We start from the raw sequence: 112,087 nt of genomic DNA, 5'->3' as shown, positions 1-112,087 counted from the left end.
AACATGCTGCAACGGTTCCTGACCGGTCACGGGTTCGACGTGCGCGTCGTCGCCGACGGCAAGCAGCTCGACCGCTACCTGCAGCGCGAGCCGTATGACCTGCTCGTGCTGGACCTGATGATGGAACCGGAAGACGGGCTGACGGTATGCCGGCGGCTGCGTGCCGAAGGACAGACGCTGCCCATCCTCATGCTGACCGCGAAGGGCGATCCGGTCGACCGCGTGGTGGGCCTCGAAACCGGTGCCGACGACTACCTTGCGAAACCCTTCCTGCCCGACGAACTGGTCGCGCGAATCCGTGCGCTGCTGCGCCGCCAGAAAATGGCCGCGGGCGTGCCGACCGTGACCTCGCAGAGGCTGCGCTTCGGCGAATATCAGTTCGACGTCGGCACACAGACGCTGCTGCATCGCGGCGAGGCGGTCGAGGTGCATTCCGCGCAGATGTTGCTGCTGCACGCGCTGGGGTCGTCGCCGAACCGGCCGGTGAGCCGCGAAAACCTGCTCGCGCGGGCACGCGGCCGCGACCACGACGCACTCGATCGCAGCATCGACGTGCAGATCCTGCGGCTTCGCCAGATCGTCGAGGACGATCCGGCGAAGCCGCGCTTCATCAAGACCGTGTGGGGCGTCGGCTACATGCTCGTCGCGGGCATCGAGTCGTGACGTCTGCCTCGCGCTCCGGATGGCGCCCACGATGGCGGCCCCGTTCGCTGCTGGCGCGCAATATCGCGTTGCTGGTGGCGCTCGTCGCGCTGACCCAGGTGTGCTCGTTCACCGTGCTGCTGCACTACGTGCAGCGTCCGCGGATCGACCGCGCCGCGATCATCTTTTCCGACTACGTGAAGACGCTCGACAGCGTGCTCGCGGCCATGCCGCCCGACGAAGGCCGCGCCGCGGCAGCGCGCCTCGGCGGCCAGACACAGCCGCCGGAACATCTCGAATTCGAACCGCACCGCGGCCCGGCCCGTTTTTTTCGCACCTGGCAGCGCGATGTTTTCGTCCGCGCACTGCAACGCTATCTGCCGCCGGACATGCCGGTGCGCTGGCAGGCCGGCGACGGAGAACGGCTCTGGATCCGCGTGCATGTCGCCGGCGAGCCCTGCTGGATCGCCCTGCCGATGACCGAGGACGCGCAGGCGAGCGGCATCACCCTGACGCTCGCGCTCTCCGCGGGCCTCGCGCTGCTGGCCGCGCTGACGGGTTATCTGATCCAGCTGCACATCAACCGTCCGCTCAAGGATCTGGCGCGCGCGGCGCGTCACGTCAGCGCGGGCGAAGCGCCCGTCGCGCTGCCCACCGACGGTCCGACTGAAATCGCCCAGGTCAGTAGCGCGTTCAACCAGATGACCCTGGCGCTACAGCAGGCAGAGGCGACGCGCGCGCTGATGCTCGCGGGCGTGTCGCACGACATCCGCACGCCGCTCACCAAGCTGCGTCTCGCGATGGCGATGGCGATTCCGCGCGGTGCCGACGATACATTCGTGGCGTCGGCGGAAAACTATCTCGACCAGATCGACACGATCCTCCAGCAGTTCATGGACTACGCGGGCAGCGGCGAGCGCGAGGCTCAACAACCTGGCGACCTCAACGCGCTGATCGGTCAGCTCGCCGCGGATTTCGCGGGGCTCGGGCATGAATTCGAACTGTCGTTCGCGGAAATCCCCGTGTTCGCGTACCGGCCCGTGAGCCTGATGCGGCTGCTCATGAACCTGATGCAGAACGCGATCGTCTACGGGCGTACCGGTCTCGCCGTGCGCACGTGGACCGAGGGCGACGCCGCGTGCGTCGCCGTATGCGATCGCGGCAGCGGAATCGCCGCCGCGGAACTCGAGCAGCTCAAGGCGCCCTTCAGCCGCGGCACGAACGCACGGAGTCATTCGGGCGGCACGGGTCTCGGGCTCGCGATCGTCGAGCGCATCGCGCGCCTGCATGGCGGCTCGCTACAGTTTCGCGCGCGCGAGGGCGGCGGTCTCGAGGCCCTCGTGACCTTGCCGCTGAACCGGCATTCTTCATAAAAATGCGTACGTGCGTCGCGGATACCGGCGACATCGCGCGACATAATTCCTGAATGGCGCGCGCAACCGCTTCCTCCCATACTCGCGTCTGCGTGTTGCGGCACACCTCTTTCACAGGCAGTCCGCCCTCACGCAGACCCGATCTCCGATAGTTTGCGATCCTGTGGATCGAACGATTGTCGGTGACCTCTCCCCCGACAATTGACGGCACGACTGTGCCGATGACAGGATCGACATGCAAACTTCATTCAACTCCCTCGTTCATGACGCAAGGCGTCTGGCGGGCGCGGCACTCGTGGCGGGGTCGCTGCTTCTGACCGGTTGCGCCTCGGGCGTCACGGGTGTCAGCCAGGCGGGCGCCGCTCCGCACGTTCGCGCCGACGTCATCTACGTGTACGCGTTCGATGCCACGCCCGACCAGGTGAAAATGGACAGCGGCATGGCGCAGAACCTGAAGACGATGATGAGCGGCGAACCGGCCGCGCAAAAGCAGTATCAGACAGCGCTCGACACACGCGCACAGGTCTCTGACGAAATCGTGCGCCAGCTGCAATCGATGGGACTGCACGCGGTGCGCACCGATGGCCCCGCACCTGCGAACCAGAATGCGCTGATCGTCGAAGGCAGTTTCCAGACGATCGACGAAGGCAAGCGTCGCCGGCGCATGTTGATCGGTCTTGGCGCCGGCAAGAGCGAAGTGGGCGCGTCGGTCCAGATTCTGTACAAACCCGCCGAAGGTGCGCCGATGCCGCTGCAACGCTTCTCCGCCGATGCGGATAGCGGCCACATGCCGGGTGTCGCTGAAACAGCCGGTGTCGGCACGGCTGCCGGCCATGTCGCAACCGCCGCGGCGACGGGCGCGACGCTGCACGGCGTGTCGGAGGTAAAGCGCGACAGCGTTGCCGGCGATGCGAAAAAGCTGGCCGATTCGATTGCGAAGCAGGTTGCGGCAGCAAACGCTGCGAATGGATGGATGTCGGCAGAGCGGGTGGACTGATGGCCGATGACCCACGGGCTGACGATGCCGCCTGTGACCCCGATGCTGCCGATAAACGCGATACCCGAAGCGGTCACCTTGCCCGGTTCAACGCCGGGCAAGGTGACCCGAATCAGTCCTGCAGCGCGGACCACATTTCCTTGTCGCGTTGCGCGGTCCAGATGCGCGGATGCGTCACGCCGCCCGCTTCATCGAAGGCACGCGAAACGTCGAACGGCAGGCAATGCTCGTAGATGAACACATGCCCGAACTTCGGATCCATCGATTTGCGCGTGAGCGCCATCGCACCCTTCAGGTCGAGTTTCCGCGCATACGCTTCGCGACCGGCCTTGAGCAGCGTGGTCACGAAATCCTTCGTGTAATCGATGCCCTTGTCGACATCCGCCGGCGAAAGCAGCGCCGGGCCGCGACCGGGTACGAGCTTCTCCGCACCGAGCGCACGCAACGCTTCGAGCGTGGTGGGCCACTGCTCGAGTTGTGCGTCGCCGCAATAGCACGCCGCGTCGTATTCAACGAGATCACCCGAGAACAGCACCTTCTGCGAGGGCAGCCATACAACCGTATCGCCCTTCGTATGACCCGAACCCAGGTGCGCGATCTTCACTTCCAGCTTGCCGAGCCACAACGTGATTTCCTTTTCGAAGACGAGCGTGGGCCACGTGAGACCCGGCACCGTTTCGACGCCTGCAAAGAGGCGCGGAAAGCGCTCGATCTCCGACTTCATGTCCTGCTCGCCGCGCTCGACGATCATCTCGTACGTGCCGCGGCTCGCGATGATCTGCTGCGCGCCTTCCGCGAAATAGGCCGACGCGCCAAGCACGCGCACCGCGTGGTAATGCGACAGCACGACGTATTTGATCGGCTTGTCGGTCACGCCGCGGATTCTTGCGATCAGATCCCGTGCCATTGCCGGCGTGGCCGTGGTGTCGACGATCAGCACGCCGTCGTCGCCGATGATCACGCCGGAATTCGGATCGCCTTCAGCGGTGTACGCGTACGCGTTATCGGAAAGCTGCGTGAACGTGATCTTTTTTTGTTCGAGGTCCGCCTGCGATGCAAATGCCTTTGCCATGTCTGTCTCCATTGCCACCTGGTGAGCGGGATGAAGCATGGTCGGCCGAACGCGATAATTCGTCAATGGCAAATATATTTGCTAACAGATAACTCCGGGTAAACGACGAGCACACGGTTCGCGTAACAGGATCGGCTACCATGCTGTCGTTCCAGTACGAGACATTCAAATTGATCAGGCCTTCAAAGAGCGAAGACATCGAAAGCCCTTCCGACGACACATCCGCCGCAAGGAAACAGCGCGGCATCCAGAGCGTCGAAGTAGGCGGCCGTCTGCTCGATGCGCTGGCGCGTCATCGCGCACCGCTTGGTCTGAGCGAGCTTGCGGGTGCGGCGCAGCTTTCGGCGGCGCAGGCGTACACGTATCTCGTGAGTTTGACGCGGCTCGGTCTCGTCAAGCGCGACGTACTGACCGGCAGTTACGAACCGGGCCCGCTTGCGCTGCGGCTTGGTCTGCTGCATATCGAGCAGCAGCCGGCTTATCACGTGGCCGTGCCGCAGGCGGCCGCGCTCGCCGGGGCTTTCGGCTACAGCGTGGCTGTTTGCGTCGCGGGCACGCAGGGGCCGACCATCGTGCGCTATGAGCGCGGTGGATTTCCGCTGCACGTCAATCTTCACGTCGGCACCGTGATGTCGCTCGAAGCCACGTCGACGGGGCGCGTGTTCTGTGCGTTTTTCTCGCCCGCGCCGGTCGCGGCCATGTGGCAGAGCCAGACACGCACCCCTGATCGCACGAAGGGCCCGCGCAATGCGAAGGCGGGTCTCGTGCCCGCGTTCGGCGCACCGTTACGTGCGCGCCTCGACGACATCCGCGCGCGCGGGATGGAGCGCGGCATCGATGCACCCAGCCCTGGCATCAGCAGCCTGAGCGTGCCGGTCTTCGATGCGGAGCGCCGCATGCAGCTCGCGCTAACGGTGATCGGCCCGTCGGGCTCGATCGACGTCGACTGGGACGGCCCCGTGGCGCGTGCGTTGCGCGATGCGTCGCGGCGCGTCACCGATGCGCTCGTCAACCGTGTCTGAATCCATTCCAGCAAGCGCCTCATGACCCCAGACGGCTCCCTCCCCCTCCCGATATCCGGCGACACGCGGGCACAGCGCGGCATCAGCGCGCTCGACAACACCGGCGAGCTGCTGCTCGCGCTCGTCGCAGCAGGCCGGCCGCTATCGTTGCGCGATCTGGCCGCCGACGCCGGCATGCCCGCCGCTAAAGCCTTTCCTCACCTCGTCAGTCTGCTCAAGATCGGCTTGCTCAGCCGCGACGAGGCGGGTTTTTTCAGTCCGGGACCGCTTGGCCTCGAACTGGGGCTTATCGCGTTGCAACGTCTTTCGCCGATGCGCGAAGCCGAGACGGAAATCGCCACGCTCGCCGCGGGCTCGGGGATGAGCGTCGCGACCGCCACGCTGGGGCCGCTTGGTCCGACCGTGATCCGTCTGGAAGAATCGTCGCAGCCGCAGCACGTGAGCCTGCGTGTCGGCACGGTGATGTCGCTCGTCAATACGGCGATCGGACGTGTCTTTGCCGCGCATGTTTCGGAAGACGTGCTCACCGGTCTGCTTGCCCAGGAATCCATCCGCCTCGCCGGCATCGATCCGGCCGAAGCGCTTGCACCATCGAGGAAAGGCCGCGCGACGCTGCGTCCGGCTTACCGTTCGCGTCTTGCGCAAATACGTGAAGCCGGCATCGACGACGCGTTCGACGCGCCCGTGCCCGGCATCGGGACGCTTGCCGCTCCGGTGTTCGATCACACGGGAAGCATTCGTCTCGTGATCGCGCTGATCGGTTCGTCGGGCGATTTCGAGCGCGATCTTCAGGGCGAAACCGCCCGGCAACTGCTCGCGGCAACGCACCGTCTGTCGTGGCGGTTTGGGTGGATGAGCGGGCGCTAAACCGCGGCTGTTTCAGCGATATCGCCGCCGCCGATACCGGCACGCGCCATCGCGAGCGCTTCGCCCAGCACCTGGGCATCGCCGATATGGTTCGCAAGCAGCAGCACGAGCTTCGCGTTTAGCAGGTGGCTTTCTTCTTCGGTGAGACCGTTGTGCGTGTCGATGAGCTTTTCGTAGAACGCATCCGGGTCCGCGAGATTGAGTTCAGTGTTCAACCGGTTCATGATCGTGATCCTTCAGGCGTTACACGTCGCGCGATCGAGCGCGGCCTTCACCGACGCCGGGTCGAGCGCGCGCCAGCGCGCACACACGTGCTGATCGGGACGCAGCAGATAGAACGTGCCCGCACGGGCATCGAAGCGCGCGTTGACAAGACCTTCGACGTCCTCAACGACGATGATGTCCGACGGCATCGAATTTTCCGCACTTTCCAGCCGCGTGCCACGCGAAACCACGATCAGCACGCGCACGGGCAAGGATAGTTTCGTCAACACAGCGAGTCGCGCGGCGCATGCAGTGACGTCTTCGGCCGGGTCGTGAAAATAGATGCCTGTGAACGCCGCCCCGCCCGTCTGATGCAATAACCACGCGTCGCGGGCCGCCACCTTCACGGGCGCATCCGTGCATACCGCGCCCGGCACCATCGCGCAGGAAAACGCGTCAGCGGTTTCGTCAGGTGTGTTCAGCGGCGACGTGCGCAGCACCGCGGGCACGGACAGTCTTCCGCTATTCACGACACGCCGCGCGAACGGACAGTCTTTCGCGAGCTTTAACGTCGCGTCGCGGAACATGCGCGATATCGCGCTCTTTGGCGTGATGAAATCGGTGGCGCGTGTCGAATGGAGGATGTTCTCGTCGGCGGCGCATTCGCGTTCGGATGCGTACGTGTCGAGCAGCGCGGGCGGCGCATCGCCATTCACGACGAGCCGCAGTTTCCACGCGAGATTGTCTGCGTCCTGCACGCCGCTATTCGCACCGCGCGCGCCGAACGGCGACACGCCATGCGCAGAGTCGCCCGCGAACAGCACGCGGCCGTGCCGGAAGCTGTCCATGCGTTGACACGAAAACGTGTAGACGCTGACCCATTCCAGTTCGAATTCGACATCGTCGCCGAGCAGTGCCTTCACACGCGGAATCACGCGCTCCGGCTGTTTTTCCGCGACGGGATCGGCGTCCCATCCAAGCTGGAAATCGATGCGCCAGACGTTGTCCGGCTGGCGATGCAACAGCACCGACTGGTTACGGTGGAACGGCGGATCGAACCAGAACCAGCGCTCGCTGGGGAACGACGCCTTCATTTTCACGTCGGCGATCAGAAAGCGATCCTTGAACGTCCGGCCGTGGCTGTCGAGGCCCATGCAACGGCGCACCGCGCTGCGCGAGCCGTCGGCCGCGATGACGTACCGCGCCCGCAGCGGATAGATACCGTCCGGCGTTTCAACCTGCAGTTCGACGTAACCGTCGTGCTGGGTCAGGCCTGTGACCGTGCTTTTCCAGCGCATCTGCAGGTTGTCCATCTGCATCGCGCGCCCGGCCAGATAGCCTTCGACGTAGTACTGCTGGAGGTTGATGAACGCCGGGCGCGCGTGGCCGGCCTCCGGCAGCAGGTCGAACGTGTAGACGAGTTCGTCCTGAAGGAACACCTTGCCGACATTCCAGCTGACGCCCTTCTCGATCATGCGCTCGCCGCAACCGAGGCGATCGAACACTTCCAGCGTGCGCTTCGCGAAACAGATCGCGCGCGAACCGCTGGACAGCGTGTCGTCACTGTCGACCAGGACGGTGGGCACGCCCTGCCGGGCAAGGTCGATCGCGGCGGTGAGACCCACCGGACCCGCGCCGATGACGACCACCGGATAGAGCGCTGGCGTGGGTGCGTCGTGGTCCGTGGCGCGCGCGTAGGTAAAGCGCGGAGTGAACTGATCGCTTGTCGGCATGGCGTCTCCAGTTGCAGTCATGCTGATTAGCCTGTGGCAAACGAAATTGCCTTTCGCTAGTTTTTAGTCATTGTATAAATGTTTTGTTATACGCGAATCTGTGTTTACCCCGAGGGTGGACAATGGCCTGGACAGTGTCGTCATGAGGTTGTGTGTGCTTCTTGCGACATAGCGCACGACTGAAATTGCATGTCCGAAGCGTACCGCCGGCACGATATGTCCGATGAGAACTGGGCCTTGCTTCATTTCTGGCTGCCGCTCGAATCTACTGCCTCGTCATGTGGCTAAAAATCTCACGACGACCCGCCCTGGGGATGGAAGGTTTCGCCACGGTTCAGCATGTCGACGAATTCCTCGATCTTGCGCACCCGTGTTTCGGGCTTTTTGGCATTCTGTATCCGAAACAGGATGGCGTAGCGGTTGCGGCTGTTCAGTGTTGCAAAAAACGTCCTGGCTTCGGGATTTGCGTCCAGGGCAACCTGCAGGTCGTCCGGCACCGTCGAGTTGCTGGCGGACGTATAAGCCATTTCCCAGCGACCGTCTTTCCTGGCCTTCTCGATTTCCTGCATGCCCGGCGGACGCATTCTGCCGGCGGCGATCAGTGCTTCAGCCTTGTCTTTGTTGAGCCGGGACCAGATGCTTTTCGCGGAGCGTCGAGTGAAGCGCTGTAACCAGTATTCCTCGCTCCCGGCCTGCTTCTGACCATCAATCCAGCCATAGCAGAGCGCGCTCTCCAGCGCTTGTGCGTAAGTCAAGGTCGGTTGTCTGGCGCTCTTCTTCGCGAGGCGCAGCCATGTCCCGGTCGAAGTACCTTCGTTTTGTGCCAACCAGTTTTCCCATTCATTCTGGGTAGCAAATGTTAGATGCGATTCAGTCATGGCAATGACCCGAGTGGTTGAGTTCACGATCGGTCGCAGCCTGGTCATGTGGCCAGGGCCTGGAATCTCATGACGACACCCCCTAAGAAACGACGACTGTGAATTCGATCCCTGATTCAAAGTCCAGCGTCGTCGTTGAAAAACGCGGATTGCCGTCGAGGTACTGCTTGTACGGCCGAACGGCGTCCTCGGCTGTGTACATGCTGTCGGCAAGAACGATGGATCCCGGGCGAAGAAGGCGCTCGGTCTGCTTGAACAGATCCAGATACGTGTTGGCCCATACGTCGATGAACACCATGTCGAACGTGCCGTCCAGTTCGGAAACAGCCTGAAAGACGTCGCCCTCCCGCAGATCGACATAAACGTCTACGCCCGCGGTTCTGACGTGATCCCGAAGCTGTGCGCACTTCACAGGGTCGAGTTCAGTCGCTATAACCATGCCGCTGCCCAACGTGCGAAGGGCCTCGGCGAAATACAGCGTGGACACGCCGCACGAGCTGCCGAGTTCGAGAATTCGGGCTGGCTTGTGGGAAAGCGTCATGTTGCGTAAAAATCGTCCCGTTTCCGCAGACACGGCTAACGACAGAGCCGTGCCTTGCGACGATTCGAAATCTTCGCTGGATAGCCCGAGCGTTTCGAGAAACCGTCCGCGCAGACGAGGTGCGAGTGTGTCGTAATCCTCCGCGAGTGTCAGGAATTCCTCGTTCGATCCATGAAACTGCGCCCGTGCGCGGGCCATCACTTCCGTCTGGCTTTGTTCATGAAGCCGCCGCAGAAGCATCGTGGCTGTTGATGTCATACGTTCCCCCGAAAAGCTGAATCGACCTGACGAAGTGTCCAGAAGACGGCTCGCATCTCGCCCTGGCCGTGCCGGATTTCGAACGTCGGAAATACGGTTTGCCGGTGTGTTCTAACGGGCTTGATTGCCGGCTCACGCACCTCGTCACGCAACGGGCGCGATTAAACGCCTGTCCTGATTGCAGTTGGCCTGCGATTGCTCGCGCATGATCAATCTTCCACGTGCCGGGTTGGACGCGACGGCCACGCCGCCTGGAAGCGTTCCCGTTCTTCCGGCGTCATGGCATTCCATTTGCGCCAATGCCGCCGCTCGCGCCATCGGCCATGTCCGTGGAAGCCGCCAAAAAGAATGCGGCTCAGAACCAGCAAGCCTAGTGCATGCATGAAGTCGATCGTACGGGCGTCCACGAATAACGCTGGAATCACCCAGTTCCATAGCATCATGACCGCCCACCCGAGCACGCCGATGCCGACTATCACGAGCACCGCTTTACCTGCACATCTGATTCGATAATTCATCCGTCGGCTCCTCTAAATATCCAGTTCGTCATAAATGGCCTGCAGTCGGGCGCGCAGATGCAAGACCGCGTAGCGCTTGCGCGCAAGCAACGTATTGAGCGTGACGCCGCTTTGCGCCACCATGTCCTTGAAGGACCGGCCTTCCAGCTCGTGCGCGATAAATACCTCGCGCTGATTGGGCGGCAACTCGTCGAGCGCATCCTGCAAGGCCTTGAGCAATACGGCACGGGCGTAGAGCGCTTCGGGACCTGCGTCGTGCGCGGGTAAGGAAAGATCGAGGCGATACTCACTGCCGGCGTCATCCTCATCCCCGGACAGATCCGTCAACGGCTGCTCTTTCTTCTTGCGAAAACGGTCGATGATGCGGTTGCGTGCGGCGCGGAAAAGCCACGCGCTTGCCTGTTCGATCGGAGCGGGAAGCCGGTAAGCCTGAACGAATTCGTGAAAGACATCCTGCAGGATGTCTTCGGCATCGTCTGGATCGCGTATGCGGCGCCGGATAAAATTGACGAGCTTCGCGCGCTCGCGCACCACGGTCGCGGTGATGTCGCTGTCTCGTTCGGTCATCGTGTCCGGGGCGGGTGGCGGTTCCATGCGTCTGAAGACGTTTCAGGCGCGCGAATATTGTGGCTCGCTCAAAAAAATCTGCCTTCGGCAGCCACCGGCTCGCTTGAAGAAATGCATGACACGGTGGTGAGCATCACGTGACAGAGAGAATGGAAGCATCACGATACGGCTGAATTCAATGGATCGCCGATTGAAGCGACGATCGATTGACGCTGGCTGTGTCTGTCTCGGGTTGCTGAACATCCAACTGATGGCGTTCGGACATGAACTGAACGAACCCGGCCTTGAAGCGCGAAGGATCGTCCAGTGTTCCGGCATCAATGGTCACGATGTCCGGCGCGTGATGGGGCGTTCCAAAGAGCACGCTGCCACAATGAGGGCAGAAGTTGCGCGTAGTTGGCTGACTACGTACGAGCGCGTAGACATCGACCAGAACTGACAACCTCGTGCCCGATGGCTACATCTACTGAAGCCTGGATGATGTCGTCGCAATATGGTCGACCAGCGCCCGAAGGGCGTGCCGCAGCGCGTCCCCGCTAACGGGATCATTCGCCATGGTGACCGGTTCAGTCTGCTTGCCAGGCAATTGCAGCGTGACGCAAGCGTCCTGAACCAGCGTTGCCGACATCGTCTCGAGAACCAGCTTCAATGCGGCCTGGGCGTCAGATGCTCGAGGCGAGGTGTTGATAAGAGCGACGGGCTTTCCCGGAAAATCAAGGCTTCCCACCAGCCAGTCCAGCATGTTTTTGAAGGATCCCGGGATCCCGCGGGCGTATTCCGGGCAGGAGATCAAAAGGGCGTCTGCTTGACCTGTCCGCGTGCGTAAATCAACGATGCTTAGGGGAAGGTTCGACTCAAGGTCCGGATTGAAATGGGGCAGTTTGCCGATCTCGTCATAGCGTTCGACGATAACGCCAGGCGGCGCCAGCATGGCAGCCGCGGACAGTGCGCAGGTATTTGACGACACGGCGCGCAGACTGCCTGATAGAGCAAGGATACGAATCATCGTAATCGAGCGGGTAACCGGTTGGCTGCGTAGTATCCCACGCCTGCCAGATACTCATCCTTCCGCGATATAGCGTCACAGATCGCGTCGCCTCGCCCGCGCCGGTCGGGCGGCCGCACCGGATTGCAGCGAGGTTTGCGTCCGCCCTCTTATCTCCCGGCGTCGGCGCCCGCTTCCTGCATCGACACGCAGCTTTCGGCCAGCACCCCGGTCAGCGACCGGCGCAATAAATCGACGGGCCGGGTCAGCCGGCCAGGGAGCGATCCATGAATGAACCATGCATGGATACCCGTACGAAAGTCCGAGGTCTCGACGACCCGCAGCGCCGCGCGATGCACCGAGCGTTCCAGCAGATCGGGCGTAACGAGCCCAATGCCGATGCCGCGCGCAACGAGCGAAAGCTGCAGTTCCGAGCCGAACGCCTCCACGGCAACATTGAACGGCAGTCCTGCTGCGTCCAGCGCCTGCCGCAGAGCGGAACGCATTCCGCACCCGTCCTGATTGAGGATCCACTCGCACTGCGACAGGTCCGCCAGCGCCAATGGCTTGTCGGGCAAACCGAGCGAGTGCGCCGCGACGATCACGGTCGGCAGGAATGCGAGCGCCGTGGCCTGCAGCGTTTGCGGTGGCGAGAAGCTGGACGGCATCAGCACGACCGACGCGTCGATCGATCCGCGCCCGACGCCTTGCACGAGTCCCGGCGACCAGCCCGCCGTGACGCGCAACGTAAGTCGCGGAAAAGTACTTCGCAGCAGGTCGAAGGGCTCTTCCAGCGCCACTTCGGCAAGAAACGGCGGCATGCCGATTCTCAGTTCGCCGGCGGGCTCGCTATCAGGAGACGCAACCGACAACAGATCGCCGACCGCACGCAATACCGTGCGCGCGAGCGCATAGACTTCGTTGCCCGCCGCAGTCGGTTTGAGCGGCTTGCTCTGCCGATCGAGCAGCTCGGCCCCCAGTGAACTTTCAAGGTTTTGCACGCGCCGTGTCAGGCCGGGCTGCGTGAGGTGGAGCTTTTCCGCCGCACGCACCATCGAGCCGCTTTCCACGACCGCGACAAACGCCTCCAGATCGCGTGTATTCAAAATTAACCCGCATAATCATTATCAACATATTTCAATTGTCGCATATTGAGTCGGCCCTTAGGATGGTTCTTTCACATCCCATCGCAAGAGTGCCGCTCGATGAATTCCTTCCCCGAAAATCCTGGCTGCGTCGCCACGACGTCGGCATCCGAAACGCCACAGCGGCTCACCGGGCCGCTCACGCTCTTCTTCGCGACGGCGGTCGGCGTGATCGTGATGAACCTGTTTGCCGCGCAACCGTTGACCGGCGCGATCGCCCGAAGTCTGCGACTTGCGCCGGAACTGGCGGGCATCGTCGCGATGCTTCCGCAACTCGGTTATGCGGCCGGACTCGTGCTGCTGGTGCCGTTGTGCGATTTACTTGAGAACCGCCGCCTGATCGTTCGAACACTGGCGTGCTGCGCCGGTTTTCTCGCCGTCGCGATGTTCGCCGATTCGCGCGCAGTGTTTCTGGTCGCGATATTCCTCGCCGGGGCGACATCCAGCGTGATCCAGATGCTGGTGCCGATGGCGGCTTCGATGGCATCGGAAAGCCACCGCGGAAGAGCGGTTGGCAACGTGATGGGCGGTCTGATGCTCGGCATCCTGTTGTCGCGCCCCGCTGCGAGCGTGATCGCCGGCGCGATCGGCTGGCGTGCTTTCTACGGGCTTGCCGCGTTAATCGACGCGCTGCTCGCGGCAGTGCTCTACATGAAGCTGCCCGCGCGCCTGCCGGCTGTCGCAACGCGTTACCCGATGCTGCTGCGCTCGTTGTGGACGTTGCTGGGAACGGAGCCGGTACTGCAACGCAATGCTGCATCGGCCGCGCTGGTAATGGGTGCGTTCAGCGCGTTCTGGACCGCGATCGGCTTGCGCCTTGCAGAGCCGCCATTCAGCTTCGATATGAATGGCATTGCGTTGTTCGCCTTAGCCGGCGCGGCAGGCGCGGTGGCGACGCCGCTTGCCGGGCGCGCGGGCGACCACGGAGCGGCTCGCAAGGCACTCTTTGCTGGCCATCTGGCCATGCTTGTCGCGCTCGCGGTAATCGGCGCGGCGGGCGCTGGCTGGGGCGGCTTTTCGGCGAGCGCCCATCCGGTGCTGGCAGTTGCGTTGCTGGTCGCGGGTGCGGCCGCGCTCGATGCTGGCGTGGTGACGGACCAGACGCTAGGCCGACGCGCGATCAACCTGATGAATCCCGCCGCGCGCGGAAGGCTCAATGGGCTGTTTGTCGGCGTGTTTTTCGTTGGCGGTGCATTGGGTGCGATGTTCTCGGGGGCGGCCTGGTCGCTGGCGGGCTGGACCGGCGTCTGCGCAGTGGGCTTCGTGTTCACCGGCGTCGCGTTTGTTCTCAGGCTGATCGGCGTGGTTCGCGGTGCCGAGGTCTGACTCGGGTGAAGAAGCGGAACTGGTGATCGTGGATGCCGTCCTTTTCATTCGAGCGGCAGTTTCACCTCGGGCAGCAGACTGTCGCGCCGACTAACTTCATCGTGGCGTCGAAGTCAGGCCATCCTTACGCCTATGTGCCCTGGAACACACGTGGAAAGTGGCGGCGAGAATATTGTAGGAGACCAGCCGGAAAGCCGTCTGCCTTACCGGGAAACGGAACACTTGAAGTAAATTCGTTCTCGACATGACGATCAGCCGCGAATTTTCCTGGTCGCAGAAATGTGATTTTCCGATGCTCGATGCAGACTGCGCGGTTGGCGTAGTGACGGAATCCGACGGACTCAAAGAAATCTCGATTCCATCCCGGTCGGTTTCGGCCGACCGAATCGGGCAATAGCCGGCCAGGAAGGGACGTTCGACATCCACACCAAGATCGATGACAATAAACGCTCCGCTCCGTACATCTCGAACGCGAATTGATAAGAGCTGCAATCGAACAAGCCGCCAACGTATGAGACGTGTTTCGCTGATTCCAATTGTCGTGTCTCTCTCGTTTTCCCTTTCTACGACTCGAAGCTGGGCGGACAATGTCGTCAAGGGGAGCCAGGTTGAGATTGTCGTGAACTACGGCAACCGCGACTTGACGCGACTGCATGATCTTGAGGACGAACTGGATGCCGCCGCGAAGGCTGCGGAGGCGGGTCAACTTGACGGAGACGAGGTGGCGTTGGACGGTAGCCGGGCCTCGATTTACATGACCGCACGACATGTCGCACTGCTGGTCAAAACGGTCGGTCCGATTCTGAAGGCGCACGAATTCTCTCGTGATGCGCACATTATCCAGAGCGACTAAACGTACAGTTACTTATGATTAGCAAACGCGATCTCGCAGAGATTATCGGAAGTGAGATTACGGGGGTCGGCATTAATCCAGCGTCAGTTTCGATGGAGTTTGGCCGCGGATACCGTTATAGTGGAAGCGGATGGATTTTGATCCAATGCGGCTTTTCTTTAGAACACTCGGAAGGCGAAATCATCGGCGACGCGAGTTCCCCGCAGTCCAGTAGCAGTCTGCAGCGCTGCTTGAATCAACTTGTCGTCGACGCCAATTTCGACGAACAGAAAGTGCTGACGCTGACCTTGGAGAGTGACTTGATCGTTCGAATCGTTCCCGACCTGGATGGCCTTGAGTCGTATGTCCTCCATACCTCACAAGGAATTGTGCCGGTTATTGCCGTTTGATTTATACCCGACGAAGGTCAATTGAGCGTCCGCTCCGGAGAGTTGCGACAGACTGCTTCGGGTCGCGTGCTGCCGATCGCGGCAGTTTGAGACTCGCGCACTTCCATGCCGGTTGCATGAGACAGCAGTCGGCCAGGAAGTGTCATTCGTGCTTCGTGCGACTCTGACATTCAGGCGACGGCCTGTCCGGTAAAACGGCCACTCGATTTCGAAGTGACCGAGGCGGCGCCCATAACCTAGACGGCATAGCGAATAATGCTTTGATCTTGAACATTAGCGACTAACTCGTCCGCACGAGATAACAGTCGAAGAAGTAACGGGTTTGTATTTGCATCGCTGTATCCCAAGACGAGATCAATCGTCGGAGGTATGCCGTCTAGCGCCCTTGCAACAACGTTGGGTGTCAGCATATTTTGCGCATACAGCGGGATAAGCGTAACGCCACCCGTTGACGTAACAAGCGACATTGCGGACGGGAGGTTTTCGCCCTCGTATCCCGCCTTGAGCGTTATTCCGACACTCAATGCGTAGTGCTGAATCACGGATTCCAGTACGGGAGAAGTCCTGGACGAGCTGACGTAAATCTGGCCGGCCAGATCTTGCGGCCGGATTTTCTTGCGTGACGTCAGCCGATGGTCTGCCGGCAGTACGGCGATCAGTGGCTCCTTCGCCACGACTTTGAATGACAGGCCAACGGTCTGTCTCTCGGGACGAAGGAAAGCGACGTCTAGCCTTCCTCGCATCAGCCCGAGAGCGAGTTCAGGAGAAGACTGGCTGCACAATGTGATCTCCGCATCCGGTGCCTCCTCGCGGAGAATGCGCAGCGCGTGCGGTAACCAGACGACTTCCTGCCCCGCCAGGAAGCCCATGGCCAGGACGGATTTTCCAGGCTGTTCCGCACGCCGTGCGCCGTCGATGCCAGCTTCGACTTGAAGCAGCGCCAGACGCGCGTGATCGAGAAAAATTTTTCCGGCAGAGGTAAGCGCCACGCCGCGTGCCTGGCGCTCCAGTAATTTCACACCCACTTCGAATTCAAGATCGCGGATCTGCCGGCTCAGTGACGGCTGCGACGTGTGCAGCCGCCGTTGGGCGGCTGTCAACAGACTTCCTTCCTCCGCAACCGCAATGAAATATCGCAGATGTCGAAGTTCCATTGGCTCTCCCGTATGCCTCTGAGGCATAGGTCAAATCATAGAAAGTCTTTGTCATCGCGGCAAGGGATACCTATATTGGAACGGCTGTCGTAGCGACGAGCCAAGCGGCCAGTTGGAGTTCTCACTGGCGCGGTCATCGCATTCCGAGTGCTCAATCGCAGGCCGATTCTTGTACTCGATGCGTTCAAGTGCCAGAAGCAAGGGCGTGGCGCCGAGGGACATTTAGATATCCATCGCCGCGTTGTCGGAGTGCGCTCCGCTCGCGCGTTTTCAGATGCGCATGAAATAAGACTTCGAAAGAAGCCGCTGGCAGCATTCTCGATGTCTCGGGGAGAACCAACACTTCAATCAATCTCTTATAGGAGGTATCAGCGATGCCTACGATCACCACTCCGGACGGCGTAAAAATCTTCTACAAGGACTGGGGGTCCGGTCAGCCGATCGTCTTCAGCCATGGCTGGCCCCTGTCGGCCGACGATTGGGACGCCCAGATGATGTTTTTCCTTCACCACGGCTACCGGGTGATCGCACATGACCGACGCGGGCACGGTCGGTCCGAGCAAGTCGGCACCGGCAACGACATGGACCACTGGGTCGCCGACCTCGCTGCACTGACCGAACACCTCGGCGTCCGCGACGCGATCCACATCGGGCACTCCACCGGCGGCGGCGAGGTGGCCCGCTACGTCGCTCGCCACCAGGAGCGGGTCGCCAAGGCAGTGCTAGTGGCCTCGTTGACGCCGAACATGGTGAAAACCGACGCAAATCCTGGAGGTCAGCCGCGGGAGTGGTTCGACGCGGTTAAGTCAGGCGTGCTTGGCAACCGGTCGGAGTTTTACCGGGCAGTCCCGGAGGGTCCGTTCTATGGATTCAACCGTGCGGGCGCCAAGCCGTCTGAGGCGGTGATCGCGAACTGGTGGCGGCAGGGCATGGCCGGCAGCGCCCAGGCCCACTATGAGACCGTATCCTCCTGGCTGGAGGACTACACCGAAGATCTGAAGAAGATCACTGTGCCGGTACTGGTCATGCATGGCGAAGACGACCAGATCGTCCCGTTCGCCAGTTCGGTGCCCCGCGCGGTCGACCTGCTCGCGAATGGTGCTCTGAAGAAATACCCTGGCTTCCCGCACGGCATGCTGACCACCCACGCGGACGTGCTAAACCCCGACCTTCTTGAGTTCATCAAATCCTGACGGACGCTAGCCCGAACCAGATCCAGGCAATTCGAGTGGCGCGCTCCACCGGTGTGCCACTCGGCCTAGGCGTCTGCTTAGGGTCCACAACCTGCCATATCCCCGTACTTGGACGACCGGCAGCAAAGGGTCGTCCTGAGCCGGCCGCCGTCGGGCTCTGTCCGGCCATAAGGCGTCGTTCGCCAGAAGTGTCGACAGGACAGTCAGACGGCAGAGGCCCGTCCGAGACCGGTCGTTCGCCCCCTCAAGTTTCACGCCTAGTTGCCGTAGAACCGGTGTTATCGCCCCATGTTCGAGGTACGGACGGGGCGTCCAACGTATCCGGGAAAAGCTGCAACGTTAGAAGCGGCGATCCGGCGCATCGAGGTCGCAATCGCTCGGAATTTCAGGATTAGGTCGTGGAGCCGTCGGCTCTCAAAAGGATCTCGGCATCCCGATCGAAACGGAATCGGCGGCGACAGTGATTCGATCCGCTTGCGGCGCAGCTCGATTCAGGCGGTATAGCTCTTATCCATTATTGAAAATCGCTACTATGAAACTCACGATTCGAAATTTCTTGCTCATTGCGGTTCTTCTCTCTGTATCTAATCTCGCTTCGGCCCTCGATGATCGTATGGTTGGCAACTGGCAGGGTGAGAGAGATAAGGATGGAAAATGTTCCTATATGGCGTGGACTATGAAAAGATCATCGGACGGAAAGTTCGAAATTTCATTCTATAAAAATCCCGAAAAGACTCAGCTTTTGAATGAGGAGCGGGGACAGTGGGAAACAAAGGGCGACAAGATTTCACTCATCACTGAGGGAGTTCCTACCTCCGATCTCTACACCTACACTTTCATAGACAACGATACCGTTCATGTTTCCGCTGTTGAGCGAGACCCTTCGGCCGATTGCATGGCCGACTATGAATTCACGGATCATCGGGTTAAACCGTAAAGATCGCCGATACCGCTCGGGGCGAGCGGTATACCTTCAGCAAGAGACAATGAGCCGGTCGTGTATCGAACGCCCGCTTCGGGTCGTGGATTGCCCTTCACTTTTTTGAGAGTAAGCAGAGCGATCAAAGCGCGACTGCGGCGGCCGGGGCGGAATGTTGCAAAACTTAGGAGTTTTGCAACACGACGCCGCTTGTTGAGATGCACATATTGAAGCATAATGATGTCATTATTGATGCGAGGACTTTCTTATGCGCACAACTGTCACCATTGACGACGCCCTTTACGAAAAGGCCCTGGAAGTGGCGGACCCCGACATGGATAAGTCGGACATTTTTCGCGAAGCCATCAAGACCTTCGTGCGGGTGCAGGCCGCCAAACGCCTGGCAGCGCTCGGCGGCACCATGCCTGACATGCAGGACGTGTCACGTCGCCGCTCGGAGCCAGGTTCGCAATGAGTGTGCTCATCGACACATCGGTATGGGTAGACCACTTCCGAAACGGCAATGACGCGCTGGTTGACCTGATCGAGCTGGACCTCGCCCTTACTCACCCGATGGTCATAGGCGAAATCGCGTGCGGAACACCCCCAGCGCCGCGCATCCAGACGCTGGCCAGCATCGGTCTTTTGCAGCCGTGCAATCAGGCGAGTCTGAGCGAGGTAATGGAGTTCATTGAGCGTGAAAAGCTGTATGGGCTTGGGTGTGGGTTGGTGGACATGTCGTTACTGGCGTCTACGCTCATCACGCCAGGCGCTGAGCTGTGGACGCTTGATAGGCGACTCGCGGACCTGGCTGGGAGATTTGGCATCGCGCATCGGCCGACGCTGCATTAGGACATTCAGATTGCAGTACTCACTTCGCACGAAACGCTGTCCCGACTGGCGGATGGAACGCTGGATGTCGGGCTGGTCGCACTACCTCAGCCCCCGGTGGCTGGACTCGTGATCAAGCCCTGGCGCCGCGACCCCGTCATGGCCTTTGTGCCGGCGCACTGGCGTTGTCCGGCCCGTGTCACGCCCGAATGGCTCGCCGCCCAACCTCTCATTCTCAATGACGCGACCACGCGTCTCTCGCGTCTGACCGCGGAGTGGTTCGCGACCGCGGGGCGCCATCCCGCGCCGCGCATTCAGCTCAACTACAACGACGCGATCAAGAGTCTGGTAGCGGCAGGTTACGGCGCAGCGCTGTTGCCCCATGAGGCCACTACGCCGTTACCCGACAGGCGCATCGTCATGCGTCCGCTACGCCCGGCGTTGTGGCGCAGGCTAGGCATTGCACATCGTGCGGGGTACGTTGAACGTTCCACGCAACACGTACTCGATGTGTTGTGGGATCTGCAGCTGGCATAGGCGTTGCCGTTTGCCGCTTCGATTCGTTTTCCAGACTTTTTCGCTTCAACAGGTCGACCAAAGAAAGCTCAAGCTCAAACGAGTCTGACTTCAGGCGGGCGGCGCCTGCTGGCATTCCGCCTGGAACCAGCGGTCGACCTGGCGCTGTGCCGCCTGCAGATCCTCGGGGTAGTACGGGTCGAACCGTATTGATGGGTCGTAGCCCGCTTTCCGTAAAGCCGCCAGTTCGCTGCGATTTCGCTCCGGCGTCGGAGGTGCGTTGTTCCTGAGCTCAGCCAGATCGCGACATTGCAATGCGCTCAAGTGCGTCACGTTTTGCGACATGCTGCCCGCCGCGCAGCCAGCGAGCAATAAAACCAGCGTGGGAAGCATCGGCCACATCCATGGTGAGTTCTTCATATGACGTCTCCGTCCATTCAGGCGCCGCAGCACAGCGGCAGCAATTTGATCCAGATTCGGGGCCCGCTACGGAATACGGAGCCGAAACCTCCCGACCCACCCGCCGGAACCCCACGATGATTGTTGCACCTTAAGCAGCTGTTGCGGTAGCACCAGTCCGGGCGGCAGAGCGAGTCGGACTAAACCGGTCACCGTCGGACTCAGTGCGGCAGTTTCTGACATTCGACGGCCGCCCGCGGATTGGCGACAATCGTCACGCCCGGAACCACAAGAGACGTCTGACGGAACGCTATTAACATGACCTACGCGAGGGAATTTTTTGATCTTCAGCTTCTTTTCGCGCGAAGAGCCGCGGAGTTGAGGAGCATGCCGCTGAACGAAGCCCTCCTCGACTACACGAATCTCTATGTGCGGTTCGTTGCCGATCGGGAATTCGATCGCGACAATCCGGTTTGGTCGGCATACCTTGCCGGGCTGAGAGACAACATTGATCCTGGCGATTGGACTTATCATTTTTACCGCCACCGACCGCATCGTGTCCAGCCGGCATCGGTTATCGCGACGTTCGGCTGTTTCTCGTATGCGTTGGGTGAGCCCGGTCAGATCAGGCTTCATTTCCATAACGCGAACCGGCACTGGCATGGACCCTTGAGCGACGAACGCGTGTCGTCACGGCTATCTGAGCTCACTTCGCTCGTGCAGCACGTCCGCGCGCAGCAGGGAGATGTCAGGCAGATAGCTGGCGTCTCGTGGCTCTACAACCTGACTGCCTACAGACGACTGTTTCCCGAGTCATACATTAGCGCAGCGACAGTGGCCACAAACAGGTTTCGCAACATGCCACTGTGGGGACAGTTTTTGAATCGCCACGGTGGGGTCAGAAAAGACGCCGCGATGTTGTTCGCGCGACGGGTTTGCGATCAGACCCATGTTGACGACCTTGCACGATGTTTTCCGCTGCAGCCGCTTGCCGTCCCGGCACCGGTCGAGGCATTCTACGAGTTCTACGCGTAAAGACGCGCCGTACAGTTGACTGTCGAAGGTCGATGCAATCGACGCGCTAACCCGATGACGAAAGAAATAGAACGAATCGATCTCGAGGCTGGTTTTCCTTCAACCAGCCGCCACATTACCGTACATCGATACGGGACCCGTGGCGCCCGGCCGAAGATTTACCTGCAGGCGGGTCTCCATGCCGAGGAAATACCCGGCATGCTCGCGCTTTCGCACCTGGCAAGGCGCCTTGATGAATGTGACGCGCGCGGCGAAATTCGCGGCGAAGTCGTGCTGGTTCCGTTCGTCAATTCTGTTGGCGCGGCCGGCTGGATCAACGGCGTACTCGTGGGCAGAAATGATCTGGGTGGTGAAGGCAACTTCAATCGCCACTGGCCCTCGATCGGAAAAAGCGTGGCAGCGGATGCGCGACTCGCACTGGGGGCCGACGAAATAGCAAACCTGCATGCGCTGCGGCGCATCATCGGCGAGCATGCCGATGAACTGCCCGAAGGAAGCGAAGTTCAGAAGATCAAGAAAACAGCGCTTCAGCTGTCTTTCGATGCCGACGTGGCCATCGACATCCACTGCGACCGCGACGCGATCATGCATGCCTATACGTATGAATCGATATGGCCGGATGTCTCCGATCTCTGTGCGCAAACTGGATGCGAAGCGGTTCTCCTTGAGGACGGTACGCAAGACGCAGGCACGTCTACCGATCTGTTTACCGGCACGTGGGAGCGCGTGCGAAAAGAACTGGGTCATCTGTTTCCAATCCCGATCGGTTGCCACTCCGTGACGCTGGAATTGCGCGGACAAGGTGACGTCGGTGAGGCGTTCGCGTCGGGTGACGCAGATGCCCTGCTCAAATTCCTGAGGCGCCGCGGCGCGGTCGCCGGCGATCCCGGGCCACTTCCGGAATCATTATGCGAGGCCACAAGCCTCGCTGCGACCGACCTTCTCATCGCGCCGCGAGGCGGAATCGTCAACTACAAGGTGCCGCTCGGTGCATATGTGTCGCGCGGCACCGTCATCGCGGAAATCGTCGATCCGGGCGCGGACGACCCGCTCGGATCGGCAATGGCAATTCGCACCAGAACCGACGGAATCGTCGCTTCCCGAACGCTGATCCGCTTCGTGCCGCGCGGGGAAATCGTCGCGAAGATCGTGGGACGTGTATCGCTTCGATCCGGAGCGTTACTCGAGCCTTAGCCTTGATTGAGACCGAAAACGATATTCGTCCGGCGGCAGGATCGCTGTCGGCAGATGGTCTACCCCGGTGATACCCGACTGCCGATCGACGACATACCTTCGCGCTCGGCATTCGAGGTTAATTCGCCATTAGTTGTCTTCGCAAAAACTCATAGGTGCGCCTATTGGCGAGCTCCGCAGCCGACGCATCATAGTGCGTACCTGTATGTCTTGCGAACGCATGACTGCAACCGGGATACCCGTAGATCGTCACATTGTCTCTATCCTTCAATGCTGTCTTGATCGCATCCTGTGCTTCCGGCGATATGAACTCGTCCTGGGTGCCGAGATGCATGATCATAGGCGACTGAAGAGTGTGTGCGTCGCCGAGGTAGTTTTGCGTGCCACCCCCGTAATACGCCACGGCGGCGTCCACACGTGAACGCGCCGCTGTCAGGAATGCCATCAGGCCGCCAAGGCAGTAGCCCATTACACCGACCTTTCCGTTGCCCTCCGGCAGCGAACGTCCCATTGCAACCACGGCTGCTACATCCAGCACGCCCTGATCGAAATCGTATGCTTCATAAAGTGCCAGCCCCTTCTTCCACTCTTCGTCCGACCAGTGATTGAGATCGAGCCCAGGCTCCTGCCTCCAGAAGAGATCGGGACAGAGGGCGATAAACCCCTGCTCGGCAAATTCACGGCATGATTGCCGCATGTCTTCGTTTACGCCAAACACTTCGTGCAACACCACCACGACGGGAGCAGGCATTGTCCTGGGCCATTCGATAAAAACCCCAAAAGCACTTCCGACCGCATCCAGCTGTCTGTATTCACCCATGAAAGCGTCTCCTCGTAGATCATGCATTCGCGCGGCAGGGGCCGAGCCGGGTCACCTGTTCTGGATTCGGCCAATACCGTCGACTGTTGAGTGACTAACCCTTGAGAAATGCCAGGATGTCCGCGTTGATGATTTCCGCGTGAGTGGTTGGCATTCCGTGGGGGAGGCCCGGATAGGATTTCAATTCACCTCTGCGAAGCAGTTTCACCGACTTCGCCCCGGTGGTCGCGAAAGGCGCAATCTGGTCGTCCTCTCCATGCATGACAAGGACAGGAATATCGATCATCTCGAGATCGTCGTAGAACTCGGTTTCGGAAAAGACCTGGATGCAGTCGTAGTGGGCTTTAATGCCACCCATCATCCCTTGCCGCCACCAGTTGTCGCGAATCCCTTGAGAAACGACCGCGCCCGGTCTGTTGTATCCGTAAAACGGCATGGTGATGTCTTGATAGAACTGCGATCGATGATTAGCGGTGCCGTCGCGGATGCCGTCGATCGCTTCCCTCGGCACGCCGTCGGGGTTCCTGTCCGATTTCATCAACGTCGGCGGAATCGCGGAAATAATGACGGCCTTCACCGCCCTTCCATTGGCATGACGGGCCACATACCGTATTACTTCCCCGCCGCCAGTGGAATGACCAATATGCACGGCATCCTTCAGATCCAGGGCGGTTACGAGTTCGGCAACATCGGATGCGTAGGTGTCCATGTCGTTGCCGCTGACTGTTTGTGTCGATCTCCCATGTCCGCGCCGGTCATGAGCAATAACGCGATAGCCGCGCGCAAGGAAGAACATCAGTTGCGCATCCCAATCGTCCGACGATAGAGGCCACCCGTGATGAAAAACCAGCGGTTGCCCTGAGCCCCAGTCCTTGTAATAGATTTCAGTTCCGTCGCCAACGGTAATATAGGCGCTTCCTGCATTCGCTTCCTTGGTGCGGTGCTGAGTCATTGAATCTTTCTCCTTTGCGATTGAAATGGGCCTTAACCTCGGCGGCACAACGCGAAGCCCTGGCATGCGGCTACTCCTGACTACACCGTTGATCTGCTATCTCAACTCTGGAATCCAGCATATGCCTCGGGAATCAGCCCAACAACGGGCGAACGCGACAAAAAGCGCAGGTGAATCGGCCATGGCGAGTACACCGCGGAACGAGGTGGGCATCGTATGCGACGCTGGCACCTCTCTCACTGGCTTACATGGTCTGACAGAGTTGTTTCGATACGCGGGAGACTTCGCAGCCAGACGTGATAAACGCAACGCTCGTGCAATGATGCGGATTACCCACTGGCAAAGGACACAGAAAGAAGTCGCTTGCACCTACGACAGCACTCCAGGTAGCGCGTACGAGCCTGCTGTACTGATACTGCCAGGTAATCTTCAGGCGACGGTGGATACCGCCCGAGATAAAGTGCTCACGACCTGGTTGCGCCAGATGCATGCGAGAGGCGTCATTATTGCGGCCGTTTGCGGCGGCGTTTTCATCCTGGCAAGAACCGGTCTTCTGGAAGGCCGGCAGGCGACAACGCATTGGGCGCTCCACGATCAGTTCGCACGGGAATTTCCCCGCGTGCGTGTCGAGACGGATTACATGGTGATCGACTACGGAGACGTGCTGACCGCAGGTGGCGTTCTGGCCTGGGCCGATCTCGGATTGCGCCTGGTCGAACGGCTGCTCGGGCTCGCCGTGATGCTGGAAACGGCGCACTACATGAATGTCGATCCGCCGGGGCGCGAACAACGGTTCTACAGCGATTTTGATCCGCGTCTAAAGCACGGCGACAGCGCCATTGTGAAAGCTCAACAGTGGCTGATAAGCCAAAGAGAATGTACCGTTTCCGTTGCGGAACTCGCGAGGCACGCCTGCCTGGAACCGAGGACGTTCCTGCGCCGCTTCGTCAAGGCGACTGATATGGCTCCGCTGGAATACCAGCAGCGATTGCGTGTCTGCAGGGCGCGCGAAATGCTGGTCTTTAGCCGGTTGAACGTTGATGAAATCGCGTCCGGCATTGGATATGAGGACGTCGGTAGCTTCCGGCGCGTGTTCCGAAAATTTGTCGGTCTGACGCCGTCTGACTATCGGCGCCGCTTCTCGGCTGGTGCTGGGAATGCTCCTGACCTGGCCAGGAGCCTGGTCCCGGATTAAAGCCGGAAGGAGTGGCAGTCCTATCCTTGAGCGCAGAGCATGAAGAACACGATTGGGCGGCGCCCAGACAGGACCCCGCCCATATCGCGACGCAGCGCTAACAAACGCCCACGGCCAGCGTCACGACATCAGAACATATGCCGGATACCCGCCATCACGCCGAGTTGGCCGACACCGGCGGCGGGTGTCGTGCCGGGGCCGCCCTGGCTCAGCGTGTAATGTGCCTTCGCGCTGTTGAAGAGATAACCGCTCTGCAAATAGACGCTCGTCTGCTTCGACAGCAGATACGTTCCGCGCAGCGCCGCAAGCGTGCCACGCGTGTCCTGCCGGCTGTCGATCGTGCGATACACGCCGCCGTCCACCACCACATACGGCGTGGCGAAATACGTACCCGTCAGATAATAGATATTCGAATGCACGTCAGGCACCGCGGGCGACGATGTATCGACAAACCGTCCCAGCCAGCCGCCGCCGAACTTGAACGGCCCAACCTTGAAATAACCGTTCAGCTGCGTGCGGCTGTCCTTGTCGCCGCTGTTCGTCAGCGGAATCGGCGCGGCGCCGTTGAAGAAATTCGCCGCGGCACCCGGACCGCCATGCTGCTCGTCATAAGATGCCGCAACGCCGAACGACGCCGCGTCATAGCGCAGCAGCGCCGACCACTGACGGCACGCCTGTGCGTTACCCGGAATCGAACCGGCGCACGTGCCCTGCCCCGGCGAATTGCCGGTACCGGTCGAGTCGCGTCCGAACGAATATGTCGCGCCCGCCGTAAAGCCGCCGAAGGTGCCCTTATAGGCCACCGTGTTGTCGCTGCGCGCGTTCGGTATATAGGCGTCGAGTGAACCCACGCCGCCGTAGATGTCCGGTCCGAGCGCGTCGGCATCGGTGATCGCCCAGAACGTCATCGTGTACTGACGGCCAAATGTCAGCGCGCCATATGGATTCGACAGTCCGACCCATGCCTGGCGACCGAACAGGCGCCCGCCCTGGTTTACATCGCCGGCACGCGTGTTGAAACCGTTCTCCAGTGTGAAGACAGCGGCAAGACCGCCGCCCAGATCTTCCTTGCCGCGCACACCCCAGCGCGACGGCATCGAGCCCGTGATGCCAGGCATGCGGATGAGCTTGTCGCCCGCCGCATCGGCGTGCGTGACGAGTTCGATTCCGGTGTCGAGCACGCCGTAAAGCGTGACGCTGCTTTGCGCGAAGGCGGTGCCGCTGGCGGCGAGCGCGGCGGCTGCCGCAATGGTTTTGTATTTCATGTCTCCAGTCCTGAGCGAGGTTTTGTTTAAATTTGCGCTTCACATGGCGTGAGTCGTCGTCATGCCTCGGTGTTGTGGATGAAATAAGGCGGGACGTCCGGGCCCCACTGGTACAGCGAGTCTTCCGGTGCAAAGTCGCCCGCGGGCCACTCGACACCGGCCGACACGAAATCGATATCCGCCGAGTACTCGCAGAACGAGCCCCACGGATCGCGCACGTAGTGAAAATAGTTCGAGCCCAGCACGTGCCTGCCTGTGCCCCACCCTTCCTTGAAGCCGGCCGCCGCCATCTGCGATGCGCCGTTGCCCACTTCGTCGATGCTCGCGACATCCCACGCTACGTGATGCCAGCCTTTGGCCGAACTCCTTGCGAACGCGACCAGGTGGTGATCGCTGCCGTGCGGCGCATGCGTGAACGCGATGATGTCGGCGGAACGGTCTGACAGACGCAAGCCGAGCGCGTCCCTGTAGAACGCGAGGGCGCGCAGTACATCCGGCGTGAAGAGCAGCACGTGCGACATGCGGCGCGGGCGCACCGGCGCGACTTCGGAGCGCACGCACGCACCGCGCGCGTTCGCGGGCGCGGCGTCGTGCGTGAACGGCGCCCTGGCATCCGGCGAAGTCTTTGGTCCGACGCGAACCTGAATCAGGTTGCCGTCCGGATCGTTGAACCAGAATCCTTCGCTATGGCCTGCATCGTCCGCAACGCGAACCGCAAAATCAGCGCGGGCGCCAGCGGCTTCCACCTGCCGCGCGAGCGCGGCGAGGTCGCCCTCGAAACAGTTGAACGTCAGATGCGCGAGCGACTTGTGACTCGAAGACAGGATGCGCGCCCAGCGATGCCCGTCCGCCGCGCGCACATCGAGTCCTGTCGACGTGCGCGTGACGTCGAGCCCGAACGTGCTGTAAAACCGCTCGGCGTCGTCAATCGAGGGCACGTTCAGCGCGAAGTGATCGATTGAATGCACCGCGGTGATCTGCGAATCGCGAGTTGCGGACATGATGTCTCCCTGACGTCCTGATCCGGTGAAACTTTTTTAGCCAGCGGCTTCGTCGACGATCGCGTTGCGCAGCGTGCCGAGTCCTTCCACCGATACTTCGCTCACGTCGCCGTGGCGCATCAGCAGCTTCGGATTGCGCGCCCAGCCCACACCTGAAGGCGTGCCGGAGACGATCACGTCGCCCGCTTCCAGCGTCACGGCTTCGCTTAGCATCGCGATCAGCGTTTCGACGTCGAACACCATGTCGTCGGTATTGGCGGACTGCACCACTTCGCCGTTCAGGCGCGTCTCGAGGCGCAGGCCCTTCGCGCCAGGCGGAAGCTCGTCGGCGGTCACGAAGTCAGGGCCAAACGCGCCGGTGCCATCGAAGTTCTTTCCCATCGTCCATTGCGGCGTTTTGAACTGATATTCGCGCACCGACGCGTCGTTAAAGAGCGCATAGCCCGCAACGTGCGAGAGCGCATCGGCCTTGCGGATATGACGGCCGCCGCGGCCGAGCACGACCGCGATCTCGCCTTCGTAATCGAGACTGTCGGAGATACGCGGGCGCACGATCGGCGCGTTATGCGCGACGAGGCTCGTATGCAGGCGCAGGAACATCGTCGGATAATCGGGCTGCTCGAAATTGCTTTCCTTCGAGTGATCCCTGAAATTCAGGCCGACGCACAGAATCTTGGGCGGGCGGCTTAGCGGCGGCAAAAACGTCAGGCCTTCTTCCGCCTCGATGCGACCGCCCTCCTGCCGGCTCGCCCACGTGCGCAGATCGACGCCGCGCGCGAGCAGCGCCTCGAGCGTGACTTCACCGAGTGTCCGGATCGCGCCGTTCTCACGCACGCCCAAGAGCGCCTTGCCGTCCTTTTCAAAGCTCACGTACCGCATGTATCTCTCCTGATGGTGGCGACCTTCGGCCGCCATGAAACGAAACCGTTGTGACTCACGCCTGCGTTGTGCCCCGACCGCGATATAGCCAGCCGTTCGCGAGCATCGCGACGCCCGCGATCACGACCGGTGCGGCGAACGCGACAAACGCGATGTCGGCTGTATGGAACGCGACCAGCAGGATGCCGCCTGTCATCGAACCGATGATCGAGCCGATCCGCCCGACGCCCAGTGCCCAGCTCACGCCGGTTGCACGCGCCGCGGTCGTATAGAAGCCCGCGACGAGTACGTTGGCGCCCGTCTGCGCACCCGACAGCCCGAACCCCGCCATGAAGCACGCGACATAGACCCACATGGCTTCGTTGATCGAGAAGCCGATCAGCGCAATCGACACCGCGGCCACGGCATACGAGCCGGCCAGCACGAAGAACGGATTCATCCGGTCCATGAGACGCGCGTTGATGAGCGAGCCGATCGTGCCGCCGAGCGGCAGCATCGCGCCGACGCGGGCTGCATGCGACGGGTCGATACCCGCGCCGGTAATGACGGTCGGCAGCCAGCTGGTGATCTGGTAGTACACCCACAGCGTGCAGAAGAACGCGATCCACAGGAGCAGCGTGCCCGTCCGGTAGCGGCGGTTGAACAGCGTGCCAAGGGCGCTCTCGCGCACGGCATTCGTTTTCGCGTCTTCGGGAATCACCTGTTCGATCGGCGTGCTTGCGTCGCCGGTCAGGCGCTTGAGTACCTGGCGCGTTTCGCGTTGATAGCGCGGCTTGCCTGCCATGAAACGCAGCGATTCCGGCATCCAGATCCAAACGATGGGTGTCAGCACGAGCGGGAACACGCCGCCGAAAATGAAGACGCCCTGCCAGCCGAAGCCCGGAATCAACACCGCGGCCACCGCGCCGCCAAACGCGAGCCCGAGCGTGAAGCCGCAGAACATCAACGTGACCATCAGCGCGCGGCTGCGCGCCGGGCTGAATTCGGACGAAAGCGTGATCGCGTTGGGCATCGCGCCGCCGAGACCGGCGCCGGTGGCAAAGCGAAGCACGATCAGCCAGAACGGCGAAGGCGCATAAGCGCACGCCAGACTGCCGAGACCAAAGAGGATCAGCGAGATCGTGATGACCCGCTTGCGGCCGATGCGGTCGGCGAGCGGCCCGAACAGGAAGCTGCCGACCGTGAGACCAAAAAGGCCCGCGCCGAAGATCGGACCGAGTTGCGCCGGACTGAGCGTCCACGCTTTCTTCAGCAACGGCGCGACGTAACCGACCGATGCGACGTCGAAGCCGTCGGCGGCGACAACGAAGAAGCAGATGATCAAGGTGAGTATCTGCAGGGACGAGGTCTTTCTCTCATCCATGGCAGCTTCCTGCGTAATGGCTTGCGCGTGCATGTCCTGTCTCCGGAGGATGGTTCGCTTTGTCGCGAAACTGATCTGGTTTTATTGTGGAAGGCCGTTGCCGGCCTCGATATCGTTCACATCGGCGAACGGTTCAACACTGCATTCATGCCGGCGCCGGAGATACGGGTTCCGGACGGGAATCGATGTCGGCATTCGCGTGACCCATCGCGCGCCGCGCGGCGGATTCGAATGCGTCGTCCAGCGCGTCGCCGCGCCAGGCGACGTGCTGGTCCGGACGGATCAGCACGAACGCCGCCTTGTACAGCGCCGCGACCGCCGGTTCGTCGACGTGCACGACCGCCAGTTGCGGCAACACCGAGGCCGCGCGATGCAACGCCGCGTCATGGCACGTCGCGATGCCTTCGTGATCCGTGCACAGCAGCGTGAAACCCGGGCCGAAGCGGTCGTAAAGCGAGCGGCCGTCTTCGAGCCATGCATGCGGCGCGCGATGACCCGCGCGCGCGCACGGCACATACAGGTTGGCGCTGTCGGGCGCGGCGGCGCCGGCTTCCGTTTCGATGAGCGGCGACTGCTCGTAACGCGTGCCGAGATGGACGCCCGGAATCACGAATTCGGCCGTCGCATGAAACGCCAGATAGTCGCCGACGGCTTCACGCGCGGCATCGCCTGCCGGGCCCGGTATGTGCGCTTCAGGCGGCACCTGGACGTGGCCAATGCTGTCGGCAAAGCCCCGCGCGAACGCGGTGTTGCGCAGCGCGGCAGGCTTGCGCTCCGCTTCATAACTGGCGCCCAGCGCGGGACCCGCGAGGCCCTTCACCATCGCTTCGAGCTTCCACGCGAGATTCGCGGCGTCTTCGATGCCGGTGTTGTAGCCGAGCCCGCCCGTGGGCGTGAATAGATGTGCGGCGTCGCCGGCAAGAAACACGCGCCCCGACGCAAAGCGGTCAGCGACGAGCGTGAAGCCCGCGGTCCACGTCGAACTGCTCTTCAGTTCGAACGGAATATCAGCGCCAATCGCTTCGGCGATGCGATGCCGGACGCTGTCGTCGTCGGGCCGTTCATCGTCGCGCATCTGCACGTTCATGATGAAATGCCCCTTGCCGTCGACGGCGATGATCAGCGCGCGCTGTTTCGCGCTGAACGTCCAGTATTGCCATGCAGGCGCATGCGGACTCACACGATAGATATCGGGCGCGTAGAAGTAGACGGCGTCCATCTGTCCGCCCATGAATTCGCGCTTCTCGCCGGAGACACCCGCGTAGCGCAGGCCGAGCGATTTGCGCACGAAGCTGCGCGGCCCATCGCAGCCGATCAGATAGCGCGCGGTCACGGTGCGTGTTTCCCCGGGACGATCCGCGGTCGCGTCGAATTCGACCGTCGCGCTGACCGACTCCTCGCCTTGCGAGAACGCGACCACCCGTGCGTTGAAATGCACGTGACACTGTGCGTGGCTGCGCGCCGCTTCGAGCAGAACGGGTTCGACGTACAGTTGCGAGCAGCGATGCGGCGGCTCGGGCGTGGCCCACGTGAACGCATGGGCCTTTGCCCATTCGACGGCATCCCGTGAAGCGGGCTGATGCAGGCGCGCGAGTTCGTGGCCCGCAATCGACGTGAAGTACGCAACGTCAGTCGCGTAACCGGCGGGCAGACCCAGCGCACGCACCGTCGAAGCAATGCCGATACGGCGAAAATGTTCCATCGTGCGGGCGCTGTTTGCGTTCGCCGCCGGGTGCGTGCTCGTGCCGGCCTTCGCGTCGAACACTTCCGCGCTGATGCCGCGCTGGCCCAACTCGGCCGCGAGGAACAATCCAACCGGCCCACCACCCACGATGATTACGTCGCAATCCACCACTGCTGTCTCCTGAACCGTTCTTTTTCAACTGTGGTTGCGAAGTTAATCGCTGGACGCGTATAAATCTATACAATGACTTTCATACCCATAATGAATCTGGTGCATAAATGCAGCCGCCCGACCTGAACTTTCTATATGTCCTGCAGGCGCTCAACGATGAGCGGAGCGTCTCTCGCGCCGCCGACCGTCTCGGCCTGACGCAACCCGCTGTCAGTCATGCACTGGGGAAACTACGGACGCTGTTTCAGGACGATCTGTTCGTGCGCGCGGGTCCGGTGATGGCGCCGACGCCCGTTGGAGAGCGTCTCGTCGAAGGGGTCGCGAACGTGCTGGCGCTCGTGCAGCAGGAAATCTGGAGCGCGAAATCGTTCGATGCCGGGACCACGACGCGCACGTTTTCCGTCTGCCTGAGCGACATGGGCGTGATCGTGATCCTTCCGCAACTGCTTGCCGCGCTGCGCGAGCGTGCGCCACTGGCATCGCTCAAACCGATCCAGCTTCCGTCGACGGAACTCGCGGGCGCGCTTCAGGACGGCGAGCTCGATCTCGCGATCGGCTATCTCGGCAAGGTCGGCGAAAACCTTCACCAGCAGCCGCTTTTTCACCGGTCGCTGGTGGGCATCATCAAGGGCGGTGCGACGCGCAGGAAAGTGCGCATGACGCTCGATGAGTTCGTCGCGAGAAAGCACGTGGTCGCGGGCACGCTGGCGCTCACGAACCAGTTGCTGGAAAAGGAATTGCGGCGGCATGGCGCGCGGCTGAAGGTGGGTGTCGAGGTGCCGTTTCTGCTCGCCGTGCCGAGTCTCGTTGCCACGTCGGATTTCATCGCGGCGGTGCCGGACGAACTCGCGCAACTCTTCGCGCGTCTCGCCGATGTCGACGTGTTTCCACTACCGGTCGACCTGCCGGACCTCACGGTGCAGCAGTTCTGGCATGCACGCCATCACAACGATGCGGGGCATCGATGGTTCAGGGGTCTCGTTGTGGAAACGTTGCGTCAGGAGGGCGGCCGGCCGCGCGCACGATGAAGATCATTCCGGTACTCGATCTGCTTGGCGGCGTGGCCGTCCATGCGATGCGCGGCGAGCGCAGCCGTTATCGACCGGTTGACTCGCGGCTCTGTGAAGGCAGCGATCCCGTCGACGTCGCGCGCGCCCTGCTCCACTACGCGAATTCAACAGTGCTTTATGTGGCGGATCTCGACGGGATCATGGGCGGCACGCCGCAGCGACTTGCGTTGATGCGTCTCATGCAGGCGATGCCCGGCATCGAACTGTGGCTCGATGCCGGTTTCGCGGATCGCGATGCTGCGAGCGCGCTGATCGAACCGCTTCACGCAGCGGGCGCGACCGTAACGCCCGTTTTCGGCAGCGAATCGCTGCGTGGCGCAAACGATGGATCATCAATGCACCCGGCGCGCGCGAACGAAAACACGATTCCTCACGACGCGATTCTCTCGCTCGACCGACGGCATGACACGCCGCTGGGTGACCCGTCGCACTGGCACGATGCATCGGGGTGGCCGTCGCGCGTCATCGTGATGTCGCTGGAGCGCGTGGGTTCGTTCGAAGGCCCCGACCTCGCGGCAATCGCCGATGTGCGAAATCGTGCGGGTGAGCGGCAGATTGTCGGCGCGGGCGGTATGCGTGATGTCGACGATCTGCGTGCCGCCGAAGCCGCGGGCGCGCACGCATGGCTGATCGCCTCCGCACTTCATGATCGAAGGATTCCCGCTGTTCGACGATAAGTGGCGATGAGAGCGGAAGACGCGTCACGTGCAACGGGCATGGCGGTATTCGCCCCCTCGAAACCGCCGCGTAATGAGCATCGCCATGCAGCCGCTTTTCACGCCGCCTGAAGCGCGCCCGGATTTACGTTAGATTGAACCTGACGCGAAATCCAGTCATCCCCGGAGCAACAATGGCAAAACCCACCGCTTACTCAACGAATGCCCCAACCCGCGCTGAAGTCGACGCATTGAGCGGCGCAGCCGTCCTTGAGTTCGGCACCGACTGGTGCGGCTACTGCCAGGGCGCGCAGTCAGCTATCGGCCAGGCGCTGGAGCCACATGGCGGTGTACGTCATCTGAAAATCGAGGACGGCCCCGGGCGTGCGCTCGGTCGCTCATTCAGGGTCAAGCTCTGGCCGACGCTGGTTTTTCTGCGTGACGGCGTTGAAGTTGCGCGTGTCGTGCGGCCGCAAAACGTCGCTGAAATCAGCGAAGGTTTATCGACACTGCTCGATCAAACGGGGAAAAACGAAAGAACGGCTTGATCGACGATGAGCGGCCGGTGTCACGGCTTGAGCGGAAATGACCGGATCACGCTGCGAAACGTAGCGCGATGGCAAGGCGGGAAATGCAGCTGAACAACTGCAAACAGACGAAAAGAAGATCAGACAGAAAGCGCGGAACGCACCCCGCGCCTCTGCCTGCCCGCTCTCACAGAGGGCGGCGATGCGATTCAGCGATGATCGCGCACGTTTGCAGGTGCAGGTTCCACGCTTCGACGGCCAGTGCGCGCAGGCGTGCGAACCAGCTGGTACCGAGGGTAGCGGTGGCGGTAGTGGCATTGCTCATGGTGGGCTCCGGGAGTTAACGGGTTAATACCTAGGTAATAACCCTTATTATAACCCTCCTATGTCGCAGCGCAACAAAACAATAAGAATCAGTTGCCCGCGGCAGCCCGGTTCGGCGAATCGTGCCTGATCATGCCTTGCGAATGCCTTTCGGCTCCTCCAGCGTTTCCGTGTGCGCCAGCGCCGGGAACAGACGCATCCAGAGCAGTGCAACCGCAATCGTCGCCACACCGCCCACCAGAACGGCCGGCACCGCACCCCACCAGCCCGCTGTCACACCGGACTCAAACTCGCCAAGCTGGTTCGACGTGCCGATAAAGAGCGCATTGACCGCACTGACGCGGCCGAGCATCTCATCCGGTGTGCGCAGTTGCACGAGCGAAAGCCGCACCACCACGCTGATCACATCCGACGCTCCCAGCACCGCAAGCGACACCAGCGAAAGCACGAACGAGTGAGACAGGCCGAAGACGATCGTCGCCGCGCCGAACGCGATCACGCCGCCGAACATCGCCGCACCCGGACGGTTGCGCAGCGGAAAATGCGCGAGCCAGATCGTGCCGGCGAGCGCGCCCACTGCCGGCGCCGAGCGCAGCAGGCCCAACCCCAGCGGGCCAGTCTGCAGGACGTCGCGCGCAAAGATCGGCAAGAGCGCCGTCGCGCCGCCGAACAGCACCGCGAACAGGTCCAGTGAAAGCGCGCCGAGAATCACCGGCTGGCGCCGGATGAACGCGATGCCCGAGAACACCGATTCGAGCGTGACCGGCGCGCGCGCGGCCGGCTTCGTCCGCAGCGGGATCGACCAGACGAGCGTCGCGGCCGCGATGAACGCGACGGCGCTCGCCAGATACACCGCAGCCGGGCCGACGCCGTACAGCAGACCGCCGGCCGCGGGCCCAAGAATCTGGGCGGCCTGCCCCGCTGAAGTGGACCACGCTGTCGCGCGCGGCAACTCGGAGCGCGGCACGACGGAAGGCAGCAGCGAGGAAATCGAAGGCGACTCGAACGCACGCATCGCGCCAACGAGCGCCGCGAGCAGGTAGATAACAGGTGCCGACAGCCAGCCGCCGAGCGTGCCGGTCAGGAACACGGCTGCGGCGAGCGCTTCGAGCGTCTGGCAGACTGCCGCGATACGTCGCCTGTCGTAACGGTCGGCAACGTGACCGACAACCAGCGTGAGCGCGAACATCGGCAGAAACTGTGCGAGCCCGACGAGCCCAAGCGCGAACGCGCTGTGCGTGATTGCGTAGATGTGCCAGCCGATCGCGACTGCAAGCATCTGAAACGAGATCGACGACAGGACCCGCGCGCCCCAGAACCGCTGAAAACTGACATGGCGTGCCAGACTGATGGTTGTATCGACGGGCGGCTGGGTCGGGGGCTCGGGTGTCATGAAACGGTCGGTTCGAGGATCGCGGTTTGATACGGGAAATCAGGACGAAAGCCCGCGCGGGCGCGCGTAACGTCGCACGCCAAAAGTCGGAGAGTGTAGTGCAATTCGGGGAATCGCGAGGACGCCAGGCAAAGCCCGGCGGCGTGGCAGTGTGATCGCGGGATGCCGCGATCACACGCGGCGGCACTCAGAACTGATAGTTGAACGAGAAATCGAACACTGCGTTGGTAGCCTTGCGCGTCACCGGGCTGCGTGCCGCATCGCCTGTCAGTTGCTGCAGGCCGGCGTCGCCCGTCACGAACCAGTGCTTCTGGAAGAACCAGATTGCGCTGACACCGAAGCCCACTGATTTAAGCCCCGCGCTCGCATCGTATTGCGGATAGCCGGAACGCACCGACTGCAGGCTGCTGACGCCATACCACGTCTGCATATAGCGCGAATCGGCGAAGACCAGGTTCGGGCCGGCGAACCAGAAGAATTTCTCCGAGCTGCCAGGCAACGGCATATAGGCGCCGAGGTCGCCGATCCAGCCGTCTGAACCGCCGAGGTTGCGCCGGATATCGGCGCGAATCACAAGCGGAAAGTCTTTCGACACGGCGTATTCCGCGAACAGCTTGGCCTCGGGCGCGGGATTGATGTTGCCCATGCCGTCGAGATGGCCCGAGTTGTCTTCTGCACGTCGGCCCAGGTCGTAGGTTATCGCGAGACCCGCGCGCCAGTGCGTGGTGCGCACGAGATTCACGCCGAGCCCTTCGCCGGTGGAGAGGAAGAACAGGTCGCGGTAGCGCACGTCGATAGTCGGTCCGACGATCGCGTGATAATTCGCGGCGCCGTCATAGCGCGGGCGCACCGTCACGCCGAGGCCCAGGCGTGCCTGCCAGTCGGGAATCTGTGCGTTATAGAGTTTCTCCAGCGGAAGCCCCACCGAGTATTGCCATTCGGCAAGCGGCGATGGCGTCTGTGCCAGCGCGGCGACGGGCATCGTGGTCGAGATCACCGTCGACAGCATCGCGGCCAGTTTCAGTGCGCGGCACATCTGCTCATCGCGTAACGCGCTGCCGTTCAACATGAAGCCTCCGGTCCCCGTTCCCGGGGGAAATCTGCGTTGTTCTTTCCGGACCGGTGCGAGAGCAACTGTTTTCAAGCTGCCGCTGCGCCGCCCGCTGCCATTTTTCCCGTTACCGTGACTTTCTCGCCACCCGCGCGCGCGTCCTTCAAGCCGTCGATGGATTCGCGCGGCCCACGCTACCCGGTTGCCGCGACCATTCGGGGCTTCGTTCCAGATGGCGCACGCATCGCGGTACTCGCCACGACGCAAATCCCGTTCCCGCCCGTCGCAGAGCACATTTCGGGGCCATGCGGTCGACTCGCGTGGCACACCGCACGCGATTCCACTCAAGCGTGCGAACGATTCGTGACTGCTGGCGGCGCTGCCGTTACCGTTCAGGCAGAGGTCCGACGCTGTACGGTGCCGATGCATTCTTCGATGTATTTTTCACCCATTTCAAAACGGTCGACATCGCCGTCGCGAATTCCGGCCCGCAGAAGGACAACACGTTCGCCGACATGTATCTGCATGGGACAAACATGCAGAGGTGGCCACGCAAATTCGCACAGTTGGAGAAGAGAAGTGGAACGACGTTGAGCCAGCAGTAATAGCCGGCAAAGGGAACTGAAGATGGCAAAGAGAACGAGACGGACGCGCTCAGCGGCGTTCAGGCGGAAGGAGGACTCGCGGGGCGAAGAGCGAGCGGACGCTGGCCGAATTGGCGCACCAGTTCGATGTCTCCCCGAACCAGATCACAGAATGAAACCAGCAATTGCAGAGCGCGCGGCCGACGTGTCCGGCTCGGCGGGGCAGTCGCTGAGCGGGCCGCCGGTTGACCTCAAGGCGTTGCGCGCGACGATCGGGCAGTTGACACAGAGGAATGATTTTTTAGAAGGTGCGTTCGCCAGGGCCGGATTGCCGGGCACAAAGCGATGATATCAAGAGGCCGCTGAACAATCGGGAGAGCATTTCCACGCCACTGCGCGCCAGCACGCGGCTGTCCGGCCCCCAGCCGCGATACTACGGATCGAAGGCAGCCAGCCTGTGAAGCGGGGAACAGTACCTGTTCCCCTTCCAGCCGGACGTTGCCGGCGATTTCCTCCTTACGTCGGGCCTGCCAGCTCAGGACCGTCGCTCGAACACGCTTACCTTGTTGCTTGCATTCAGATAGACAAAAATCCGGTGAGTCTTCGTGTCGACGGCAAGCGTATGCATGTTCTTCTCGGTGGCGATGTGATCGACCACCTGATTGGTATCGAGATCGATGACCTCGATGTTGCCCGTCTTGTCCCCGACGAAAGCCCGACGTCTTGCCGTATCGATCGCCGTCTGGTCGACGGAACCGGCAACCGGGATGGTGGCGACCAGTTTGCCGCTGGCCGGATCCACAACCAGCATTTTCTTGTCGCTCGTGCCGAAAATCACGTGATGAGTCTTGCTGTCGTATACGCCGCCCTTGGCATCGCCCTTGACTCCGAAGTCCCAGACAGCAACGATTTTGTCCGTGTTCGGATCGATGACGTCGATGTTCCCTCCGACCGGCTGGTACAGGCGATCCTGGGAACGAACATACAGTGCGACATCGGGACCGTCTTTCGAGTCCTCAGGCTTGAGCTTGAATACGTTCAGCATCCTGAACGGCGACTTGTTCTCGAAGACCGTTTCGTTATTGCTGTCGTCGTTTGCAACAAAAATCTTGCCGGTGCGATTGTCGACGTTGACGCCGTCCGGCGTTTTGCCGCCACTATCGACACTGGCTACTTTCCTGCGCGTTCTCTTGTCCACGACCACCAGTTTGCCGGACGTTGCGTCGGTGATGAAAGCAAAGCGTCCGTCGAGAGCGATGCCATTGCCGGAATCCACGCCGGATATGGTGTCCTTGACGGCAAGTGCCTTCGCGTCGATGACCACGACATTGTGATCGGGAGACTGCGAAAGCCAGACTGTTTCGGTCTCCGGATCATAGGTGACCCAATCGCCATGACCGCCGGTTGCGCCTGGCAAGTCGATCGTTTTGACCAACTGGTATTGAGAAGTCTGCGCGCCGGCCGTCACGGAAAAGAGCGCGGCTGCGGCAACGCCGACGGCGAGAGCCTGAAATTTAAAGAACGACGACATGATGTCTCCAGTCAATTAATATAATTTTCACGGACTACCTTGATATGGCGAATCGCTACCTTCCGGCAACGATCCGGTGCGGCGGGATACGGCAAAGAGAACGTCGACGTGAACGTCAGAACTTGTGAACCAGACCGATCATGACCGCGACCTGACTCGGCGTGCCCGACGCCGAGGTCAGATCGCCCACCGCTCCCCCAGCGGGTACGATTTCCGTGCCATCGCTGCTAAAGGTCGTACCGCTGGCGTGCGTATAGCCCGCAGTGGCATACAGGGTGGTGCGTTTGGAAAGACTGTATTGAGAACTGGCCGCGACGGAATGGTATGTAGCGGATGACGCGCCATTCGACTTCGTGTAGGTATAACCAATCGCCAGCAGTTCAGCGGGTGTGGCCTGATAACCTAGAGATGCTGCGCCGATGTTGAAGTGCTCCGTGCGGTCAAATGCGCCAAAGTCGATGTACGGCTTATATTGGGCATTGCTATAGCGCGCGTTGACAGTAAACGCAGAGATTACGTACTGCGCCGCCACCTGGGCTATCTGTCTCGAACCGACAAATGCTACAGCGTCGTAAAGCGGAGTCACCGAATTGTTCTGAATCGGATCAGCCGTGCCGATCCCGCCGGCCTGGTCGTTTTTGGCAAACAGGTAACCCGCGGCAAGACTCAGTCCCCCGTTCGTATACAGCGCGGCAGCCGAGCAGGTCTGGCCGGAACTCGTGTTACCCGCGACACCGCCGAGTGCATAGAGCAACTCATATTGAAAGCCAGCATAGGTCGGGCTTGCGTACTTGATCGCGTTGCTTACGCGAATGGAATTGTCGTTGTTGTCGGCATCGCCGGGAGTCGTAAACGCAGGGCCATACCCGTCTGCCGTAATTCCCTGAACCAGATCGACCGTTGGATCATATTGCCGGCCGAGCGTCAGTGTGCCCAGATGGTCGCTCGAAAAACCGACATAGGCCTGGTGGCCGAACTCCCGGCCGCCCTGATTCATGACCCCTGTATTGATGTCGAAACCGTTTTCGAGGTCGAAAACCGTTTTAAGGCCTCCGCCCAGATCTTCTACGCCCTTTAACCCCCATTTGTTGGAAGCCAGATCCGCTCCTTGCAATTGAAGCACAGAACCTTGACCGGTATTGTTGTAATACGCCACAGCCTCATCGATCGTTCCATATAGCGTGACGCTGCTCTGCGCCATGGCATTCGAAGATGCTGCAATAACGGTAATGGCAAGAATGCCGTAACTACTGCTTTTCATGTCTCTTCCTGTCATATTTAGAATAATGGCTGTCTGTTTTTCTGCTTTATAGACATGCAGATTTCTCTCGCGGAGCAGCCTGGCACTGAAATATAAATTCTGAACAAACTACTCGTTGCCCGCCCTTTCCCGGGCAACATTGTTTTATATATTTTCCACTCCATGAATTCCGGGACGAGACCTTACACGACGGTCTCCGATCGCCCTTCTCCTGAATGGACTGGCTGTTTTCAGCTCTTTCGGTTTTTCTTGCCGAGACAGCAGAGTCGATCAAATAATTTGATATGGATAATTAAACAAATTTATGGTAACCAAAGGATATTTGCATAGTGGAAGGCAGATCGAAAGAAAGGAAAAGATCGGACAAATGAAGGATGTAATGTTGCCTGCAGACGGGGATTTGCAATAGCCCGCTCGCCGATGCCCGGACCCTCGCCAGATTCATGTCCGGACGAAAAAACCCTGATGTCACTCATTTCCTGACCGCATGAATGCGATGCGGAAAGGAAAATTTTATATTTGATTTGTAATAAAAAATAATGAGTTAGTAATTACAGCAAGCTCTTGTAGTTTTGTGGACTATTGTTAACCGTTGTGGATTTCAGACTGAACACCATGAACCGCCCCAGATGCAGATGGCGCCGCTTCACCGGCCTGCCTGGTCAACATGGAGGCCTCTGGCAGCGCACATTACTGGGCACGCGGGCTGGCTGCGATGGGACATACGTGTGATGTCAGGGAAATCGACCGCAAGATCGATGCGATGGAAGCACAAATCCGCCAATGGCACCGGCACAGCGAGGCCAGTCAGCGCCTTGCCGGGATTCCCGGCATCCGCCTGCCGACGGGCGACCGCACTGGCTGGTCACATCGGCGCCAATGCGCGGGGCTTTAGCAGCGGCCGTAGCGCAAGTCAACCAGAATGCGCGCATCGCGTGGGCGTTACTCACAGGTAACCGCGCGTATCGCTCGCCAGTTGCCGCAACGTGGATGAGCGCATCGAACTGTTCGCAGCTCCCCTGATACGGCGGTTGCACAAGGCAAGCAGGCATGATGGCGATACAGGTCTGACCTCGGTGAGCAAAGCCTGATAGTCCGGCCGGACATTCAAGCCCGATATTCAGATGAGGACCTCATCGGCGCATTCCATCAACGCCAGGGGCATGCACCATGAACAGGTCGGATATAAGGATGCAATCGATCTAACCGTCAGAACGCAAGCTCCTCTTTGCAAATGAGTAATGCCAAAAATAGACTGACTAATAAGCGGCGCTTAAGCTTGATTGGAGAAGAATGGACGTACTGCGATTTCATCGCTGACTTCAGGAGTGTTCATCATGCAACAGGTCCAACGAAAATTGGCGGCCCTTATTCTTCTCACCCTTTGCCTGGTCTCCACCGCTTTCGCAACGTCACGCACCCGTTACACGACGGAGGTCCAGCTGCACGACGGCAAGCATGTCGTGTGCGCGGTCAACCAGCCGTTGCCCACGGCCCTCTCCAGCGACCCGGCGCTTACCATTGACGAGCGAAACGAAGCGGAAATCGACGCGACGGCCGGGTTGCGCCAGGTTTTCCGTAGCCAGACCCATTATCCGGATCCGGGCACGGCTCCCCGCGTACTGTGCTCGTAGATGACGCCAACCAGGGGAATCGCAGAAGAATGGCATGTTCACTGACATTTTAATGTCGTGACGTTGGCAACATTATTTGCGGCCTACGCGCGCCTTCCCCAGAAACCCACGTGCAAGATACGTAACACAACGTAAAACCTGCTCTCGCTTCGAGCATTATTTGCACGATCCACGCGCTCCGCCCTGCCTGCTCGAAACAGGTCAATCCTTTTGAGCAAGGCCCGACAAGGCGCGGAGCGCCATCCGCGCACGCGACTTCAAGTTGGCACGAATCCTGCTGCATCTACCACGCCGAAGCGATAGGGTCTGACTTGACGTTTGATGTGCGGCCCCCCTCCACGCATCCAGCGCCAGGTTTTCGCAACTGATCCGGCGATTTTTCCGAATCCGTCTACAGGACTAAAGGATCATAAAAATGGATGACTTTGCCAGTCGCATGTGCGGCCTCCTCTCGACGCTCGTCCCCCAAAGCTCCATCACACGCCTCGCGGAACGCGAGTTCTGTATCCGTCACGCCCGTCCGGCGAACCGGCCTCGTCCTGCCGGTTATCCGCGCGACCTCGTGGTTATCGTCGATGAAGAACTGGTGGCACGCATCAGGCGCGCGCAGCAGGAAGAATTCGACCGCGACGTCGCGCCCGAACTGCTGCAAACGTTGATGCAGGATCTGGCCGGCTACAACCCGTGGTCGCATAACTTCAGCACGTTCCTCCTCGCGCTGAACAACCCGCCTTCGCGGGTCGGCCAGCCTGCGGCGCTTCACTGAACGCGTGACGTGAAAAGCGCTTCATACGAAGAGGTCGTCAGAGCGGAGGCGCTGTCCAGTTGCCCGCTTCCGGACGCTGGGTAATACGCTCGACGGGAGTCGCTGCCTGCTCTGATATCAGATTGCAAAGCAGGTCGGCGAACGGTTCGATATTCCCAAAGGTGCTGGCCTGTTCGAGCGCGTCCAGGTAAGCCTTGCGCGACTGGACGGTCACGATTGTCCATGGGTAGCCGCCCGTGGTCAGCATGAAGTTCATGATGAATCGTGACAACCGCCCGTTACCGTCCATGTACGGGTGAATGAAAACGAAAATGAAGTGGCCCAGCACGGCTCTGACGCCGGGGTGGTCTTCGTTTTCCAGCAGGTCCATCAAAGCTGGCATGCATTCCCGTACGGCCTCCGGAGAGGGCGGCACGTGAAGGGCATTACGGATGAAAACCTGATTGTTGCGAAAACCGGCCAGGTCTCCTGCATTGAGAATACCGGCCTGCGCACTGGGCGAAAAAAGCGTCACATACCATTGAAAGAAGTCGGCGCTAAAGGCTCCCGCCGGTTTCAGCCCTTCTTTCATCACGCGGCCGATGAGCGCCTTGAGGTGGCTGTGCGTTTCCGCGTAACCCTTTGCTGCCATGGCGTCTCTGGTCTGCCGGTCTCCCGGATGCGTGAGCGGGCTCCAATGGCCATTACGGGCCTTTTCTATCAGCTCCGCGCTGACCCGGTAACCTTCGATGGACAGCGAATGGTATGCGTCCGCGACGTAGCGGGCGGCGATGTCGGCGAGCAGGCTGTCCGCATCGGGTAATTCCCGCCTCGGAACGTTCTCAAACCGCTTGAGGACAGTCTCGCGCATCGTTGACCACATCGCATTGATGCGCAGAACGTAGGGAGATTCGTTGCGTCGTCCGCTAATTTGCGCAAGAGGCCGCTCGAACGGATTGTTCTCCGTTGTCGTGTACATAGCGGCCTTCATGGTGGTGAGCAACTGGTTTGCGTCGGCCGCGCGCCCTGCGGCCCTGAGCGCGCCGGCCAGCCGGCCAGCAACCTGACTGTGCCCGCCCTCGAGCAGGCGTGCGATGAGCAGCGAGATGTCGACTTGCCGCATCGCAATCTGGGCGGCCATCTCATGCTGGGTAAAAAACGTCGGGTTGACGCGAATCAGCGCGTCAGGCAACGGCATAAGTAGTAGTCCACTAGCGGCCGGGGCTCGCGAGGTGGCGAGTTGCGGTTCCGAAATACGGTAGAGAAACAGGGAGCAGCCATGTGGTAGTCCCTGCAGCTGGTTGTTGGCTTTCGGTGACTGCAGCTGTAGCTGTTTCGCAATGCTGGTATGACCGCTGTGCTTCAGAACTGATAGTTCTGCACTGAGTTGCCAGTCGCCATCGAAGCGCGAGTTGGCGTACGCCGCGACAAAGACCTCCATGTTGGCGTACCAGTGTGTCGAATCGCCGTCAGCATCCTCTGGATTGTTCGCGAGATACCATCCCTGGATGACCTGCTTCAGGAACCCGGCCTTGACCAGTCGTTCCCGGTGAGTGCGAGTGAGCGAGGGCATGGCCGACGGTTGGAAGACCCGGAAGCCCTGGTCCTGCAACGCCTTGAGTACCCTCAGAGAGTCCGCCAGTTTTTCGTTGGGTGCCGCCATTTTGTTCGTTCACGTAAATTCACTATTTTTACGCTTCATGATATCACTAGAATTTCGACATTCAATAGCACTATTTTTTTGTCATTCAATATCACTATTATTCTGTCGCACATCAGATGGCGCCGTGTTGTTTCAATGACCGCCCGCTCCTGCCGCTGCCGCGCCGCCGGCCTTGCCGGGCTTCGTCACCCAGATGAGCGGCACGATGATGATAAAGATCACCGCGGACAGCCAGAAGATATCGTTCAGCCCCAGCATCGCCGCCTGCGTGTTCAGCGAACGCTCGAAGAACGCCATCGTCTGCGCGCTGCTGCCACCCAGTACGCCTTGCAGTGAATCGATTGCGCCCGTGAAGTTCGGGTTGTTCACGCTCGTCTGTTCGACCAGTTGCGCGTGATGCAGGATCGTGCGGTTGTTCCAGCCCGTCGTCACCAGCGAAGTGCCCACGGCGCCCGCGAACACGCGCACGAAGTTCGACAGGCCCGCCGCGGCCGGAATCCTGTCCTGCGGCAGACCGGACAGGATGATCGCGGTGAGCGGCACGAAGAAGAGCGCCGTCGGAATGCCCTGCAACAGCGTCGGCAGCACCAGGGTGAACGTATCGACACCGGTCGTGTAATGCGAGCGCATGAAGAACACCGCGGCGAAGCCGAGAAACGCCAGCGTGGCGAGTACCCGCGCATCGGACTTCGGCATGATCTTCGCCATCACCGGCGCGAGAATCACCGCGAAGATGCCGAGCGGCGCCGTCACGAGACCTGCGTCGACCGAGCGATAGTTCAGATAACCCTGCATCCATTGCGGCAGGATCACGAGGTTCGAGAAGAACACCCCATACGCCACCGAAATCGCCACCGTGCCGCCGAGGAAATTACGCCCCTTGAAGAGCTTGATGTCGACGATCGGATTCTTCTCCGTCAACTCCCAGATCACGAAGAACGCGAAGCTGACGACGGCAAACACCGTCAGCGCGACGATCACCGGCGAATGGAACCAGTCGAGGTCCTTGCCCTTGTCGAGCATGATCTGCAGCGAGCCGACCCATGCGATCAGCGAAAGCAGTCCGACCTTGTCGATGGGCAGCTTGCGCGTCGGCGTTTCGCGGGTGCGGTAGATGAACCACGTCACGCCGGCCGCGAAAATACCCACCGGAATGTTGATATAGAAAATCCACGACCACGAGTAGCTGTCCGTGATCCAGCCGCCGAGCGCGGGGCCTGCGATCGGGCCGACGGTTGCCGTCATCGCCCACAAGGCGAGCGCGTGCGAGCTCTTTTCCTTCGGATACGAGCCGAGCAGGATCGCCTGCGACAGCGGAATCAGCGGACCCGCCACCGCGCCTTGCAGAATCCGCGCGCCGAGGAGGACCGGCAGCGTCGGCGCGATGCCGCACAGCCACGACGACATCACGAAAAGCAGGATCGCCCACACGAACAGCCTGATCTGCCCGACGCGTTGCGTGAGCCAGCCGGTCAGCGGAATCGCGATCGCATTCGCGGCGGCGAAGAGCGTAATGACCCACGTGCCTTCGTCGACCGAAACGCCGAGGTTGCCGGAGATCGTCGGAATCGCCACATTCGCGATCGATGAATCGAGCACGTTCATGAACGTGGCCAGCGCCACGGCAAGGGTCGCGAGAACGAGCTTGCCACCGGTCAGGGGCGGGAGCGCGGCGGAATGCGTCGAGGGATTCATGTCGTCACCAGTCTGGGAGCCTGTCAGTCAGAAATTAGCGATTGCTTCTGACCTGTCAGATATTTGCAGCAAAAAAAATGGGTAGCTGAGATTAGCCGGCCTTGCGCTTTGACGCAGACGAGGGGACGGTTGCGGCTGCCGCAACCGCGCGACCGGCCGGCATGTTCCGCGCGATGATCCGGGCGATTTCCGCGTCGGCCTGTGCGCCGTATTCAGCGAACACATCCGTGCGGTACGACGTGTTCTGCGCCGCGCCGAGTTGCGTGCCGGTTTCGTCGTGCGTATCGACTTCGACGTCCATCGAAAGGCCGATGCGAAGCGGATGCGCGGTCAGTTCCGCCTGATCGAGCTGGATCCGCGCCGGCAGACGTTGCACGACCTTGATCCAGTTGCCGGTCGCGTTCTGCGCGGGCAACACGGCGAACGCGGCGCCCGTGCCGGCGGAGAAACCCACTACGCGGCCGTGATACTTCACCTTCGAACCGTAGGCGTCGGCGGTCAGCGTCACCGGCTGGCCGATGCGCATGTGCTTCAGTTGCACTTCCTTGAAGTTCGCGTCGACCCACACGCCGTTCAGCGGCACGATTGCCATCAGCGGCGTGCCAGGCGCCACGCGCTGGCCGACCTGCACCGAGCGGCGCGCGACGTAGCCCGTGACCGGCGCCGGCAGCGTGTTGCGTGCGTAGTTGAGGTACGCGTCGCGCACCTTCGAAGCGGCGGCCTGCACGTTCGGATGCTGTTCGATCGACGTGTGGTCGGTGAGCGCGTGGTTCGCTTCGGCCTGCTGGCGGGCGGCGTCGAGCGCGGCCTGCGCGGCGTTCACGGCATCGCGGGCATGGGCGATGTCTTCACCGGATACCGCGCCCGTGCCGGCCACGGCCTGACGGCGCTTCAGGTCGTCTTCGGCGCGGGCGAGATCGGCGGCGCGCTGGGCGACCGTTGCGGCATAGAAGTCGTTGTTGACGTAAAGGCCACTCACCTGACGCACGGTCTGGCCGAGCACGGCTTCCGCGTTGCCCAGCGCGACTTTCGCATCGGCGTCGTCGAGCGTGACAACCGGGTCGCCCTGCTTCACGATCTGCGTGTCGTCGGCATTGACCGCGACGACCGTGCCGCTAACCTGCGGCGTGAGTTGCACGAGGTTGCCGCTGACGTAGGCGTCGTCCGTCGATTCATGAAAGCGTCCGACGGTGTAGTAGTACGCGCCCCACCCCGCGCCCGACACCGCGATCGCGGCGGCGAGCAGCGAGAGCATCAGCTTGCGCTTGCCCGGGCTCTCCACGCTAGCCTGTTCCGGTTGGTCTTCCGCCGTCTTCCGGCCGGTTGTGATCGTGTCGCTCATGTTGATTCTCCTGACTGGTTTCGTGAACGTGTCGCGCGGTGGCCGTTATTGGGCGGTGGCAGTGACGGTGGCCTGAGCTACGAATGCCGTGCTGGTCGTGCTGCCGGCTGTATTGGCGGCGCTGGCTGCATCGGATGACGTGTCGGTGTAGCCGCCGCCCAGCGCGACGGCGAGTGCGATCTGCTGGTCGCGACGGCTCATCTTGAGGTTCGCGACGGCCTGATCGGCGGCGAGCGCGTTCATGTCGGCGTTGAGCACCGTCAGCTGGTTCGTGAGCCCGGCCTTGTACTGCGTGAGCGCGAGCTGATCGGCGCGGCGCGCGTTGTCCTGGGCGATCTGCGCATCGACAAGCTGCGCATCGGTCGAGCGGACTTCGGCGAGTTGCGTCGCGACTTCCGAGAGCGCGGTGACGAGCGTCTGGTTATAGGTGGCGACCGCGTAGTCGAAGTCGGCGTAGCGGCCCTTCAACTGCGCGCGCAGCTGACCGCCGTCGAAGATCGGCAGATGGATCGCCGGGCCCGCCGACACGGTGCGGCTTGCCGCCGTCAGGAAGCGGCCGAAGCCGAACGCATCGAGGCCGATCGCGGCGGACAGGTTGATGTCCGGATAGAACTCGGCCTTCGCGGACTTCACTTCGTGCGTGATGGCATCGACGCGCCAGCGGGCGGCGGTCAGATCCGGGCGACGGCTCACGAGGTCGGCCGGCAGGTTGTCCGGCAGGTTCACGTCGTCGCCGACACCGGGCGTCGGGCGGGCAATCGCAAGGCCACGGTCCGGACCGGCACCGAGCAGTGCGGCGATCTGGTAGCGCGTCGTGACGATGTTGCCGTCGATCGCGGTCAGTGCCGCGCGGCTCGTCGCGAGGTTCGCCAGCGCCGTCTTGCGCTCGACTTCCGTGTCGAGGCCCGTCGCGATCCGGTCTGCCGTAATGCGATCGATCTGCGTGCGCTGATCGATCTCCTGCTGGGCGATGTCGCGCAGCACATAAAGGCGCGCGAGCTGGTTGTACGAGCGTGCAATCGATGAGGTCAGCGTGAGGCGCACGACTTCGGCATCGGCAACGCTTGCCTGCACTTCGGAGGTCGACGCCTTCAGCGCTTCGCGGTTCTTGCCCCACAGGTCCAGATCGTACGAAGCGTTCAGCAGGCCCTTGTTCTCCGATTGCCAGGAACCGGCCACCGGCGGCGGCACGAGCGCCGTCCCCGAATACTGCTGGCGCGTGTACGAATACGTCGCGCCCACCTGCGGCAGCGTGTTCGCCTTCGCCGTTTCGCTATACGCCGAAGCCGCCGCGACGCGGGCACGCGCCTGTTCAAGCGTCGGGCTGCCCTTCAGCGCTTCGATAATCAGCATCTTCAGCTGCGCATCGCCGAACTGGTCGGCCCAACCGGCTGACGGCCAGTGTCCCGCTTCAGCCGGCAGGCTTCGCGCGGTCGCGAAGGCTTGCGGCTGCGCCATGTCCTTGTCGCTGTGAATGCCCGCGTAGTTCGCGCACGCCGACAGCACCGCGGCGAAAATCACGCTCACGCCGACCTTCACGATGCGCGTCATGGCTACGTTGCGATTTGGCTGTTCTTTCATTTTCTGACCTGTCAGATATATGAACAAAAAAAATGCCGCTCAGTCGGCGATGAATTTCAGCAGCAGACGCTGCATTTCCTTGAACTCAGCCTTCGTGAACGCTTTCAGGCGGTTGTTCAGCACGGCGGGCGCGATTTCGGGAATTCGCGCAGCAGTGGCCTCGCCTTTTTTCGTGAGCGTCAGATTGACGACACGACGGTCTTCGAGACTGCGCGAGCGTCCCAGAAACTGCTTCACTTCCAGCTTGTCGAGCATGCGTGTCATCAAGCCGGTATCGATGCCGAGCAGCTTCGATAATTCGAACGGCGTGGTGGCGGTGCCCCGCTTCATCGCGAGCAGGATACCCATTTGCTGGCTCGTGATGTCGAGTTCCTTCAACGCGGCGTCCATCTCGTTGACCAGCAGGTTACGCGCCTTGTTGATCGCGAAACCAATGCTATGCGTCAGCGTAAAACCCTCTTTCGTGTAGTGATCCATTACCGCCACCTCCGTTGTTGAAAAGAACAATATCTGCAAAATCAGATACTGTCAAAATAAAATTGTAACAACGGGGGTGGACGGCGCGGCGCGCCTGTCCTAAGTGGCCGTCGCGGCGACCTTTTCGGCGAGTTTCGTGTCGTAGCTCGAGTGGACGTGGACGCGTTTTTTGTCCGGATACGCGTACGTGTACGCCTTGCGCAGTGCGAGCGACGCCTCGTGAAAGCCCGACAGAATGAGCTTCTGCTTGTTCGGATAGTTCGCCACATCGCCGACGGCAAAGATACCGGGGCGCGACGTTTCGTAATTCGACGTGTCGACGGTCAGCTTTCCCGCCACGCCCGCGATGCCCCAGTTCGCAATCGGCCCGAGGTCGGCGACGAGCCCGTACAGTGCGATCACGTGTTCGGCCTCCAGTTGCGCCGCGCCGCCGATCTGCTTCACCTCGATCGATTCGAGCGTGCCGCCCGGCGCGTTCAGCGCACCGATCGCACCGACCATGAAGTCCATTTCGCCGGCCTCGACGGCCCGCTGCATCTGCTCGACGCTCGATGCAGCCGCGCTGAAGCCGTTGCGTCGGTGAACCAGCGTGACGCGCCGCGCGACACCGCGCAGCGCCAGCGCCCAGTCGAGCGCCGAATCGCCGCCGCCGGCGACGACCACGGTGCGGCCGGCAAACTTCGCGATATCCGGCACGCTGTAATGCACGTGACGCCCTTCGAGCGGCGTGGCTTCATCGAGCGCGATGCGCTGTGGCACGAACGCGCCGTTGCCGGCGGCGAGCATGATCGCGGCGACATCGAAGACACGCCCGCGATGCGTCGTGACGGTCCAGCGCCGGTCCTCGCGCTGCTCGACGGTTTCGACGCGTTCGTCGAGATGAACCGGCACATCGAACGGACGGATCTGCTCCATCAGACGATCGACCAGCTCGCGCGCCGTACATGAAGGAATCGCCGGAATGTCGTAGATCGGCTTGTCGGGATACAGCTCGATGCACTGGCCGCCGACGCGCGGCAGCCCGTCGACGATGTGGCACGACAAGCCGACGACACCTGCTTCGAACGCTGCAAAGAGGCCAACCGGCCCCGCGCCGACGATCAGCACGTCGGTACTCAGCGGGCCGCTCACCGCGCCGTTCACTTCGACACTCATTCTGGACTCCTGTAGCCGGGCGCACGGATCACGCGCCGATGGGCCCAACATACAGAAGCGACCTGCCACAGGCAACCAAGACACCACGCCCGGTAAGGCCGTGCGGCGGCCAGCGACGCTCAGGAATTGCACCATCTACAGCCAGTTGGGAATCGGGCGGCCAAAATCGTCGATAATGTTGGGCTTTCGTCCTTCAAAAGAACCTGCACGTGACTTCGCCTTCTTCCTCGAACACTTCGACTTCCCGTAAATCCCTCACGCTCATGCAGATTCTCGGCATCATGGCGGCCGTCGGCATCATCGGTTCCCTGCTGGCGAATGCGCTGATCCAGTAAGCGCACCCCACAGCCATGTACAAAAAAGGCGTAGCGGTCGAAATCCAGTTTTCTGCGGAGCGGCTCAACGATGGTGCGGGCGACCCGTACTGGATCGACCTGACAGCACAGGAAGCGCAGCAGTTGCTGCACGCGCTTCAGACGCGGCTCGCGGTGAGCGAAGCGGGAACAGCTGCGCCGCTCGTCGTGAGCCTCGATGAAGCGCCCGCGGTTCAGGGCGCGGCGACGCACACGGAGCCCGAGGCTTCATCAGCTGATGAATTCAAGCAATGGGTGTGCGTGATCTGCGGCTGGATCTATGACGAAGCCGCAGGCGCACCCGACGACGGCATCGCGCCCGGCACGCGCTGGGCCGATATCCCCGACGACTGGCGCTGCCCGCTTTGCGATGTGGGCAAGGAAGACTTTGCGCTGGTGGAGTTCTGATGCCCATTTGCGCCTGTGCACATCGCGCATGCGCACAGGCATGACTCGCGACCGTGGACCGCGAGAGAAGCCACTTCCCGCTCACCGCGCGGCATCACCCCAGCGATACTCGACGGTCGCATCGTCGAGCTTCGCCTTGAGCGTTGCATCGAGCGTGAGATCGGCGGCGGCGAGCGTGTCGGTCAGTTGATCGGGCCGGCTCGCGCCGATGATCGCCGACGTGATGCGCGGATTCGCGAGCACCCAGGCCACCGATGTCTTCGTCAGCGATTCGCCGGTTTGCGCGACGATGTCGCGCAGCGTATCGATGGTTTCGAATTCGCGCTTGTGCCAGTAACGCTCCTGATACATCGCACCCGCCTTGCCCACCGTGTTCGTGAAGCGCCCTGCCGCCGGCGGCGCATCGTGCCGATGCTTGCCCGTGAGCAGTCCGCCCGCGAGCGGGTTGTACGGAATCACCGCGAGATTTTCTTCACCGGCAAGCGGCAGCAGCTCGCGCTCGATCTGCCGGAACAGCAGGTTGTAACGCGGCTGAAGCGACACGAAGCGCGCGACGCGCAGCACGTCGGCGCGGCCCAGCGCCCGCGCCAGCCGGTACGCGAGAAAATTCGACACGCCCACATAACGCGCCTTGCCCGAACGCACGATGATGTCGAGCGCTTCGAGCGTTTCGTCGAGCGGCGTTTCGGCGTCGTCGGAATGCAGCTGGTACAGGTCGACGTAATCCGTGCCCAGCCGGCGCAGCGATGCATCGATCGCATCGAGCAGATGCTTGCGCGAGGCGCCCTGGTCCCACGACGACGGACCGACCTGGCCCACCGCCTTGGTCGCGAGAATGTAGCGATCGCGCCGGCCCTTGAGCCACCGGCCGACGATTTCCTCCGTGCGGCCAGCCTGCTGCTCGCCGCCGCCCAGCGGATAGACGTCGGCGGTATCGATGAAATTGACGCCCGCTTCACTCGCCGTATCGAGAATGCCGTGCGCGACATCTTCTTCGGTCTGCAAGCCGAACGTCATCGTGCCAAGGCACAGGCGCGATACAGTCAGGCCTGTGCGACCGAATTTGCAATATTGCATGACATGGCTCTCCTTATGTGCAGGTTGCGGGGCGCGTCGGATGCGCAAAAGAAAAAGAATAGCCGTTAAGCCGCGAGCGCGTGGCGGCATCCTCCCCTGCGTTACGAAATCCTTGCGATGGGGAATAAAGCATGCACTGTTACCGTTCGCATCACGTGCAACGTCACACGCCTTTCATCTTTCATTCAGGACGGCAGCCATGACCCGAAGCAAGCCTTCAAACAGTCTCCGACGCGTGCTGCGCACGAGCATGCTCTGTGCCGTGCTCGCGCTCCCGGCGACGAGCGCATGGGCCAATGCGTTCGAACTGTCGTCGCCCGGCACGATGGACGGCGCGACGCTCGATTCGAGCCACGCCGCCGACGCGCAGAACTGCGGCGGCAAGAACGTCTCGCCGGCACTGCAATGGCGTAACGCGCCCGCGGGCACGAAGAGCTTTGCCGTCGGGATTTTCGATCCCGACGGCGCGAAAGGTCTGGGTGTCGTGCACTGGCTGATGTACGGCATGCCGGCGTCGACGACGTCGCTCAGCGAGGGCACGCCGCCCGCGGTCAGCGTCGGCGGCACGAACCGGACGGGACACACCGGTTACTACGGTCCGTGCCCGCCGATGGGCGAGATCGCGCATCACTACATCGCGCAGGTCTGGGCGCTCGACCTGCCGCCCGATGCCCTGCCCGCCGGCCTCACGCGCGACGCGCTCCTCGCCGCGATGAAGGACCACGTGCTGGCCGCCACGAGCATCGTGCTGCGCTATGGGCGCTAGCGGCGCCTGCAAATGGCCTCCGCGCGGCTTTACGCGTCTTGACCCCACTAGCGCAAAAGACACTACCCATAAAAGGCCCAGCGCGTACAATTTATCGATGACCAACCCGAATTGACGTGCCGTGAGTGTTCCAGAAAAACAGAATCCGCCGGATGCAGGGCAGACACCGCGAACACGCGCGCATGACATGGAGCGAGCCATGAAAACCGATTCGACCAGCGAACGGCCACGCAGAAAGCAGCCCTCCAAAGCGATGCTGAATTTCCTCACCGTACTGGTCGGGCTCGCTGTGCTGGCCGTGGGGCTCGCCTATCTGATCCTCAACGAAGTGCCCGTTTTCGCCATCCCGCTCGTGGTGACGATGCCGGTGATCGCCGCCGTCGCGTTCCGGAACATCTGGGATTGAGCGCGGCAGGAAACAATGTTTTGCCGGCAGCCGCACGCGCGGCTGCACCCACGATTGCGCCCGCAGTTATGCCCGCAGTTATGCCCGCAGTTATGCCCGCAGTTATGCCCGTCACGCCAGCCGCCCCCTCGATGCGCCGAAACCGGGCTCGCCGCCGGGCTTCGCTCAACCATCCGCCGCCCGCCCGCCAGGCCCGCGCCAGCCCGCGCGCGCCTCGCTTGCCTTCATCTCGCTGACACATTTTCCTCAAGTTCCCCTTCATCGCGGTCGATATAGCAGGATAACGGGGAAAACATTCAGGAAGACGAGGGGCTGAGTCATGGGGAACATGTCGCCGTCATCCAGCCAGCGGCAGCCGTCGGGGGAAAGTTTGCTTCGCGCGGCGCGGGAAAACGGCATTACCCGCGCGTGGGCCTGGTACCGCGCGGGCGAGCAGTTGCACCTTGCCTGTGCGGGCGGCACGTCGCAGGCGTGGCCACGCTTTATCGGCGAGGACGACCTTGCGCTTGCCTGTGCGACGCATCGCTGGCACGCGCGACCGACCGGCCGGGGTGAAGGCGTGCTCGGCTGGCTGCTGACCGGTGTCGAACACGCCGACGACCCTGCATTCACGGAATTCGCCCGCCATATCGGCGAAGAAGTGCAGGCCGAAGCGCTCGCGCGCGCGCAGAACGTGCAGCGCGTGCTGTACGACATCGCCTATCTCGCCAGTTCGATCAGCGACCGCACGGCGTTTCTGCACGCCGTTCACGCGCGCCTCGGCACGCTGATCGACGCCGAGAACTTCTACCTCGCGCTGTACGACCCGGCGACGAGCATGGTGACGTATCCGTACTACGTCGACGTGATCGACACGGATGCCGTCGATCCCGGCCACATGGACCGCGTCGATCCCGAACGCCTTTCGCTCACCGGTCGCGTGATCACCACCGGCCAGCCGCTTCTGATCGGCGCCGAGGGCATCGCCGCGGCCGAGGCCGCCGGCCACTTTCGTTGCGTCGGGCGGCGTCCGGAATTCTGGATGGGCGCGCCGCTCAAGAACGCGTCGGACCAGGTGATCGGCATGGTGGCGATGCAGGTCTACGACGTTTCGCGCATCTATACCGCCGAAGACCGCGCGCTGTTTCTGGTCGTCGCACGCCACGTGGCGATGGCGCTCGACCGTATCCTGCACCGCGTCGATCTCGAACAGCAGGTCGCCGTGCGTACCGCCGAACTCTCGAAGCTGAACGACACGCTGCGCCTCGAGATCGCCGAGCGCAAACGCGCGGAGCATCTGCAGGCAGCGCTCTTCGAGATCACCGGGCTGTCGAGCCAGTCCGTCGAAATCGGCGATTTTTTTCGAAGCCTGCATGAGATCGTCGGGGGCCTGCTATACGCGCACAACTTCTACATCGCACTCTACGATTCGTTTACCGGTGAGGTCACTTTCCCGTATTACGTCGACGAAAAGGTGCGCGACTGGCCCGCGCCGCGCAGCGGCAAGCGCGGTTTCACCGAATATCTGATCCGTCAGGCCGTGCCCCGCCTGATCCACCGGGACGACGCCATCCGGCTCGTCGAGCGCGGTGAAATCGAGTACGAAGACATCCTGCTGCAATCCTGGCTCGGCATTCCGCTCTTCGACCGCGACACGGTGTGCGGCGTGCTCGTCGTGCAAAGCTATACACCGCGCGTGCGCTACGACGCGCACGATCAGGAAGTGCTGACATTTGTGTCGCGTCACATCGATACGGCGCTCGCGCGCCGCCGCGCAGCCGCCGCGCAGCAGGCCGCGAATCTCGAACTCGAGGCGCGCGTGCATGAGCGCACGCGCGAGCTCGACGACGCCAACGCGCGGCTTCTGCACGAAAACTTTCACGACGCGCTGACCGGCCTGCCGAACCGCGCGCATCTGCGCCAACGGCTCGAAAGCGCGTGGCATGCGCACTGCACGGAAGGCGCGGCGTTGTCGGTGCTGTTTATCGACCTCGACCGCTTCAAGGTCGTCAACGACAGCCTCGGCCATCATTTCGGCGACGCGCTGCTGGTTCAGGTGGCCGCGCGCCTGCGCGACTGCATGCGCCGCGACGACCTGCTTGCGCGCCTCGGCGGCGACGAATTCGCGGTCATGGTGCCAGGCGCGCCGTTGCAGGTGGTGCTCGCGATGACGGAACGGATCCTCGCCGCGTTCGACGAGCCGTTCAACATCGGCGAGCACGTGGTGTTTTCGACGTGCAGCGTCGGCATCGTGGACGCGGACAGCAATTTTCATTCGGCGCCCACCGATCTGCTGCGCGACGCCGATACCGCCATGTATCGTGTGAAGAATCGCGGCCGCGACAGCTTCGCGGTGTTCAACCAGGCGTTGCGCCGGGAGCTGTCGGACCAGATCGAAACGGAAGGCGCGCTGCGCCAGGCGCTCAATCGCGAGGACGAACTGCTGCCGTATTTCCAGCCGATCGTCGATGTGAAAACGGGCCGGCTCGTCGCGCTCGAAGCGCTGGTCCGCTGGCGCCAGCCGAACGGCGATATCTGGGCGCCGGGACGTTTTCTGCCGGCCGTCGAAGGGCTGAAGCTGCTCGGACGGCTCGACATGTACATGCTCACGCGCGTCTCGGAGATCCTTGCCGAGGCCGCTCACGCGGACTGGCCGCCAGTGCATGTGAACCTGTCGAGCTACAGCATCACGCGCCCCGAATTCGCCGACGAGGTACTCGAACTGCTGGGCCGTCATGACGTGCATCCGTCGCGCATCTCGCTGGAATTGACCGAGAGCGCGCTGATCGCCGAGCCGGACCTGGCGCGCACGACGATGCAAAAGCTCGCGAAAAACGGCATGTCCGTGGTGCTGGACGATTTCGGCACCGGTTTTTCGTCGCTGAGCTACGTGCATCAATACCACTTCAGCGGCCTGAAAATCGACAAGTCGTTCGTGCTCGAACTGACGTCGAGCGCGCGTAGCCGCGCGATCGTGCGCGCCATCGTGCGGATGGCCGAATCGCTGGAACTGGACGTCGTCGCCGAAGGTGTCGAGGACGAAGCGACGCTCGCGGTGCTGCGCGGCATCGGCGCATCGCAGGTGCAGGGCTATCACCTCGCGCGGCCGATGTCGCTGGAAAACCTGCTGCGCTCTCCGCTCGCGCCGGGAAGGCGCACCGTGGAGCAGTAGCGTCCCGGCACACGATCCCGTGCTCAGCAGCCCTGACCGCTCGCCATCCTGCTCATCGCGTCTTTTATTTCCTCGGGCGTGACGTCGCGCTTGTGCGTCGCAACAGACCAGCGGTGCCCGAACGGGTCTTCGAGCTGCCCGTAGCGGTCGCCCCAGAACATGTCGGCCGCGGGCATCGTGATCGTCGCGCCGGCTGCCGCGGCCTGCTGCATCACGGCGTCCGCGTCCTCGACGTACAGGTGGATCGTCACCGGCGTGCCTTTCAGCGTTTTCGGCCCGACCATGTGATAGTCGGGTGCTTCATCGACGAGCATGAGCGAGGCGTCGCCGATCCGCACGGTCGCGTGCATCAGCTTGCCGTCCGGCCCGGGCAGTCGCACCAGCTCGACGGCATTGAACGCTTTCCTGTAGAACTCGATGGCGTCGGCGGCGCCCGCGCAGATCAGATGCGGCGTGATCGAATGCATTCCCTCCGGAACGGGTTTGACGGGGGTGGTCATGGTTGCGGCTCCTTCCTTGGGTTGGTGTAAGGAGGCCATGACAAGCGCTGCGCCTCCTTCTCCACGACGGGCGGCCGCCCTGCGAATCGACACCGCCCGGGAATTTTTTTGACCGCCCGCCGGCCCGTTCCGTTCGCCCTCAGCGCGTGGCGCCAGTCGTTCACCATCGTGCCGCCGGCGATGCGCGCTGCGCATCGGCAGGGTTTGCCCGGCAAAAACGTCTCGCTGGCCTGCGACGCTAAACCCGTTCGAAGAAATCGAACGTCTGCGTCGAAACCATCGCATGGCAAATCGGGCGCCGAAGACAACAATGTCTTCATACCCTCCTCTTTCAAGGAAAACATCATGACCCGATTCACAGGCAAGACCGTACTCGTCACCGGCGGCAACAGCGGCATGGGCCTCGCGACCGCACAGGCATTCGCCGCTGAAGGCGCACGCGTCGTCATCACCGGCCGCGATGCGGCCTCGCTCGAAGCAGCACAGGCGACGCTCGGCGCCGGTGCAATCGCGATCCGCAACGACGCGGGTTCGGTCGCGGCCGCGCGGGAGCTGGCCGCGCGCATCAAGGCCGAAAACATCACGCTGGATGCAGTGTTCATCAACGCGGGCATCGCCCGGTTCGCGCCGCTCGCGGATGTAGCGGAGTCGATGTGGGACCAGACGTTCGACGTCAACGTCAAAGGCCCCTTCTTCCAGATTCAGGCGCTCACGCCGTACCTGAACCACGGCGCCTCGATCGTGCTGAACGGTTCGATCAACGCGCACATCGGCATGCCCGCCTCGTCCGTCTATGCGGCCAGCAAGGCCGCGATCATTTCGCTCGCGAAAACGCTTTCGGCCGAACTGCTGCCGCGTGGCGCGCGCGTGAACGTGATCAGCCCGGGCCCGATCGCCACGCCGCTCCACGGCAAGCTCGGGTTCGACGCCGAAGCGCTCGCCAGCACGGCGGAACAGATCAGGAGCCAGGTGCCGCTCGGCCGCTTCGGCACGACGGCGGAAATCGCCGCGACGGTACTGCATCTCTCGTCGAGCGAATCGGCGTTTATCGTCGGTACCGAAATCGTGATCGATGGCGGCATGAGCCAGCTTTAAACCCGCGGCAGGCCGGCCGTCACGGCCGGCTTGCAACGCAGCGGTGATACCCCATCCGCCCGGACGAATAGCACAGGACGACACGATCGGTCCCCAGGGTTTCCATCCACAACATGTCGGGTGCCCTTCTGCCGATAACACATGGAGGCATGGTTGTTTTATCCATCGTTCCGTACAGGGCACACGAGGTTGCCGCAATGCAAACACTTAGCTTTCGCAAGAAACTCTGGTTGCCACTGGTCGTCAGCCTGCTCGCGCTACTGCTCGTCTCGGTGGCCGCCGCGTGGCAGTCGCGGCAGACGCGCATCGAGGAGCGCAAGAACGATCTCGTCAACGTCGCGCATATTGGTCTGAGCATTGTCACCGAATACGCGGCGCTCGCGAAAAGCGGTGCGCTCACCGAAGAAGAAGCGCGCAAACAGGCACTCGACCGTCTGCGTGACGTGCGTTACGGCGAAGACGGTTACTTCCTCGTTCTCGATTCGACGCCGCGGATGGTGATGCATCCGATCAAACCCGCCACGAACGGCAAGGACCTGCGCAACAGTGCGGACGCCGACGGCCGTCACCACTACGTGGCGTTCGCGGCGGTCGCGCAGCGGCCCGAAGGCGGCTTTGTCGATTATGTGTTCGCGCGCCCTCATGCGAAAGACAAAACAGCGGTCGACAAGATCGGCTACGTCGTGCGCTACGCGCCGTGGGACTGGATCATCGCGACCGGTGCCTACGTCGACGACATCGACGCCGCGCTGGTGCGCTCGCTGTGGTTCGCGGCCGGCGTGTTCGTCGTGCTGGCGACGCTCCTTGCGACCTTCGTCGCGTTCACGAATCGCAGCATCCAGCGCACGATCGGCGGCGATCCGGCGAGCGCCGCGCGGGTCGCTGATTCGATCGCGGCAGGCGATCTCACGGTTGCGATCGAAACGCGCAGCGACGACACCGCGAGCCTCATGCTGGCGATGCGCGGCATGCGCGATGCGCTGGCCCGCACGATCGGCCAGATTCGCGATTCCGCCGACCAGGTCGCCACGGCTTCGCGCGAAATCGCCACCGGCAACGCCGATCTTTCCGCACGCACCGAAAACCAGGCCGCGTCGCTTGAGGAAGCGGCCTCGAGCATGGAGGAGATCACCTCGATGCTGCGCCAGACCGCCGATCACGCGGGCACGGCCAGCCAGCTCGCGAGCGGCGCCGTGCAGATCGCCGATCGCGGCGAGACGATGGTGATGGAGGTCGTCACCGCGATGCGCGATATCTCGGACGAATCGCGCAAGATGGAAGACATCGTCGGTGTCATCGAAGGCATCGCGTTCCAGACCAACATCCTCGCGCTCAATGCCGCCGTCGAAGCGGCGCGGGCGGGCGAAGAGGGACGCGGCTTCGCGGTGGTCGCGGGCGAAGTGCGCACGCTTGCGCAGCGCAGCGCGACGGCGGCGAAGGAAATCCGCGCGCTGATCCAGAGCGCGGTCGGCAAGGTGGGCACGGGCGCTGCGCTCGTCGAACGCACAGGTGAGACGATCCAGCAGACGCGCACGGCGATTGCGCGTGTCACGGACGTCGTGCAGGAAATCGCGGCGGCCGCGGCGCAGCAGAGCACGGGTGTCGAGCAGGTCAACTCCGCCGTCGCGCAGATGGATACGATGACACAGCAAAACGCCGCGCTCGTCGAAGAGGCCGCGGCAGCCGCGGAGTCGCTCGAGGAACAGGCGCGGCAGCTGCAGGCCGTGATCGTGAGTTTTCGCACCGGACACGCCGATACGAACGATGGATGGCACGGCATGCATGCTGCCGGCGCGACGCCGAAGCCGGCGCTTCGCGAGAATCACGCGCGCCGGCAGGTGCCTGTGCAGGTCGCAGGCGTCGCCCTCATGCGCCGCGGCGTGCGCGGCTGACCGGTGCAGGCAGATCACAGGCAAACCGGTCGGCCGCGCGCGGCGAACGATACAGACGACACACGCGGATCTATCGTGAAGCCGGATGGTCCTTGCTGCGCAGCGTAGCGGGCACGCCGTCGAGCACGAGCAACGCACACACGAGGCTCGTTGCGCCGATGACATACAGCGCCGGCGTCGTGCTGCCGGTCAGGTCCCTGATGCGTCCCACCATCACCGGGCTCACGATGCCGCCGAGTTGCCCGAGCGTGTTGATGAGCGCGATGCCGCCGGCCGCGCCGGCACCCGTCAGGAGCTTCGGCGGAAGCGCCCAGAACGCGGGAATCGACGCCACCACGCCCGCCCCCATCACGCCGAGCGCGACGATCAACCAGGTTGTCTGCCGGTCGAAATAGCCGGCCGCGAAGAACCCGATCGCAGCCATCACCAGCAGCCCGCAGACAAACTTGCGCCGCTCCCCCGTCGCATCCGACATGCGCCCCACCACGACCATGCAGATCGCGCCGCACAGATACGGCACGGCAGTCAGCAGACCGATGACCGTCGGATTCTGCGTGCCGGCGGCATGGATCAGATGCGGCGCCCAGAAATTCAGCCCGTACGACGCGACCTGGATCAGGAAATAGATCAGACCCAGCATGAGAAAACCGGGCGTCCTGATAGCGCCGCCGAGCGAATGACCGCCGGTATGGTGCGGTTGCTGCTGCGCGACACGTGCGGACAGGTACTGCTTTTCAGCACCGGAGAGCCAGGGCGCGTCTTCGATACGGTCCTTCAGCACCTTGAGCACGAGCACACCAAGCAGCACGCATGGCAGGCCGCCCAGCAGAAACAGCCAGTGCCAGCCCGGCAGACCCCACGTGCCGCTCAGGTGTGCAAGCACGAGCCCCGACAGCGGTGCGCCGACCAGCCCTGAAAACGCCGACGCCAGAAACAGCAGCGACGTGATGCGGCCGCGATAACTGGCAGGGAACCAGAGCGTCAGGTAATACAGCACGCCCGGCGCGAACCCCGCTTCCATCGCGCCGATGAGAAAGCGCAGCCCGTAAAACTGCCACTCGGTGTGGACGAACACCATCGCCGCCGTCGCAAGCCCCCACGAAATCATGATGCGGGCGATCCAGCGCCGTGCGCCGACCTTGTACAGCAGCATGTTGCCCGGCACTTCGAAGAGCACATAGCCGATCACGAAGAGACTGGCGCCGAGACCGTACGCGGTGTCGGTGAATCCAAGATCGTGCTGTAACTGGAACTTCGCGAAGCTGATGTTGATCCGGTCGAAAAACGCGAACAGGTAGCAGATCATGATCAACGGCATCAGTCGCACGGCAACCTTGCGGATGATCGAGTGGGTTTCCTGCCCGGTTTCCGGAATCTGCCCGGCTTCGTGATCCCGAGGATTGCCGAGGGCGCTTATGTCGCTCATGTTTGTCTCCATGCCGGACTCGCGCGTACGCGGTCCGGTCGAATGTGAATGGAAAGGTGGGAATAGCGTTAAACGATGCTGCGAACGTAGTCCGGCACGGGATGCACGTCGCAATTGCGGCCGGCTTTCGCCAGTTGCCCTGGCACCTCGTGACCGAGCAGCGCGGGCAGCGCACGCGACAGCTCGAGCAGCTTCACGAGATCGACGCCAGTCGGAATTCCCATCTCGTCGCACAGGTTGACGAGATCTTCCGTACAGATGTTGCCCGACGCGCCCGGCGCAAACGGACAGCCGCCCAGACCGCCAAGCGCCGCGTCGAAACGGCGTGCGCCTGCTTCATACGCGGCCAGCACGTTCGCAAGACCCAGGCCGCGCGTGTTGTGAAAGTGCAGTGTCAGCGCGTCAGGGCCGATGCGTTCGAGCACGCGCGTGACGATGCGCGTCACCTGACGCGGATTCGCCATGCCGGTGGTGTCCGCGAGCGTCACGCCCTGCAGGCCGAGTTCGAGATACGTGTCGACGGCCGCCATCACACGGTCTTCGTCGATCGCACCTTCGAACGGACAACCGAACGCCGTCGCCACCGTGCCGTTCAGCGACACATGCGAACCCCTGACGAGGTTCACGATATCGCCGAAGCCCGCGAGCGACTGCTCGCAGCTCATGCGCATGTTCGCGCGGTTGTGCGTCTGGCTCGCGGACATCACGAGATTCAGTTCGTCGGCGCGTGCGGCGACCGCGCGCTCCGCGCCCTTCACGTTCGGAACCAGCGCAACGTAGATCACATCGCGATGCCGCTCGATGCAATGAAACACCGCGTCGCCGTCACGTAGTGCCGGGATCGCTTTCGGCGAGACAAACGAGCCGGCCTCGATACGCGAAAATCCGGCGCTTGAGAGCTGGTCGATCAACGCGACCTTGTCGCCAGTTTCGACCCACGTCGGCTCGATTTGCAGCCCGTCGCGCGGTGCGACTTCCTGCACGATCAGCGCGTCGTGCAACAGGTTGAGCGCGGCGTTCATTGCACTGCTCCCGCGCTGCGCAACTGCTCGATTTCAAGCGCGCTAAAGCCGAGGTCCGCCAGCACCGGGCCGGTGTGTTCGCCCAGCGCCGGGCCTTGCCAGCGCACCGCGCCCGGTGTGTCAGAGAGCTTCGGCACGATGCCCGGCATCCTGACCGGCGTGCCGTCCGGCAGGCTCACCTGCAGCAGCATCTCGCGCGCCGCGTAATGCGGATCGGCGACGATGTCGGCAATCGAATAAATGCGCCCGGCCGGCACCTGGGCCCGTTCGAGCGCGGCCAGAATGTCGCTGGTCGAATGATGCGAGGTCCACGCGGCGATCGCCGCGTCGAGCATCGTGCTTTGCGCGACACGGCCGTCGTTGTGCGCAAGCGCCGGGTCATCGGCGAGATCGTCGCGCCCGATCAATTGCATCAGGCGCCGGAAAATCGGATCGCTGTTGCCCGCGATCACGACGTAGCCGCCATCTTCGCTGCGATACGTGTTCGATGGCGCGATGCCCGGCAGCGCGCCGCCGCTGCGTTCGCGCACGTGTCCGAGCAGATCGTATTCGGGCACGAGGCTTTCCATCAGGTTGAACACGCTCTCCACCAGCGACACATCGACAACCTGGCCGTCGCCCTGCCCCGTCTTCACACGCAACACCGACATCAGCGCGCCGATCACGCCGTGCAGCGAAGCGAGCGAATCGCCCAGACTCACGCCGACGCGTGCCGGCGCGCCGTCCACGTCGCCTGTCGTGTAGCGGATGCCGCCCATTGCCTCGCCGATCGCACCAAATCCCGGACGGTCGCGATACGGGCCGGACTGACCGTATCCGGAGATGCGCACCATCGTGAGTTTGGGGTTGATGCCGTGCAGCACGTCCCAGCCGAGACCGAGCCGTTCGAGCGCGCCGGGGCGCAGGTTTTCGATGACGATATCGGCATCGGCCGCGAGACGTTTGACGACCGAGACGCCTTCCGTGGACTTCAGGTTCACGCAGATCGATTTCTTGTTGCGCGACTGCAGATACCACCACAGCGACGTGCCTTCGTGCAGCTTGCGCCATTTGCGCAGCGGATCGCCGCCGTCCGGCGCTTCGATCTTGATGACTTCCGCACCGAATTCGGCCAGCATCCTGGCGGCGAACGGCGCGGCGATCAGGGTGCCGATTTCGATGACCCGAATACCCTTCAAGGGACCACTCATGATGCTGTCTCCCGACCATGTTTCGTATGGGAGACAGCTTATGGGCGACGTGGATGCGGCGTCCAACCGCAATCCGGCAACGAGCGTTCGCCAAACGCGAACGCTCGCAAGCAGCGCGGCTCAGGTGCCGGGCGCCACGCCCATGCGGGCTTCGACGGTGCCCAGATGATCGAACAGCAGGCGGCTCACGGGCGACAGCGCGTCGGGATCGCGCACGACGATCAGCAGGCTGCGCGCGGCCCACGGTTCATCGAGCGTCACGGCGGTGAGCCCGAGCGAGCGGCCGATCGCGTTGTACACGTGCAGCGGCAGCACGCCGACACCCATGCCCGCCTGCACCATCCGGCATACGGCATCGAAACCGGGCACGTGAATGCGCAGCCGCAACGGCTTGCCTGCCTGGCGCGCGGCGAGATGCGTGCGCATGTTGATCGAACTCGCGGCATGCAGGCCGACGTGGTCGCTGTCGAGCGTATCGGCGAACACCACGCTTTCGCGCGTGGCGAGCGGATGATCGTCGCGCATCACGATCACGAGCCGGTCGTGTCGATAGTGCGTGACGTGCAGGCCACGCGCATCGGCGTCGCCCGAGCAGATGCCGAGATCGACGAGGCTGTCGGCCACGCCGCTGATCACACCGCCGCTCGGGCGCTCCTCGAGTTCGATGCGCACGCGCTCGTTGCCAGCGAGAAACGCGCGCAGATCTTCCGGCAGGAATTCGACGATCGCCGAGAGGTTCGCCATCATCCGCACATAGCCGATCACCCCGCTCGCGTGCTCGGCGAGTTCCAGGCCGATGTTCTCGATATCGCGCAGCACGCGCCGTGCGTGATGCAGCAACGTCTCACCGGCTGCGGTCAGTTCCATGCCGCGCGCCTTTCTCACGAAGAGGGCGGAACCCACCGCATGTTCGAGTTCGAGCAGACGCTTGCTCGCGGCCGACACCGCAATCGCTTCGCGTTCGGCCGCGCGCGTGAGCGTGCGCTCCTCATACACGGCCAGGAACAGTTGCAGCGACGTGAGATCGAGCTTTCTCAGGAGATTTGTCAGGGCCATGACCAGCGGTCGTAACGCGGAAAACCGCATTTTGACCTGAATCGGCGACGATCGTCTGTCGCTCGCGGGTTCGCATTGCTATGCTGGAACTTCGACCGACCGCACAGGAGTCGATTTGGCTGTCCATAAGCGTTCCAGCGAGCCCGCGAGGGCCGTGCATGTCGTCGCCGCGCAGGCGAGCCCGTGCGATGAACTCGTCATCCGCGCGCAGCCTTCCGTTGCCGACCGTCCATGCCGGCGCAAACGTCTCGCGCTCGCCGCGACGATACTCGGCTCAAGCATGGCGTTTATCGACGGCTCGGTCGTCAACGTCGCGTTGCCGTCGATCCAGAGCGAATTCGGCGCGAGCGTCGCGGCCATTCAATGGGTCGTCAACGCGTATCTGCTGTTTCTCGGCTCGCTCGTGCTGGTGGGCGGTTCGATGGGCGACCGGCTCGGCCGGCGCACCGTTTTCATCGCGGGCATCGGGCTTTTCACGCTGGCCTCGATTGCCTGCGGGATTGCCCCCGGGTCTGGCACGCTGATCGCCGCACGCGCCGTGCAGGGCATCGGCGCGGCGCTGCTCGTCCCCAGCAGTCTCGCGATCATCGGCGCGGTGTTCGACGACCACGAACGCGGCCGCGCGATCGGCACGTGGGCGGGCGTCGGCGCGATCACGTCGGCAGTGGGACCGGTTGCGGGCGGCTGGCTCGTCGATGTGTTTTCGTGGCGCGCGATCTTCTTTCTCAACGTGCCGCTTGCCTGTCTCACGATGACGCTGGCAATCGTCGCCGTACCCAATAGCCACAAGTCCGATGCTCCGCGCGAACTCGACTGGGCCGGCGCGATCACCGTCGCAGCCGGTCTCGCCGCGCTGACGTGGGGCCTGACCGTGGCGTCGTCGCGCGGGTTGTCGAGCGCGTCCGTGCTGGGCTCGGTGAGCGCCGGCATTGTTCTGCTGATCGCGTTCGTTGCAATCGAAATGAAGAGCCGCAATCCGATGATGCCGCTCGACGTGTTCCACTCGCGCGATTTCGCGGGCGCGAACGTCGTTACGTTGCTGCTGTATTTCGGCTTGAGCGGCATCTTCTTCTTTTTGCCGTTCACGCTGATCCGCGCGCACGATTTCACCGCCACCGAAGCCGGCGCGGCGATCCTGCCGGTGCCGGTCATCATCGGTGTGCTGTCGCGCCTCACCGGCGGATTGACCGATCGCTTCGGTCCGCGCGTGCTGCTCACGGCCGGCCCCGTCATCGCGGGACTGGGCTTCGCGATGCTCGGCCTGACGTTCGTACACGGCAGCTACTGGAGCGGCTTCTTTCCGGCGATGGTCGTGATCGGACTGGGCATGACCGTCACCGTCGCGCCGTTGACGACCACGGTGATGAGCGCGGTATCGAGCGGGCGTACGGGTGTCGCTTCCGGCATCAATAACGCGGTGGCACGCGTGGCCGGACTGCTCGCCATCGCGGTGCTCGGCATCGTGTTCGTGTGGTCGCACGACGCCGCGCTCGGGGTCCACCTCAAGGCGCTGAATATTCCCGCCGGCATCCATCGAAACGAACAGCTGCTCGAGCCGGAATCCGACGCGTCCGCGGCCGCGAACCTGGTTCGCATTCCCCCGCACACGGCGCTCGCCGACGCGCAGGACGACGCCATCGACGACGCGTTACGCGCCGTCGCGCTGGTGTCGGCGCTCTGCGCGTTCGCGGGGGCGGCCTGCTCGGCGGTCATGATCCGCACGCGCCCCAGGCGCCCCGATGCGGACATGTGATCGCCGCGCGATTTCCGGCGTGGTGATTGCAACTTCGCTGGAGCGGCCTGGGTTACCGCGCGGCGTCGCGTTCGAACAACAGATGGCGCGTCCGGTCCCCGGCTTTCCCGATTTCGACATGACACCATATCCGGCGAAAGCCGCGCCCGGCAACCACGTTTCGGTCCAGCCTGAAACGTCGCAGCCCCTGCGCTGCGCATACTGTGAACACGCACCGGACATCGTCCGGACGTTCCCACAGGAGCGCATCGCATGACACTCACCTGCTTCATCCGCTATCAGATCGACCCGTTCCAGCGCGATGCCTTCAAGGAATACGCCGAGGGATGGGGACGCATCATTCCGCGTTGCGGCGGTCATCTCGTCGGCTATTTTCTGCCGCATGAAGGAACCAGCGACATCGCGTGGGGATTGATCGCCTTCGCAAGCCTCGCCGCTTACGAAACGTATCGAGCGCGCCTGAAGACCGATCCGGAATCCGTCGCCAACTTTCGCATGGCGCAAACGAAGCGCTTTATCCTGCGTGAAGAACGCACGTTCGCCGAAGTCGTGGACGGCACGTTCTGCATTCCACCGCAGCACGTTACCTTGTAATGATAGAACGCGTTCAATCGCCCCTTCGGCGTGATTCACGCGTATTCGATGCTATAGCGACGCATGCGCTTCGACGTCAGATCGATAGCAGGATTTCTCGTTTCAGTTGCGCCGGGGTGGCCTCTACCATGTGCAATCGTCACCACATGGAACCGCTATGTCGACTCCGCTCAGCCTTGAACTCGATTCGGTCACGCTCGCCGAACAATACGACCGGCTCGGTACACGCCAGTTTCATCATGGTCTCGAACTGATCGACGTGCTCGCGGTGCAAAGCGGCGAGAAGGTGCTCGACATCGGTTGCGGCACCGGTCTGCTGACAGAGGCCGTGGCGGAACGCACTGGCCCGGACGGCGAAGTGCTGGGCATCGATCCGCTCGCGCTGCGCGTCGAACTCGCGCGAAAACGCGCACAGGGGCGCTTCGATGCACGCGTCGGCCGTGCCGAAGCGCTGCACGACGTGCCGGATGCGCACTATGACGTCGTCTACTTCAACAGCGTCATTCACTGGGTGCCCGACCAACTGGCCGCGCTTCAGCACGCGTTTCGCGTCTTGAAGCCGGGCGGCCGCGCCGGCTTCACGACGATGTCGCAGGAAGCGCCTCACGATCTGCATCGGGTACTGCGCGCGTTGCTGGCCCGCGAGCCGCGCTGGCAGGCCGCGCGTGTCGGCGCGCCCCATCAGCTCACGCAGGAGCGCGCCGCATTGCTGCTGGCCGCGGCCGGCTTTAACGTGACGCACAACGAAATCCGCGAGTTCGACGACGCGTTCGACACCGTCGACGAGGTGATCGCGTTCAGCCGCGCCAGTTCGTTCGGCAACTTCCTCTCCGCGCTTGACGAAGCCGAAGGCGCGCGCGTGCGGCAACTGCTGGGCGATGCGCTCGAAGCGAAACGCGGACCGCGCGGGATCGCGTTGAAGCGACGCATGACGTTCGCAACCGGACGCAAGCCGGCCGCGCAGTAACCATGGAATGTCCGCGCAATTACCGGACGACTCCTTCTGTTTCGCGCGCAACCTCGATGCGGCAAGCTCGTCAGCGGCGCTGCGCCCGTCACGCTAACGAACAATACAAGGCACACGATGAGCAATAACAAACGGCAGATCAAACTCGGCGCGTTCCTGATGGAAACAGGCCATCACATCGCGGCGTGGCGGCACCCGGACGCACACGCCGGTGGCGGACTCGATTTCGCGCACTACGCGGAAGTAGCGAAAATAGCCGAACGGGCGAAGTTCGATACGATCTTCTTCGCCGACAGCGTCAGCGTACGCGATACGAACCTCGCTTCGCTCTCCCGCACCGCGCGCGCCGATCATTTTGAACCATTGACACTGCTCTCCGCGCTGTCGGTGGTCACACAAAACATCGGCCTGATCGCGACCGTCTCGACGACCTTCAACGAGCCGTACAACCTTGCGCGCAAGTTCGCGTCGCTCGATCATCTGAGCGGCGGACGATCCGGCTGGAATCTCGTCACGTCGAGCACCGAATCGGAAGCGCTCAACTTCAGCTTCGAAAAGCATCCCGACCACGCGCTGCGCTATGAACGCGCGCGCGAGTTCTACGACGTCGTCGCGGGCCTCTGGGATAGCTGGGAAGACGACGCGTTCCTGCGCGACAAGGAAAGCGGCGTCTATTTCGATCCGGAAAAACTGCACGTGCTGAATCATCGCGGCAAGCATTTCCAGGTACGCGGACCGCTGAACGTCGCGCGTTCACCGCAGGGCTGGCCGGTCGTCGTGCAGGCGGGCGCGTCGGACGCGGGCCGGGAACTCGCGGCGCAAACGGCGGAGGTGATCTTCGTCGCCCATCAGACGCTCGAAGAAGCGCAGACGTTCTATCGCGACATCAAGGGCCGGCTGCCGAAATACGGCCGGCACGCCGACCACCTGAAGATCATGCCGGGCATCTTTCCCGTCGTCGGCCGCACGCAGGAAGAAGCACGCCGCAAATTCGACGCGCTGCAGGACCTCATCCATCCGAGCGTCGGTCTTTCGCTGCTGTCGACCATGTCGGGGGAAGTGGACCTGTCGTCATATCCAGTCGATGGCCCGTTGCCGGAGTTGCCGGAAACCAACGGCGGCAAAAGCCGGCAACGCCTCCTGTTCGACCTTGCACGTCGCGAGAACCTGACGATCCGCGACCTGTATCTGCGCATCGCGGGCGCGCGCGGACACCAGCAGGTCGTCGGCACGCCCGAAAGTATCGCGGACCAGTTGCAGCAATGGTTCGAGGAAGAAGGCGCGGACGGCTTCAACATCATGTCGCCGTGGCTGCCGGGCGGGCTGTCTGATTTCGCCGAACTCGTGGTGCCGGAACTGCAGCGGCGTGGCCTCTTTCGTACCGAATACGAAGGGCATACGTTGCGTGAAAATCTGGGCCTGCCGCGTCCGCAAAACCGGCACGTGCAACAGCAGCGTCAGGAGGCCGCGGGCTGAGCGACAGGTGCTGCGCGAAGCGTGCGCTTCAGGAAGCGCATCACCGCCTCGACGAACGCGCGGCACTGACCGCGCATCTGTTCGGGATCGCGTTCAGCGCCGTCGTGATCGTGAGCCTTGCGATGGCGGTCACTGCATTGATGCGCTGGTTCGTCGAGAGGTAGCGCGAACTTCAAGGCGGATCACGTCTCGCCGAGCTGCTGGGCGAGTGTCTTCGTGAACGGCGTTTCGACATCGCCTGTGTGTTTCGTACTCACCGTTTCGATGAGCACGATCCAGCACTCCTCTTCGGCCACCGGTTTGTGCAGCACACCGCGCGGCACGACGTGCAGCGATCCTGGAGCCAGGCTCACCGTGCGGCCGTTTTCATACTCGATGTCGAGGTTGCCGCGCACGACGTAAAAAAGTTCGTCCTCTTCCGCATGGCTGTGCCACGCGAACTCGCCCTGCACCTTTGCGACCTTCACGTACTGGTCGTTGACCTGCGCGACGACGTTCGGCGACCAGTGTTCATGGACCGCATCGAAGGCCGTTGCAAGGTCGACCGTTTCAGCAAACGCACGCATCATTCTCTCCACATTGGAACTATCGAAGCGGCCAGCAGCATACCCAACGCAACGTTGAGCACGCGCCACTGCCACGGCGTTTTCAGTAGCCGCGCGAGCACCATGCCGGCGGCACACCATAACGAAAGCGAAACCAGCGCCGCGATACCGAACGCCGTGCCAAGCAGCGCGGCGAGCCGCAGCGGTCCCGCTGCCAGCACGGAAAACGAAGCCGCCGCGCCGAGCGTCATCGCCCAGCCTTTCGGGTTGAGCCACAGCAGACATGCGCCGCCGGTGAAACTCGTCGGCGAGGCGAGCTGCATGTCGAGCCCGGGTGGCCCGCTACGTCCGATCTTCGCCGCGAGCCACAGCAGATACGCACTGCCGGCAAGCTTCATGGCGAGTTCGAGCGCGGGCGCGGCCAGCAGCAGGCTGGCCAGCCCCGCCGCAGCCACCGAAGCGAGCGATGCAAGCCCGAACGCGATACCCGTCATCAACGGAATCGAGCGGCGAAAACCGAACTGCGCGCCCGACGCGGTAGCGAGCGTCGTGGCGCCGCCCGGCGTGACGGTGGCAACAGCCGCGAAGAGCAGCAAGGGCGCAACGGAACCGGCAAGGATCATGGCGATGCAAGCAGTATGGATCGGAATGAGCCAGACTGTAGGGCCATCATCTGCATTAGTGAAGGCATGTTTACAGATGCGCGGCATTAGCAAATATAATGTCTGATGACCCGAAACCTCGATATCACGCTCGTACGCACCTTCGTCGCGGCGGCGGACAGCGCCAGCATGACGGTCGCCGCAAACAGCCTGCATCTGACGCAGGGCGCGGTGAGCCAGCAGATCCGCCGTCTCGAGGAAGCACTCGGCGTACCACTCTTCGAACGCGAACGCCGGGGCCTGCGCCTGACGCCTGCTGGCGAACGCATGTTGGGCAAGGCACGGCGGCTACTCGGCATGAACGACGAAATCTGGCGCGAGATGACCGCGAGCGCGCCGCAGGGCCGCGTGCGGCTTGGCGTGCCGTACGACCTGGTCGGCAGCACACTGGCCCCCGTGTTCAAGGCCTACACTGAAGCCTGGCCGCAGGTCGAGATATCGCTTGTATGCGGTTCGTCGCCCGAACTCGTGGATGCGCTCGCCGATGGCGTCGTCGATCTCGCGATCGTCGAAGCGCCCGTGGGCGTGGCGAGCGGCGAGTGTCTGCGGGTCGAGCCGCTCGTGTGGGTGGGTGCGCGCGGCGGCGTCGCGCGTACGAAGCGGCCGCTGCCCGTTTCGATGGTCACCGATACCTGCGCGTTTCGTCCCGTCGTACTCGACGCGTTGCGCGGTCAGGGCGTCGAATGGCGAACCGTGTTCGAGAACGGCAACATCGAAGCGACGACCGCCACCGTTCGCACCGATCTGGCGATTACCGCGTGGCTCGCATCGACGGTGCCCGCCGATCTCGAGATTCTCGGCGCCGACGCCGCCTTGCCCCCGCTGCCCAACTTCGCGATCAACCTTCATTTGCCGGCACACGGCGGCGATGCGGCCGCACTCGAATTCGCGCGCTTCCTGCGAGCCGAACTGATGCGGCAGCGCGAAGCCGCGTGAGCAGACATCGACCGGCCCGACGCGGAACTTGTGGACGCGCGTCGCTGTCGGTTTGAAGGGGCGGTGTACTGGCCCGTAAACTGCTGCCGTGACTGCTGCCGTCTTTACTGTCCACCGGACCCCTATGCGCAAAATCCTTCTCGCCTGTCTTCTGTTCATGTTCGCGCTCTCCGCGCTCGCTGCGTCGGCACCCTCCGCCGCGGCGGCTGCGGGCGCGAGCAGCGCCGCGCCGCTGCGGCTCACACCCGAAGAAGCCCGTCAGGCGCTCGACGTGCTGAACGATCCGAAGCAACGCAGCCAGATCGAAGACACGCTGCGCGCCGTGGCCGCCGCCGGCGCACTGAGCGCGATACCCGCATCGGCGCCTGCATCGCCATCAGCGCCGGCTTCCGGGGCTGCCACAGCACACATACCCACGGCGTTCGAGCGCAACGGCCTCGCTTCGCAACTCGCCCGCCAGGGCGCGCACTGGCTCGCGCATGGCGGCGCTTCGCTGCGCCATTCGGTGGCGGCTTTGCTCGATGTGGCGTCGGTGCGCGCATGGTGGCATAACGCGCTCGTGAACCCGGACGGTCGCGCGCTGCTCGGCCGCGTCGTGCTGACGTTGCTCAGTGCGCTGCTGCCCGCGCTCGCATTCGAATGGCTGGCGCACCGCCTGCTGCGCCGCCCGCGCGAGGTGGTCATCGCGCGTCACGCAAAACGCGCCAGCGCGGCGCAACAGGATGGACCGGACCACGAACCGCAGGACGCCGCGCTCATGCCATCCGTCGCACAGCTGCCGGACACATCCGCAGCCGCCGACGCAAGCCAGCGAAAGCGCAGCGCGGCGCATCACTGGTCGTTGCTGCGCCGCCTGCCGGGCGCCCTGCTCCACACGCTGTTCAAGGCGCTACCGGTCGTCGTCTTCATGATTGTCGCGACCGTGCTGATGTCGACCCTCACCGACGACAACACCCCCGACGGTCGCGTGCTCGACGCGCTGATCGATCTCTACGTATCGAGCCGCGGCGCGGTGATCATCAGCGGTTTTTTCCTGCAGCCCGACGCGCCCACGCTGCGCCTGTGGCGCATGGGCAACCGGTGGGCCGCGCTCGTGCACCGGTGGGTGATCGCGATTGCCAGCGTGGTCGGCGTCGGCGCGGGTCTTGCTGAAACCGCGTCGCAACTCGGCATGAACGAAGACGCGCACCTCGCGTTGATGAAATTCGTCGCGCTGATCGCGCACGTGATGGTGTCGATCCTGATCCTGCAATGCCGCCAGCCGGTCGCCGCACGGATTCGCGCGCGCGTCGCCCACATGCCGTCGATGGAAATCGTCGGCGACTGGATCGCCGACGGCTGGGCCTACGTTGCGGTGTTCGCCGTGATGGCGCTGTGGTTCGTCTGGGCGCTCGACGTGCATAACGGCTATCAGGCGTTGCTGCATCTCGGCGTGATCTCGCTCGCCGTGCTGGTGGCTGCCCGCGTCGTATCGATCATGATCATCGGCGCGCTCGGGCGCGCGTTCAATATCGACGAGGACACGCAGGCGTCGATCGCGCAACAGCACGCTTCACGCTATTACCCGCTCGCACGGCGCACGGTGTCGACGTTGCTGATCGTGGTCACCGCGCTGGTGCTGCTGCAGGTGTGGGGTTTCAACGTCGCGCAGTTTTTCTCGCACGGCACGGTCGGCCATCGCCTCGCCTCCGCCGTCGTGACGATCTCGATTGCGGCGTTTGTCGCGCTCGTCGTGTGGGAATGGGTGAACGTGGCGATCGAACGGCGGCTCGACCAGTGGAAGACCAGCGGCGATCTCATTCGCGCCGCGCGTCTGCGCACGTTGCTGCCGATGCTGCGCTCGGCGCTCTTCGTCGTGATCGCGCTCGTCGTCGTGCTGACCGGGCTAAGCGAGCTTGGCGTCAACACGGCGCCGCTGCTGGCGAGTGCGAGCATCTTCGGCGTGGCGCTCGGCTTCGGCTCGCAAAAGCTCGTGCAGGATTTCATCACCGGTATTTTCCTGCTGATGGAAAACGCGATGCAGGTGGGTGACTGGGTCACGCTCGCGGGCGTGTCCGGCACGGTCGAATATCTGTCGATCCGCACGGTGCGTTTGCGCGGCGGCGACGGTTCGCTGTATACCGTGCCGTTCAGTTCGGTGTCGACCGTCAACAACACGAATCGCGGGCTCGGCAACGCGGCGGTGCGGGTCAGTATCGCGTACGGACAGGACGTCGATCGCGCGATCGAAACGCTCAAGGAGATCGGCACTACGTTGCGCAACGACGATGCGTTCAAGGGCGGCATCCTGTCCGACTTCAGCTTCTGGGGCGTCGATGCGGTCGACGGCGCGGCTATCACGCTGGCCGGCCAGATGCAGTGTCGTGATACGGCGCGCTGGTCGGTGCAGCGCGAATTCAACCGGCGCATCGCCGCGACGTTCCAGGCGCGCGACATCCAGATCGCGAATCCGAACCGCAATCTGCTCGTGCAGATGGACGGCACGACGGCACGCGAGCCCGATGCCGGGGACGCAAAAAACGGCGGGAAATACTCAGGAAGCAAAGGGCGCGCAGGGCGCGAAAACCGCCAGCGGCAATAAAGACGCGTAATGAAACCGGGAATCGAACGGGTCGTGCCGACTGGCGACCCCGCAGGCACGGGCGCGATCGTCGCGCGTTCGTGTCGTGTGCCTCCCGTCCACTTCACGCGCGACGATGCTTCAACTCAATGCACCGGGCTTGCCCCGGCGTAGTACGTCGCAGCCGCGTCCATTTCTGCCGGTGTCATCTGGCGCGCGACGTTGCGCATCTGCTCGCTGATGTCGTTGTGACGCGCACCCGATGCAAACGCCTGCAACTGCGCCTTCACATACGCAGCCGGCATGCCTTCGAGCCACGGGGCTCCCGCCTTGTTGTCGACATCGCCATGACACGCCGTGCACGACACGATGTTACGCATCGGCGAGCCGTTCGCGACGATCTCCGGCATCGGCGGATTCGGCTTCGTGCCCGCGAGCACGGGGCGCGGCAGCGAAGCGTAGTACGCCGCCAGATCGCGCATTTCCTGATCGCCCAGATTGCCGGCCATCGGCGACATCACCGCACTGGTCCGCGCACCCGACTGAAAATCGAGCAACTGCTTGTAGATCACAACAGCATATTGCCCGGCGAGATTCGGCGAGTTGGCTTCGCTCATGCCGCGCTCGCCGTGACACATCGTGCAGCGCATCGCGAGCGTCGCACCGCGGCCAATCGAAGACGCACTCGAATGCGCGAGCAGTTGCGGGGTGATTTCGGCAGTACTGGTCCGTACTTTCGACTCGACGGGCTCACCGCCCGCGAGCCATTTCTGCGGCACACCCGCCGCGCTGCAGATCGCGTTCCAGATACCCTGGAACTGCGCGTCTTTCTGCGCGGACGGCAGCCACACGAACCCGATCAGCACTCCGGACACGATAAGAACAACCATCGCGCCGACGCTCGTCCTGAACCACGGATTGGCCAGCGAGAACAGGCGCTCGTTTCCTGTGTCGTTCATCGCTGTCCTCCAACCGGCACGGCCGGCACGGATGTCTGCGGCTGCGACAGTAACTGCCCGATCGGGTAGCCGTAGTTGGTCACGGTCAGTACGACCATCAACGTGACCCACAGACTAAAGCTGTTCAGGGCAACCGGCAGTTTCACCGGCTCATGCACCGCGGTGCTGAAGCGGTATTCCGGCGGCGTGACGCGGGGACCGCGCTGCGTCCGGTACAGAATCGTGAAGAACAGGATCGCCGAGATCACGAGAATGAATCCGCCAATCGCCGACATCGTCACCCAGATCGCCTGCGCGGCGATTTCCGGATTCGTGTAATCGTAGAACGCCATGCGGCGCGGCATGCCGAGAATACCGACGTAATGCCACGGGAACGTCAGCACGATCATGCCGATGAACCACAGCCACAGTTGCAGGCGCATCAACTTGAGACTCGTCACCGCGCGGCCCGTGAGTTGCGGCCACAGATCGTAGGCGATCACGAAATACATGATGACGATCGCACCCGCGAAAATCAGGTGGAAGTGGCCGGTGACCCACTGCGTGTTGTGGATCGTCGAATCCATCTGGTAGCTCATGTTGATGATGCCGCCCGCCCCGCCGAAGCCGAGCATCACGAACGAGAACGCCACCGCGAGCATCATCGGGTTCTCCCACGGCAGCGCCTTCAGCCAGCCGAGTGCGCCCTTGCCGCCGCGCAGCCGCGCCGCGATCTCGACCGATGCGCTGATCGTGAAGACCGTGAGCAGCGTCGGCACGGCTACGAGCGCCGTAAACACCGAGTGCAGGAACTTGAAGCCCGAGCCGACTTCCGGATCGGCGAACAGATGGTGAATGCCGATCGGCATCGACACCACGAGGAACAGGATGAACGAGATGCGCGCCATCGAGTCGCTGTAGAGCCGCCCGCCGATCGCGCGCGGGATGATCGTGTAGTACGCGATATAGGCCGGCATCAGCCAGAAGTAGACGATCGCGTGCAGCGTCCACGAGAAAAACACGCGCGCGAGACCCGCGTCGATCGTGTGCTTGAAGCCGAGTGCGACCGGCAGGATCTGGAACAGCAGTTCGAGCGCGGCACCCACCGCGGTCCAGCCCCACAGGTACGCGCCGGCCACGGTGGCGAACATCGCGAGCGGCACCGGCTTGCCCGGGTTCCCGCGTTTCCACGCGCGCATGTTGATGCCCATCAGCGCGACCCAGATCCACGAGCCGACCACCACGAGCACGATGCCGATGTAGTAGAACGCGTTGCCGATCATCGGCGGATAGAACGTGTACAGCACCGAAGCGAGGCCCATCGCGACCGGCACCATCGCCGTGACGGTGCCGGCCAGCACCAGCCAGAAACCGGCCCACGCCCAGCGCAGGCCGATGAGCGGACGCTTGAGCGCGAGTTCGGAGACGGCATAGCCGAAGCCCATCGCGATCAGCGTTGGGAATACATAACCCATGGCCGAGCCGTGGGCCGTCACCGAACGGTAGTAATGCTCTGGATTCTGCAGCCACGGATGCAGCGGGCTGCGCACATACATCTGCCACGCGCCCAGCAGGAGCGCGAGCCCGAACGCGGCGAACGCCAGCCAGAAATGCGCGAGAACGAGCCGTTTGCTATTGAACACAGCTGACCCTCCGCGAACCGGCCGCCATCTGCGCGAACGTTGCCTTGTCCACGACCTTGACGTGCGCCCACATGCCCTGGTGGCCGACGCCGCAGTATTCATGACACGGCATCAGATGGTCGCCAGGTTGATCGAATGTCGTCCTGAAGGTCGAGACGTAGCCGGGTTCGAGCATCGAGTTGATGTTGGTATGGGTGATCAGGAGGCCGTGTATGACGTCCGCGCTGGTGGCGCGGAACGTGACGGGCGTGTTTGCCGGCACCACGAGACATTGCGGCGTGAACGAATACTGCTGCGCGACGAGGCGCACCGTGACCGAGCCGTCGCTTTCGCTCGCGGTACCGAGATTGCTCTCGATGAATTCGCCAGATACGTGCAGCGAAAGCGGATCGACTATCTCGACGCGCGAAGGCGGCATCATCGCCCAGTGCAGGCCGGTATAGACCATCACCGCGACCAGCACCGTGACGATGCCGACCACGAGCATCGCCCAGCGCCGCTCGACGCGCGCGGCGACCTGTTCCGATGACGAATGATGAGGAGCGGGAGTCATTGCCATGCAAGGTGCCTCACTGGATCACGCCGCGAGGCAGGAACACGATGAAATAGAACGCAAACCACAGGCCGATGACGATGGCCGTGGCAATGCCCGCGAGTGCAATCGCGCCGCCTGGGCCGCGGCTGACGATTTCGTCCACGGCTTCATCTTCCGCGCTATGCGCGTGGCCGGAAGGGGAATCGCTCATGCTTTCCTCGATATGCTCAAAATGCTGTGACGGTGCGCTCAATAAAGCGGCGCGGTGCGCAACTCGTTCGCTTCCCTGCCGCTGACCGGCGTACCGTGATTGCCCCACGCGGTGCGGATATACGTGACGACAGCCGCCACCTCTTCATCCGAAAGCGTATGCGCGAACGGCGGCATGCCATACGGCGACGGATTCTTCGTCGTGCCCGGCGGATAGCCGCCGTTGAGCACCATGCGAACCGGGTTCACCGCCGAGGTCATCAAAATCGACTGGTTTTGCGCCAGCGGCGGGAAATGCGGCACCTTGCCCTTGCCGTCGATACCGTGACAGACCGCGCACTGCGCGTCGTAGATCTTCTTGCCGAGCGGATACAGGCGGTTCTTTTCCTCGGTGACGGCCGCCGTCGGCGGGCTCGCGCGCTGGCCGCTACGTGCCGGCAGGCTCTTCAGATAGACAGCCATCGCGCGGATATCTTCGTCCGACATGTATTGCAGGCTGTCGTAAACGACTTCGGCCATCGGACCGTACACCGCACCGCGCTTCGAGACGCCCGTCTGCAGCAGATCGGAAATCTCCTCGATGCTCCAGTCGCCGAGACCCGCTTCCCGGTTCGACGTGAGCGACGGCGCATACCAGTTCTGCATCGGAATCAGGCCGCCTTCGAATGCCTTCGATGCCGAGCTGCCGCCGAGCGCATTGATCGCCGTGTGGCACATCGCGCAGTGTCCCGGACCTTCGACGAGATACGCGCCCCGGTTCCATTCGACGGACTGCGTGGGATCGGCCTTGTATTCGCCCTGACGGAAATACAGCGTGCGCCAGCCCAGCAGCAGTTCGCGCTTGTTGAACGGAAAACGCAGCGTGTGCGGACGGTTCGGCTGATGGACGGCAGGCACGGACATCAGATATGCATACATCGCGTCCGAATCCTCACGCGTCATGCGCGTGTACGACGCGTAGGGCATCGCGGGATAGAGGATCGTGCCGTCCTTCGACTTGCCTTCGTGCAGCATCCGGTAGAAATCGTCGGCGCTCCATGAGCCGATGCCGGTTTCCCTGTCGGGCGTGATGTTCGGCGTGTAGAGCGTGCCGAACGGCGTATCCATCGGGCGCGTGCCGGCGAACAGCTTGCCGGCCGGCATCGTGTGGCACGCGATGCAATCGCTCGCGCGAGCGAGATATTCGCCGCGCGCCACGACACTGGCGTTGTCTTTCGAGGCGGCGGTCTGCGCATGCGCACCCGTCACGGCCAGAGAGGACAGCGCGACGGCGCATGCCGCGCGGCGGGTGAAAGTCTTGAGCGTTCTGACGTATCGGAGAGCGTGCAATTCAGTTCTCCGGTTAGTGAGGGACGCTGCCGCAGGCGAGCGGCATCTTGAGCGAACCGGCGGCGACCGGAGACGGATCGGCCGGCGCTTTCTGCGACGCGAGCCACGCGGCCACGGCGGTGATGTCCCGCTCGTTCAGGTGTGTTGCGACGACCTTCATGCAATCGGGCGCGGCCGTACCACGCGTGCCGTAACGCCATGCGCCAAGCTGCGCGCTCAGGTAATCCGCGTGCAGCCCGAGCAGACCCGGAATGGCCGGCTCCATGCCGGTCAGCGCGCCGCCATGGCACGCCACGCAGGCAGGAATCTGACGCGATGCATCTCCATGCGTGACGAGCGTCTGCCCAAGCGCGAGCGTTGCCGCGTCGACCGTGGGCGTGGAAGGCGGCGGGAACGGCGGACGTTCAGCCGCGAAGTAATCGGCGATCTTGTGCAGGTACGGGTCGGGGAGATACGCGAGCAGATAGTTCATCGGCGGATATTTGCGCCGGCCATCACGGAACGCGAGCAGCTGGTTGTACAGATACCCGGCGGGCTTGCCGGACAGACGCGGGAAGTAGTCGTTATCGGTGCCCTCGCCGCGCTGGCCGTGACAGGCCGCGCAGGCGAGCACCCGGGCATGCATCGTGTCGGGCGCCTGATCAGAAGCCGGGTCCGCGGCGAATGCCGTCAGGCTCGAACACGCAAGAAGCGCGATCGCAATGAGTGTCCGCCGTTTTACCACCTCGACCCTCTCAGGTTGCTGATGCATTGGTCTGTCGCGCAAACGGCAGCCGGCAACCCGGCGAGGCTTTTAATACCGTCATGCGCAAATTTTTTTCTCCGGAAGATGTGTCGCCCGTGGCGATCATCAAGGTCCGGCGCATTCTAAGGCTGCTGTACGGCTATACGAGTTATAGAAAACTGAAGCGGAAATTACCATACCGCTTTCAGGCGTGCGTATTCAAATACATATCGGTTTGAGCAAGAACAATCTTCGTATCTTTTTTGAGACGGGGAAAAGTGGTAAGGCAAAAAACAACAGTCATGGTCGCCTGCAAGCCGCTTTCCATTGAATATGGTATGGGCTTTAACTATTGCATCGGCATGACCACTGACGTCTTTCCCGCGTCTTTACATGCCGCGATGCCCTGGTGAACTGGTTACCTGAAAAAATTAAAAACTGGTCATTTTCAGGAACCACCTCATCGCCTAATCTTGGTCCTGCCGCGCTGCTTCGCGCACCTCAACCGATCAGGGAAACTGCCATGACTTCACGTCTCGACTTCTACTCCGCCAACCCGAATGCCATCAAGGCCGTCCTCGCGCTCGAAGAACGCATCGGCAAATCGGGTCTCGAAAAATCGCTTGCCGAGCTGGTCCGGCTGCGCGCGTCCCAGATCAACGGCTGCGCCTTCTGCGTCGACATGCACGTCACCGACGCACGCAAGGGCGGCGAAACCGAACGCCGCCTCGCGACGGTCGTCGTGTGGCGCGAAACGCCGTTCTTCACGGACCGCGAACGTGCCGCGCTCGAATGGACCGAAGCGCTCACGCTCGTGTCGCACGATCATGTGCCGGACGCCGTCTGGGAAGCGGTTCGCCCGCACTTCAGCGACGAGGAAATCGTCGACCTGACGCTGCTCGTCAATGCGATCAATACGTGGAACCGCTTTGCAATCGCATTCCGCAAAATGCCGGCCTGAAGCAGCGCGGGCAGATGCCCGCCGTCATCGGCGAAGCGGTGCTGCCACGCACGCCCTTCACTTCAATCCGAGACGTTTTGCGAGCCGGTTCAGGTTCGCGCGATCCATGCCAAGCTCACGCGCCGCCGACGCCCAGTTGCGATCGTTGCGCGCGAGCGCCTCGCTGATGAGCGTGCGCTCGTAGCCTTCGATGGCCGAGCGGAAGTCTGCCGGCGCGTCCACGGCATCGCCGTTCGCGGCGCCCGCCGCCGAAGCCAGCGCGCGCCGCGCGTCGGACAGCGCCAGATCGTCCTGCGTCAGCGTGAGAATGCGCGGACGGTGTCCGTGGCGCGCGAGCGCCTTCAGCGCGCTGCGCCCGATCAGATGCTCCAGTTCGCGCACGTTGCCCGGCCACGTGTACGCGAGCAGCGCCGCCTGCGCCTCGTTCGAAAGCCGCAGACTCAAGAGCCCGAGCCGCGAACGGTTCTCTTCGAGAAAGAAACCGGCGATCAGCAGTACGTCGCGCCCGCGTTCGCGCAGCGGCGGCGCCCATAACGGATACACGCTCAAACGATGATAGAAATCCGCGCGAAAGCGGCCTTCGCGCACTTCCTCGGCAAGATCGCGGTTGGTCGCGGCGATCAGCCGCACGTCGACCTTGTGTTCGTTGTCCGACCCGATGCGCTGGATCTGCCCGTTCTGCAGTACGCGCAGCAGCTTCGCCTGCACGCCGAGCGGCAGTTCGCCCACTTCGTCGAGAAAGAGCGTGCCTCCGTCCGCGAGTTCGAATTTGCCGCGACGGTCCGCCGACGCCCCCGAAAACGCACCGCGCACATGGCCGAACAGTTCGCTTTCGACAAGCGTGTCGGGCAACGCCGCGCAGTTCAGGCTGATCATCGGCTTGCCGGCCCGCGGCGACAGCCCGTGAATGGCGTTCGCGACGAGTTCCTTGCCGACGCCCGTCTCGCCCGTCACCAGCACCGTCAGGTCGCTGTTGGCGACCACGGCGATCTCGTCCATCAGGCGCTTATGCTGCGCGCTGCTGCCGATCATCTCGCGACGCGTCGCGCTGCTCGCCAGCCGGTATGCCTCGGCACGCGCCCGCTCTTCCTCCGAGCTGCGCGCGAGCGTATCGATGCGATCGACCACGCTGACCGTCGCCGCCGCGAGACTCAGGAACGCCTGCAGCGAAGGCAGATCGAGTGCGTCGAACTGGGAAGGATCGAGCGCGTCGAGCGTCAGCAGGCCCCAAAGCCGTCCGTCGATATACAGCGGGCAACCGAGGCAGTCGTGTACTTCCAGATGGCCTTCGATGGCCTGCACCAGACCGTCGTACGGATCGGGCAGACCGGAATCGGCGGCAAAGCGGGTGGGCTCGCGCTGCGAAAGCAGTTGCGCAAAGCGCGGATGGTCGCTCACGCGAAAACGCCGGCCCAGCGTGTCGCTGCTCAAACCGTTGATCGCGAGCGGCACCAGCGTGTCGCCTTCGAGCCGCAACAGCGCGGCGGCGTCGCCGGGAAAGAGCGTGCGCAAGGTGTCGAGCAGACGCCGGAAACGCTCGGCGGGAGGCAGCTCGCGCGACAGGTCCTCGACGAGTGGAATCAGCGCATCCAATACTGCATGAACAGTCAGAGTGACTACATCAGTAGTCTTTTCGACTCGTGTCATATCAACCACACCAATTCAAAGGCATCTGATTCTAAAGGAATTTTTAGCTGGCATGAAACGTGTATATAAAACCTCGAACGAGGAACCCGCCTTGAAGGCGATTCCCCTCTTCCAACTGCCATGAAAAGGAATCCGCAGATGCTTTCAACCGAACACCGCGCCATCGTCAAGGCAACCGTCCCGCTTCTCGAAAGCGGCGGCGAAGCGCTGATCACGCACTTCTACAACACGCTGCTGGACGAGAACCCCTCGGTGCGCCCGCTCTTCAACCAGGCTCACCAGGCAAGCGGCGCGCAGCCCCGCGCGCTGGCGAACGGCGTGCTGATGTATGCGCGCCACATCGACGAACTGGAGCAGCTTGGCGGCCTCGTCGCCACGATCATCAACAAGCATGTCGCGCTGCAGATCCTGCCTGAGCATTATCCGATCGTTGGCGGCTGCCTGCTGCGCGCGATTCGCGAAGTGCTCGGACCTGAGATCGCAACCGACGCTGTGATCGAGGCATGGGGAGCAGCCTATCAGCAACTGGCCGATCTGCTAATCGGTCTCGAAGAAAACATTTACGCCGAAAAAGAAAACGCGCGTGGCGGCTGGCGTGGTGCGCGCACGTTCCGCATCGCGCGCAAGGTGCAGGAAAGCGACGAAATCACGTCGTTCCATTTCCGCCCGGCCGACGGCGGCGAGCTGCTCGAGTTTCATCCGGGTCAGTACATCGGCATGCAGGTGTTCATCGACGGCGAGGAACTGCGCCGCAACTATTCGCTGTCCGCTGCAGCGGGCACGGACGAATACCGTATCAGCGTGAAGCGCGAGCCGGGCGGCCGCGTGTCGAACTATCTGCACGACAGTGTCCACGAAGGCGACACGATCGAACTGTTCGCGCCCTCCGGCGATTTCCGGCTCGAACACAACGAGAAGCCGCTTGTGCTGATCAGCGGCGGCGTGGGCATTACGCCGACGCTCGCCATGCTCGAAGCCGCGCTCGAAACGGACCGGCCGGTGCACTTCATTCACGCGGCGCGTCACGGCGGCGTGCATGCGTTCCGCGACTGGATCGACGATCTCGCCGGGCGCCATCCGCAGCTGAATGCGTTCTACTGCTACGAGCATCAACGCCAGGGCGATGCCGAAGCACACGCATACGGGCTGCTCGATCAGGAGCGCCTGAACGAATGGCTACCGGAAACGCGTGACGTGGATGCGTACTTCCTCGGCCCCGTCAGTTTCATGAAGGCGATCAAGAAACACCTGAAGGAACTGGGCGTGCCCGAAACGCAGAGCCGTTACGAATTCTTCGGCCCGGCATCGGTACTCGACTAAACCCTGTCCACTCACAACGTTCAAGAAACATGTCCTTCACCGACACCCTGCGGCACGATCACGAAGCAATCTTCAAGCTGCTGGACGAATGCCAGAAACTGGGCATTTCCAGCGAAGAAGGCAAAAAGAAACTGGTTCAGGCCCGTGCCCTCGTACAGGCGCATCTGAAACGGGAAGATACCCAGCTGTACCCCGTCATGCAGCGACATGAGGAGACGCGCGAACTCGGCGCGACGTATTCGGCGGAGATGCAAAACATCACCGCCGACGTGAACGGATTCTTCGATGCCTATGCGAACGGCGGATCCGGCCTCGATTACGCACGGCATCTGGGACGCACCATTTCCCAGCTCCGCCAGCGTATGACCCGCGAAGAAGTACGTCTTTATCCCGCGTTCGCGAATTATTGCGAGTAGTAGCAAGCAGCAACCGTGCGGGCGCACTTTTGCTCCCGCACGCTTTCCCTGGCGGCCCTCAAACCCATGGATCTATACCGGAACATGCGACTGTTCGTGCGCGTCGCGGAGGACCTGAGCTTCACGTCCGCCGCACGTTCACTGACGATGAGTATCGGCGTTGCTTCACGGCTCATCACCGAGCTGGAGCAGCATCTGGAAACGCGTCTGCTGCATCGCACGACGCGCCAGATCGCGCTGACCCAGGCGGGCAGGCGCTATCTGGGCCGCTGCCGCGCGATCCTCGCTTCAGTCGACGAAGCCGAGGCCGAAGCGCGCGCGGTGCATCTTCAGCCGGCCGGCCGGCTGCACGTTCATGCGTCACCCTCGATTGGCCGGCATTATCTGGTGCCGGCGATCGGGCAATACCAGCAGCAGTATCCGCACGTTCATGTTGCATTGTCGTTATCCGACGAAAACATGGACCTGCTCGAAGACGGCTTTGACACCGCGATCGTCGCGATGCCCGCGTTGCGCGACTCGTCGTTTATCGGCGTGAATCTTCGCGAGACGTACAGCGTGCTGTGCGCGGCACCGGGTTATCTACGACGCGATACAACCGTCGAGACGCCGTTCGATCTCGAAGCCCATCCGTTCGTGAGCTTCACGCCGGCGTTCACGGAATCCGTCGATCTCGCGCTCGTCGATGCAAACGACGCATCCGTGATCGTGACGACGAAACCGGCGTTTTGCGTGAACACGCTCGAATCGGCCGCTTCGGCACTCGAACTCGGCATGGGTATCGGCGCGCTGCCGCTGCATGTGGCGGTCGAAGCGATCGGTGCCGGACGTCTCGTGCGCGTGTTGCCGCACTACCGCCTGCAGCCGCTCACACTGTATGCGCTCTTTCCGTCGCGTCAGTTCCTCGACGCGAAAGTGCGCACATGGCTCGATCATCTGAAGATTCATTTTGAAGGGGCTGCACGGCGCGAGGAATCCATCCTGGCCGAAGCCTCCAGGGTCGCAACCGTGACCGCGTTGCGTGCCTGATCCTTGCCGCGTTTGTGTCACTCCGTTAGCCGGCCTCCATTCTGGAGCCGGCGCTTTTTTGCCTGTTTCATGGAGCGATTCCAGTCATGCGCGGCGTGCGCGCCGCACCCGGATTCATCCTTGCAGGAGCCCGCGCGCGGCGCGGCCGCGCTTACCGGTTCTGCGCGCGCAGCAGCAGCGCCTCGAACTTCTTTAGTTCGACGGGTTTCACCAGATGTGCCTCGAAACCTGCGCTGCGGGTCTGCGCGAAATCGCGCGCGTGGCCGAAGCCCGTCATCGCCGCGTACAGCGTGTTGCCGAATCCCGGCAGTACGCGCAGCGCTGCCAGCACTGCGTAGCCATCCATTTTCGGCATCGCCAGATCGATCAGCGCGGCCTGGGCCGTGAAGTCGCGCGCGATTTCGAGCGCATGGGGTCCGTCATACGCGATGCGCACGTCATGGCCCATCAGTTCGAACAGCATGCCGAGGCTGTCTGCGGAATCGCGGTTGTCGTCGACGATCAGCACGCGCAGCGGCGCGGCGGCGGGCGCCTGCGCGTCCGCGGAATCGGGCGCGGCGGCGAACGCCTGCACAGTTCGCAGCGGCAAGCGGACGCTCAGCGTCGTGCCCTTGCCCGTGCCCTCGCTCGACGCGGTGATCGTTCCGCCATGCAGTTCGACCAGCGAGCGGCACAGCGTGAGTCCGATGCCGAGGCCACCTTGCAACGGCAACGGCCACTGCTGCTCCTGCACGAACAGATCGAAAACCGCTTCGAGCAGGTCCGTGCCGATCCCGCAGCCTGAATCGCGGACTTCCAGCAACGCATGACCGCCCACTGCCCGCGCGCTGATCGTGATCGTGCTCGCTTCCGGCGAAAATTTCGAGGCGTTGTGCAGCAGGTTTTGCAATACCTGCACGAGACGTGTCGGGTCGGCGGTGACATGCACCGGTTCATCCGGCGTCACGATCTCGACCCGCTGGTTGCGCGACTCTGTAAAGGGTTTCGACACCTCGACCGCGCGCGCCATGATCTCGCCCAGCTCGACGTCCTCAAGCCGGATTTCGATCTTGCCCGATGTGATGCGGCCCACGTCCAGCAGATCGTCGACAAGGCGAGTGACGTGCGTCACCTGCCGGTCGATCACGTCGCGCGTATGTTCCAGCGAAGGGCTCAAGCCGGTTTCGAGCCGCATCACGCCGACCGCATTGCGCAGCGGTGCGAGCGGATTGCGCAGTTCGTGCGCGAGGATCGCGAGAAAGCGCTGCATGCGCTCGCTGGACAGTTCGAGTTCCTCGCGATGACGCCGCTCGGTCATATCGCGCGTCACCTTGGCGAAGCCGTGCAGCAAATTCGATTCGTCGTAGACCGCCGTGATCGTGACGTTGGCCCAGAACATCGTGCCGTCCTTGCGCACTCGCCAGCCTTCGTCCTCGACGTGGCCGGTCAGTTTCGCGGTCACGAGTTCACGCTCGGGCTTGCCGTTTGCGATGTCTTCTGCCGGATAGAACACGGAGAAGTGCTGGCCGATGATCTCGTCGTGGGTGTAGCCCTTGAGGTTGCGCGCACCCGTATTCCAGCTGATCACGCACCCGGTCGGGTCAAGCATGAAGATCGCATGGTCCTTGACGTTTTCGACGAGCAGCCGGAACCGCTCCTCGCTCTGATGCAGCGCCTCCATCTGGGCGCGCTGGATGGTGAGGTCGCGGGTGATCTTCGCGAAGCCGCTCAAGCGGCCTTGAGCGTCGCGCAGTGCCGTAATCACGACGTTTGCCCAGAATTGCGTGCCGTCCTTGCGCACGCGCCAGCCTGCGTCCTCGAACCGGCCATGAAGCGTGGCCTGAACCAGTTCATGGTCCGGCCAGCCGCGGGCGACAGCTTCTTCTGTGTAAAAACGCGAAAAATGTATGCCGATGATCTCGTCTGCCCGGTAGCCCTTGATGCGCTCGGCGCCGGTGTTCCAGGTAATGACATGGCCCGTCGGGTCAAGCAGGAACATCGCGTAGTCCTCGATGCCTTGCACCAGTGCGCGGAAGCTCGCTTCCTGGACGGACGGCCCGATAGCGGAGGCGCCTGGCGGCTCGCCGGATGCGATGGTTTCGGGAGGGAGCCGCGTATTGGACGAAATCATGGCGCGTGAGGTGTATGTTTATTGACGCGGCAAGGGATATACCTCACGCGGCGGATAGCGCCCCGCGCTGGGGTAATTCCGGACGGACCCTGGGCAAAACTTCAGGTGTCAGTATGCCGCTAATCCGCGTAAGCGGCCATGACGAGCCACATATCCCGTTCGTCGTCGCGGATTTCGGCGGCCAGCGCGTAGGGCGCGCACGGATCGCACATTTCCATGAGCGTGTTCTGCGCGAGTTCGCCGTTCCCAAATACGCGTTCCGATACGCGGCGCACTTCCTCCTTGCCTTCAAACATGTTCTGGCCGGGACGAAATACGAGGGGCTCGCGCTTCCAGCGTTTAAAGCATTCGAGAACGTTCTTGAAGTCGCCACCGCAAACACTGGTCTCGTAGTGGACCTTCGTGGTCGATTCCATAATCTGCTCCGCGCGGTGCATTACTGGCTTGCACCCGATGCTCCCAATGCCCCCGACGCACCCATAGCCCCTGCCGCCGCAGGCGTGCTGGCGGAATTGCTCATACCGGTGGCGCCGGTATCGCTGCTGGTGTCGGCACGCTTGCAGCCGCTTGCACCGACCATCAGCGCGAATAGAGATGCGATGATCAAAACATTTCCCGGAGTGGGTTTCATGTGATTCTCCTGAATTCGTTGAGGAGCAGGAGTGCCGTATGACCGGCTGAAATGCCCGGCGGACCTTCTCCTGAAGGACATGAAGCAGGCACACACGAAGTACAGCAAGGGACGTGCCTTCCCGGGCCGTTTTCAGGCACCGGGCTAACCGCGCGAACGTGGCTGCCGATAGCGCGCGCAGCGCGTGTACGGGCCAGGGGCGCCAACGCGGTCAACGGATTCATGACGAAACATGCCGGTGTCGCGCACGAAAAAATTCCCTGAGGAAATTACAAGCCGCTCGCAAATTTTTCCTGCGGTGCCTCGCAAGAGGGGATCCATCAGGGACTGTCTGGTGAAAAACTCGACGCCGCCGTCGCAAGAACGCGAATGATGCGCCCGGGTGTGAGCGGCTTCGCGCAATGCGCGTCGAACCCCGCGGCGCGGGCCCGTGCCTTGTCTTCGGTCGATGCAAACGCGGTACAGGCGATCAGCAGCATATGCGAAGTCCGCGGGTCGCCGCGCAGCCTGCGTGCGAGTTCGAGACCGTCGAGCCCGGGCATCGCGATATCGAGCACCACCGCGAATGGCTGCCATTCGCCCGCGATCCTGCAGACGTCGAGCGAATCGTGAACCGCGCGACACTCGAACCCATCGGCGTCGAGCAGCATCTGCAGGGCGTCCGCGGCGTCGTGATAGTCGTCGACGACAAGCACGCGACGATGGTCGGCCATCGCTCGCGTGAACGATCGCCACAACACCACATCGTCTCCGTCGCTCTCGCCCGGATCGACCATCCTGTTCTCCCCTCTACGCCAAAAATGCGCTGACGCTGCGTGCGCAAGATACGCACCCGGCCACGCCCCATACGCTGATCAGCCCTTCAAACCAGCGTAAGGCGACAAAAGAACGAACACAACAGGGATGAACATTGACGGGGATCGGGAGAACCCCGATAAAGTGTCAAAAAAGCACTTCAGGGAAAACCCTTCGTTGGGCCGGTGCGAGACCGTTGCGGCACGGCAGTCAGATGAAAATATCTTCGATGACGTGCGTTCAACCCGCAGCCCATTGAGTGAGCGTGTCGCCGAACCCACCCCGCGCACGGGCTTCGATACGTGCGCTTGTCACCACACGCGGCGCGGCGCTCCATGCAATGCGGGCGCCCGTTGCGATCAACCGGTCCACGAGCACCACGTCTTCGCTGCATTTGCGCGGCGGAAAGCCGCCTGCGCGCAGGTACGCGTCTGCAGAGACGCCCAGGTTTGCGCCATGCACGTGACGATGGCCGTCGGCATCCATATAGCGACTGCGAAAATACTCGCGCACGCACGGCGGATGCGTGGACCAGTCGTCGACGCTGATCGATCCACATACCGCGTCCGCGCCCAGCGACAACTGCGCGACGAGCCATGCAGACGAAACGCGGCTGTCCGCATCGGTGAACGACAGCCAGCGCGCGCCTGCATCGAGCAGATGCGACGCGCCACTCGCGCGCGCGATGCCGACATTGCACGCGTTCACCGCGAGCGTATCGACGCCGAAACCATGCGCAATGACGCCCGAAAAATCGGTGCATCCATCGAGCACGACCACGACGCGGACCTCTTCCCCCGCGAGCCCCGGATGCATGGCCGCTTCCCTGACAGTCGAGAGACACGCGGCGAGCAGCGCCTCTTCATTGTGCGCGGGAATGACAACGCCGATCATGCGATGCCCTCCTCTTCTGCGACCGAGCGTCCGTGTGTCGTCCATACGTCGAGGATCAGATCGCGCTCTTCGTGATGGACGATGCGTGGCATCGCGCAAAGCGCATGCAGCGATGCGTGCGCCGCTTCCGCCGTTTGCAGCGCTTCGTCATATCGATGCCGCCAGTGACAGGCGATCAACGTTCCGTCGGATGACAACGTCGCGCGGATTTTCCGCGCGAGCGTTTCGAGTTCGCCTGCATCGAAGTAGTAAGCGATTTCGCCAAGGACGATCAGGTCGAACTCACGATCGGGCCATTCCCGCGGCACGCTGCGTTGTTCGACGTGTACGGTCGGCATATCGGCAAGCCGTGCGCGCGCCAGCTCTATGGCGGATTCGCTGAGATCGACAACGAGCAGCGCGTCGCACCGTCTGGCAAGCAACGCGCTCAGCTCGCCGTTGGAACAACCCGGCTCGAACGCACACCGGTAACGCTCGCGCGGCAGCGAGGCCATCGTGAGTTGGCGCTTGCGGCGCTCGTACCAGCGCGTGCGCACGCTCCACGGGTCGTCGCTGTGGAGGTACAACGCATCGAAGTAAGTCGCGGGCGAAGCCATGATGTCCGTCCGATGTTCCCTGCGGGAACGGTTCAAAGCAGCCACGCATGGCCGGGATCGTCGACATACGTATTCCCAAGCGACGCGAGATCGCGCTCCGCGTGACTCTGGCGCAGGAAGACAGGAAGGTCCGCCATCAGGCGGGCCAGGCGCGCGTCGCGACACAACGGCCCCGCACCGAGGGCGCGACTGGCATGCGTCATCACGGTAGAAGCCGCGCGCTCGACAGCGAGCCGCGCGCGCAGCACAACGCGCATCGCGTTCGCTTCGGGATGGGCGTCGATGAAGTTTGCGGTTTCGCGCAGCACCGCGCCGGCACCGGCAAGCGAAGCATCGACCGCGCCGAGATGCGCAAGCGCGTGAGGATCGGATCGCCTGATCACGGCTTCGCCCAGCACATTGGCAATGCCGCATGCGGCGCCGTACCAGCATGCGGCGACGCCCCCGCCACCGTGCCAGAAACCCGGGCGCACGACGTAGTCGTGTGCGCCGCCCACCTGCATCGCACGGGCGCCGTCAAAGCGCACGTCGCCACTCGCGCTTGCCTGCATGCCCACGGCATGCCAGTTTTCGCAAGACATCGATATCGACGGTTGCTGCAGATCGACTGCGGCAAGCACCGGCGCATCGTCGAGCCACGCCGTGACCAGCGCATGGCTGACGACCCCGGCGCCGGAACACCACGCCTTCGTGCCATGCAGATGCAGCACGCCTTCGCTCACCGCGCTCGCCACGACTTTCGCATCGGGTGGCTCCGCAGCCCACGTGCCCCAAAGGCTCCGGGACCGCGCAGCCGGGCCGTGCAGTTCGGCCAGTATCGCGAACGCGTCGGTGTGCCCTTCGTAGAATTTGACAAGTCCGAGATCGCGCGCCGCGACAGCCGCGAGCGCGCGCCAGCGCATCAGCGTCGCACCTTGCCCGGGTAGCGGCAACCGGTCGAGTCCGCGCTCGATCATCGCGCACAACACATCGCCGAGGTCGGTGGCAGAGCCCGCATCGAACCGGACATCGGCAAGGAAGCGTTCGAGCGAAGCAAATCTGGCAGCTGGCTCGTTTTCGAAATCGGGAAGGCCCGTGTGAAGTGTGTCGTGCGCGGCGGGCGCTACTGGCATATCAGACATTTCGCTCTCCGGGCAACGGGCGGTTAGGACAATGCGCCTGTACGTCTGGACAGCGATGTCGCAACGGCGCTCATGCCTGAGAGGCAAACCGCATGCCCGACCGGATATGCGCCTGTCGTGATCTCCGGGTGTAAAAGAGACCGACTAGACGAGCCCCTGGATCATGCCGCCGCTTCGATGCGACAGAAGGTAATTCAGCTTGTCCATCGACAGCGGTTTCGTCAGGTGGTAGTGAAAACCGGCTGCGAGCGCGCGCGATTTGTCCGACTCCGATGCGTAGCCTGTCAACGCGACGATCATGATGCCGGCCAGTTCCACATGTGAGCGGATCGCGCGCGCCACTTCGAAGCCGTCCATCCCCGGCATGCCGACATCGACCACCGCTACTTCCGGCCGCCATGAGCGCATCAATTCGACGGCTTCCTGCCCGTTGTCGACCGCGACCACTTCGTGGCCCTGTACCTCCAGCAGCGTTTTCAGTGCTTCGAGCGCGTCGCGGTTGTCATCCACGAGCAGGAGCCGGGCGGGTGCCGGCATCGGCGTCGTTTCGGATCGCGAAGGCTCCAGCGCGGAACGCGTGCGATCGAGGATCGGCAGACGAAGCGTCACGGTCGTGCCTTTCCCGCGCGTGCTGCTGATCGCGATCGTGCCGGCATGCAGTTCGACCATCCGCTTCGCCACCGCGAGCCCAATGCCAAGTCCGCCCTCCGCGCGCGCACTGCTCGATGGCGACTGCGCAAAAAGATCGAACATATGCGGCAACATCTCGGGACTGATGCCGATGCCGTCGTCCGTCACCGTGATCACCACGACGCCGTACTGATCCTGCCTGGCGCCGCCACCCGGGGAAGGCTCCTCGGGCAAAGGCTCCACCGTGAGTTCGATATGGCCGCCCACCGGCGTGTATTTCGCCGCGTTCGAAAGCAGATTGCCGAGTACCTGGCTTATGCGCACATGGTCCGCGCGGACATAAACGGGTTCGTCCATACCATGTAGCGTCAGCACGTGCTTGCGTGCCTCGACGTGATGATTCACAGCCGTCACCGCATCGAAGACGATTTCATTGAGCGATGTGTTGCTGTGCCGGATCGCCATCTTGCCGTGCTTCAGGCGCGCCGCGTCGAGCAGATCGTCGACGAGTGTGCGCAGGTGACGCATCTGCCGCTGGGCGACGTTCAGCACGCCCAGCGCTTCATCGTTACTCGCGCACAAATGTTTCGATGCGCCGATGGCGCTTTCGATCGGCGACATCGGATTGCGCAGTTCATGTCCGAGCATCGCGATGAATTCTTCGCGCCGCATCTCGGCTTCCTCCAGCTGCGCACGCGCGGCTTGCGCTTCGGCGGCTTCGTCCGTGGCGACGCGCCGTGCGTTCAGATGCGTCAGCGCCGCGCCCGCGAGCGTCGCGACATCCGTGAGCAGACGCGCATCTTCCGGATCGAATGTGCGGCCCGGATCATGAGAGATCACCCACATCGCGCCATGCGGACCCTCACCGGCCGGAATCGGCACGACCAGCATTTCGACGATTTCCGGTTGTGCGTCACGCAGGCACGCGAAGAAATGCTGCGGACGCACAAATAGCTGCGGCGTATCCAGATCGAGGGTGATGCCGCATGGACATTCGTCGCGCCGCGTGCGGCTGCCGGCAAGGACATCGCACTGACCGGCGAGCGCGACCCATCTGAACGCGGCATCGGGTGCGGACGTGTCTTCCAGCAGACTGATGCCGGCGCTGCCAGCCCTGCACGACCTGAGCGCGGATTGCGCGAACGATGGCAGCAACACATCCGGCGAGCCAGTTAGCGCGCGAATGAGCGTGATCAGCAGGTTGTTTTCGGCGAGATGGTCGGCAACTCGCGCGGGGCGTTGCAGGAACGCGCCGGTTGCCAGCACGCCAGCGACGCGAGCGTGCTCGATGCGCTGATTTACCAGGGAATTGGCGGGATTCATCCGGGCCCCAGATCGGTGACGAAGTGTGGCCAGAATTCAGCAATCCCCGTGCCGCACCGACACCTGTCGCGCGACCCGCCGCATTTTTACCTACCCAGTGAAACCGGTTGTCGCCCCGGCTTTTTTGCAACGCGAATTGCCGTGAAATCAGACGCGCAGCACGTGCCCGTCGGGCCCGATCTTGCGAGGAATATCCGTGTTCGGATCGATCGGGCGAACCTTCACGCGCGGTGCGGCGGAAGCCGCGCCCGCATTGCTCGCGGCCGGATCGGTGACTTTCTTCGCGATGGTCGGCGACGGCTTTCTGGCTGCGGACCGGTGGCCGGTCTTTTTCCGCGTGCCGGGTTTCGCGGGCGCGGTCTGCGCTTCAGGCGGGTTCCAGACCTCGACGTACCGCTCCGCGGCATACGCGCTCGACGCGATGCCCAACAACGCTACCGGCAGGATGAATGTGCGCAAGAAAGCTCTCCAGCGGGGACCGGCCGCGCCCTGACTGATGCGGTGCCGGCTAAAGGATCGCAACACTGTACATTCATACAGGCACTCGCGCAAACGGTACATAAAAATCTGATGGGCTGATGCAACAGCGGCGGTTGCCTTGCCAGCCCGGATTGCGGGAACCGAAAAGATCATGCATTTCGATCATGAGCCCGCTCCCGGGCGGGATCGTTCACGCCCGCGGGTCCGCGCGATCCCGAAGCGTCTTTTCGTAGTGCAACGGGTTGCAGGAACGACGTCCGTGCAACCCGTCTTTCGTCGGGCAGCGCGAAGCGCGAAGCCGTCCATGACGTAGAATCGCTGGACCCGGATGCCCCGACGAAGGAGGTAGCGCATGCCAAGCCCAACCGGATCGGTCGTGGCACTCAGTTCAGCGGCCTCGACCGTGTTCTCCATCGGCATCGTGTTTTTAGGCTACTGGGGCGTCCATGAGGACTCGCGCTGGGCGGTCTCACACGTCTTCGTGGTCGGCTTCGCGCTGGCGGGTTTCGCGTGCCTCGGCCTCGTTCCGTGGATGGCGACGAGCCCGGTGGAACCCGAGACCAGCGACGTGAAAATACGCGTCGCCCGCAGGATGTTCGTCGCGGGCATGACGGCCGTCTGGTTCGCCATCACGCTGTCGATCTTGCTGTGAACCGGGAACGCGGTGAGCGGTCAGACGCTGCTAGCTGCTAGCCGCGCGCTCGATCACTGCCTGGATTTCGTTAACCGACACGGGCTTCACGAAGTGATGGTCGAAACCGGCCTCGCGTGAGAGCTGGCGATCACGCTCCTGGCCGTAACCCGTGAGCGCAATCAGCAGCGCGCCTGCCGTCCTGGGCTTGCCGCGCATCGTGCGGGCAAGCTCGAAGCCGTCCATGCCGGGCAATCCGATATCGAGAATGATCACCTGCGGATCGAACGTATCGGCGAGTTCGAGCGCGGTCCATGGATCGTTCGCGGTCCGCACGTCGTGCCCAAGCGTTCCGAGCAACAACGACAATGCCTCCGCTGCATCGACGCTGTCGTCGACCAGCAGCAGGCGGCGCGCATGCGGCGCCTCACGGATCTCCGCGGGTACCGAAACCATGGGGACCTGATCGGCGGGCAGCAGCGGCAACATCACGACGAATTCGCTGCCCTGCCCAAGCCCCGCCGAAAACGCTTCGATGGTGCCGCCATGCAGGTCGACCAGTGTTCGCGCGAGCGGCAGACCGATGCCGAGCCCGCCTTCGGAGCGCTCAAGCGAGTTTTCGGATTGCACGAACAGTTCGAACGCACGCGAGAGCATGTCCGGCAGAATACCGACGCCATTGTCCCTGACCGTGATCTTCACGTTGCCGTCCACATGCGTCACCGTCACGGAAAGCTCGCCGTGTTCCGGCGTGTACTTGCACGCATTCGACAGCACGTTGGCGATCACCTGTGAGATCCGCACGGCATCGCCGGATACATAAAGCGGTGCATCCGGCAGATGGATCGAAATGTCGTGCTGCTTCTTCGCGATCGCGGGCTGCACCGTTTCGAGCGCCGTCGAAACGGCCGCCGTCATTTCGACAGGCTCATGCTTGAGCGTGATCTTGCCCTGCGTGATACGCGATACGTCGAGCAGATCGTCGACAAGCCGGCTCAAATGAGTCACCTGACGCGAAATGATGGCGCGTGCACTGTCGAAGGTCTCCGCCGAACGCAGACGGTCGACCTGCATCAGTTCGATCGCGTTGCGGATCGGCGCAAGCGGATTGCGCAGTTCATGCGCCAGCATCGCGAGGAACTGGTCCTTGCGCTGATCGGCGTCGCGCAACAGCAGTTCGTTGCGCTTGCGCTCGGAAATGTCGCTGGCGATGCCCGCAAGACGATAGATACGGCCATGCGCGTCGCGTACCGGAAAACCCCGTTCGCTCACCCAGCACACAGCGCCGTCGGGACGCACGATGCGGTACTCCTCCTCGAACGTGCCTTCGGCGAGAAGCGCGCGGTACGCTGCCGCGATGCGCACTTCGTCGCCCGGATGCACGTCGTCGGACCAGTGCTTCGCGCCCGCTTTCGGTATTACCGCGTCGCGGCCCCACACGCGGTGATACGACGGGCTCACATAGAGCAGTTCGTCGGTCATCGGGTCGAGCATCCAGAAGACGTCTTCGATGTTTTCCGCCATCTGGCGAAAGCGCTCCTCGCTTTCGCGCAGTGCGTTTTCCGCGTGCCTGACGCGCAGCAGCGCGCGCACGTTCGCGATCAGTTCGGGTGGCTCGATCGGTTCCGTCAGATAGCTGTCGGCACCGCCATCGAGCGCGCGCACCTTGTCGATGCTGTGCACGGCCGCGGCCGAGGTCTGCAGCACGAGCGTCGACGCCGTTTCCGGGTCGGTCTTGATGCGCCGGCACACTTCGAGCCCGTTGATGTCCGGCAGTTTCACATCAAGCAGCACGAGTTCGGGAGACGCGTCGCGCACCTTGCTGAGCGCCTCGTGACCCGTCGCCGCTTCGAGCACGGCGAAGCCCGCGCGCTGCAGGATGCGCGTTTTCGCGTAACGCGCACCTTCGTTATCATCGACATTGAGGATGAGGCTCGGACGTGGATCGCTCATACGTCCTCCTCCTGCGGGTCGACAAGGCGGTCGATGGACGACACCAGTTCGCTACGCGTAACCGGCTTCAAAAGATACGCATCGGCGCCAGGCGACTTGCCTTTCGCCCTCTCGTTGACCGCCGTCGCGATGATGATCGGAATACGCTGCCCGTATTCTCCCGCTTTCAGTTCCGCGAGCCAGTGCCACGTATCGTCTTCGCCCAGCAGCAGATCGAGCACGATCGCGTGCGGCGTGATGACCTTCATCATCTGGTCCGCTTCGCGCAGGTTCTTCACGGAGATCGCCTGATAATCCGTATTGCGCAGCCAGCTTTCATACAGAAGACGCACTTCCGGCTCATCTTCGATAACGAGCACCGGGCGCCTGCCCGGTTCGATCGTCATCGTTTCGCGTTCGACGGCGTCCTGCGCCGCGTCGCCGAAGGACATGGGCAGTGTGGCCGAAAAGACCGAGCCGCGCCCTTCGGTACTGTCGACGCCGATCGAGCCGCCCAGCAGCGCGCACAGTTTTCCGCACAGCGGCAGACCAAGGCCCGTGCCCTTCACCGCATTTTGCAGACGGTTCTCCACCTGGCCGAACTCTTCGAAGATCAGCTGCAGGTGTTCCGGTGCGATGCCGATGCCGGTATCGGCCACGCAGAACGTGACCATCTTGCTGTCGCCGTGATACACGGCACTGACACGCACTTCGCCCTGCTCCGTGAATTTCAGCGCGTTCGAAATGAAGTTGCGCAGGATCTGCGCGACTTTTGCTTCGTCGGTGTAAAGCGGCGGGAAGTCGGCGCACGAATCGAAGATCAGTTCAACCGGCGCCTCGGTGAGAAGCGGGCGCATCATGCCGCGCAACGCGGAAAACAGCGCGTCGATTTCGAATTCCGCGGCGCGAATCTCGATCTTGCCCGACTCGATCTTCGCGAGATCGAGCAGGTCGTTGACGATTTCGGAGAGATCATCCGCGGCCTTGCGGATAAAACGCACCTGCTTTTCCTGCTCGATTGTCAGTTCGCCGTCGATACGCTCGAGCAGCAGTTTCGACAGCGCGCGGATCGACGAAAGCGGCGTACGAAACTCATGGCTCATGTTCGAGAGAAAGCGCGACTTCATGTTGTCCGCGCGACGCAGGTGATCGGCTCGCTCGTCGAGTTCCGCATAGAGCGCCACGACGCCCCGATTCGTATCCGCGAGTTCGCGCGTGAGCCGCGTGAGCTCGTCCTGACGCTCATGAAGATCAGTAAGCGCTGCGAGCAGTTCGCGGTTTTGCCGCTGCAATTCTTCGTACGTGTACTTGCCTTCGAGTTCGCCGAAGCGCGCGGTGAGCGCCTCGATTGTTTCGGCCGTGACAACCGGCGCGCGCTCAGGCATCGTCTTCCTGAGGATCACGGTCGTGCCGGCGCCCGGTGTCGAATCGACCACGCACTGGTCCATCAGGCGCTGCGCGGCAACGAGGCCTTCGCCCGCCGGCTGGCTCGCCGGGTCCGGCATGCCCCGCCCGGCATCCACCACACGCACCGTCAACAGTTGCGGAAGCGCGTCGCCTTCGACTTCGAACGACACGCGCCCGCCGTTCGCGTGCGCGAGCGCATTGCGGGCAATTTCGAGCACGGCGGTTGCGACACGCACGCAGTCCTGCTGTCCGAAACCGAGCGCTGAACTGATCTCGTGCGCACGCCGGCGCACCGCGACCAGGTCCTGTCCGGTGTCGACGGGCAGCGTGAGGATCGGCAGCGTCATGACAGCGCCGCCCGCGCGCGCGAACGCGCCACCAGAACCGTGACGTCGTCGCGACCGCGCGTGCAGTCGCGATACAGCACGCCCGCGATCAGCGAAGGATGGTGCAACGCAAGCCCCGGGTAGTGATCGATATCCCACCGCGTGAGCAGACCATCCGAGTGCATCACGAGTTGCGAGTGCGCGGACCACGACGCGTCGACTTCCTGCGCGCGGCGCATATTGTGGCCGACGATGCCGTTGTGCGACATCATCTGCCGCCGGGTGCCGTCGTTCTGCTTCACGATCGCCGAGACGTTGCCGACGCCCGCGAAATGCAGCTTGCCGCCCACGCCGTCGAAGCGCGCGATGCCAATTGCCGCGCCACGTGTGGACCGAAGCGCATCATGCACGCGGTCCATGATCTCGACGACCGGCAGCCGCGCGTAGCCGTTCAGCACCCGCACCGCGGCCACCGAAGCCGCATTCGCCTGTGGACCGTGACCGAGGCCGTCGGCCACCATGATGGTCACCCCTTCGTCGGTCGACGCCACGCCCCATGCGTCGCCGCACAACGTTTCACCGGCGACAGGCAGATTCACGACGCCGTATTCGAACGGGCCAGCCGGTTGCGCAGACCGGGCATCGTCGCCCCATAGTACGGCGCGCATCGCCACGCCGTGGCCGGGCTGGCTCCAGATATCGAGTTCGTCGGACTGCCGCTGGATTGCGCCCATGCCACTGCCCGCGCTACCCGCTGTCGTGTAGCCGTCTTCGAAACACGCCTGCAGATCACGAATGCCGGGGCCTTTGTCGAGCGCGAGAATTTCGATGCCGATGCGAACCTGCGTCGAATGCGGTTGAGCAAACGCGAGGCGTCGCACCAGCAGTTCACCGTGACCCGCATGCTTGAGAATGTTCGTTGCACATTCCGTGACGACAATCGCAACACGCCCGGCCGCCGTTTCGGCAAAGCCCAGCCCCCGCGCGAGATCGCCCACGCTGCGTCGCACGTGGGCGATCTGGCTGGTATCGGCGACCAGAAACTGCTGCTGCGCCGTCGTGCTGTCGTTCACCAGGGCTTCCATTTCGTGATCGTCACTGTCGTTCCCTCGCCGGGCGTGGAACGGATATCGAACTCATCGCACAGTCGTCTTGCGCCGCCGAGCCCGAGACCGAGACCGTTGCCCGACGTAAAGCCATCGGTCAGCGCGCGGGAAATGTCGGCAATGCCCGGCCCCCGGTCGACGAACACGAGGCGCACACCACGGCGTCCGTTGCGTTCGAGCACATCGCACTGCGCCTCGCCGCCGCCGCCATGCATCAGCGTGTTGCGTGCGAGTTCGCTCGCGGCGGTCACGAGCTTCGTCTGGTCGACCAGCGAAAGACCCTGCTCGACGGCCCGTTCACGCACATACTGACGCAGACGTACGATCTGCCCGTCGTTGGTGATCGGCAGGATCTGCTGTGGCGCGCTGGCTTCGCGCGCGGTGTCGCCACTCATTGCCCCCGTGTCGACGTGATTCATGAATCGCTACGCCGCATCGTGGAGGGTAGGCACGCACTGTTCCCGATGGTCATGTCCACTCCCCGTCCGCGAGAAGCGCCATGCCTCTTTCCACATTCAATGCCGTGCGCACGCCGGTGAGCGTCAACCCCAGTTCGACCAGGGTAATGGCGACAGCCGGCTGCATGCCGACCACCACGGTGCGTGCGTCGAGCACGCTCGCCATCGCCGCGGTGTTGCTGATCATCCGGCCGATGAACGAGTCGACCACGTCGAGGCCGGAAATGTCGATCAGCACGCCCCTCGCGCGATCCTTGACGATGCGGTTCATCAGATCGTCCTGCAACGTCATCGCAAGGCTGTCATGCATGTCCACCTGAATCGTCACGATCAGGTTGTTACCCATGCGCAGAATCGGAATGCGCTCCATCGCGGCTACCGGAGGGACTGCATGCCGGCCGTCCCGTTCGACGGTTCGGCAGCGAGGTCCGCGGGTGTCGCCACCGACTTGCCCGAACGTTTCAGCGCGATCACGAACGCATCGGCGAGCGTGGCCTTGGTCACCACGTTGGAGAGGTTTACGCCGAGATGCACGATGGTCTGCGCAATCTGCGGACGAATGCCACTGATGATGCAGTCCGCCCCCATCAGCCGCGCGGCGGCGACGGTGCGCAGCAGATGCTGCGCAACGAGCGTATCGACGGTCGGCACACCGGTGATATCGATGATGGCGATGGCCGCGCCGGTATCCACGATTTTCTGCAGGAGGCTTTCCATCACGACCTGGGTTCGCGCCGAATCGAGCGTGCCGATCAGCGGCAGCGCGACGATGCCTTCCCACAGTTGCACGACCGGCGTCGACAGTTCGAGCAGTTCCTGCTGCTGGCGCACGATGACCTGCTCACGGTTCGCCTGGAACACCTCGGTGGTATAGAGGCCAAGTTCATCGAACAGTGTGCTGATCGACCACGTGAGATCGGCCAGCGCAGCGGGTTCGCTCGCCAGGTTCTCGCGCAGCACGGCGAACAGCGGCTGTTTCAACGAGAAGACGAAGCGCGCGGTCTCCGCGGGTGTGAAGCCCTGGCGGGCGCGCTGTGCGGAAAAATCGGCGAGGAAACCGCGGACTTCGGCCCACGCGGGCTGCTGGATTTCAGTGGATGTCGACGCGGCGAAGGCCGGTGCGAGAAGCGCAACGAACCGGGAAAACTGGTTGCGCAACTGCGCTTCGTCCACAAGCCCACGACGCGCCACCGACGCATAGTGCTGACTCATCCACTCCGACAGCAACCTGGCCTGATTGTCGGAGAAAATCCCGGCCAGTCGCGCGCCGCCGATTGTGTTCATGAGGCCATCCTTTAGTCCTTATATCGACCATGCATGAGCATCTTTGCGCGCTGCAGGCCCGATCTGATTGACATGCTTCACTGCCGCCGACAATAGCACAGCGGTTCTGCATTGAACATGCGCCAGCGCTTGTGTGGAGTCTTTCCTGCGTGCGTGGGCATGCGCGAAATCGCCGCGCGTGACGAACGAAGTCAAGCGCGGCAGGTTAGCCACGACCGGGGCGGGAACCGGATTGCACGCTCAGGTTCCAGGACGACCGCTAGTGGTTATGTCAGGGTGAACCTGCAACCGGCTAAAGCTGCCAGGACTGTCGATGCGCAAGTAAAGAAAAGCGCCTAGTGAAAAATCAGATAGAGCACAACCAGAACGACAACCGGTACACCAAGGAACCAGCCAAGGATGTAAGGCATGATCTCTCCTCCCTTCTTTACTGTTTTCGGCTTGCTTCCCCGATATCGTGGAGAAAGCCCGTGTCAAACAGTCAGCAAAAAGTGTGCCTTTATTGCCTTGTCCCTCGATGGACAAGGCGTTGCGGCGCTCGTACGCATGGGAAAACAGCACTCCCTGGCGTATTTTTCTGGCGCGGGCGCGTCTCTTTTACCTGTTGCCGGCAAGACTTCCACGTGCGCGTCCGGCGCTTACCCGCTTGATGCATGCCTCACACGGCAGGCGCGCGTTACATGGCGTCTTTCGCTTCTTGCCGTGCCGCACAATCCGTTCGATACTGGACCGCGCGTCAAACGACGCGCTGCGTGTGCACATCGTTGAACGCATTTCCCATCTGCCCCTGGAGACGCCCCATGCGAATGGAAACGGCCTTCCTGTTCGACCTCGACGGCACACTGGTCGACAGCGTGTATCAGCATGTCCTTGCGTGGAAAGAAGCACTCGACGCCGAAGGCATCGAACTGTCGGTGTGGCGCATCCATCGCAAGATCGGCATGAGCGGCGGCCTCTTCACCAACCAGTTGCTGCGCGAAACAGGCGGCGATATCAGTCAGGAACGTGTCGACCGCCTGCGTCGCACGCATGCAGAAGCGTACAAGCGGCTGCGCGCCCAGGTCTGCCCGCTGCCAGGCGCACGCGAACTGCTCGCGACGTTGACGCAGACCGGCACGCGCTGGGCAATCGCCACAAGCGGTCGCATGGAAACAGCGGCCGTCAATCTCGAAGCACTGGGCGTCGATCCGTCAAGGGAAGTGGTCGTCACGCGCGACGACGTCAAGTACGCGAAACCCGATCCCGATCTGTTCATCGCGGCAGCCGCGCGCCTTGGCGTGCCGATTGAACAATCCGTCGTCGTCGGCGACAGCATCTGGGACATGCTCGCCGCGCGTCGCTGTCGCGCGCTTGGCGTCGGCCTGCTGTCGGGGGGCTACGGGCTCGACGAACTCGAACGCTCGGGTGCGCTACGCGTTTATGAAGATCCGCGCGATCTGCTGCTGCATCTGGATGAAGTTGCCGCGCGTCCGTGAGAGGCACGCATCGCATGCGTCATCTCGTTTCAATAAATTTCGTCTCAATAATTTCTTGACAGGACATTCGCCTCCGAAGACACTCACCGACATGCCTATGCTCCTGTGTATCGCGAACGCGATTAATCACCCAATTCACGCCATCAACGGCGGGCTTTGGTCAGGACGCGTGCGCTAGATTCATCGATACACGCAGAATCCCCAGGGCCCCGCCGGAAACGACGGGGCCTTTTTCTTTGTATACGTCCCCGTTGCGCCGGCATTCAGACGGAGACGATGATGGACGAGAGCAGCCAGCAACGGCGCGCTTTAGCGCGTGGCACGGACGATATGCAGGAACAGCGCCGCTATGTGGTTCAGTTTGCAGTCGCGGCAGGCGAGACGGTGACGTTGAAGATTCGCCGCGATGCGGTCGTGTCTTCGGCTGGCGCACGGCTGTGGGTGACGCGTGCCGGCGACCAGTGGGACTACTGGCTCAAGCCAGGCGAGACCTTGCGTCTGTCGCGCGGCGAGCGCGTGTGGGTGACCGGCGATATCGATGCGCACGCAACGACCGGCGTGCGGCCCGACGCCGATGTGGTGCTGACGATGCATCTCGCCCGGCGCCGGCACATCCGCTGGAAGTGGGCGCGGCAGCCGATGTTCGCGCTCTGGTGACGAAGCACGCCGGGATGTGCCTCAGGAGCGGCATTCGCCAGCGGATTGCACACCGCTTAAATGCGATCCGGCACAGTCTGCCGGGGCGCATTCCAGCCGCGTGCAACCGCGAACGCAACGGTGGCCCGTGCGAGTTCGAGTGTGCTGTCGATCAGTGTGACCGGCGGCGCGGACAGATTGCGCGCGGCCAGCGGAATTTCAGTGCAGGCCATGACGGCTGCACGCACGCCCTGCGCAATCAGGATCGCGAGCGCGGCGGAAAGCTGGACCGTGGCTTCATCGATGTCGTTTGCCTTTGCGGCCCTGACGCTCGCGTCGAGGCGCGCCTGCGCGACTTCGTCCGGGACAACCGGTGTAATTCCGCGAGCGGCGAGCGCTTCCTGATAGAAACCCGCCGCGATCGTGCCGCTTGTGCCCAGGATGGCGACGCGCTGCGCGGGATCCTGAATCGCGTTGACGCAGATTTCGCCGATATGCAGGATCGGCGCGGCGCTGCGCGCCTGCAGTTGCGCATACCAGTAATTACACGGAATCGCGATCACGCCAACGTCATTGCGGTTGAGCAGGTCGATACCCGAGAGCATGGCAGGCAGCGGGTCTTCGCCGCCATCGAGAATCGCGAGCGAACGGTCGGGAATGTGCGGCAGGCTGGCGACCAGCAGCGGCAGATGCTCCTGATCGCAGGCGGCGCGCGTCAGGCGCACGACCTTCTCCATGAAGTCGACCGTCGCAAGCGGGCCCATCCCGCCGAGAACGCCGATGAGTGCCATCCCTGAGCCTCCAGTGACTTCAATGGACGCGGCCCGGACAGGACCTGGAACAGCCGCGGCATCGCCCGCACAGCAGCGTGACAGGCGTGCGCAGCATAACGCAGAACCGCCGGTTTAACACAGTCAAGGGCATGGTAGAACCGGGGGCCAGGCTAAACCATGAGGCGGCGCGGCCCATGAAAAAAGGTCTCGCGAAGAGACCTTTCCAGCGTCCAGCGTGACCTTGCAGCAGTCTCACATCTGGCGACGCAATTCCGCGGGCGGCAGCTTCATCAGATGCCGGTATTTCGCCACCGTCCGGCGCGCGACGAGCACGCCCTGGTCGGCCAGCATCCGCGCGAGCGTGACGTCCGAAAGCGGATCGCGGGTATTTTCCGCGGCAATCATTTCCTTGAGCAGCGCGCGTACCGCCGCAGCAGAACAGGTCCCGCCGCTTTCCGTGCCGAGTTCGCGCGGGAAGAAGTGCTTGAACTCGAAAATACCGCGCGGCGTCGCCATATATTTGTTACCCGTCGCGCGGGAGATCGTCGATTCGTGCAGACCGAGTTCATCGGCGACGTCGCGCAGGACGAGCGGCTTGAGCGCAATCTCGCCGTACTGGAAGAACGCGCGCTGATGGGCCACGATGCACTCGGCGACGCGCTGGATCGTATCGAAGCGCTGCTGCGCATTCCGGATCAGCCAGCGCGCTTCCTGCAACTGCTGCGCGAGCGGCGAGCGGCTCGTGCCGGCCGATTGCGCGAAGAGCTCCGCATACCGGCGATGAATCCGCGCGCGCGGCATCACGGCCGGATTGATCGACACGACCCACTTGTTGCGAACCTGACGCACGATTACGTCTGGTACGACGTAGTTGTCTTCCGCGTTGCCATAGTAGTTGCCGGGCTTCGGGTCGAGCTTGCGCACGAGCGCACACGCGATGCGCAGTTCGTCGGCGCTGCAGCCGGTCTGCTTTTGCAACTCGGCCTGCTCACGGCGCGCGAGCCGCTCAAGATGATGCTCGACGATCTGAATCGCGACGTCGCGGCCCGGTGTGTCGCTATCCATGCAATCGAGTTGCAGCTTCAGACATTCCGACAGCGAACGTGCACCGACGCCCGGCCGGTCCAGCGATTGCACGAGCCGCAGCGCGACGAGCAGTTCGTGCTCGGTCAGTTCCGGTTCGACATCGAACACGTCGGCAAGATCGGCGAGGTCCTGACGCAGATAGCCGTCGTCATCGAGCGACTCGATGATCAGGCGCGCGACTTCGCGATCGCGTTCGTTCAGCGGATGGAGACGCAGCGCATCGTGAAGCTGTTCGTGCAACGAGGGCTGTGAACGTGCCCAGTCGGCGGGATCGCTACCTTCGCTGTCGCCGTTGTAACGCGACGAGCCCCGGCCGAATGAATCGGCGCTGTAGTCGCCGCTGTACTCACCCGCCGGCTCGTCGTGCGGTGACGCATCCGCGCTGCCTGACACCGGCGCATCGGCGGCGGTTTCCGCGCCGGCCGATACCGGCTCGCCGGAAGCTTGCGTTGCCTCGCCCGTGCTTTCTGCGGCAAGCGCGACATCTTCCGTTTGCGATGCGTCGTATTCAAGGAACGGATTGGTATCGAGTGCCGTGCGCAACTCCTGCTGGAACTCGAGCGAGGACAGTTGCAGGAGCCTGACCGACTGCTGAAGGCGAGGGGTCAGCGCAAGTGACTGTCGTGTGCGTAGCTCGATTGAAGGCGGCATTGTAGTGCGATCCCTTTTGAAGATTCTGGTTCGAATACCCGAAGCAGATCGCATTCGGGCACTGTCGTTGGTCTGAATAGAGCAATCGCCGTACCAGATTTCACAGGGCGCTGTTTTTACAGCGATTTGATCCTCGCGAGCGATGTTTTTCGGGTGTTGTCAGACTCCCTCGCACGCCATTTTTACAAGCGGCCGGAAAAATCCGGGCCGGCGGGCAAGTCTGTTTCAGCACGCATCCTGCCCGGTTCATTTCATGTCGCACCCCCGTCCAGTCGCGCCTGTAGCCCGACACGCCGCGGGATGACGCGGTGTGGCACACGGCTTGCGCTTCCCTGATGGTGGACGGATGCCAGCAGCGCATTCGATGTCGACCACGGGGCTGACGGAACCGTCATGCGGCCACTCTCCCCAGGCGTGTCATCAACGGCAATGGCCGCGATCGACCGCACAGGCAACAAGACCGCAGCACTCTTCAACCACCCGAAAGGAGAAATCCATGAAAACGATCCAGTTCCTCAAGACCGCAGGCAGCGTCGCCTGTATCGCATTTGCCCTGAACGCGAATGCACAGTCGACTGCGTCGGCACCGGCCGGCGTGTCGGAATCGATGGGAGCCCACGTCGATGACACGACGATCACCACCAAGGTCAAGGCGGATCTGCTCGCGAGCAAGAACGTCAAGTCGACCCACATCCATGTGAAGACGCAAAAGAGCGTCGTGTGGCTGACGGGAACGGTGCCCTCGGCGGCAGACAAGACCGCCGCTGAAGATGTCGTGAATCAGGTCGACGGCGTCAAGGGCGTCAAGAACCATCTGAAGGTCGGGGCCGAATAAGCCGCGTCGAGGTTCGGCCGAAGAAGCCGTCCGCGAAAAATCGCGGACGGCTTCTTGCGTTTACGGCAAGGCGTTTTCGTCAATGCATGAAGGGCATGCGCATGCAACACGCACCCGCACAAATTAAATCGGGCAGCAGGAAAGCTCCCGCTACCCGACATCCTTCGCCCCCGTTTAGTCCGCTTCACTTCAAGTGGCTACTTGCGCGCCGCATACTGATCGCGCAGATCGCGGATACGATCGTGATTTTGCAATACACCCTGATATTGCCGCTCCACGATTGCGCGAACATCAGCCGGCAGATCTTTTTCGAGGGCGTCGTGGTAAGACTTCTTCGCGGCGTCCTCGCCCTTTTCGCAATCGGCCAGAATCTGATGATCGCCACGGCTGCTTACCGCCGACTTCAGATCGACCCAGCCCCGATGCAGCGCACCTGTCACCGAACCGCCAGTATCCGGCTTGCCGCCGAGCTGCTGGATCGTGTCCTGCAATTCGCGTGCGCCGCGTGCGCAGTCATCGGCGCGACTGGCGAACAGCGATTTCAGCTGCGAATCGTGGGCGTCTTCCGCAGCCTTGCGAAAGCCCTTCTCGCCGTCCTTCGAAGTCTCGACCAGATCATTCAGTTCGGAAACAACGTTCGTAGCCATGTAACGCTCCTTAAGTCTGGTTGAAAACAGTTGCCGCGATGTACTTGCGGTCACTCATGGAGACGCATGTGGCGTACCCGCCCGGCGACCGGCGCGGAACGTCATCCAGCCGCGTAAAAGTTGCCGGACGAGCCGGCGCTCAGGCCGCGTCCATGTCTTCCTGTAACGCGAAAACCCGCGTAAACAGGGCGTTTTCCGCCATTCATCCGTGAATCAGCCGGATGGCGCGGTGTTTGCTTAATCCAACGTATCCGCATGTTCCGTCCTGCATCGACGACGGAACATCAACCGATAAAAACAACGGCATGCAGGATCGACAGGTCAGGGAGAAAAACATGAGAAGCAAACGTGCGGCGTTTCTGGTGTTCACCGCGCTCGTGACGTCAGCGGCTGTCATGGAGCTTCGGCTCAATACATTCGACACCGCCCCGCAACCCGCCACGCAGGCGATGAGCTGTAACGCAATCCAGCAATCGGGCATTGTGCCCGCTGCGTGCGAGTCGACGCAGAACGAACAGCGCGTGGAAGGGACTACACCGCAACCGCGTCGCGGGTCGGCGCTCTGGGTCTAGACGGATCGAGACAGGAACGTGTGTGACTATCGATGAAAGCGCCTGAAAAACGGCCTGGAAAATTTCCAGGCCGTTTCTTTTCTGACGCCTTTACGCTTAAGCATCGAAGCGGCTAGATCCATGCTCACGCGCCCCGCTCGTTCAACTCGCTGACCGGTGTTGGCGTCCTTGTCGGATCGAAGTCGGCCCAACGGCCCTGCTGCCAGCGGCCTGTCGCGCGTTCGATCGTACTGCCGCCGCATTCGCGCAGTACGCGCGCCGCCTGCAGTTGCGTATCCGGCGATACGTGTACCGCCAGCAGCACGCCGGAATCGCGCTCTTCGTGATGCGACGGATGGCCGTGCCGGTTTCCTTCCCGTGTATGCGACATGGCGCCAATGAGCGAACCGATATACGCTCCCACGCCCGCTGCAATCACGGAGACAAGCAGCGGCGCATGAAACACCGCGAAAAGCCCGGCTCCGACAATCGCACCGACGACGGCCCCGATCATTACACCCTTGCTTGCGCCCTTCGGCGCATCGCGCGCGCCCGGATCATCGTCCTGATCGCCGCCAATCGGATAGCGCGCATGCTGCCCGCGCGGGTTCACGAAAAACAGCGTGACGTCCTCCTCGACGAAGCCGTTCGCGAAGAGCCGTTGCGCGGCCGCCTCGGCGGCCGGAAAAGTCGTAAAACGTCCTGCGACAATGAGTGACATGACGCCTCCTTTCATCTTTGCAGATGGTGTGCGCAGTTGCCGTCGCGGGTTCACACAGGGTGCTATGCCTTCAGCCCGCGATCCGGCTCCATTCCCTCGACCCGGAAAAGCCCGCTGTGCAAAACGACGCTTTCGCCGCCGTTCTGATCGAGCGCCTCGGCGCACACGGAACGGATCCGCGCGCGTCCGCGCTGGAATGCCTTCAAAAGCGAGTCTTCCAGAGGAGAGTCTGCGCCAAAATGGTCTTCAAGTGCTTCCGCCGTGATCACGCACGCAACGGGTTGCCCGTCGACGGCCGCGGTAAAGCGCACCGCGAGGTTTGCGCCGTCGAAGACCGGCGGATCATCGGAAAAAGTGATGGTCATGTTCGCGTCCTCCCAGGCGGCCCTCGACAGAATCGCACTCATGATGTGCTCTTCTTCGCATTGCCCAGTTGCTGCGCCATCGCAAGATGGTGCTGGATCACCGGCAGCGCCTTCGTGGCAGCCGCCTTCAATTGCGGATCGGCGCCGCTTTCGCTTTCCTTCCGGAACAGTTCGACCGCCTTCTGATGGCCGCCCACGGCCACGTCGGCGATATAGGCCTGATCGAAACCGGCTCCCTTGAGGCCCTGCAACTTCCCTATGACTGCCGAATCCGCCGAAGGTGGCGATTTCAGGCCTTTTTTCTCGGCAACGATGTCAAGGTTCCGGGCCAGTTTCGTGTGATCGACGATCATCTGCGAAGCGAATTTCCTGACCTGCGGGTCGTTCGAATTTTTCAACGCCAGCTTGCTGGCGGCGATTTCCGTGGCACCGGCCTGCGAAGCGTCCTGCACGAACTGCTGATCGGCCGCCGATAATTTCGTCTGTGCCGCCGCCGGTTCGCTCGTCTGCGCGTGAACGACGCCAGCAGGCATCGTCATCGCGATCCCGGTTGCCACCACCATCGCGCGCATTGAATGCTGGAATGTCATGCGATTTCTCCTGTTCCAGATCGTCCCGTCACGCTGCCGTGCGCCGGCTTGACTGCGCAATCCGCGTTTTGTCGAATGCCGGCTGATCGTCCTGCAGCCTCAGCACGGAACCCCGCAAAAGGTGTGCCCGGCAAGTAAAAGCGCGTGGATACGCTTTGCGGCGACGCATCACGTCCAGCGCTTGCAACTTGTGCGCATGGCAATGCAATTGTTGCGATGCTCCTGAGAGCACGTTCAGGCCGGCGCAATGTCCTCACAGGTATGGGGAAATTCACTCGATGCGTGTCGAAAGTGTTTGATGGGTACATCCCTTGCTGAACATTGATGCGGCCATGGCGCCGTTCGCCCGGGGTTCCGCCTCGCGATCCAATCTTTGCTTTTCAGGGAGACGCTTCATGAATACGCGCAATCAGCCCGGCACCGGCGCCGGAGCACGCATCGTCGGCAGTGGACGCGAAACCGCGGACGGCCCGGGCCCCGACGTAATGGCCGCCGGTACGCTCGACGGCAACACCGTGCTCAGCGCCGATGGCGACGACGTCGGCAAGATCAAGGACATCATGCTCGACGTGCAGGGAGGACGCATTGCTTATGCCGTGCTGTCGAGCGGCGGCTTTCTCGGCGTCGGCGACAAGCTGCTGGCGATTCCATGGAATGCACTGACGCTCGATACCGACCGCAAATGCTTCGTGCTGAATCTCACATCCGGGCAGGTCAGGAATGCGCCGGGCTTCGACAAGGACCACTGGCCCGCGATGGCGGACCGCACGTGGGCCACGAGCGTTCACCAGTACTATGGCCGCGCGCCATACTGGAGCGATGAACGCGGCGCTAGCGGCGACCCCGGTGCGCGCGACGATGTGGGTGTGGGCGACATTCCGGCCGGCTCGTCAAACGCGCCGGAAGCGGGTGGCGTGAAGCTTTGATCGTCAAACTACGACGAGGCATTCCATGGTCACCAGAAAGAAAGGGCATCCGGCAAAACGCAGCCGCTCGGGCCGTCCACCGAGGCAACGCCATGCGCAGGCCCACGCCGCGCATCGTGCGAAGCAAGCTGCGTCGCACAGGAATGGCAAGGCCGGCAAACGCTGGTCGCATCACGTCATGGAAACCAGTGACGCCATGGATATCGAGCACGATATCTTCAGGTCCGGCAGCGCGCAGGAGATTGCCGACTCGCTAAAACGCTCGTCTACACGTAGCAAACGACGCAAAGGCACACCGTTCCAGTCGGCGATGTCGATGCTGAATTTCTATATCAACCGCGCAGGGCGTAATCTGCCGAAATCGCGTCGCGCAACGCTTCAGACGGCAAAGCGCAAACTACGCGAGGCATTTGGCCGCGCGCCCTGACTGCATCGCGCGCGATACACGCGATACGGCGATCCATACCGCCAGGCCCGCACCAGGCAAAACCGCACGGCAGCGTTGTCAGGCTGCCTCACCGGATACCTCATGCACGAAACGATCTGGTTTCTTGTCGGCGGCGGTGTGTTCGCCTTCATGGGCATCGCGGCAGCCACGTTCGAGCGTCTGCCGTGCAGCGCCGCGATGTTCTATCTCGCGATCGGCCTCGGGCTCGGGCCGCCCGGGATCGGCCTGCTGCATCTGGACGTGATCGTCGATGCCGGCGTGCTGCGCATCATCACCGAAGTCGCGCTGCTGGTTTCACTGTTCGCGATCGGCCTGCGTCTGCGCGTTCCGCTTTTCGACGCGTTGTGGGCCATACCGCTGCGGCTCGGCTTCGTCGCCATGCTCGTGACGGTGCCGCTCCTGACGCTATTCGGCGTCCACGCACTGCATCTCGGCTGGGGACCGGCGCTGCTGCTCGCGGCGATTCTCGCGCCAACCGATCCGGTTCTCGCCCACGACGTGCAGGTCCAGGACTCGGCCGACGTCGATCTCATGCGTTTTTCGCTCTCGGGCGAAGGCGGCCTCAACGACGGCATCGCGTTGCCGTTCGCGCTGCTCGGCCTTGCGTTATGCGCCAACCACAACGCGAATTTCGCCGACGTGTTCACGTGGACGTTCATCGGCAGCACACTTTGGGGTATCTTCGGCGCGATCGCGACGGGCGGCGTGCTGGGCTGGGTAACCACTCACGGCGTGACGTGGTTAAGAACGCGTCACGCGCAGGCCCTCGGCCTCGAAGCCTTTTTCGCGCTCGGGCTGATCGAGCTGTCGTACGGCATCGCGCAACTGGCACATACGTTCGGCTTTCTCGCCGTTTTTGCAGCGGGCGTCTCGATGCGTCGCGTCGAGCATCGAGCAAGCGGCGGACAATCGCCACGGGAAACCATCGGTGCCGTCGAGGCGGGCGATGTCACCGCGACCGCCGCCGATCCGCAGAAGGCCCATGCGTTTATGGCGGAATCCGTGCTCGGCTTCACGATCGAGCTGGAACGTATCGCCGAACTCGCGATGATGCTGATCATCGGCAACGTCCTCGCGACGCTGCATGGGCCGCTTTTCACGTGGCAGAGCGCCGCGCTGATCGCGGCGCTCTTCCTGGTCGTGCGGCCGCTGGCGGTCGAAGTGTCGCTGGTGGGATCGGGCGCATCCCACCCGCAGCGACGATTGATGAGCTGGTTCGGCATTCGCGGCATCGGCTCGTTCTATTACCTGACCCTGGCGCTGCAGGAAGGTCGCGCGAACGACGTGGTGCCGCTCATACCGTTCGCGCTGGCTGTCGTGACGGCGTCGGTGGTCGTGCACGGCATGTCGGCCACGCCGCTGATGAGCTGGTATCGCCGTGCGCGGCGCCCCCCCCGGGAGCCGCCGGCCCAAACCGCCCGCCAACCCCCCGTTTATTTTTG

At 62.7% G+C, this 112,087-nt stretch carries 110 protein-coding genes and 2 pseudogenes (1 of these 112 cut by a window edge); 46 read left to right on the top strand and 66 right to left on the bottom strand.

Annotated elements, in window-relative coordinates:
• The 3 genes from LPA37_RS05025 to LPA37_RS05015 all read left to right on the top strand — a co-directional run.
• Positions 1-663: the 3' portion of a response regulator gene (locus LPA37_RS05025; RefSeq protein ID WP_229011842.1), read on the top strand. The gene continues 51 nt to the left of window position 1, outside the view; the window shows 663 of its 714 coding nt (coding positions 52-714); its start codon lies beyond the left edge, outside the window; it ends in the stop codon at positions 661-663.
• Positions 660-2,015: an ATP-binding protein gene (locus tag LPA37_RS05020; RefSeq protein WP_228983981.1), complete on the top strand. Its 1,356-nt coding sequence runs from the start codon at positions 660-662 to the stop codon at positions 2,013-2,015. The genes LPA37_RS05025 and LPA37_RS05020 overlap by 4 nt, the downstream gene beginning before the upstream one ends.
• A 235-nt stretch (positions 2,016-2,250) precedes the next feature.
• A complete protein-coding gene (locus tag LPA37_RS05015) occupies positions 2,251-3,012 on the top strand; it encodes a DUF4410 domain-containing protein (protein WP_228983983.1) in 762 nt (253 codons plus the stop codon).
• Between the two features lie 112 nt (positions 3,013-3,124).
• On the opposite strand, the gene LPA37_RS05010 is transcribed toward LPA37_RS05015, so the two are convergent.
• On the bottom strand, positions 3,125-4,084 hold the full coding sequence (locus tag LPA37_RS05010; protein WP_228983985.1) for an MBL fold metallo-hydrolase: 960 nt from the start codon (positions 4,082-4,084) through the stop codon (positions 3,125-3,127).
• A gap of 140 nt (positions 4,085-4,224) precedes the next feature.
• On the opposite strand from LPA37_RS05010, the pseudogene LPA37_RS05005 reads away from it, so the two are divergent.
• Positions 4,225-5,973, top strand: a pseudogene (locus LPA37_RS05005) (IclR family transcriptional regulator).
• On the opposite strand, the gene LPA37_RS05000 reads toward LPA37_RS05005, so the two are convergent.
• From LPA37_RS05000 to LPA37_RS04960, 9 genes are all read right to left on the bottom strand, one after another.
• Positions 5,970-6,197 (bottom strand): DUF2783 domain-containing protein, encoded by a 228-nt coding sequence (locus tag LPA37_RS05000; protein WP_229011840.1) that lies wholly within the window; start codon positions 6,195-6,197, stop codon positions 5,970-5,972. The pseudogene LPA37_RS05005 and the gene LPA37_RS05000 overlap by 4 nt on opposite strands.
• Before the next feature lie 12 nt (positions 6,198-6,209).
• Positions 6,210-7,910 (bottom strand): FAD-dependent oxidoreductase, encoded by a 1,701-nt coding sequence (locus LPA37_RS04995; RefSeq protein WP_229011838.1) that lies wholly within the window; start codon positions 7,908-7,910, stop codon positions 6,210-6,212.
• A gap of 293 nt (positions 7,911-8,203) precedes the next feature.
• Complete coding sequence (locus LPA37_RS04990; protein ID WP_229011836.1) at positions 8,204-8,788, bottom strand: YdeI/OmpD-associated family protein; 585 nt, start codon at positions 8,786-8,788, stop codon at positions 8,204-8,206.
• A gap of 82 nt (positions 8,789-8,870) precedes the next feature.
• On the bottom strand, positions 8,871-9,587 hold the full coding sequence (locus LPA37_RS04985; protein WP_228983999.1) for an O-methyltransferase: 717 nt from the start codon (positions 9,585-9,587) through the stop codon (positions 8,871-8,873).
• Positions 9,588-9,796: 209 nt separating this feature from the next.
• Positions 9,797-10,105: a hypothetical protein gene (locus LPA37_RS04980; RefSeq protein ID WP_228984001.1), complete on the bottom strand. Its 309-nt coding sequence runs from the start codon at positions 10,103-10,105 to the stop codon at positions 9,797-9,799.
• 12 nt (positions 10,106-10,117) lie between these two features.
• On the bottom strand, positions 10,118-10,699 hold the full coding sequence (locus tag LPA37_RS04975) for an RNA polymerase sigma factor (protein WP_228984003.1): 582 nt from the start codon (positions 10,697-10,699) through the stop codon (positions 10,118-10,120).
• Between the two features lie 148 nt (positions 10,700-10,847).
• Positions 10,848-11,114, bottom strand: coding sequence for a GFA family protein (locus LPA37_RS04970; RefSeq protein WP_228984004.1), 267 nt, complete (start codon positions 11,112-11,114; stop codon positions 10,848-10,850).
• A gap of 21 nt (positions 11,115-11,135) precedes the next feature.
• Positions 11,136-11,678 (bottom strand): NADPH-dependent FMN reductase, encoded by a 543-nt coding sequence (locus LPA37_RS04965; RefSeq protein WP_228984007.1) that lies wholly within the window; start codon positions 11,676-11,678, stop codon positions 11,136-11,138.
• Between the two features lie 149 nt (positions 11,679-11,827).
• Positions 11,828-12,763, bottom strand: coding sequence for a LysR family transcriptional regulator (locus LPA37_RS04960; RefSeq protein ID WP_228984009.1), 936 nt, complete (start codon positions 12,761-12,763; stop codon positions 11,828-11,830).
• 99 nt (positions 12,764-12,862) lie between these two features.
• Here LPA37_RS04960 and LPA37_RS04955 point away from each other — a divergent pair, with 99 nt between their 5' ends.
• From LPA37_RS04955 to LPA37_RS04945, 3 genes are all read left to right on the top strand, one after another.
• A complete protein-coding gene (locus LPA37_RS04955) occupies positions 12,863-14,128 on the top strand; it encodes an MFS transporter (protein WP_228984011.1) in 1,266 nt (421 codons plus the stop codon).
• Positions 14,129-14,747: 619 nt separating this feature from the next.
• Positions 14,748-14,981 (top strand): hypothetical protein, encoded by a 234-nt coding sequence (locus tag LPA37_RS04950; protein WP_228982254.1) that lies wholly within the window; start codon positions 14,748-14,750, stop codon positions 14,979-14,981.
• A gap of 14 nt (positions 14,982-14,995) precedes the next feature.
• Entirely contained in the window at positions 14,996-15,370 is a 375-nt protein-coding gene (locus LPA37_RS04945) for a hypothetical protein (RefSeq protein ID WP_228982252.1), read from the top strand.
• Between the two features lie 236 nt (positions 15,371-15,606).
• Here LPA37_RS04945 and LPA37_RS04940 read toward each other — a convergent pair whose 3' ends face one another.
• Positions 15,607-16,524: a LysR substrate-binding domain-containing protein gene (locus tag LPA37_RS04940; protein ID WP_228982251.1), complete on the bottom strand. Its 918-nt coding sequence runs from the start codon at positions 16,522-16,524 to the stop codon at positions 15,607-15,609.
• 374 nt (positions 16,525-16,898) lie between these two features.
• Between LPA37_RS04940 and LPA37_RS04935 the strand changes: the two genes are divergently transcribed.
• The 5 genes and pseudogenes from LPA37_RS04935 to LPA37_RS04915 all read left to right on the top strand — a co-directional run.
• Positions 16,899-17,717, top strand: coding sequence for an alpha/beta fold hydrolase (locus LPA37_RS04935; protein ID WP_228982249.1), 819 nt, complete (start codon positions 16,899-16,901; stop codon positions 17,715-17,717).
• Between the two features lie 532 nt (positions 17,718-18,249).
• Positions 18,250-18,654, top strand: coding sequence for a lipocalin-like domain-containing protein (locus LPA37_RS04930; protein WP_228982248.1), 405 nt, complete (start codon positions 18,250-18,252; stop codon positions 18,652-18,654).
• A gap of 250 nt (positions 18,655-18,904) precedes the next feature.
• On the top strand, positions 18,905-19,111 hold the full coding sequence (locus tag LPA37_RS04925; RefSeq protein WP_228982245.1) for a type II toxin-antitoxin system VapB family antitoxin: 207 nt from the start codon (positions 18,905-18,907) through the stop codon (positions 19,109-19,111).
• Entirely contained in the window at positions 19,108-19,488 is a 381-nt protein-coding gene (locus LPA37_RS04920) for a type II toxin-antitoxin system VapC family toxin (protein ID WP_228982243.1), read from the top strand. The genes LPA37_RS04925 and LPA37_RS04920 overlap by 4 nt, the downstream gene beginning before the upstream one ends.
• Positions 19,489-20,004, top strand: a pseudogene (locus LPA37_RS04915) (LysR family transcriptional regulator substrate-binding protein); the annotation flags it as partial.
• A gap of 90 nt (positions 20,005-20,094) precedes the next feature.
• On the opposite strand, the gene LPA37_RS04910 reads toward LPA37_RS04915, so the two are convergent.
• Positions 20,095-20,403, bottom strand: coding sequence for a DUF4148 domain-containing protein (locus tag LPA37_RS04910; RefSeq protein ID WP_228982242.1), 309 nt, complete (start codon positions 20,401-20,403; stop codon positions 20,095-20,097).
• Positions 20,404-20,769: 366 nt separating this feature from the next.
• On the opposite strand from LPA37_RS04910, the gene LPA37_RS04905 reads away from it, so the two are divergent.
• Both LPA37_RS04905 and LPA37_RS04900 read left to right on the top strand, forming a co-directional pair.
• On the top strand, positions 20,770-21,417 hold the full coding sequence (locus LPA37_RS04905) for a hypothetical protein (protein WP_228982239.1): 648 nt from the start codon (positions 20,770-20,772) through the stop codon (positions 21,415-21,417).
• A gap of 54 nt (positions 21,418-21,471) precedes the next feature.
• Complete coding sequence (locus LPA37_RS04900) at positions 21,472-22,611, top strand: succinylglutamate desuccinylase/aspartoacylase family protein (RefSeq protein ID WP_324251869.1); 1,140 nt, start codon at positions 21,472-21,474, stop codon at positions 22,609-22,611.
• Positions 22,612-22,729: 118 nt separating this feature from the next.
• Here the strand turns inward: LPA37_RS04900 and LPA37_RS04895 are convergent, their stop codons facing one another.
• Together LPA37_RS04895 and LPA37_RS04890 are read right to left on the bottom strand one after the other, a co-directional pair.
• The gene (locus LPA37_RS04895; protein ID WP_228982235.1) at positions 22,730-23,431 is read right to left on the bottom strand and encodes a dienelactone hydrolase family protein; all 702 of its coding nucleotides are present in this window, start codon (positions 23,429-23,431) and stop codon (positions 22,730-22,732) included.
• 94 nt (positions 23,432-23,525) lie between these two features.
• The gene (locus LPA37_RS04890; RefSeq protein ID WP_228982233.1) at positions 23,526-24,383 is read right to left on the bottom strand and encodes an alpha/beta fold hydrolase; all 858 of its coding nucleotides are present in this window, start codon (positions 24,381-24,383) and stop codon (positions 23,526-23,528) included.
• A gap of 319 nt (positions 24,384-24,702) precedes the next feature.
• On the opposite strand from LPA37_RS04890, the gene LPA37_RS04885 reads away from it, so the two are divergent.
• On the top strand, positions 24,703-25,578 hold the full coding sequence (locus tag LPA37_RS04885) for a GlxA family transcriptional regulator (RefSeq protein WP_228982231.1): 876 nt from the start codon (positions 24,703-24,705) through the stop codon (positions 25,576-25,578).
• Positions 25,579-25,706: 128 nt separating this feature from the next.
• Here LPA37_RS04885 and LPA37_RS04880 read toward each other — a convergent pair whose 3' ends face one another.
• From LPA37_RS04880 to LPA37_RS04860, 5 genes are all read right to left on the bottom strand, one after another.
• Positions 25,707-26,843: a porin gene (locus tag LPA37_RS04880; protein WP_228982229.1), complete on the bottom strand. Its 1,137-nt coding sequence runs from the start codon at positions 26,841-26,843 to the stop codon at positions 25,707-25,709.
• Between the two features lie 59 nt (positions 26,844-26,902).
• On the bottom strand, positions 26,903-27,844 hold the full coding sequence (locus tag LPA37_RS04875) for a VOC family protein (RefSeq protein ID WP_228982227.1): 942 nt from the start codon (positions 27,842-27,844) through the stop codon (positions 26,903-26,905).
• 36 nt (positions 27,845-27,880) lie between these two features.
• Complete coding sequence (locus LPA37_RS04870) at positions 27,881-28,723, bottom strand: fumarylacetoacetate hydrolase family protein (protein WP_228982225.1); 843 nt, start codon at positions 28,721-28,723, stop codon at positions 27,881-27,883.
• Between the two features lie 55 nt (positions 28,724-28,778).
• Positions 28,779-30,086 carry an MFS transporter gene (locus tag LPA37_RS04865; protein ID WP_228982223.1) on the bottom strand — a complete coding sequence of 436 codons (1,308 nt, stop codon included), beginning with the start codon at positions 30,084-30,086 and terminating at the stop codon, positions 28,779-28,781.
• A gap of 145 nt (positions 30,087-30,231) precedes the next feature.
• Positions 30,232-31,938 carry an FAD-dependent monooxygenase gene (locus LPA37_RS04860; RefSeq protein ID WP_228982221.1) on the bottom strand — a complete coding sequence of 569 codons (1,707 nt, stop codon included), beginning with the start codon at positions 31,936-31,938 and terminating at the stop codon, positions 30,232-30,234.
• A gap of 110 nt (positions 31,939-32,048) precedes the next feature.
• Between LPA37_RS04860 and LPA37_RS04855 the strand changes: the two genes are divergently transcribed.
• From LPA37_RS04855 to LPA37_RS04845, 3 genes are all read left to right on the top strand, one after another.
• Positions 32,049-32,969: a LysR family transcriptional regulator gene (locus LPA37_RS04855; protein WP_228982219.1), complete on the top strand. Its 921-nt coding sequence runs from the start codon at positions 32,049-32,051 to the stop codon at positions 32,967-32,969.
• Complete coding sequence (locus tag LPA37_RS04850; protein WP_228982217.1) at positions 32,966-33,688, top strand: HisA/HisF-related TIM barrel protein; 723 nt, start codon at positions 32,966-32,968, stop codon at positions 33,686-33,688. The genes LPA37_RS04855 and LPA37_RS04850 overlap by 4 nt, the downstream gene beginning before the upstream one ends.
• Positions 33,689-33,861: 173 nt before the next feature.
• Positions 33,862-34,215: a thioredoxin family protein gene (locus LPA37_RS04845; protein WP_228982215.1), complete on the top strand. Its 354-nt coding sequence runs from the start codon at positions 33,862-33,864 to the stop codon at positions 34,213-34,215.
• A 166-nt stretch (positions 34,216-34,381) separates the two neighbouring features.
• Here LPA37_RS04845 and LPA37_RS04840 read toward each other — a convergent pair whose 3' ends face one another.
• The 3 genes from LPA37_RS04840 to LPA37_RS04830 all read right to left on the bottom strand — a co-directional run bounded on the left by LPA37_RS04840 (position 34,382) and on the right by LPA37_RS04830 (position 36,980).
• The gene (locus LPA37_RS04840) at positions 34,382-34,519 is read right to left on the bottom strand and encodes a hypothetical protein (protein WP_228982213.1); all 138 of its coding nucleotides are present in this window, start codon (positions 34,517-34,519) and stop codon (positions 34,382-34,384) included.
• A gap of 129 nt (positions 34,520-34,648) precedes the next feature.
• The gene (locus LPA37_RS04835; RefSeq protein WP_228982210.1) at positions 34,649-35,911 is read right to left on the bottom strand and encodes an MFS transporter; all 1,263 of its coding nucleotides are present in this window, start codon (positions 35,909-35,911) and stop codon (positions 34,649-34,651) included.
• A 187-nt stretch (positions 35,912-36,098) separates the two neighbouring features.
• A complete protein-coding gene (locus LPA37_RS04830; RefSeq protein WP_407672481.1) occupies positions 36,099-36,980 on the bottom strand; it encodes a MipA/OmpV family protein in 882 nt (293 codons plus the stop codon).
• A 738-nt stretch (positions 36,981-37,718) separates the two neighbouring features.
• On the opposite strand from LPA37_RS04830, the gene LPA37_RS04825 reads away from it, so the two are divergent.
• Positions 37,719-37,895 carry a hypothetical protein gene (locus LPA37_RS04825; RefSeq protein WP_229011834.1) on the top strand — a complete coding sequence of 59 codons (177 nt, stop codon included), beginning with the start codon at positions 37,719-37,721 and terminating at the stop codon, positions 37,893-37,895.
• A 186-nt stretch (positions 37,896-38,081) separates the two neighbouring features.
• On the opposite strand, the gene LPA37_RS04820 is transcribed toward LPA37_RS04825, so the two are convergent.
• Positions 38,082-39,014, bottom strand: a complete 933-nt coding sequence (locus LPA37_RS04820) for a YncE family protein (protein ID WP_229011832.1) — start codon at positions 39,012-39,014, stop codon at positions 38,082-38,084.
• 178 nt (positions 39,015-39,192) lie between these two features.
• Entirely contained in the window at positions 39,193-40,338 is a 1,146-nt protein-coding gene (locus LPA37_RS04815; protein WP_229011830.1) for a porin, read from the bottom strand.
• Positions 40,339-41,675: 1,337 nt separating this feature from the next.
• Here LPA37_RS04815 and LPA37_RS04810 point away from each other — a divergent pair.
• Positions 41,676-41,972, top strand: a complete 297-nt coding sequence (locus LPA37_RS04810) for a hypothetical protein (RefSeq protein ID WP_228982206.1) — start codon at positions 41,676-41,678, stop codon at positions 41,970-41,972.
• A 415-nt stretch (positions 41,973-42,387) separates the two neighbouring features.
• Positions 42,388-42,738 (top strand): hypothetical protein, encoded by a 351-nt coding sequence (locus tag LPA37_RS04805; protein ID WP_228982204.1) that lies wholly within the window; start codon positions 42,388-42,390, stop codon positions 42,736-42,738.
• A gap of 37 nt (positions 42,739-42,775) precedes the next feature.
• Here LPA37_RS04805 and LPA37_RS04800 read toward each other — a convergent pair whose 3' ends face one another.
• The 6 genes from LPA37_RS04800 to LPA37_RS04775 form a co-directional block, all read right to left on the bottom strand.
• The gene (locus LPA37_RS04800) at positions 42,776-44,380 is read right to left on the bottom strand and encodes a Fic family protein (protein ID WP_229011828.1); all 1,605 of its coding nucleotides are present in this window, start codon (positions 44,378-44,380) and stop codon (positions 42,776-42,778) included.
• A gap of 132 nt (positions 44,381-44,512) precedes the next feature.
• Positions 44,513-46,075 carry a DHA2 family efflux MFS transporter permease subunit gene (locus LPA37_RS04795; RefSeq protein WP_229011826.1) on the bottom strand — a complete coding sequence of 521 codons (1,563 nt, stop codon included), beginning with the start codon at positions 46,073-46,075 and terminating at the stop codon, positions 44,513-44,515.
• Positions 46,076-46,166: 91 nt separating this feature from the next.
• The gene (locus LPA37_RS04790) at positions 46,167-47,417 is read right to left on the bottom strand and encodes an HlyD family secretion protein (protein WP_228982198.1); all 1,251 of its coding nucleotides are present in this window, start codon (positions 47,415-47,417) and stop codon (positions 46,167-46,169) included.
• 45 nt (positions 47,418-47,462) lie between these two features.
• Complete coding sequence (locus LPA37_RS04785) at positions 47,463-48,998, bottom strand: efflux transporter outer membrane subunit (RefSeq protein ID WP_228982196.1); 1,536 nt, start codon at positions 48,996-48,998, stop codon at positions 47,463-47,465.
• Between the two features lie 39 nt (positions 48,999-49,037).
• Positions 49,038-49,475 carry a MarR family winged helix-turn-helix transcriptional regulator gene (locus LPA37_RS04780; protein ID WP_228982194.1) on the bottom strand — a complete coding sequence of 146 codons (438 nt, stop codon included), beginning with the start codon at positions 49,473-49,475 and terminating at the stop codon, positions 49,038-49,040.
• A 99-nt stretch (positions 49,476-49,574) separates the two neighbouring features.
• On the bottom strand, positions 49,575-50,630 hold the full coding sequence (locus LPA37_RS04775; RefSeq protein WP_228982189.1) for an NAD(P)/FAD-dependent oxidoreductase: 1,056 nt from the start codon (positions 50,628-50,630) through the stop codon (positions 49,575-49,577).
• A 209-nt stretch (positions 50,631-50,839) separates the two neighbouring features.
• On the opposite strand from LPA37_RS04775, the gene LPA37_RS27695 reads away from it, so the two are divergent.
• Together LPA37_RS27695 and LPA37_RS27795 are read left to right on the top strand one after the other, a co-directional pair.
• On the top strand, positions 50,840-50,965 hold the full coding sequence (locus LPA37_RS27695) for a hypothetical protein (protein WP_267478097.1): 126 nt from the start codon (positions 50,840-50,842) through the stop codon (positions 50,963-50,965).
• Between the two features lie 15 nt (positions 50,966-50,980).
• On the top strand, positions 50,981-51,391 hold the full coding sequence (locus tag LPA37_RS27795) for a rubredoxin (RefSeq protein WP_228982188.1): 411 nt from the start codon (positions 50,981-50,983) through the stop codon (positions 51,389-51,391).
• Positions 51,392-51,472: 81 nt separating this feature from the next.
• On the opposite strand, the gene LPA37_RS04765 is transcribed toward LPA37_RS27795, so the two are convergent.
• The gene (locus LPA37_RS04765) at positions 51,473-52,468 is read right to left on the bottom strand and encodes an aldo/keto reductase (protein WP_228982187.1); all 996 of its coding nucleotides are present in this window, start codon (positions 52,466-52,468) and stop codon (positions 51,473-51,475) included.
• Between the two features lie 199 nt (positions 52,469-52,667).
• Here LPA37_RS04765 and LPA37_RS04760 point away from each other — a divergent pair, with 199 nt between their 5' ends.
• The 3 genes from LPA37_RS04760 (at position 52,668) to LPA37_RS04750 (ending at position 56,791) form a co-directional block, all read left to right on the top strand.
• On the top strand, positions 52,668-53,234 hold the full coding sequence (locus tag LPA37_RS04760) for a YbhB/YbcL family Raf kinase inhibitor-like protein (RefSeq protein WP_228982183.1): 567 nt from the start codon (positions 52,668-52,670) through the stop codon (positions 53,232-53,234).
• A gap of 199 nt (positions 53,235-53,433) precedes the next feature.
• Positions 53,434-53,640 (top strand): hypothetical protein, encoded by a 207-nt coding sequence (locus LPA37_RS04755; protein WP_228982181.1) that lies wholly within the window; start codon positions 53,434-53,436, stop codon positions 53,638-53,640.
• 328 nt (positions 53,641-53,968) lie between these two features.
• A complete protein-coding gene (locus tag LPA37_RS04750; protein WP_229011823.1) occupies positions 53,969-56,791 on the top strand; it encodes a bifunctional diguanylate cyclase/phosphodiesterase in 2,823 nt (940 codons plus the stop codon).
• A gap of 23 nt (positions 56,792-56,814) precedes the next feature.
• On the opposite strand, the gene LPA37_RS04745 is transcribed toward LPA37_RS04750, so the two are convergent.
• Positions 56,815-57,291 (bottom strand): VOC family protein, encoded by a 477-nt coding sequence (locus LPA37_RS04745; protein WP_229011821.1) that lies wholly within the window; start codon positions 57,289-57,291, stop codon positions 56,815-56,817.
• A 345-nt stretch (positions 57,292-57,636) separates the two neighbouring features.
• Here LPA37_RS04745 and LPA37_RS04740 point away from each other — a divergent pair, with 345 nt between their 5' ends.
• Together LPA37_RS04740 and LPA37_RS04735 are read left to right on the top strand one after the other, a co-directional pair.
• Positions 57,637-58,386 carry an SDR family oxidoreductase gene (locus LPA37_RS04740; RefSeq protein ID WP_228982173.1) on the top strand — a complete coding sequence of 250 codons (750 nt, stop codon included), beginning with the start codon at positions 57,637-57,639 and terminating at the stop codon, positions 58,384-58,386.
• A gap of 197 nt (positions 58,387-58,583) precedes the next feature.
• Positions 58,584-60,278, top strand: coding sequence for a methyl-accepting chemotaxis protein (locus tag LPA37_RS04735; protein ID WP_229011819.1), 1,695 nt, complete (start codon positions 58,584-58,586; stop codon positions 60,276-60,278).
• Positions 60,279-60,348: 70 nt separating this feature from the next.
• Here the strand turns inward: LPA37_RS04735 and LPA37_RS04730 are convergent, their stop codons facing one another.
• The 4 genes from LPA37_RS04730 to LPA37_RS04715 form a co-directional block, all read right to left on the bottom strand.
• Entirely contained in the window at positions 60,349-61,704 is a 1,356-nt protein-coding gene (locus tag LPA37_RS04730) for an MFS transporter (RefSeq protein ID WP_229011817.1), read from the bottom strand.
• A 68-nt stretch (positions 61,705-61,772) separates the two neighbouring features.
• A complete protein-coding gene (locus tag LPA37_RS04725) occupies positions 61,773-62,726 on the bottom strand; it encodes a hydroxymethylglutaryl-CoA lyase (protein WP_228982170.1) in 954 nt (317 codons plus the stop codon).
• The gene (locus tag LPA37_RS04720; protein WP_229011815.1) at positions 62,723-63,916 is read right to left on the bottom strand and encodes a CaiB/BaiF CoA transferase family protein; all 1,194 of its coding nucleotides are present in this window, start codon (positions 63,914-63,916) and stop codon (positions 62,723-62,725) included. The genes LPA37_RS04725 and LPA37_RS04720 overlap by 4 nt, the downstream gene beginning before the upstream one ends.
• A 120-nt stretch (positions 63,917-64,036) precedes the next feature.
• Complete coding sequence (locus LPA37_RS04715; protein ID WP_229011813.1) at positions 64,037-64,972, bottom strand: LysR family transcriptional regulator; 936 nt, start codon at positions 64,970-64,972, stop codon at positions 64,037-64,039.
• Between the two features lie 115 nt (positions 64,973-65,087).
• Between LPA37_RS04715 and LPA37_RS04710 the strand changes: the two genes are divergently transcribed.
• From LPA37_RS04710 to LPA37_RS04695, 4 genes are all read left to right on the top strand, one after another.
• Positions 65,088-66,725 (top strand): MFS transporter, encoded by a 1,638-nt coding sequence (locus tag LPA37_RS04710; protein ID WP_228982166.1) that lies wholly within the window; start codon positions 65,088-65,090, stop codon positions 66,723-66,725.
• Between the two features lie 252 nt (positions 66,726-66,977).
• Positions 66,978-67,319, top strand: a complete 342-nt coding sequence (locus tag LPA37_RS04705; RefSeq protein WP_229011812.1) for an NIPSNAP family protein — start codon at positions 66,978-66,980, stop codon at positions 67,317-67,319.
• Positions 67,320-67,476: 157 nt separating this feature from the next.
• Complete coding sequence (locus tag LPA37_RS04700) at positions 67,477-68,286, top strand: class I SAM-dependent methyltransferase (protein WP_229011810.1); 810 nt, start codon at positions 67,477-67,479, stop codon at positions 68,284-68,286.
• A gap of 117 nt (positions 68,287-68,403) precedes the next feature.
• The gene (locus LPA37_RS04695) at positions 68,404-69,762 is read left to right on the top strand and encodes an LLM class flavin-dependent oxidoreductase (protein WP_229011808.1); all 1,359 of its coding nucleotides are present in this window, start codon (positions 68,404-68,406) and stop codon (positions 69,760-69,762) included.
• A 182-nt stretch (positions 69,763-69,944) separates the two neighbouring features.
• Here LPA37_RS04695 and LPA37_RS04690 read toward each other — a convergent pair whose 3' ends face one another.
• Positions 69,945-70,331: a cupin domain-containing protein gene (locus LPA37_RS04690; protein ID WP_228982156.1), complete on the bottom strand. Its 387-nt coding sequence runs from the start codon at positions 70,329-70,331 to the stop codon at positions 69,945-69,947.
• Positions 70,328-70,930: a LysE family translocator gene (locus LPA37_RS04685; protein ID WP_229011807.1), complete on the bottom strand. Its 603-nt coding sequence runs from the start codon at positions 70,928-70,930 to the stop codon at positions 70,328-70,330. Before LPA37_RS04685 ends, LPA37_RS04690 begins: the two co-directional genes overlap by 4 nt.
• A 105-nt stretch (positions 70,931-71,035) precedes the next feature.
• On the opposite strand from LPA37_RS04685, the gene LPA37_RS04680 reads away from it, so the two are divergent.
• Positions 71,036-71,905: a LysR substrate-binding domain-containing protein gene (locus LPA37_RS04680; RefSeq protein ID WP_228982152.1), complete on the top strand. Its 870-nt coding sequence runs from the start codon at positions 71,036-71,038 to the stop codon at positions 71,903-71,905.
• Positions 71,906-72,029: 124 nt separating this feature from the next.
• Positions 72,030-74,486, top strand: coding sequence for a mechanosensitive ion channel family protein (locus LPA37_RS04675; protein ID WP_229011805.1), 2,457 nt, complete (start codon positions 72,030-72,032; stop codon positions 74,484-74,486).
• A gap of 125 nt (positions 74,487-74,611) precedes the next feature.
• On the opposite strand, the gene LPA37_RS04670 is transcribed toward LPA37_RS04675, so the two are convergent.
• The 6 genes from LPA37_RS04670 to LPA37_RS04645 all read right to left on the bottom strand — a co-directional run bounded on the left by LPA37_RS04670 (position 74,612) and on the right by LPA37_RS04645 (position 79,745).
• Entirely contained in the window at positions 74,612-75,424 is an 813-nt protein-coding gene (locus LPA37_RS04670) for a c-type cytochrome (protein WP_228982149.1), read from the bottom strand.
• A complete protein-coding gene (locus tag LPA37_RS04665; protein WP_229011804.1) occupies positions 75,421-77,046 on the bottom strand; it encodes a b(o/a)3-type cytochrome-c oxidase subunit 1 in 1,626 nt (541 codons plus the stop codon). Before LPA37_RS04665 ends, LPA37_RS04670 begins: the two co-directional genes overlap by 4 nt.
• A complete protein-coding gene (locus LPA37_RS04660; protein ID WP_407672483.1) occupies positions 77,036-77,599 on the bottom strand; it encodes a cupredoxin domain-containing protein in 564 nt (187 codons plus the stop codon). Before LPA37_RS04660 ends, LPA37_RS04665 begins: the two co-directional genes overlap by 11 nt.
• 16 nt (positions 77,600-77,615) lie before the next feature.
• Positions 77,616-77,792, bottom strand: coding sequence for a hypothetical protein (locus LPA37_RS04655; RefSeq protein WP_228982143.1), 177 nt, complete (start codon positions 77,790-77,792; stop codon positions 77,616-77,618).
• A 38-nt stretch (positions 77,793-77,830) separates the two neighbouring features.
• Positions 77,831-79,045 (bottom strand): c-type cytochrome, encoded by a 1,215-nt coding sequence (locus tag LPA37_RS04650; protein ID WP_228982262.1) that lies wholly within the window; start codon positions 79,043-79,045, stop codon positions 77,831-77,833.
• Between the two features lie 88 nt (positions 79,046-79,133).
• Complete coding sequence (locus LPA37_RS04645) at positions 79,134-79,745, bottom strand: c-type cytochrome (RefSeq protein WP_228982260.1); 612 nt, start codon at positions 79,743-79,745, stop codon at positions 79,134-79,136.
• 622 nt (positions 79,746-80,367) lie between these two features.
• Here LPA37_RS04645 and LPA37_RS04640 point away from each other — a divergent pair.
• Positions 80,368-80,805 carry a carboxymuconolactone decarboxylase family protein gene (locus LPA37_RS04640; protein ID WP_228982140.1) on the top strand — a complete coding sequence of 146 codons (438 nt, stop codon included), beginning with the start codon at positions 80,368-80,370 and terminating at the stop codon, positions 80,803-80,805.
• Positions 80,806-80,862: 57 nt separating this feature from the next.
• On the opposite strand, the gene norR is transcribed toward LPA37_RS04640, so the two are convergent.
• Positions 80,863-82,452, bottom strand: a complete 1,590-nt coding sequence (gene norR, locus LPA37_RS04635; RefSeq protein ID WP_228982139.1) for a nitric oxide reductase transcriptional regulator NorR — start codon at positions 82,450-82,452, stop codon at positions 80,863-80,865.
• 138 nt (positions 82,453-82,590) lie between these two features.
• Here norR and hmpA point away from each other — a divergent pair, with 138 nt between their 5' ends.
• The 3 genes from hmpA (at position 82,591) to LPA37_RS04620 (ending at position 85,217) form a co-directional block, all read left to right on the top strand.
• Positions 82,591-83,772, top strand: coding sequence for an NO-inducible flavohemoprotein (hmpA, locus tag LPA37_RS04630; protein ID WP_228982137.1), 1,182 nt, complete (start codon positions 82,591-82,593; stop codon positions 83,770-83,772).
• A gap of 29 nt (positions 83,773-83,801) precedes the next feature.
• The gene (locus LPA37_RS04625) at positions 83,802-84,188 is read left to right on the top strand and encodes a hemerythrin domain-containing protein (RefSeq protein WP_228982136.1); all 387 of its coding nucleotides are present in this window, start codon (positions 83,802-83,804) and stop codon (positions 84,186-84,188) included.
• Positions 84,189-84,254: 66 nt separating this feature from the next.
• A complete protein-coding gene (locus LPA37_RS04620; RefSeq protein ID WP_229011801.1) occupies positions 84,255-85,217 on the top strand; it encodes a LysR family transcriptional regulator in 963 nt (320 codons plus the stop codon).
• A 151-nt stretch (positions 85,218-85,368) separates the two neighbouring features.
• Here the strand turns inward: LPA37_RS04620 and LPA37_RS04615 are convergent, their stop codons facing one another.
• The 9 genes from LPA37_RS04615 to LPA37_RS04575 all read right to left on the bottom strand — a co-directional run bounded on the left by LPA37_RS04615 (position 85,369) and on the right by LPA37_RS04575 (position 93,776).
• A complete protein-coding gene (locus tag LPA37_RS04615; RefSeq protein WP_267478095.1) occupies positions 85,369-87,327 on the bottom strand; it encodes a PAS domain-containing hybrid sensor histidine kinase/response regulator in 1,959 nt (652 codons plus the stop codon).
• Between the two features lie 119 nt (positions 87,328-87,446).
• On the bottom strand, positions 87,447-87,743 hold the full coding sequence (locus LPA37_RS04610; protein WP_228982134.1) for a hypothetical protein: 297 nt from the start codon (positions 87,741-87,743) through the stop codon (positions 87,447-87,449).
• Between the two features lie 20 nt (positions 87,744-87,763).
• The gene (locus LPA37_RS04605) at positions 87,764-87,958 is read right to left on the bottom strand and encodes a hypothetical protein (protein WP_228982133.1); all 195 of its coding nucleotides are present in this window, start codon (positions 87,956-87,958) and stop codon (positions 87,764-87,766) included.
• Between the two features lie 320 nt (positions 87,959-88,278).
• On the bottom strand, positions 88,279-88,734 hold the full coding sequence (locus LPA37_RS04600; protein WP_229011800.1) for a response regulator: 456 nt from the start codon (positions 88,732-88,734) through the stop codon (positions 88,279-88,281).
• A 259-nt stretch (positions 88,735-88,993) separates the two neighbouring features.
• Complete coding sequence (locus LPA37_RS04595) at positions 88,994-89,647, bottom strand: glycosyltransferase (protein ID WP_229011798.1); 654 nt, start codon at positions 89,645-89,647, stop codon at positions 88,994-88,996.
• Entirely contained in the window at positions 89,644-90,243 is a 600-nt protein-coding gene (locus LPA37_RS04590; protein ID WP_228982125.1) for a class I SAM-dependent methyltransferase, read from the bottom strand. Before LPA37_RS04590 ends, LPA37_RS04595 begins: the two co-directional genes overlap by 4 nt.
• A 32-nt stretch (positions 90,244-90,275) precedes the next feature.
• Positions 90,276-91,364, bottom strand: coding sequence for an acyl-CoA dehydrogenase family protein (locus tag LPA37_RS04585; RefSeq protein WP_229011796.1), 1,089 nt, complete (start codon positions 91,362-91,364; stop codon positions 90,276-90,278).
• Between the two features lie 144 nt (positions 91,365-91,508).
• The gene (locus tag LPA37_RS04580; RefSeq protein WP_229011793.1) at positions 91,509-93,317 is read right to left on the bottom strand and encodes an ATP-binding protein; all 1,809 of its coding nucleotides are present in this window, start codon (positions 93,315-93,317) and stop codon (positions 91,509-91,511) included.
• Between the two features lie 147 nt (positions 93,318-93,464).
• Positions 93,465-93,776 (bottom strand): hypothetical protein, encoded by a 312-nt coding sequence (locus tag LPA37_RS04575; protein ID WP_228982118.1) that lies wholly within the window; start codon positions 93,774-93,776, stop codon positions 93,465-93,467.
• A gap of 373 nt (positions 93,777-94,149) precedes the next feature.
• Between LPA37_RS04575 and LPA37_RS04570 the strand changes: the two genes are divergently transcribed.
• Positions 94,150-94,449: a hypothetical protein gene (locus LPA37_RS04570; protein WP_229011791.1), complete on the top strand. Its 300-nt coding sequence runs from the start codon at positions 94,150-94,152 to the stop codon at positions 94,447-94,449.
• Positions 94,450-94,479: 30 nt separating this feature from the next.
• Here the strand turns inward: LPA37_RS04570 and LPA37_RS04565 are convergent, their stop codons facing one another.
• From LPA37_RS04565 to LPA37_RS04540, 6 genes are all read right to left on the bottom strand, one after another.
• A complete protein-coding gene (locus LPA37_RS04565) occupies positions 94,480-96,381 on the bottom strand; it encodes a hybrid sensor histidine kinase/response regulator (protein WP_229011788.1) in 1,902 nt (633 codons plus the stop codon).
• Positions 96,378-98,114 (bottom strand): ATP-binding protein, encoded by a 1,737-nt coding sequence (locus tag LPA37_RS04560; RefSeq protein WP_229011786.1) that lies wholly within the window; start codon positions 98,112-98,114, stop codon positions 96,378-96,380. Before LPA37_RS04560 ends, LPA37_RS04565 begins: the two co-directional genes overlap by 4 nt.
• Positions 98,111-99,178, bottom strand: coding sequence for a SpoIIE family protein phosphatase (locus tag LPA37_RS04555; RefSeq protein WP_229011784.1), 1,068 nt, complete (start codon positions 99,176-99,178; stop codon positions 98,111-98,113). Before LPA37_RS04555 ends, LPA37_RS04560 begins: the two co-directional genes overlap by 4 nt.
• Positions 99,163-99,594 (bottom strand): anti-sigma regulatory factor, encoded by a 432-nt coding sequence (locus LPA37_RS04550; protein ID WP_228982255.1) that lies wholly within the window; start codon positions 99,592-99,594, stop codon positions 99,163-99,165. Before LPA37_RS04550 ends, LPA37_RS04555 begins: the two co-directional genes overlap by 16 nt.
• A gap of 73 nt (positions 99,595-99,667) precedes the next feature.
• A complete protein-coding gene (locus LPA37_RS04545) occupies positions 99,668-100,027 on the bottom strand; it encodes an STAS domain-containing protein (RefSeq protein WP_228982109.1) in 360 nt (119 codons plus the stop codon).
• A 5-nt stretch (positions 100,028-100,032) separates the two neighbouring features.
• The gene (locus LPA37_RS04540) at positions 100,033-100,941 is read right to left on the bottom strand and encodes an STAS domain-containing protein (RefSeq protein ID WP_229011782.1); all 909 of its coding nucleotides are present in this window, start codon (positions 100,939-100,941) and stop codon (positions 100,033-100,035) included.
• 800 nt (positions 100,942-101,741) lie between these two features.
• Here LPA37_RS04540 and LPA37_RS04535 point away from each other — a divergent pair.
• Together LPA37_RS04535 and LPA37_RS04530 are read left to right on the top strand one after the other, a co-directional pair.
• A complete protein-coding gene (locus LPA37_RS04535) occupies positions 101,742-102,416 on the top strand; it encodes an HAD family hydrolase (protein ID WP_229011780.1) in 675 nt (224 codons plus the stop codon).
• 276 nt (positions 102,417-102,692) lie between these two features.
• A complete protein-coding gene (locus LPA37_RS04530) occupies positions 102,693-103,073 on the top strand; it encodes a DUF2917 domain-containing protein (protein WP_228982105.1) in 381 nt (126 codons plus the stop codon).
• A gap of 56 nt (positions 103,074-103,129) precedes the next feature.
• Here LPA37_RS04530 and cuyB read toward each other — a convergent pair whose 3' ends face one another.
• Positions 103,130-103,843, bottom strand: a complete 714-nt coding sequence (gene cuyB / locus LPA37_RS04525; RefSeq protein ID WP_229011779.1) for a cysteate racemase — start codon at positions 103,841-103,843, stop codon at positions 103,130-103,132.
• A gap of 234 nt (positions 103,844-104,077) precedes the next feature.
• A complete protein-coding gene (locus LPA37_RS04520; protein ID WP_229011777.1) occupies positions 104,078-105,562 on the bottom strand; it encodes an RNA polymerase factor sigma-54 in 1,485 nt (494 codons plus the stop codon).
• Between the two features lie 496 nt (positions 105,563-106,058).
• Between LPA37_RS04520 and LPA37_RS04515 the strand changes: the two genes are divergently transcribed.
• A complete protein-coding gene (locus tag LPA37_RS04515) occupies positions 106,059-106,397 on the top strand; it encodes a BON domain-containing protein (protein ID WP_229011775.1) in 339 nt (112 codons plus the stop codon).
• A gap of 197 nt (positions 106,398-106,594) precedes the next feature.
• Here LPA37_RS04515 and LPA37_RS04510 read toward each other — a convergent pair whose 3' ends face one another.
• Positions 106,595-107,044, bottom strand: a complete 450-nt coding sequence (locus tag LPA37_RS04510) for a PA2169 family four-helix-bundle protein (protein WP_229011772.1) — start codon at positions 107,042-107,044, stop codon at positions 106,595-106,597.
• 335 nt (positions 107,045-107,379) lie between these two features.
• On the opposite strand from LPA37_RS04510, the gene LPA37_RS04505 reads away from it, so the two are divergent.
• A complete protein-coding gene (locus LPA37_RS04505; RefSeq protein WP_228982097.1) occupies positions 107,380-107,616 on the top strand; it encodes a hypothetical protein in 237 nt (78 codons plus the stop codon).
• A gap of 124 nt (positions 107,617-107,740) precedes the next feature.
• On the opposite strand, the gene LPA37_RS04500 is transcribed toward LPA37_RS04505, so the two are convergent.
• From LPA37_RS04500 to LPA37_RS04490, 3 genes are all read right to left on the bottom strand, one after another.
• Positions 107,741-108,316 carry a hypothetical protein gene (locus LPA37_RS04500; RefSeq protein ID WP_229011770.1) on the bottom strand — a complete coding sequence of 192 codons (576 nt, stop codon included), beginning with the start codon at positions 108,314-108,316 and terminating at the stop codon, positions 107,741-107,743.
• A gap of 62 nt (positions 108,317-108,378) precedes the next feature.
• The gene (locus LPA37_RS04495; protein WP_229011769.1) at positions 108,379-108,723 is read right to left on the bottom strand and encodes a DUF1488 family protein; all 345 of its coding nucleotides are present in this window, start codon (positions 108,721-108,723) and stop codon (positions 108,379-108,381) included.
• Positions 108,720-109,271, bottom strand: a complete 552-nt coding sequence (locus tag LPA37_RS04490) for a DUF4142 domain-containing protein (protein WP_229011767.1) — start codon at positions 109,269-109,271, stop codon at positions 108,720-108,722. Before LPA37_RS04490 ends, LPA37_RS04495 begins: the two co-directional genes overlap by 4 nt.
• A 395-nt stretch (positions 109,272-109,666) precedes the next feature.
• Here LPA37_RS04490 and LPA37_RS04485 point away from each other — a divergent pair, with 395 nt between their 5' ends.
• From LPA37_RS04485 to LPA37_RS04475, 3 genes are all read left to right on the top strand, one after another.
• Positions 109,667-110,197: a PRC-barrel domain-containing protein gene (locus LPA37_RS04485; protein ID WP_229011764.1), complete on the top strand. Its 531-nt coding sequence runs from the start codon at positions 109,667-109,669 to the stop codon at positions 110,195-110,197.
• A gap of 25 nt (positions 110,198-110,222) precedes the next feature.
• The gene (locus tag LPA37_RS04480; protein WP_229011762.1) at positions 110,223-110,624 is read left to right on the top strand and encodes a DUF3175 domain-containing protein; all 402 of its coding nucleotides are present in this window, start codon (positions 110,223-110,225) and stop codon (positions 110,622-110,624) included.
• 102 nt (positions 110,625-110,726) lie between these two features.
• On the top strand, positions 110,727-112,087 hold a 1,361-nt coding region (locus LPA37_RS04475; protein ID WP_229011761.1), incomplete at its 3' end, for a cation:proton antiporter.

This window comes from Paraburkholderia gardini, assembly GCF_907164545.1.
Lineage (GTDB): Bacteria > Pseudomonadota > Gammaproteobacteria > Burkholderiales > Burkholderiaceae > Paraburkholderia > Paraburkholderia gardini.
Note: the sequence above shows the minus strand (reverse complement) of the source record. Positions and strands in the feature narration are given on the sequence as shown.

Excerpts from the sequence above, each read along its gene's own strand:
- LPA37_RS04705 (WP_229011812.1), top strand. The coding sequence starts at position 66,978 with ATGACACTCACCTGCTTCATCCGCTATCAGATCGACCCGTTCCAGCGC.
- LPA37_RS04605 (WP_228982133.1), bottom strand. The coding sequence starts at position 87,958 with ATGAAACCCACTCCGGGAAATGTTTTGATCATCGCATCTCTATTCGCG.
- LPA37_RS04670 (WP_228982149.1), bottom strand. The coding sequence starts at position 75,424 with ATGAACGACACAGGAAACGAGCGCCTGTTCTCGCTGGCCAATCCGTGG.
- LPA37_RS04655 (WP_228982143.1), bottom strand. The coding sequence starts at position 77,792 with ATGAGCGATTCCCCTTCCGGCCACGCGCATAGCGCGGAAGATGAAGCC.
- LPA37_RS04610 (WP_228982134.1), bottom strand. The coding sequence starts at position 87,743 with ATGGAATCGACCACGAAGGTCCACTACGAGACCAGTGTTTGCGGTGGC.
- LPA37_RS04935 (WP_228982249.1), top strand. The coding sequence starts at position 16,899 with ATGCCTACGATCACCACTCCGGACGGCGTAAAAATCTTCTACAAGGAC.
- LPA37_RS04885 (WP_228982231.1), top strand. The coding sequence starts at position 24,703 with ATGATGCGGATTACCCACTGGCAAAGGACACAGAAAGAAGTCGCTTGC.
- LPA37_RS04645 (WP_228982260.1), bottom strand. The coding sequence starts at position 79,745 with ATGCATGCCCGGGTGCTCGCCTGCGCGGCCTGTCACGGCCAGCGCGGC.
- LPA37_RS04615 (WP_267478095.1), bottom strand. The coding sequence starts at position 87,327 with ATGATTTCGTCCAATACGCGGCTCCCTCCCGAAACCATCGCATCCGGC.
- LPA37_RS04500 (WP_229011770.1), bottom strand. The coding sequence starts at position 108,316 with ATGTCACTCATTGTCGCAGGACGTTTTACGACTTTTCCGGCCGCCGAG.
- LPA37_RS04660 (WP_407672483.1), bottom strand. The coding sequence starts at position 77,599 with ATGACTCCCGCTCCTCATCATTCGTCATCGGAACAGGTCGCCGCGCGC.
- LPA37_RS04570 (WP_229011791.1), top strand. The coding sequence starts at position 94,150 with ATGCCAAGCCCAACCGGATCGGTCGTGGCACTCAGTTCAGCGGCCTCG.
- LPA37_RS04555 (WP_229011784.1), bottom strand. The coding sequence starts at position 99,178 with ATGGAAGCCCTGGTGAACGACAGCACGACGGCGCAGCAGCAGTTTCTG.
- LPA37_RS04775 (WP_228982189.1), bottom strand. The coding sequence starts at position 50,630 with ATGAGTGTCGAAGTGAACGGCGCGGTGAGCGGCCCGCTGAGTACCGAC.
- LPA37_RS04995 (WP_229011838.1), bottom strand. The coding sequence starts at position 7,910 with ATGCCGACAAGCGATCAGTTCACTCCGCGCTTTACCTACGCGCGCGCC.
- LPA37_RS04730 (WP_229011817.1), bottom strand. The coding sequence starts at position 61,704 with ATGAGCGACATAAGCGCCCTCGGCAATCCTCGGGATCACGAAGCCGGG.
- LPA37_RS04800 (WP_229011828.1), bottom strand. The coding sequence starts at position 44,380 with ATGGCGGCACCCAACGAAAAACTGGCGGACTCTCTGAGGGTACTCAAG.
- LPA37_RS04540 (WP_229011782.1), bottom strand. The coding sequence starts at position 100,941 with ATGAACACAATCGGCGGCGCGCGACTGGCCGGGATTTTCTCCGACAAT.
- LPA37_RS04845 (WP_228982215.1), top strand. The coding sequence starts at position 33,862 with ATGGCAAAACCCACCGCTTACTCAACGAATGCCCCAACCCGCGCTGAA.
- LPA37_RS04975 (WP_228984003.1), bottom strand. The coding sequence starts at position 10,699 with ATGGAACCGCCACCCGCCCCGGACACGATGACCGAACGAGACAGCGAC.
- LPA37_RS04580 (WP_229011793.1), bottom strand. The coding sequence starts at position 93,317 with ATGAATCCCGCCAATTCCCTGGTAAATCAGCGCATCGAGCACGCTCGC.
- LPA37_RS05010 (WP_228983985.1), bottom strand. The coding sequence starts at position 4,084 with ATGGCAAAGGCATTTGCATCGCAGGCGGACCTCGAACAAAAAAAGATC.
- LPA37_RS04925 (WP_228982245.1), top strand. The coding sequence starts at position 18,905 with ATGCGCACAACTGTCACCATTGACGACGCCCTTTACGAAAAGGCCCTG.
- LPA37_RS04485 (WP_229011764.1), top strand. The coding sequence starts at position 109,667 with ATGAATACGCGCAATCAGCCCGGCACCGGCGCCGGAGCACGCATCGTC.
- LPA37_RS04720 (WP_229011815.1), bottom strand. The coding sequence starts at position 63,916 with ATGAGTGGTCCCTTGAAGGGTATTCGGGTCATCGAAATCGGCACCCTG.
- LPA37_RS04850 (WP_228982217.1), top strand. The coding sequence starts at position 32,966 with ATGAAGATCATTCCGGTACTCGATCTGCTTGGCGGCGTGGCCGTCCAT.
- LPA37_RS04985 (WP_228983999.1), bottom strand. The coding sequence starts at position 9,587 with ATGACATCAACAGCCACGATGCTTCTGCGGCGGCTTCATGAACAAAGC.
- LPA37_RS05000 (WP_229011840.1), bottom strand. The coding sequence starts at position 6,197 with ATGAACCGGTTGAACACTGAACTCAATCTCGCGGACCCGGATGCGTTC.
- LPA37_RS04510 (WP_229011772.1), bottom strand. The coding sequence starts at position 107,044 with ATGGCTACGAACGTTGTTTCCGAACTGAATGATCTGGTCGAGACTTCG.
- LPA37_RS04690 (WP_228982156.1), bottom strand. The coding sequence starts at position 70,331 with ATGATGCGTGCGTTTGCTGAAACGGTCGACCTTGCAACGGCCTTCGAT.
- LPA37_RS27795 (WP_228982188.1), top strand. The coding sequence starts at position 50,981 with ATGTACAAAAAAGGCGTAGCGGTCGAAATCCAGTTTTCTGCGGAGCGG.
- LPA37_RS04900 (WP_324251869.1), top strand. The coding sequence starts at position 21,472 with ATGACGAAAGAAATAGAACGAATCGATCTCGAGGCTGGTTTTCCTTCA.
- LPA37_RS04595 (WP_229011798.1), bottom strand. The coding sequence starts at position 89,647 with ATGATCGGCGTTGTCATTCCCGCGCACAATGAAGAGGCGCTGCTCGCC.
- LPA37_RS04830 (WP_407672481.1), bottom strand. The coding sequence starts at position 36,980 with ATGTTGAACGGCAGCGCGTTACGCGATGAGCAGATGTGCCGCGCACTG.
- LPA37_RS04530 (WP_228982105.1), top strand. The coding sequence starts at position 102,693 with ATGATGGACGAGAGCAGCCAGCAACGGCGCGCTTTAGCGCGTGGCACG.
- hmpA (WP_228982137.1), top strand. The coding sequence starts at position 82,591 with ATGCTTTCAACCGAACACCGCGCCATCGTCAAGGCAACCGTCCCGCTT.
- LPA37_RS04780 (WP_228982194.1), bottom strand. The coding sequence starts at position 49,475 with ATGGATCACTACACGAAAGAGGGTTTTACGCTGACGCATAGCATTGGT.
- LPA37_RS04745 (WP_229011821.1), bottom strand. The coding sequence starts at position 57,291 with ATGACCACCCCCGTCAAACCCGTTCCGGAGGGAATGCATTCGATCACG.
- LPA37_RS04725 (WP_228982170.1), bottom strand. The coding sequence starts at position 62,726 with ATGAACGCCGCGCTCAACCTGTTGCACGACGCGCTGATCGTGCAGGAA.
- LPA37_RS04895 (WP_228982235.1), bottom strand. The coding sequence starts at position 23,431 with ATGGGTGAATACAGACAGCTGGATGCGGTCGGAAGTGCTTTTGGGGTT.
- cuyB (WP_229011779.1), bottom strand. The coding sequence starts at position 103,843 with ATGGCACTCATCGGCGTTCTCGGCGGGATGGGCCCGCTTGCGACGGTC.
- LPA37_RS04520 (WP_229011777.1), bottom strand. The coding sequence starts at position 105,562 with ATGCCGCCTTCAATCGAGCTACGCACACGACAGTCACTTGCGCTGACC.
- LPA37_RS04545 (WP_228982109.1), bottom strand. The coding sequence starts at position 100,027 with ATGGAGCGCATTCCGATTCTGCGCATGGGTAACAACCTGATCGTGACG.
- LPA37_RS05015 (WP_228983983.1), top strand. The coding sequence starts at position 2,251 with ATGCAAACTTCATTCAACTCCCTCGTTCATGACGCAAGGCGTCTGGCG.
- LPA37_RS04740 (WP_228982173.1), top strand. The coding sequence starts at position 57,637 with ATGACCCGATTCACAGGCAAGACCGTACTCGTCACCGGCGGCAACAGC.
- LPA37_RS04910 (WP_228982242.1), bottom strand. The coding sequence starts at position 20,403 with ATGAAGAACTCACCATGGATGTGGCCGATGCTTCCCACGCTGGTTTTA.
- LPA37_RS04835 (WP_228982210.1), bottom strand. The coding sequence starts at position 35,911 with ATGACACCCGAGCCCCCGACCCAGCCGCCCGTCGATACAACCATCAGT.
- LPA37_RS04700 (WP_229011810.1), top strand. The coding sequence starts at position 67,477 with ATGTCGACTCCGCTCAGCCTTGAACTCGATTCGGTCACGCTCGCCGAA.
- LPA37_RS04675 (WP_229011805.1), top strand. The coding sequence starts at position 72,030 with ATGCGCAAAATCCTTCTCGCCTGTCTTCTGTTCATGTTCGCGCTCTCC.
- LPA37_RS04505 (WP_228982097.1), top strand. The coding sequence starts at position 107,380 with ATGAGAAGCAAACGTGCGGCGTTTCTGGTGTTCACCGCGCTCGTGACG.
- LPA37_RS04750 (WP_229011823.1), top strand. The coding sequence starts at position 53,969 with ATGTCGCCGTCATCCAGCCAGCGGCAGCCGTCGGGGGAAAGTTTGCTT.
- LPA37_RS04940 (WP_228982251.1), bottom strand. The coding sequence starts at position 16,524 with ATGGAACTTCGACATCTGCGATATTTCATTGCGGTTGCGGAGGAAGGA.
- LPA37_RS04695 (WP_229011808.1), top strand. The coding sequence starts at position 68,404 with ATGAGCAATAACAAACGGCAGATCAAACTCGGCGCGTTCCTGATGGAA.
- LPA37_RS04640 (WP_228982140.1), top strand. The coding sequence starts at position 80,368 with ATGACTTCACGTCTCGACTTCTACTCCGCCAACCCGAATGCCATCAAG.
- LPA37_RS04785 (WP_228982196.1), bottom strand. The coding sequence starts at position 48,998 with ATGAAAGAACAGCCAAATCGCAACGTAGCCATGACGCGCATCGTGAAG.
- LPA37_RS04805 (WP_228982204.1), top strand. The coding sequence starts at position 42,388 with ATGGATGACTTTGCCAGTCGCATGTGCGGCCTCCTCTCGACGCTCGTC.
- LPA37_RS04870 (WP_228982225.1), bottom strand. The coding sequence starts at position 28,723 with ATGCGGTACGTGAGCTTTGAAAAGGACGGCAAGGCGCTCTTGGGCGTG.
- LPA37_RS04905 (WP_228982239.1), top strand. The coding sequence starts at position 20,770 with ATGCCGCTGAACGAAGCCCTCCTCGACTACACGAATCTCTATGTGCGG.
- LPA37_RS04825 (WP_229011834.1), top strand. The coding sequence starts at position 37,719 with ATGAAACCAGCAATTGCAGAGCGCGCGGCCGACGTGTCCGGCTCGGCG.
- LPA37_RS04855 (WP_228982219.1), top strand. The coding sequence starts at position 32,049 with ATGCAGCCGCCCGACCTGAACTTTCTATATGTCCTGCAGGCGCTCAAC.
- LPA37_RS04600 (WP_229011800.1), bottom strand. The coding sequence starts at position 88,734 with ATGGTCGATCCGGGCGAGAGCGACGGAGACGATGTGGTGTTGTGGCGA.
- LPA37_RS04955 (WP_228984011.1), top strand. The coding sequence starts at position 12,863 with ATGAATTCCTTCCCCGAAAATCCTGGCTGCGTCGCCACGACGTCGGCA.
- LPA37_RS04930 (WP_228982248.1), top strand. The coding sequence starts at position 18,250 with ATGAAACTCACGATTCGAAATTTCTTGCTCATTGCGGTTCTTCTCTCT.
- LPA37_RS04875 (WP_228982227.1), bottom strand. The coding sequence starts at position 27,844 with ATGTCCGCAACTCGCGATTCGCAGATCACCGCGGTGCATTCAATCGAT.
- LPA37_RS04765 (WP_228982187.1), bottom strand. The coding sequence starts at position 52,468 with ATGCAATATTGCAAATTCGGTCGCACAGGCCTGACTGTATCGCGCCTG.
- LPA37_RS04980 (WP_228984001.1), bottom strand. The coding sequence starts at position 10,105 with ATGAATTATCGAATCAGATGTGCAGGTAAAGCGGTGCTCGTGATAGTC.
- LPA37_RS04890 (WP_228982233.1), bottom strand. The coding sequence starts at position 24,383 with ATGACTCAGCACCGCACCAAGGAAGCGAATGCAGGAAGCGCCTATATT.
- LPA37_RS04490 (WP_229011767.1), bottom strand. The coding sequence starts at position 109,271 with ATGACATTCCAGCATTCAATGCGCGCGATGGTGGTGGCAACCGGGATC.
- LPA37_RS04920 (WP_228982243.1), top strand. The coding sequence starts at position 19,108 with ATGAGTGTGCTCATCGACACATCGGTATGGGTAGACCACTTCCGAAAC.
- LPA37_RS04560 (WP_229011786.1), bottom strand. The coding sequence starts at position 98,114 with ATGACGCTGCCGATCCTCACGCTGCCCGTCGACACCGGACAGGACCTG.
- LPA37_RS04815 (WP_229011830.1), bottom strand. The coding sequence starts at position 40,338 with ATGAAAAGCAGTAGTTACGGCATTCTTGCCATTACCGTTATTGCAGCA.
- LPA37_RS04685 (WP_229011807.1), bottom strand. The coding sequence starts at position 70,930 with ATGATCCTTGCCGGTTCCGTTGCGCCCTTGCTGCTCTTCGCGGCTGTT.
- LPA37_RS04795 (WP_229011826.1), bottom strand. The coding sequence starts at position 46,075 with ATGAATCCCTCGACGCATTCCGCCGCGCTCCCGCCCCTGACCGGTGGC.
- LPA37_RS04840 (WP_228982213.1), bottom strand. The coding sequence starts at position 34,519 with ATGAGCAATGCCACTACCGCCACCGCTACCCTCGGTACCAGCTGGTTC.
- LPA37_RS04790 (WP_228982198.1), bottom strand. The coding sequence starts at position 47,417 with ATGAGCGACACGATCACAACCGGCCGGAAGACGGCGGAAGACCAACCG.
- LPA37_RS04755 (WP_228982181.1), top strand. The coding sequence starts at position 53,434 with ATGAAAACCGATTCGACCAGCGAACGGCCACGCAGAAAGCAGCCCTCC.
- LPA37_RS04480 (WP_229011762.1), top strand. The coding sequence starts at position 110,223 with ATGGTCACCAGAAAGAAAGGGCATCCGGCAAAACGCAGCCGCTCGGGC.
- LPA37_RS04965 (WP_228984007.1), bottom strand. The coding sequence starts at position 11,678 with ATGATTCGTATCCTTGCTCTATCAGGCAGTCTGCGCGCCGTGTCGTCA.
- LPA37_RS04585 (WP_229011796.1), bottom strand. The coding sequence starts at position 91,364 with ATGTCTGATATGCCAGTAGCGCCCGCCGCGCACGACACACTTCACACG.
- LPA37_RS04515 (WP_229011775.1), top strand. The coding sequence starts at position 106,059 with ATGAAAACGATCCAGTTCCTCAAGACCGCAGGCAGCGTCGCCTGTATC.
- LPA37_RS04990 (WP_229011836.1), bottom strand. The coding sequence starts at position 8,788 with ATGACTGAATCGCATCTAACATTTGCTACCCAGAATGAATGGGAAAAC.
- LPA37_RS04590 (WP_228982125.1), bottom strand. The coding sequence starts at position 90,243 with ATGGCTTCGCCCGCGACTTACTTCGATGCGTTGTACCTCCACAGCGAC.
- LPA37_RS04565 (WP_229011788.1), bottom strand. The coding sequence starts at position 96,381 with ATGAGCGATCCACGTCCGAGCCTCATCCTCAATGTCGATGATAACGAA.
- LPA37_RS04880 (WP_228982229.1), bottom strand. The coding sequence starts at position 26,843 with ATGAAATACAAAACCATTGCGGCAGCCGCCGCGCTCGCCGCCAGCGGC.
- LPA37_RS04535 (WP_229011780.1), top strand. The coding sequence starts at position 101,742 with ATGCGAATGGAAACGGCCTTCCTGTTCGACCTCGACGGCACACTGGTC.
- LPA37_RS04625 (WP_228982136.1), top strand. The coding sequence starts at position 83,802 with ATGTCCTTCACCGACACCCTGCGGCACGATCACGAAGCAATCTTCAAG.
- LPA37_RS04810 (WP_228982206.1), top strand. The coding sequence starts at position 41,676 with ATGCAACAGGTCCAACGAAAATTGGCGGCCCTTATTCTTCTCACCCTT.
- norR (WP_228982139.1), bottom strand. The coding sequence starts at position 82,452 with ATGACACGAGTCGAAAAGACTACTGATGTAGTCACTCTGACTGTTCAT.
- LPA37_RS04715 (WP_229011813.1), bottom strand. The coding sequence starts at position 64,972 with ATGGCCCTGACAAATCTCCTGAGAAAGCTCGATCTCACGTCGCTGCAA.
- LPA37_RS04550 (WP_228982255.1), bottom strand. The coding sequence starts at position 99,594 with ATGAGTGGCGACACCGCGCGCGAAGCCAGCGCGCCACAGCAGATCCTG.
- LPA37_RS04945 (WP_228982252.1), top strand. The coding sequence starts at position 14,996 with ATGATTAGCAAACGCGATCTCGCAGAGATTATCGGAAGTGAGATTACG.
- LPA37_RS04620 (WP_229011801.1), top strand. The coding sequence starts at position 84,255 with ATGGATCTATACCGGAACATGCGACTGTTCGTGCGCGTCGCGGAGGAC.
- LPA37_RS04735 (WP_229011819.1), top strand. The coding sequence starts at position 58,584 with ATGCAAACACTTAGCTTTCGCAAGAAACTCTGGTTGCCACTGGTCGTC.
- LPA37_RS04760 (WP_228982183.1), top strand. The coding sequence starts at position 52,668 with ATGACCCGAAGCAAGCCTTCAAACAGTCTCCGACGCGTGCTGCGCACG.
- LPA37_RS04495 (WP_229011769.1), bottom strand. The coding sequence starts at position 108,723 with ATGAGTGCGATTCTGTCGAGGGCCGCCTGGGAGGACGCGAACATGACC.
- LPA37_RS04865 (WP_228982223.1), bottom strand. The coding sequence starts at position 30,086 with ATGGATGAGAGAAAGACCTCGTCCCTGCAGATACTCACCTTGATCATC.
- LPA37_RS04680 (WP_228982152.1), top strand. The coding sequence starts at position 71,036 with ATGACCCGAAACCTCGATATCACGCTCGTACGCACCTTCGTCGCGGCG.